The organism is Massilia sp. YIM B02763 (assembly GCF_030412015.1).
Lineage (GTDB): Bacteria > Pseudomonadota > Gammaproteobacteria > Burkholderiales > Burkholderiaceae_D > Telluria.
In genome coordinates this window covers 1-111,962 of sequence record NZ_JASNRD010000002.1, presented here as the reverse complement: position 1 = coordinate 111,962, position 111,962 = coordinate 1, and the positions used below count along the sequence as shown (strand labels likewise).

Annotated in this window: 107 protein-coding genes (1 of these 107 running past the window's edge); 52 read left to right on the top strand and 55 right to left on the bottom strand. The window is 67.4% G+C overall.

The window, feature by feature from the left end:
* On the top strand, positions 1–342 hold the final stretch of the coding sequence (locus tag QPK32_RS04085) for a transcriptional regulator (RefSeq protein ID WP_290411494.1). The gene continues 390 nt to the left of window position 1, outside the view; 342 of the gene's 732 nt are visible here — the last part of the coding sequence; the start codon falls outside the window, past its left edge; the stop codon is at positions 340–342.
* A 183-nt stretch (positions 343–525) separates the two neighbouring features.
* On the opposite strand, the gene QPK32_RS04080 is transcribed toward QPK32_RS04085, so the two are convergent.
* Both QPK32_RS04080 and QPK32_RS04075 read right to left on the bottom strand, forming a co-directional pair.
* Positions 526–2,655, bottom strand: a complete 2,130-nt coding sequence (locus QPK32_RS04080; protein ID WP_290411493.1) for a TonB-dependent siderophore receptor — start codon at positions 2,653–2,655, stop codon at positions 526–528.
* Positions 2,656–2,767: 112 nt separating this feature from the next.
* Positions 2,768–3,001: an alpha-glucosidase C-terminal domain-containing protein gene (locus QPK32_RS04075; RefSeq protein ID WP_290411800.1), complete on the bottom strand. Its 234-nt coding sequence runs from the start codon at positions 2,999–3,001 to the stop codon at positions 2,768–2,770.
* A gap of 372 nt (positions 3,002–3,373) precedes the next feature.
* On the opposite strand from QPK32_RS04075, the gene QPK32_RS04070 reads away from it, so the two are divergent.
* A complete protein-coding gene (locus QPK32_RS04070; protein ID WP_290411492.1) occupies positions 3,374–4,393 on the top strand; it encodes a porin in 1,020 nt (339 codons plus the stop codon).
* Positions 4,394–4,527: 134 nt separating this feature from the next.
* Positions 4,528–4,965: a hypothetical protein gene (locus QPK32_RS04065; protein WP_290411491.1), complete on the top strand. Its 438-nt coding sequence runs from the start codon at positions 4,528–4,530 to the stop codon at positions 4,963–4,965.
* 115 nt (positions 4,966–5,080) lie between these two features.
* Here QPK32_RS04065 and QPK32_RS04060 read toward each other — a convergent pair whose 3' ends face one another.
* The 4 genes from QPK32_RS04060 to QPK32_RS04045 all read right to left on the bottom strand — a co-directional run bounded on the left by QPK32_RS04060 (position 5,081) and on the right by QPK32_RS04045 (position 8,804).
* Positions 5,081–6,118, bottom strand: a complete 1,038-nt coding sequence (locus QPK32_RS04060) for an SDR family oxidoreductase (RefSeq protein WP_290411490.1) — start codon at positions 6,116–6,118, stop codon at positions 5,081–5,083.
* 70 nt (positions 6,119–6,188) lie between these two features.
* The gene (locus tag QPK32_RS04055) at positions 6,189–7,226 is read right to left on the bottom strand and encodes an SDR family oxidoreductase (protein ID WP_290411489.1); all 1,038 of its coding nucleotides are present in this window, start codon (positions 7,224–7,226) and stop codon (positions 6,189–6,191) included.
* A 260-nt stretch (positions 7,227–7,486) separates the two neighbouring features.
* Complete coding sequence (locus QPK32_RS04050) at positions 7,487–8,497, bottom strand: sulfate ABC transporter substrate-binding protein (protein ID WP_290411488.1); 1,011 nt, start codon at positions 8,495–8,497, stop codon at positions 7,487–7,489.
* Positions 8,498–8,591: 94 nt separating this feature from the next.
* Positions 8,592–8,804: a hypothetical protein gene (locus QPK32_RS04045; protein ID WP_290411487.1), complete on the bottom strand. Its 213-nt coding sequence runs from the start codon at positions 8,802–8,804 to the stop codon at positions 8,592–8,594.
* A 152-nt stretch (positions 8,805–8,956) separates the two neighbouring features.
* On the opposite strand from QPK32_RS04045, the gene QPK32_RS04040 reads away from it, so the two are divergent.
* Genes QPK32_RS04040 through QPK32_RS04030 form a run of 3 tightly spaced genes read left to right on the top strand, consistent with a single transcriptional unit; the run spans position 8,957 to position 11,505 of the window.
* A complete protein-coding gene (locus tag QPK32_RS04040) occupies positions 8,957–9,724 on the top strand; it encodes a phosphatase PAP2 family protein (protein ID WP_290411486.1) in 768 nt (255 codons plus the stop codon).
* Positions 9,721–10,632, top strand: a complete 912-nt coding sequence (locus QPK32_RS04035) for a diacylglycerol kinase family protein (RefSeq protein WP_290411485.1) — start codon at positions 9,721–9,723, stop codon at positions 10,630–10,632. Before QPK32_RS04040 ends, QPK32_RS04035 begins: the two co-directional genes overlap by 4 nt.
* Positions 10,633–10,668: 36 nt before the next feature.
* Positions 10,669–11,505, top strand: coding sequence for a metallophosphoesterase (locus QPK32_RS04030; protein WP_290411484.1), 837 nt, complete (start codon positions 10,669–10,671; stop codon positions 11,503–11,505).
* A gap of 124 nt (positions 11,506–11,629) precedes the next feature.
* Here QPK32_RS04030 and cls read toward each other — a convergent pair whose 3' ends face one another.
* From cls to QPK32_RS03985, 9 genes are all read right to left on the bottom strand, one after another.
* Positions 11,630–13,021, bottom strand: a complete 1,392-nt coding sequence (gene cls, locus QPK32_RS04025) for a cardiolipin synthase (RefSeq protein ID WP_374046702.1) — start codon at positions 13,019–13,021, stop codon at positions 11,630–11,632.
* Between the two features lie 35 nt (positions 13,022–13,056).
* The gene (locus QPK32_RS04020) at positions 13,057–15,171 is read right to left on the bottom strand and encodes a site-specific recombinase (RefSeq protein WP_290411482.1); all 2,115 of its coding nucleotides are present in this window, start codon (positions 15,169–15,171) and stop codon (positions 13,057–13,059) included.
* A 264-nt stretch (positions 15,172–15,435) separates the two neighbouring features.
* Positions 15,436–15,996, bottom strand: coding sequence for a DUF3617 domain-containing protein (locus tag QPK32_RS04015; protein ID WP_290411481.1), 561 nt, complete (start codon positions 15,994–15,996; stop codon positions 15,436–15,438).
* 16 nt (positions 15,997–16,012) lie between these two features.
* Positions 16,013–16,612 carry an NUDIX domain-containing protein gene (locus tag QPK32_RS04010; protein WP_290411480.1) on the bottom strand — a complete coding sequence of 200 codons (600 nt, stop codon included), beginning with the start codon at positions 16,610–16,612 and terminating at the stop codon, positions 16,013–16,015.
* A gap of 99 nt (positions 16,613–16,711) precedes the next feature.
* A complete protein-coding gene (locus tag QPK32_RS04005) occupies positions 16,712–19,561 on the bottom strand; it encodes a TonB-dependent receptor domain-containing protein (RefSeq protein WP_290411479.1) in 2,850 nt (949 codons plus the stop codon).
* Positions 19,562–19,953: 392 nt separating this feature from the next.
* Positions 19,954–20,625: an OmpA family protein gene (locus QPK32_RS04000; protein WP_290411478.1), complete on the bottom strand. Its 672-nt coding sequence runs from the start codon at positions 20,623–20,625 to the stop codon at positions 19,954–19,956.
* A 108-nt stretch (positions 20,626–20,733) separates the two neighbouring features.
* Complete coding sequence (locus QPK32_RS03995; RefSeq protein WP_170205093.1) at positions 20,734–20,880, bottom strand: lmo0937 family membrane protein; 147 nt, start codon at positions 20,878–20,880, stop codon at positions 20,734–20,736.
* A gap of 108 nt (positions 20,881–20,988) precedes the next feature.
* Entirely contained in the window at positions 20,989–21,234 is a 246-nt protein-coding gene (locus QPK32_RS03990; protein WP_290411477.1) for a hypothetical protein, read from the bottom strand.
* A 185-nt stretch (positions 21,235–21,419) separates the two neighbouring features.
* A complete protein-coding gene (locus QPK32_RS03985) occupies positions 21,420–22,217 on the bottom strand; it encodes a glycine zipper 2TM domain-containing protein (protein ID WP_290411476.1) in 798 nt (265 codons plus the stop codon).
* Positions 22,218–22,462: 245 nt separating this feature from the next.
* Between QPK32_RS03985 and QPK32_RS03980 the strand changes: the two genes are divergently transcribed.
* Complete coding sequence (locus QPK32_RS03980; protein WP_290411475.1) at positions 22,463–23,194, top strand: Crp/Fnr family transcriptional regulator; 732 nt, start codon at positions 22,463–22,465, stop codon at positions 23,192–23,194.
* 142 nt (positions 23,195–23,336) lie between these two features.
* On the opposite strand, the gene QPK32_RS03975 is transcribed toward QPK32_RS03980, so the two are convergent.
* The 3 genes from QPK32_RS03975 to QPK32_RS03965 all read right to left on the bottom strand — a co-directional run bounded on the left by QPK32_RS03975 (position 23,337) and on the right by QPK32_RS03965 (position 26,065).
* Positions 23,337–23,558 carry a glycine zipper 2TM domain-containing protein gene (locus QPK32_RS03975; protein WP_290411474.1) on the bottom strand — a complete coding sequence of 74 codons (222 nt, stop codon included), beginning with the start codon at positions 23,556–23,558 and terminating at the stop codon, positions 23,337–23,339.
* 34 nt (positions 23,559–23,592) lie between these two features.
* Positions 23,593–23,901, bottom strand: coding sequence for a BON domain-containing protein (locus QPK32_RS03970; protein WP_290411473.1), 309 nt, complete (start codon positions 23,899–23,901; stop codon positions 23,593–23,595).
* Positions 23,902–24,007: 106 nt separating this feature from the next.
* On the bottom strand, positions 24,008–26,065 hold the full coding sequence (locus QPK32_RS03965) for an AsmA family protein (protein WP_290411472.1): 2,058 nt from the start codon (positions 26,063–26,065) through the stop codon (positions 24,008–24,010).
* A 205-nt stretch (positions 26,066–26,270) separates the two neighbouring features.
* Between QPK32_RS03965 and QPK32_RS03960 the strand changes: the two genes are divergently transcribed.
* From QPK32_RS03960 to QPK32_RS03935, 6 genes are all read left to right on the top strand, one after another.
* The gene (locus QPK32_RS03960; protein WP_290411471.1) at positions 26,271–26,660 is read left to right on the top strand and encodes a DUF4398 domain-containing protein; all 390 of its coding nucleotides are present in this window, start codon (positions 26,271–26,273) and stop codon (positions 26,658–26,660) included.
* Positions 26,661–26,694: 34 nt separating this feature from the next.
* Positions 26,695–27,609 (top strand): OmpA family protein, encoded by a 915-nt coding sequence (locus QPK32_RS03955; RefSeq protein WP_290411470.1) that lies wholly within the window; start codon positions 26,695–26,697, stop codon positions 27,607–27,609.
* Positions 27,610–27,645: 36 nt separating this feature from the next.
* Complete coding sequence (locus tag QPK32_RS03950; RefSeq protein ID WP_290411469.1) at positions 27,646–28,182, top strand: bacterioferritin; 537 nt, start codon at positions 27,646–27,648, stop codon at positions 28,180–28,182.
* Between the two features lie 103 nt (positions 28,183–28,285).
* Complete coding sequence (locus QPK32_RS03945; RefSeq protein WP_290411799.1) at positions 28,286–28,591, top strand: YqjD family protein; 306 nt, start codon at positions 28,286–28,288, stop codon at positions 28,589–28,591.
* A gap of 20 nt (positions 28,592–28,611) precedes the next feature.
* On the top strand, positions 28,612–28,998 hold the full coding sequence (locus QPK32_RS03940; protein ID WP_290411468.1) for a phage holin family protein: 387 nt from the start codon (positions 28,612–28,614) through the stop codon (positions 28,996–28,998).
* Positions 28,999–29,017: 19 nt separating this feature from the next.
* On the top strand, positions 29,018–29,386 hold the full coding sequence (locus QPK32_RS03935; protein WP_290411467.1) for a hypothetical protein: 369 nt from the start codon (positions 29,018–29,020) through the stop codon (positions 29,384–29,386).
* A 293-nt stretch (positions 29,387–29,679) separates the two neighbouring features.
* Here the strand turns inward: QPK32_RS03935 and QPK32_RS03930 are convergent, their stop codons facing one another.
* On the bottom strand, positions 29,680–30,144 hold the full coding sequence (locus QPK32_RS03930) for a glycine zipper 2TM domain-containing protein (RefSeq protein ID WP_290411466.1): 465 nt from the start codon (positions 30,142–30,144) through the stop codon (positions 29,680–29,682).
* A 188-nt stretch (positions 30,145–30,332) separates the two neighbouring features.
* On the opposite strand from QPK32_RS03930, the gene QPK32_RS03925 reads away from it, so the two are divergent.
* From QPK32_RS03925 to QPK32_RS03915, 3 genes are all read left to right on the top strand, one after another.
* A complete protein-coding gene (locus QPK32_RS03925) occupies positions 30,333–30,881 on the top strand; it encodes a hypothetical protein (protein WP_290411465.1) in 549 nt (182 codons plus the stop codon).
* A 162-nt stretch (positions 30,882–31,043) separates the two neighbouring features.
* The gene (locus tag QPK32_RS03920; RefSeq protein WP_290411464.1) at positions 31,044–31,358 is read left to right on the top strand and encodes a BON domain-containing protein; all 315 of its coding nucleotides are present in this window, start codon (positions 31,044–31,046) and stop codon (positions 31,356–31,358) included.
* A gap of 141 nt (positions 31,359–31,499) precedes the next feature.
* Positions 31,500–32,807, top strand: coding sequence for an AI-2E family transporter (locus QPK32_RS03915; RefSeq protein ID WP_290411463.1), 1,308 nt, complete (start codon positions 31,500–31,502; stop codon positions 32,805–32,807).
* Between the two features lie 77 nt (positions 32,808–32,884).
* Here QPK32_RS03915 and QPK32_RS03910 read toward each other — a convergent pair whose 3' ends face one another.
* Complete coding sequence (locus tag QPK32_RS03910; protein ID WP_290411462.1) at positions 32,885–33,811, bottom strand: YihY/virulence factor BrkB family protein; 927 nt, start codon at positions 33,809–33,811, stop codon at positions 32,885–32,887.
* Positions 33,812–33,965: 154 nt separating this feature from the next.
* The gene (locus tag QPK32_RS03905) at positions 33,966–35,012 is read right to left on the bottom strand and encodes an OmpA family protein (RefSeq protein ID WP_290411461.1); all 1,047 of its coding nucleotides are present in this window, start codon (positions 35,010–35,012) and stop codon (positions 33,966–33,968) included.
* Positions 35,013–35,719: 707 nt separating this feature from the next.
* On the opposite strand from QPK32_RS03905, the gene QPK32_RS03900 reads away from it, so the two are divergent.
* From QPK32_RS03900 to phbB, 5 genes are all read left to right on the top strand, one after another.
* Complete coding sequence (locus tag QPK32_RS03900) at positions 35,720–36,334, top strand: winged helix-turn-helix domain-containing protein (protein ID WP_290411460.1); 615 nt, start codon at positions 35,720–35,722, stop codon at positions 36,332–36,334.
* Positions 36,335–36,502: 168 nt separating this feature from the next.
* A complete protein-coding gene (locus tag QPK32_RS03895) occupies positions 36,503–37,255 on the top strand; it encodes a glutathione peroxidase (protein ID WP_290411459.1) in 753 nt (250 codons plus the stop codon).
* Positions 37,256–37,280: 25 nt separating this feature from the next.
* Positions 37,281–38,150 (top strand): zinc-dependent peptidase, encoded by an 870-nt coding sequence (locus QPK32_RS03890; RefSeq protein WP_374046696.1) that lies wholly within the window; start codon positions 37,281–37,283, stop codon positions 38,148–38,150.
* Between the two features lie 105 nt (positions 38,151–38,255).
* On the top strand, positions 38,256–38,810 hold the full coding sequence (locus QPK32_RS03885; protein ID WP_290411458.1) for a hypothetical protein: 555 nt from the start codon (positions 38,256–38,258) through the stop codon (positions 38,808–38,810).
* A gap of 185 nt (positions 38,811–38,995) precedes the next feature.
* Positions 38,996–39,742 carry an acetoacetyl-CoA reductase gene (gene phbB / locus QPK32_RS03880; protein WP_290411457.1) on the top strand — a complete coding sequence of 249 codons (747 nt, stop codon included), beginning with the start codon at positions 38,996–38,998 and terminating at the stop codon, positions 39,740–39,742.
* 166 nt (positions 39,743–39,908) lie between these two features.
* Here phbB and QPK32_RS03875 read toward each other — a convergent pair whose 3' ends face one another.
* The 6 genes from QPK32_RS03875 to QPK32_RS03850 form a co-directional block, all read right to left on the bottom strand.
* Positions 39,909–40,418, bottom strand: a complete 510-nt coding sequence (locus QPK32_RS03875) for a hypothetical protein (protein WP_290411456.1) — start codon at positions 40,416–40,418, stop codon at positions 39,909–39,911.
* Positions 40,419–40,434: 16 nt separating this feature from the next.
* A complete protein-coding gene (locus tag QPK32_RS03870) occupies positions 40,435–41,286 on the bottom strand; it encodes a hypothetical protein (protein WP_290411455.1) in 852 nt (283 codons plus the stop codon).
* A gap of 86 nt (positions 41,287–41,372) precedes the next feature.
* Positions 41,373–42,155 (bottom strand): 2-oxo-tetronate isomerase, encoded by a 783-nt coding sequence (otnI, locus tag QPK32_RS03865; RefSeq protein ID WP_290411454.1) that lies wholly within the window; start codon positions 42,153–42,155, stop codon positions 41,373–41,375.
* Between the two features lie 72 nt (positions 42,156–42,227).
* The gene (locus QPK32_RS03860; RefSeq protein ID WP_290411453.1) at positions 42,228–42,719 is read right to left on the bottom strand and encodes a MarR family winged helix-turn-helix transcriptional regulator; all 492 of its coding nucleotides are present in this window, start codon (positions 42,717–42,719) and stop codon (positions 42,228–42,230) included.
* Between the two features lie 217 nt (positions 42,720–42,936).
* On the bottom strand, positions 42,937–44,424 hold the full coding sequence (locus tag QPK32_RS03855; RefSeq protein ID WP_290411452.1) for a DEAD/DEAH box helicase: 1,488 nt from the start codon (positions 44,422–44,424) through the stop codon (positions 42,937–42,939).
* Between the two features lie 346 nt (positions 44,425–44,770).
* On the bottom strand, positions 44,771–45,550 hold the full coding sequence (locus tag QPK32_RS03850; RefSeq protein WP_290411797.1) for an inositol monophosphatase family protein: 780 nt from the start codon (positions 45,548–45,550) through the stop codon (positions 44,771–44,773).
* 181 nt (positions 45,551–45,731) lie between these two features.
* On the opposite strand from QPK32_RS03850, the gene QPK32_RS03845 reads away from it, so the two are divergent.
* From QPK32_RS03845 to QPK32_RS03825, 5 genes are all read left to right on the top strand, one after another.
* Positions 45,732–46,487: an RNA methyltransferase gene (locus QPK32_RS03845; RefSeq protein ID WP_290411451.1), complete on the top strand. Its 756-nt coding sequence runs from the start codon at positions 45,732–45,734 to the stop codon at positions 46,485–46,487.
* Positions 46,484–47,446: a triacylglycerol lipase gene (locus QPK32_RS03840; RefSeq protein ID WP_290411450.1), complete on the top strand. Its 963-nt coding sequence runs from the start codon at positions 46,484–46,486 to the stop codon at positions 47,444–47,446. The genes QPK32_RS03845 and QPK32_RS03840 overlap by 4 nt, the downstream gene beginning before the upstream one ends.
* 67 nt (positions 47,447–47,513) lie before the next feature.
* On the top strand, positions 47,514–48,269 hold the full coding sequence (locus tag QPK32_RS03835) for a response regulator (protein ID WP_290411449.1): 756 nt from the start codon (positions 47,514–47,516) through the stop codon (positions 48,267–48,269).
* 79 nt (positions 48,270–48,348) lie between these two features.
* Positions 48,349–49,032: a TetR/AcrR family transcriptional regulator gene (locus tag QPK32_RS03830; protein ID WP_290411448.1), complete on the top strand. Its 684-nt coding sequence runs from the start codon at positions 48,349–48,351 to the stop codon at positions 49,030–49,032.
* 25 nt (positions 49,033–49,057) lie between these two features.
* On the top strand, positions 49,058–49,606 hold the full coding sequence (locus QPK32_RS03825; RefSeq protein WP_290411447.1) for a TIGR00730 family Rossman fold protein: 549 nt from the start codon (positions 49,058–49,060) through the stop codon (positions 49,604–49,606).
* 34 nt (positions 49,607–49,640) lie between these two features.
* Here QPK32_RS03825 and QPK32_RS03820 read toward each other — a convergent pair whose 3' ends face one another.
* The 6 genes from QPK32_RS03820 to QPK32_RS03795 all read right to left on the bottom strand — a co-directional run bounded on the left by QPK32_RS03820 (position 49,641) and on the right by QPK32_RS03795 (position 56,351).
* A complete protein-coding gene (locus tag QPK32_RS03820; protein ID WP_290411446.1) occupies positions 49,641–50,729 on the bottom strand; it encodes a diguanylate cyclase in 1,089 nt (362 codons plus the stop codon).
* 8 nt (positions 50,730–50,737) lie between these two features.
* The gene (locus QPK32_RS03815; protein WP_290411445.1) at positions 50,738–53,479 is read right to left on the bottom strand and encodes an EAL domain-containing protein; all 2,742 of its coding nucleotides are present in this window, start codon (positions 53,477–53,479) and stop codon (positions 50,738–50,740) included.
* The gene (locus QPK32_RS03810; RefSeq protein WP_290411444.1) at positions 53,476–53,925 is read right to left on the bottom strand and encodes a phosphate ABC transporter substrate-binding protein; all 450 of its coding nucleotides are present in this window, start codon (positions 53,923–53,925) and stop codon (positions 53,476–53,478) included. Before QPK32_RS03810 ends, QPK32_RS03815 begins: the two co-directional genes overlap by 4 nt.
* Position 53,926: 1 nt before the next feature.
* Positions 53,927–55,165 carry a hypothetical protein gene (locus QPK32_RS03805; protein WP_290411443.1) on the bottom strand — a complete coding sequence of 413 codons (1,239 nt, stop codon included), beginning with the start codon at positions 55,163–55,165 and terminating at the stop codon, positions 53,927–53,929.
* Positions 55,166–55,383: 218 nt separating this feature from the next.
* Complete coding sequence (locus QPK32_RS03800) at positions 55,384–55,902, bottom strand: M48 family metallopeptidase (RefSeq protein ID WP_290411442.1); 519 nt, start codon at positions 55,900–55,902, stop codon at positions 55,384–55,386.
* A 113-nt stretch (positions 55,903–56,015) separates the two neighbouring features.
* Complete coding sequence (locus tag QPK32_RS03795) at positions 56,016–56,351, bottom strand: KGG domain-containing protein (RefSeq protein WP_290411441.1); 336 nt, start codon at positions 56,349–56,351, stop codon at positions 56,016–56,018.
* A 223-nt stretch (positions 56,352–56,574) separates the two neighbouring features.
* Here QPK32_RS03795 and purU point away from each other — a divergent pair, with 223 nt between their 5' ends.
* The 3 genes from purU to QPK32_RS03780 all read left to right on the top strand — a co-directional run bounded on the left by purU (position 56,575) and on the right by QPK32_RS03780 (position 58,613).
* Positions 56,575–57,444 carry a formyltetrahydrofolate deformylase gene (gene purU / locus QPK32_RS03790; RefSeq protein WP_290411440.1) on the top strand — a complete coding sequence of 290 codons (870 nt, stop codon included), beginning with the start codon at positions 56,575–56,577 and terminating at the stop codon, positions 57,442–57,444.
* 28 nt (positions 57,445–57,472) lie between these two features.
* Complete coding sequence (locus QPK32_RS03785; RefSeq protein WP_290411439.1) at positions 57,473–58,015, top strand: YaeQ family protein; 543 nt, start codon at positions 57,473–57,475, stop codon at positions 58,013–58,015.
* Between the two features lie 133 nt (positions 58,016–58,148).
* Positions 58,149–58,613 (top strand): copper chaperone PCu(A)C, encoded by a 465-nt coding sequence (locus tag QPK32_RS03780; protein WP_290411438.1) that lies wholly within the window; start codon positions 58,149–58,151, stop codon positions 58,611–58,613.
* 96 nt (positions 58,614–58,709) lie between these two features.
* On the opposite strand, the gene QPK32_RS03775 is transcribed toward QPK32_RS03780, so the two are convergent.
* A complete protein-coding gene (locus tag QPK32_RS03775; protein WP_290411437.1) occupies positions 58,710–59,480 on the bottom strand; it encodes a head GIN domain-containing protein in 771 nt (256 codons plus the stop codon).
* A 210-nt stretch (positions 59,481–59,690) separates the two neighbouring features.
* On the opposite strand from QPK32_RS03775, the gene QPK32_RS03770 reads away from it, so the two are divergent.
* From QPK32_RS03770 to QPK32_RS03745, 6 genes are all read left to right on the top strand, one after another.
* Entirely contained in the window at positions 59,691–60,017 is a 327-nt protein-coding gene (locus QPK32_RS03770) for a hypothetical protein (RefSeq protein ID WP_290411436.1), read from the top strand.
* 76 nt (positions 60,018–60,093) lie between these two features.
* On the top strand, positions 60,094–61,062 hold the full coding sequence (locus QPK32_RS03765) for a threo-3-hydroxy-L-aspartate ammonia-lyase (RefSeq protein ID WP_290411435.1): 969 nt from the start codon (positions 60,094–60,096) through the stop codon (positions 61,060–61,062).
* A gap of 31 nt (positions 61,063–61,093) precedes the next feature.
* Positions 61,094–61,735 carry an HAD family phosphatase gene (locus tag QPK32_RS03760; protein ID WP_290411434.1) on the top strand — a complete coding sequence of 214 codons (642 nt, stop codon included), beginning with the start codon at positions 61,094–61,096 and terminating at the stop codon, positions 61,733–61,735.
* 129 nt (positions 61,736–61,864) lie between these two features.
* Positions 61,865–62,356: a DUF302 domain-containing protein gene (locus QPK32_RS03755; RefSeq protein WP_290411433.1), complete on the top strand. Its 492-nt coding sequence runs from the start codon at positions 61,865–61,867 to the stop codon at positions 62,354–62,356.
* Positions 62,357–62,458: 102 nt separating this feature from the next.
* Positions 62,459–62,932, top strand: coding sequence for a DMT family transporter (locus QPK32_RS03750; RefSeq protein WP_290411432.1), 474 nt, complete (start codon positions 62,459–62,461; stop codon positions 62,930–62,932).
* Positions 62,933–63,015: 83 nt separating this feature from the next.
* Complete coding sequence (locus tag QPK32_RS03745) at positions 63,016–64,137, top strand: type IV pilus twitching motility protein PilT (RefSeq protein ID WP_290411796.1); 1,122 nt, start codon at positions 63,016–63,018, stop codon at positions 64,135–64,137.
* Between the two features lie 24 nt (positions 64,138–64,161).
* Here QPK32_RS03745 and QPK32_RS03740 read toward each other — a convergent pair whose 3' ends face one another.
* From QPK32_RS03740 to QPK32_RS03720, 5 genes are all read right to left on the bottom strand, one after another.
* Positions 64,162–65,424 (bottom strand): cytochrome c, encoded by a 1,263-nt coding sequence (locus QPK32_RS03740; RefSeq protein ID WP_290411431.1) that lies wholly within the window; start codon positions 65,422–65,424, stop codon positions 64,162–64,164.
* Positions 65,421–66,131 (bottom strand): c-type cytochrome, encoded by a 711-nt coding sequence (locus tag QPK32_RS03735; RefSeq protein WP_290411430.1) that lies wholly within the window; start codon positions 66,129–66,131, stop codon positions 65,421–65,423. Before QPK32_RS03735 ends, QPK32_RS03740 begins: the two co-directional genes overlap by 4 nt.
* Before the next feature lie 93 nt (positions 66,132–66,224).
* Complete coding sequence (locus tag QPK32_RS03730; RefSeq protein ID WP_290411429.1) at positions 66,225–66,602, bottom strand: cytochrome c family protein; 378 nt, start codon at positions 66,600–66,602, stop codon at positions 66,225–66,227.
* A 31-nt stretch (positions 66,603–66,633) separates the two neighbouring features.
* A complete protein-coding gene (locus tag QPK32_RS03725; protein WP_290411428.1) occupies positions 66,634–67,326 on the bottom strand; it encodes a 3'-5' exonuclease in 693 nt (230 codons plus the stop codon).
* Entirely contained in the window at positions 67,326–67,889 is a 564-nt protein-coding gene (locus QPK32_RS03720) for a ProQ/FINO family protein (RefSeq protein WP_374046695.1), read from the bottom strand. The genes QPK32_RS03725 and QPK32_RS03720 overlap by 1 nt, the downstream gene beginning before the upstream one ends.
* A gap of 616 nt (positions 67,890–68,505) precedes the next feature.
* On the opposite strand from QPK32_RS03720, the gene rpoD reads away from it, so the two are divergent.
* The 5 genes from rpoD (at position 68,506) to QPK32_RS03695 (ending at position 76,396) form a co-directional block, all read left to right on the top strand.
* Positions 68,506–71,238 carry an RNA polymerase sigma factor RpoD gene (gene rpoD, locus QPK32_RS03715; RefSeq protein WP_290411427.1) on the top strand — a complete coding sequence of 911 codons (2,733 nt, stop codon included), beginning with the start codon at positions 68,506–68,508 and terminating at the stop codon, positions 71,236–71,238.
* A 344-nt stretch (positions 71,239–71,582) separates the two neighbouring features.
* On the top strand, positions 71,583–72,311 hold the full coding sequence (locus QPK32_RS03710) for a gluconate 2-dehydrogenase subunit 3 family protein (RefSeq protein WP_290411426.1): 729 nt from the start codon (positions 71,583–71,585) through the stop codon (positions 72,309–72,311).
* A 19-nt stretch (positions 72,312–72,330) separates the two neighbouring features.
* The gene (locus QPK32_RS03705) at positions 72,331–74,106 is read left to right on the top strand and encodes a GMC family oxidoreductase (protein WP_290411425.1); all 1,776 of its coding nucleotides are present in this window, start codon (positions 72,331–72,333) and stop codon (positions 74,104–74,106) included.
* 18 nt (positions 74,107–74,124) lie between these two features.
* Positions 74,125–75,495 (top strand): cytochrome c, encoded by a 1,371-nt coding sequence (locus tag QPK32_RS03700; RefSeq protein WP_290411424.1) that lies wholly within the window; start codon positions 74,125–74,127, stop codon positions 75,493–75,495.
* Between the two features lie 94 nt (positions 75,496–75,589).
* Positions 75,590–76,396 (top strand): transporter, encoded by an 807-nt coding sequence (locus QPK32_RS03695; protein WP_290411423.1) that lies wholly within the window; start codon positions 75,590–75,592, stop codon positions 76,394–76,396.
* A 135-nt stretch (positions 76,397–76,531) separates the two neighbouring features.
* Here the strand turns inward: QPK32_RS03695 and ppc are convergent, their stop codons facing one another.
* Complete coding sequence (gene ppc, locus QPK32_RS03690; protein WP_290411422.1) at positions 76,532–79,384, bottom strand: phosphoenolpyruvate carboxylase; 2,853 nt, start codon at positions 79,382–79,384, stop codon at positions 76,532–76,534.
* A gap of 163 nt (positions 79,385–79,547) precedes the next feature.
* Between ppc and hemC the strand changes: the two genes are divergently transcribed.
* The 5 genes from hemC to ppa all read left to right on the top strand — a co-directional run bounded on the left by hemC (position 79,548) and on the right by ppa (position 84,478).
* Positions 79,548–80,549 carry a hydroxymethylbilane synthase gene (gene hemC, locus QPK32_RS03685; protein ID WP_374046693.1) on the top strand — a complete coding sequence of 334 codons (1,002 nt, stop codon included), beginning with the start codon at positions 79,548–79,550 and terminating at the stop codon, positions 80,547–80,549.
* On the top strand, positions 80,549–81,319 hold the full coding sequence (locus QPK32_RS03680; RefSeq protein ID WP_290411421.1) for a uroporphyrinogen-III synthase: 771 nt from the start codon (positions 80,549–80,551) through the stop codon (positions 81,317–81,319). The genes hemC and QPK32_RS03680 overlap by 1 nt, the downstream gene beginning before the upstream one ends.
* Positions 81,316–82,503: a uroporphyrinogen-III C-methyltransferase gene (locus tag QPK32_RS03675; protein ID WP_290411420.1), complete on the top strand. Its 1,188-nt coding sequence runs from the start codon at positions 81,316–81,318 to the stop codon at positions 82,501–82,503. Before QPK32_RS03680 ends, QPK32_RS03675 begins: the two co-directional genes overlap by 4 nt.
* A gap of 3 nt (positions 82,504–82,506) precedes the next feature.
* Positions 82,507–83,703, top strand: a complete 1,197-nt coding sequence (locus QPK32_RS03670) for a heme biosynthesis protein HemY (RefSeq protein WP_374046692.1) — start codon at positions 82,507–82,509, stop codon at positions 83,701–83,703.
* A gap of 238 nt (positions 83,704–83,941) precedes the next feature.
* Positions 83,942–84,478, top strand: coding sequence for an inorganic diphosphatase (ppa, locus tag QPK32_RS03665; RefSeq protein ID WP_290411419.1), 537 nt, complete (start codon positions 83,942–83,944; stop codon positions 84,476–84,478).
* A gap of 132 nt (positions 84,479–84,610) precedes the next feature.
* Here ppa and QPK32_RS03660 read toward each other — a convergent pair whose 3' ends face one another.
* The 10 genes from QPK32_RS03660 to QPK32_RS03615 all read right to left on the bottom strand — a co-directional run bounded on the left by QPK32_RS03660 (position 84,611) and on the right by QPK32_RS03615 (position 95,616).
* Positions 84,611–86,068 carry a PA domain-containing protein gene (locus QPK32_RS03660; RefSeq protein ID WP_290411418.1) on the bottom strand — a complete coding sequence of 486 codons (1,458 nt, stop codon included), beginning with the start codon at positions 86,066–86,068 and terminating at the stop codon, positions 84,611–84,613.
* Entirely contained in the window at positions 86,055–86,465 is a 411-nt protein-coding gene (locus tag QPK32_RS03655) for a post-PEP-CTERM-1 domain-containing protein (protein ID WP_290411417.1), read from the bottom strand. Before QPK32_RS03655 ends, QPK32_RS03660 begins: the two co-directional genes overlap by 14 nt.
* Positions 86,466–86,479: 14 nt before the next feature.
* Positions 86,480–87,154, bottom strand: coding sequence for a choice-of-anchor J family PEP-CTERM protein (locus QPK32_RS03650; protein ID WP_290411416.1), 675 nt, complete (start codon positions 87,152–87,154; stop codon positions 86,480–86,482).
* A gap of 227 nt (positions 87,155–87,381) precedes the next feature.
* On the bottom strand, positions 87,382–88,455 hold the full coding sequence (locus QPK32_RS03645; protein ID WP_290411415.1) for a branched-chain amino acid ABC transporter permease: 1,074 nt from the start codon (positions 88,453–88,455) through the stop codon (positions 87,382–87,384).
* A gap of 1 nt (position 88,456) precedes the next feature.
* Positions 88,457–89,476, bottom strand: a complete 1,020-nt coding sequence (locus QPK32_RS03640) for a branched-chain amino acid ABC transporter permease (protein WP_290411414.1) — start codon at positions 89,474–89,476, stop codon at positions 88,457–88,459.
* A 123-nt stretch (positions 89,477–89,599) separates the two neighbouring features.
* A complete protein-coding gene (locus tag QPK32_RS03635; RefSeq protein ID WP_290411413.1) occupies positions 89,600–90,325 on the bottom strand; it encodes an ABC transporter ATP-binding protein in 726 nt (241 codons plus the stop codon).
* A gap of 31 nt (positions 90,326–90,356) precedes the next feature.
* Positions 90,357–91,130, bottom strand: a complete 774-nt coding sequence (locus QPK32_RS03630; protein WP_290411412.1) for an ABC transporter ATP-binding protein — start codon at positions 91,128–91,130, stop codon at positions 90,357–90,359.
* Position 91,131: 1 nt separating this feature from the next.
* A complete protein-coding gene (locus QPK32_RS03625; protein WP_290411411.1) occupies positions 91,132–92,328 on the bottom strand; it encodes a substrate-binding domain-containing protein in 1,197 nt (398 codons plus the stop codon).
* Positions 92,329–92,367: 39 nt separating this feature from the next.
* Positions 92,368–93,258, bottom strand: a complete 891-nt coding sequence (locus QPK32_RS03620) for an alpha/beta hydrolase (protein ID WP_290411410.1) — start codon at positions 93,256–93,258, stop codon at positions 92,368–92,370.
* A 42-nt stretch (positions 93,259–93,300) separates the two neighbouring features.
* Complete coding sequence (locus QPK32_RS03615; protein ID WP_290411409.1) at positions 93,301–95,616, bottom strand: TonB-dependent receptor; 2,316 nt, start codon at positions 95,614–95,616, stop codon at positions 93,301–93,303.
* A gap of 291 nt (positions 95,617–95,907) precedes the next feature.
* Between QPK32_RS03615 and QPK32_RS03610 the strand changes: the two genes are divergently transcribed.
* Positions 95,908–96,828 carry a LysR family transcriptional regulator gene (locus QPK32_RS03610; RefSeq protein WP_290411408.1) on the top strand — a complete coding sequence of 307 codons (921 nt, stop codon included), beginning with the start codon at positions 95,908–95,910 and terminating at the stop codon, positions 96,826–96,828.
* Between the two features lie 205 nt (positions 96,829–97,033).
* Here QPK32_RS03610 and QPK32_RS03605 read toward each other — a convergent pair whose 3' ends face one another.
* A complete protein-coding gene (locus QPK32_RS03605) occupies positions 97,034–98,200 on the bottom strand; it encodes a GNAT family N-acetyltransferase (protein ID WP_290411407.1) in 1,167 nt (388 codons plus the stop codon).
* A 47-nt stretch (positions 98,201–98,247) separates the two neighbouring features.
* On the opposite strand from QPK32_RS03605, the gene QPK32_RS03600 reads away from it, so the two are divergent.
* Together QPK32_RS03600 and QPK32_RS03595 are read left to right on the top strand one after the other, a co-directional pair.
* Positions 98,248–100,323, top strand: coding sequence for an NAD(+) synthase (locus QPK32_RS03600; RefSeq protein WP_290411406.1), 2,076 nt, complete (start codon positions 98,248–98,250; stop codon positions 100,321–100,323).
* Between the two features lie 26 nt (positions 100,324–100,349).
* Complete coding sequence (locus tag QPK32_RS03595) at positions 100,350–100,688, top strand: P-II family nitrogen regulator (RefSeq protein WP_290411405.1); 339 nt, start codon at positions 100,350–100,352, stop codon at positions 100,686–100,688.
* A 106-nt stretch (positions 100,689–100,794) separates the two neighbouring features.
* Here the strand turns inward: QPK32_RS03595 and QPK32_RS03590 are convergent, their stop codons facing one another.
* The 4 genes from QPK32_RS03590 to trxB form a co-directional block, all read right to left on the bottom strand.
* Positions 100,795–101,400, bottom strand: a complete 606-nt coding sequence (locus QPK32_RS03590) for a trimeric intracellular cation channel family protein (RefSeq protein WP_290411404.1) — start codon at positions 101,398–101,400, stop codon at positions 100,795–100,797.
* An 89-nt stretch (positions 101,401–101,489) separates the two neighbouring features.
* Positions 101,490–103,706, bottom strand: coding sequence for an ATP-binding protein (locus tag QPK32_RS03585; protein WP_290411403.1), 2,217 nt, complete (start codon positions 103,704–103,706; stop codon positions 101,490–101,492).
* A 153-nt stretch (positions 103,707–103,859) separates the two neighbouring features.
* Complete coding sequence (locus tag QPK32_RS03580; RefSeq protein WP_308632435.1) at positions 103,860–104,549, bottom strand: Smr/MutS family protein; 690 nt, start codon at positions 104,547–104,549, stop codon at positions 103,860–103,862.
* A gap of 7 nt (positions 104,550–104,556) precedes the next feature.
* Positions 104,557–105,510 (bottom strand): thioredoxin-disulfide reductase, encoded by a 954-nt coding sequence (trxB, locus tag QPK32_RS03575; protein ID WP_290411402.1) that lies wholly within the window; start codon positions 105,508–105,510, stop codon positions 104,557–104,559.
* Positions 105,511–105,700: 190 nt separating this feature from the next.
* On the opposite strand from trxB, the gene QPK32_RS03570 reads away from it, so the two are divergent.
* The 4 genes from QPK32_RS03570 to serS all read left to right on the top strand — a co-directional run bounded on the left by QPK32_RS03570 (position 105,701) and on the right by serS (position 111,892).
* Positions 105,701–108,334, top strand: a complete 2,634-nt coding sequence (locus tag QPK32_RS03570) for a DNA translocase FtsK (RefSeq protein WP_290411401.1) — start codon at positions 105,701–105,703, stop codon at positions 108,332–108,334.
* A gap of 150 nt (positions 108,335–108,484) precedes the next feature.
* Positions 108,485–109,120: an outer membrane lipoprotein chaperone LolA gene (lolA, locus tag QPK32_RS03565; RefSeq protein WP_374046701.1), complete on the top strand. Its 636-nt coding sequence runs from the start codon at positions 108,485–108,487 to the stop codon at positions 109,118–109,120.
* A 72-nt stretch (positions 109,121–109,192) separates the two neighbouring features.
* On the top strand, positions 109,193–110,509 hold the full coding sequence (locus QPK32_RS03560) for a replication-associated recombination protein A (RefSeq protein WP_290411399.1): 1,317 nt from the start codon (positions 109,193–109,195) through the stop codon (positions 110,507–110,509).
* A gap of 87 nt (positions 110,510–110,596) precedes the next feature.
* Entirely contained in the window at positions 110,597–111,892 is a 1,296-nt protein-coding gene (gene serS / locus QPK32_RS03555; protein WP_290411398.1) for a serine--tRNA ligase, read from the top strand.
* Positions 111,893–111,962: the final 70 nt, after the last annotated feature.

Sequence of the window (111,962 nt, the reverse complement as noted above, 5' to 3'; positions counted from 1 at the left end):
CTGATCGCCCTCATGCCCGGCAACCGCATCCGCCTGAACGTGGCGCGCGATTTCGATTGGCTGCCGGACGGACCGATCCGCGCATACTTCCGCACCGAAGGGCTCGACGATTTCCTCGGCAGCCGCTTCGAGCGCCAGGACGAGACGCTGACCTTTACGCACGCGATGCTGACGGAGAGCGCGCTGGCACGCATGCAGTCGGAGCTGCGGCAACTGCGGGCGAGGTTCGCGGAGCTGCATGAGGAGAGCCTGGCGTCGCCGTTGCCGAAGCGGCGCGGGAGTGGCTTGCTGCTGGCGTTGAGGGAGTGGGAGCCGGCGGCGTTTGCTGGGCTCCGACGCTAGCATCACGCAAAGGTTCGGTGGGCACGTGGTGCCCGCCCCACGATGTCGTCAGCGGAGCCGGTAGGGTGGGCACCACGTGCCCACCATGCGCATCAACGAACGGCGGCCGGCACGATCAGGGCTGCCGGGATCAGCCCGAAGCAGATCCATCGTGTCATCGTCACGTCCTCCGTTCGGCAAGCGTCACAGCGACTGTTCCCACACGAGCCGCCACGTCGTGCGCGTGCGATAGCGCGTCGTGCGGGTGACGGCGCCGGTGCCCAGGTAGGCGTAGCTCTCGCGATAGTCCTGGTGCAGCAGGTCGGAGGCGGACAGGCGCAGGCGCGAGGCCGCGTCGCGCTTCCACACGGCGTACAGGTCCAGCTGGCGCTTGATGGCGTCGTCGCTGAGGAACAGGGCGCCGGGGCGGCTCGTGACGGGGCCGCGGTAGGTGTACGTGCCGCCCGCGTCGACGCGGCTGCCTTTCGGTGCCCAGTCGATGCCGACATTGCCGCTGTAGGCCGCCTGTCCTTCGATGCGGTTGTCGGGCCCCGGTATCGCATCCACGCGCGACCAGTTGCGCGCCAGGTTCATGCGTGCGGACAGCGCTCCGCGCGTGCCCTTCGCCTCGAACTCGACGCCGCGCACGGTGGCGCCGCCCATATTGTCCGGCGTGGAGATCCACGTGCCGGCCTCCTCCTCGGTGCGGTACAGCGTCACGTCGTGGATGCGTTTCTGGAAGAGGCTGACGCTGACCATGCCGTCCTTGCCGATATACCGTTCCCACGCCAGGTCGATGCCCAGCGCCAGCTCCGGCCGCAGGTTCGGGTTGCCCTGCTGGTCCGGGTTGGTGGGGCCGTTGTTGTTGTCGACCGTGTAGCGGCGCGGCATCAGCTGCACGATGTTCGGCGCTTTGTAGGTGCGGCTGACGGCAAGGCGGAACTGGTCGCGCGGGCCCGCGCCGCCTTCCGCGCGCTGCGGCTTGAACAGCGCCTGCAGGATGGGGCTCCAGGCGCCGGCGTCCACGTCGACGGCCGCATGGGCATTGCCTTCGCCCGTCGTGTGCAGGTCTTCGCGGCGCAAGCCTACGTAGGCGGACCAGGCGGCGTCGATGTCCCATTCGTCCTGCACGAAGAAGGCCGTCCTTGCGACCGTGGCGCGGTAGTCCTCGTCACTGGCCAGCAGCAGGGTGCCGGCGGCGTCGACCTGGCGCTCGTTGCGGTATTCGGTGCGCCGCTTGCGGCCGACCTCCCAGCCCGCCGCCAGCGCGTGATTCCGCCACAGTGGCTTGCGCCAAGTGCCATTGAACGTCCATTCGCGCTCGGTGGGGCCGGAGGCGACGCGGTTCGTCTGCAGCAGCACGTCCGCCAGGCTCGATCCGCGGTAGACGAAGTCGGCGTCGCGCTGCGTGCGAAAGCCGGAGAGCTTGGTCGACAGGCGCGCGCCGCCGTCGAGCTTGCGGGCCCACGTGACGTCCGCGTAGGCCTGTTCGGCATCCGCCCGGTAGGTCTGCGCCGCGTGCGGGAAGGCGGTCGGGCTGCCGATGAGCGTCGTCTCCGTCTCGCGCTTGGCGTTGTCCATGCGGCGCTTGCGCACGTAGGCCTGCGACGTCACCGTGTCCCGGGCGTTCGGCGTCCACGACAGCCGCGGCGCCAGTTCGAGCACATCTCCCACCTGGTGGTCGAGCCACGCGGTACGCCGCAGCAGGGAAGGGTCTGCTCCCGTTTCGGTCGTCACGGCCGTGACGGGGTTTTCCGTGCGCTGCAGCGTCGCGGACAGCGTATAGGCCAGCGTGCCCGCGCGGCCACTGTGCTGGCCGATGAGTTGGGGCGCCGCGTAGCCGTCGACGACGGCGCTGCCCACCTTGATCTCGTTCGCGGCGCCGTCCTTGCCCGGTCCCGCGCGGCGCAGGATCACGTTGATGGTACCGGCCACGGCCTGGCTGCTCGTCTCGGCCGTGGGCGCGCGGGCGATCTCGATGCGCTCGATGGCGTCCGGATTCAGCGACTCCAGCGAAAACCCGGCCGGCGCGGGCAGGCCGTTCAGCAGGATCGCCACGTAGCCGCTGCCCATGCCCCGCATGCGGATGGCGGCCGGCTTGCCGGGACTGGCGTCCACGGTGATGCCGGGCTGGCGCTTCAGGACGTCGGACAGCGTGGCGTCGCCGTGGCGCAGCAGCTCGTCGCGGCCCACGACGATGGACGTCGTCGTCGATTGCGCGCGCTGCGCATCGGCGTTGGCGCTGATGACGACCTGCTGCGGCGGCGCCGTCTGGGCGAGCAGGCAGGCTGGCGTGACGAGGAGCAGGACGGCGGCGGAGCGGGCGTTGCGCATGAAGGCGGCGGGATGGAATGTAGACCGCCCGATTATTCGACACCTCCCGCGGCGCGGGTGCAACAATGGGATGAATGCACCGAACGCCGTGACGAATTGGTCAGCGCGTCGGTCAGCGCGGCTGCTTGCCGATCACATAGTGCCACGCGCCCAGCGTCTGCGCCGGCGCGCCCGGCAGCGTGTAGCGCTGCGCCGCATTCGACACGTTCACCACGACCTGCACCACGTTGCCCTCGCGGTGGCGGCGGAAGGCAAAGACCTTGTCGTTGCCCGTGTCCAGCACCTGCACGGCGCCGCCGTACTGGCGGTTCCACAGCACGGGGTTGTCGTGCTTCAGCTTCAGCAGGTCGGCGTAGAACGGCGCGTAGGGATAGTCCTTCCAGGCGATCGGATCCTTCTCGAAGAACTAGATGCGCTTGTCCAGGCCCGACTCCTGGCCGCCGTAGATGAGGGGCATGCCCGGCAGCGTGGCGGCCAGCACGGCCATCGAGACGCCGCCTCTTGCTGTAGTTTAGGTACGTCATTTGTGCAAATGCAAGCATTTTCCTGCCCCTTGGACAGGTGTTTACTGCCGAGCAATCGGCAAGAATTTCGTTGTCACGGTCGCGTCGGAATTAGCCGACAAAAACACGAGGTAAATATGCCCTCGAATTGTGCGATATTGGACAGATAAGACCGCCAAACGAGAGGATAACGTTAGCCTAAAGAGGAACTCATCATGAACAAGGCTTTCGTTGCGTGCGTTGCGCTGGGTGGCTATGCGACGCTCGCTTGTGGACACGCTTGCGCCCAGGACACCACGACCCCGGCCGCCGTCGGCACCGGGGAACTGCACTACGTCGGCGAGGCGCCGGAAGGGCACGACATCGCCGTGTTCACCGGCACCCCGGCCACCGCCGCCCATGCCGAGTGGCCGGGGCAACAGGTGCCGCGCCGCGTCTACGGGCGCCTCGGCGGCTTCGGCCCCGGCGACGGTCCGGGCAAGTTCACGCTGGGCCGCCAGTACAACCTCGAATACCTCACGCAGGCCGACGTCGGCGACTTGTTCCACACCGGCACGGCGGGGCAGGCCAGCAACCTCGTCAATCCCACCGGCACGCCCGTCAACAGCGACGTGCGCTACTACAGCAGCCGCATGAGCGGCGTGTCGACGGACGCTTCCTGGACCGTCGACAGCCTCGGCGGCAACTCGATGGCCAACCGCGCCTGGGGCATGACGGTCGGCTACGACATCGGTCCGCTGTCGCTGCGCGCGGCGCACCAGAACCGCCACGTGGCCCAGGTCCAGCTGTACAACCTGGTGGGCAACACGATGGCGGCCAAGAATTCCATCATCGCCGCCAACCTGCGCACGCGCTGGGGTACGGCCTATGCCGCCTATGCCGCCAACCGCGGCTGGGGCAATTCGCCGCTGTACAACCCGGACAACCCGTACAGCGCCGGCGTGGCCAGCACCTCGTCGACGGACAGCCGCGACACGCTGGCCGGCGTGGCGGTGCCGCTGACGCGCCAGGTCACTTTCCTGGCCTCGTTCATCCACAAGAACGACCGCGACCTGGCCAACCGCGACGCCAACCAGTTCGCCATCGGCGCCAGCTACGTCGTGTCGCGCAAGACGGACTTCTACGCGGCGTTCTCGCACACGGTCAACACCAACAGCGCCGGCATTCCGATCGACGGCGCCCAGCGCCTGAACGGCAGCTCGGCGCTGAACATCGGCATGCGCCGGGCGTTCTGAGCCGGCGCGCGGAGGCGCCGGCCATCCTGGAGTCGCCGGCAATCTTCTTTCCTCGGGAAACAGCGTTGCGCCGCAAAATCGCGAAAGCGGGTAGCCTGTACTCGTATTCTTTTGGCATCACCATGGAGGACATCATGACTGGCACGAGCACACTTGATCCGGATAACTTTCCGGAAGCACCAGACCGTAGCCTCGGCAAAGGCCACGGCATCGACTCGCTCGGCCCGAGCGATATTTCCGATTCCGGCAGCGACGTCGTCGGCGGACCCGGCTTTGCCGCCAACCTGGACGAGGACCAGACCCTCGACCTGGACCGCGGCACGAACTCGGACAACGAGGAAAGCTACGCCCACGACAGCGCCGGCCCCGACGTCGGCGACGCCAACTTCGACGGCGACAGCGACTACGGCGGCACGGGCGAACGCGCCTCGGCCGGCCGCGACACGGTCGTCAAGGACGGCGCCGACATCGATACCGACCACGTCGAATCGATCCCGGATCTGCCGCTGACGGACGAGGACGTCGATTTCCTCGGCAGCGAACCGCCGCGCGGTCCGGCGCCGGGCAAGTAAGCCGGTATTCGCAAACAAAAAGGGCCGTTCGGCATGCGCCGGACGGCCCTTTTTGTATCCATGCGAACGTGATGGTGGGCACCATGTGCCCGCCATTCACCGCCAGATCACCCCATCACGCTTTCCACGTCTTGCGCAAGCCCGGCCGTCCAGCCAGCGCCCACCCCGCCAACAACACGCCACCGACCAGCGCCGCCTTGAGCGACGCCGGCTTCATCTCGAACGCGGTGTACGGGCTCGACTCGCTCACGCGGGCCGGCGAACGGTTGCGCGAACGCAGTTCCTGCGCCGGGTCGGGCCCGTGCAGCGCATCCTTGCGTCCCGCACGGCTGGGCTTGTCGGACTGCTGCTGGTCGAACATCGAACCGCGCATGAAGCGGTCCATGCCGCGCGGCAGCAGGCCGCCCAGCACGGAGGCCGCCTTCGCATGTCCGCCCGCGAACAGCTCGCGTTCCGGCTTGACGGCCGCGTGCAGGATCGCCTCCGCGACGATCTCCGGCGCGTAGTTCGGCGGCGGCAGGGCCGGCTCCTGCTCCATGTAGTTCTTCGCGTGTTCGGCGAACGGCGTGGCGATGGCGGACGGCTTGATCAGCGTGACGGACATCGGCGCGTTTTCCTTGTCCAGTTCCATGCGCAGCGATTCCGTGAAGGCCTTGATCGCGTGCTTGGACGCCGCGTACGTGCCCTGCAGGGGAATGGAGCGGTCCGAGACTTCGCTGCCCACGTTGATCAGGGCGCCGCCGCCGCCCGTCTTCATGCGCTTGACGGCTTCCAGCGAACCGTTCACGCAGCCCCACAGATTGGTCTGCATCACGCGTTCCATGTCGGCCAGCGGCACCTGCTCGTTGGTGCCGTAGACGCTGCCGCCGGCATTGTTGATCCAGGTGTCGATGCAGCCGTAGCGCGCGATGGCTTCCTTGCCGATGCGTTCCACGTCCGCCGTGTCGCCCACGTCCGCGGCCACCGTCGCCACGTCCACGCCGCGCTGGCGCATCTCGTGGGCGAGGGTGTCGAGGGCGTCGCCGTCGCGGGCGACGAGGACGAGTTTGGCGCCCGCCTCGGCGGCCATGCGCGCGGTGGCGAGGCCGATGCCGCTGGTGGCGCCGGTCAGGACGATCACTTGCTGGTCGAGTTTCTTGAGCTTCTTGGCCATGATGCTTCCTTCATTCATTGTCGTTGAGAGGCCGGTGGGCACCACGTGCCCACCGTGCGCGGACGCTGGCTTAAAACGCTGAGCGCAATCCACCCGGACGGCGCGCCAGCTTCCATGCGCCGAACAGCGCGGCACCGCCGACCAGCAGCGGCAGCAGCTTGGGCGTGCGCAGCGCGGCCGACGTGTAGGCGCAGCTTTCGATGACGGGCTTCGACGCATCCTGGCGCTGGCGCAGTTCGCTGCGCGGATCCGGCTCGTACAGGGCGTCGCGGCGGTTCGGCGGGCTGGCCTGCTTGGACTTCTGCTGGGCGAACATGGTGGCGCGCAGGAAGCGTTCCATGACGCCGGGCATGGCGAAGTTGGAGCTCGACAGCGCCTTCGCGGCGCCGCCGACAAACACGTCGCGCTTCGGGTGCTGGGCCGCGTACAGGATCGCCTTGGCGGCCAGCTCCGGCGCGTAGACGGGTTTCGGCAGCGCGGGTTCCTTGTCCATGTAGTTGCGCGCATGCGGCACGAACATGGTCTCGATGCCGGCCGGCTTCACAAGGGTCACGGAGATGGGCGCCTTGTCCTTTTCCAGTTCCATGCGCAGCGAGTCGGTGAAGGCCTTGACCGCGTGCTTGGACGCGGCATAGATGCCCTGCAGCGGAATGGAGTGGTCCGAAAGTTCGCTGCCAAGGTTGATGATGGCGCCGCCGCCGCGCGTCTTCATGTGCTTGACGGCTTCGAGCGAGCCGTGCACCACGCCCCAGTAGTTGGTCTGGAACAGGCGCTGCATGTCTTCGATGGGGATGTCTTCGTTGCGGCCGAAGATGGAGACGCCGGCATTGTTGATCCAGGTGTCGATGCGGCCGAAGCGCTGCATCGCCGTGTGGCCGATGCGTTCGACGTCCTCGGCCTTGCCGACGTCGGCCGCCACGGTCGCGACCTGGGTGCCGGTGCGGCGCAGCTCGCTGGCCAGCTGGTCCAGCGCATCGCCGCTCCTGGCCGCCAGCACCAGCCGGGCGCCGCCCTCGGCCGCCTGGCGCGCCGTCGTGAGGCCGATGCCGCTGGTGGCGCCGGTGATGACGACGACTTGTTCGTCGAGCTTACGTAGTTGCACTGCCATGACTTGCTCCTTCTCGTGGGTTGGAGAACGGCCGCCGGCACGCGGCGTGCGTATCCGAACGGCCAGGCTTGATTGATTAGACAATCGTGGCCCAGCCGCGGATTTCAAGTCATTTTTTACAAGATGGTGTTTGGGGCAAGGATTTGCAAGTGTAAACGCCGTCGCCCCCGCGAAGGCGGGGGCCCAAGTTCGCTTGCACCACTGCGCGCAGAAATTGGGCCCCTGCCTGCGCAGGGGCGACGGTTTTTGGGCTGACTACGTTATTTACGGCCCGGCTGATAGATCTGGTCGAACAACCCCCCATCCGCAAAGTGCGCCTTCTGCGCCTTGGTCCAGCCGCCCGCCACCTCGTCGATGGTGAACAGCTTCACGTTCGGGAATTGCGCCGCGTACTGCTTGTTGAACGGCTCGACGAGCGGGCGATAGTAGTGCTTGGCGGCGATCTTCTGGCCCTCGGCCGTGTACAGGTATTGCAAATAGGCCTCGGCCACGGCGCGGGTGCCGCGCTTGTCGACGACCTTGTCGACGACGGCAACGGGCGGCTCGGCCAGGATGGAGACGGACGGGGCGACGACTTCGAACTTGTCGGGGCCCAGTTCCTTGACGGCCAGCAGCGCCTCGTTTTCCCAGGCGATGAGCACGTCGCCGATGCCGCGCTCGACGAAGGTGGTGGTGGCGCCGCGCGCGCCCGAGTCCAGCACGGGCACGTTCTTGTACAGCCTGGCCAGGTAGTCGCGTGCCGTGGCCTCGCTGCCGCCCGGCAGGCGCAGGGCGTAGCCCCAGGCGGCCAGGTGGTTCCAGCGGGCGCCGCCCGAGGTCTTCGGGTTCGGGGTGATCACGGACACGCCCGGCTTGACCAGGTCGGCCCAGTCCTTGATGCCTTTCGGATTGCCCTTGCGGACCAGGAACACGATGGTCGACGCGTACGGCGTGCTGCGGTGGGCCAGGCGCCCCTGCCAGTTGTGCGCAATCAGGCCACGTTCGCTGATAGCATCGATGTCGTAGGCCAACGCCAGCGTGACAACGTCGGCCTGCAGGCCGTCGATCACGGAGCGCGCCTGCTTGCCCGAACCGCCGTGCGACTGCTTGATGGTGACGTTGTCGCCCGTCTTGGCCTTGTACTGGCGCGCGAAGGCCTGGTTGAAGTCCTGGTACAGCTCGCGCGTCGGGTCGTAGGAGACGTTCAGCAGCGTGATGTCGGCGGCAAAGGCGGCCGACTGTGCAAGGAGGACGATGGCGGCCAGTGCGGCAGTGATTTTTTTATGAAACATCGTTTTCTTTCGGGGAAGGGGAGCCAATAGATTAGGTTCCTGCCGAGCGAAAGAAAACGAATGAAAACGATGAACCTTATGCAGTCAGCGACTTTCAGCGGCCCTTGGAGAGGATCAGCAGCCAGCGCTTGAACAGCAGCACTTCCACATGGCCCGGCTCGACGCCGGTATCGCATTCGATGATCGGGTTGACCGGGTAGAAGCGCTTGCGGAAGTCGCGGGTCACGAGCATTTCGCGGCGGCCGAAGCGCACCAGGAAAGGCGTAGGGGCATATTCCAGGCCGAAGGAGCTGTTCAGAGTGGTCATGATGATCCCTTTCATCGAGTAAAGTATGTTGACGTGTTGCTCAGGTGAATAAAGAATAGCATAACTACTGTATAAATCTACAGTTACTGTATAAAAAAACAGTCCAAGAAAGAAATTGTGGTTTTTTTGCCAGCAAGCCACATGTAGAGCTTATGTCCACCACATCTGCCAACCTGCACCAGCGCCTGCGCGCGTTCCTGGCGGCGCGCTTCTCTCCCGAAGGGGAGATGGGCCTGCACCTCACCATCGGGGTGTGCCTGATCCTGTTCGCCGGCTTCGTGTTTGGCGAGCTCGCCGAGGACGTCGTCGAGGGCGACACCATCACCGTCATCGACGCCCAGCTCGCCCAGTGGTTCCATACGCGCGCCCATCCCGTGTTCACCCAGGTGATGTTCTTCATCACGCACTGGAACGGCATCGTCGGCTCCAGCATCATGGGCGTGCTGCTGGCGCTGTGGTTCTGGCGCCGCGGCGCCCATTACTGGCTGCTCGTGGCCGTCACGGCGATCCCCGGCGGCATGCTGCTCAACGTCGCGCTCAAGCATGTGTTCCAGCGCGCCCGGCCCAGCTTCGACGAGCCGCTGCTCACGCTCACCACCTACAGCTTCCCCAGCGGCCACACGGCCGCCGCCACCGTGTTCTACGGCCTGCTGGCCTGCTACCTGGTGCGGCGCGTGCACGGCAGGGCGCTGCGCGTCCTCGTCGTGCTTGGCGCCTGCGCGATGGTGGCGCTGGTGGCGCTGTCGCGCATGTACCTGGGCGCGCACTACCTGTCCGACGTGCTGGCCGCCACGCTCGAGGGCGCCGCCTGGCTGTCCGTGTGCGTGACCGCCGTGGCCACGCTGCACCGGCGCCGCCTGGCGCGCGGCAAGCCCTCGTGGAGCGAACGCGCGCGGGCCCAGGCGCGGGGCGGCGCGTGAAACCGGTCCTCGTGGTCGTCAATGGCGGCGCCGGCAATGGCCATGACGAGGAAGCGGCCGGCCGCATGCGCGCCGCGCTGCGCGACGCCGGGCTCGACGCCGAACTGGTGCTGGCCGGCAGCGGCGACGAGATGATCGCGGCCGCGCGCCGCGCCGTCGACGGCGGCGCGCGCCTCGTCGCGGCCGGCGGCGGCGACGGCACGATGAACGCCGTCGCCTCGGTGCTGGCCGGCACCGGCGTCGTGTTCGGCGTGCTGCCGATGGGCACGCTGAACCATTTCGCCAAGGACCTCGGCATCCCGCTCGACCTGGACGAGGCGATCCGCAACCTGGCCCGGGGACGCCCCAAGCGCGTCGACGTGGGCGAGGTCAACGGCCGCGTCTTCCTCAACAATTCCAGCCTCGGGCTCTACCCGGACATCGTGCGCGACCGCGAGCGCCAGCAGCGCCGCCTGGGCCGCGGCAAGTGGCCGGCGGCGCTGTGGGCCACGCTGGCGGCGCTGCGCCGCTATCCCTTCCTGTCCATGCGCCTGCACGTGGGCCCCGAGGAGCTGGCGCGGCGCACGCCCTTCGTCTTCATCGGCAACAACCGCTACACGATGGAGGGGCTGGCGATCGGCGAGCGCGAACGCATCGACGACGGCCTGCTCAGCCTCTACGTGGCCCAGAGCCCGACCCGCCTGGGCCTCTTGCGCTTCGCGTTCGACGCGTTGCGCGGCAGGCTGGGCGACCGCGACGACTTCGACGTGCTGCACGCGCCGGCGCTCGACATCGTCACGCACCGCAAACGATTGCGCGTGGCCACGGACGGCGAAGTGACGGTCATGAAGCCGCCTCTTCGCTACCGGGTGCGACCTGGCGCACTGACGGTGATGGTGCCGGCGGCAACAATGACGGGACCAAGCTGAATCACCGTCACAAGACCAGAAACGGAAACCCAGACCATGCGTACACTCGTTCATCTTTCCGACCTGCATTTCGGCCGCGTCGATCCCGCTTTGCTCGATCCCTTGCGCGACCTCGTCCACCGCATCGCCCCGACGGCTGTCGTGGTCTCCGGCGACCTGACCCAGCGCGCCAAGTCCGAGGAATTCGAGCAGGCCCGCGCCTGGCTCGACACGCTGCCCGAACCGCAGATCATCGTGCCGGGCAACCACGACATCTCGCTGTACAACGTGTTCCGCCGCTTCGTGCTGCCGCTGGACCGCTACAAGCGCTACATCACGGACGACCTCGATCCCGTCTATATCGACGACGAGATCGCCGTGCTGGGCGTGAACACGGCGCGCTCGCTGACCTTCAAGGACGGCCGCGTCAACAAGGAGCAGGTCGCGAAGATCCGCGAAACGCTGTCCGGCCTGGACCCGAAGATGACGCGCGTCGTCGTCACGCACCACCCGTTCGACCTGCCGCAGGGCTCGGAAGAGCGCGACCTGGTCGACCGCGCCGGCATGGCGATGGACGTGTTCAAGGACCTGGGCGTCGATTTGCTGATGGCCGGCCACCTGCACCTGAGCCACGCTGGCAACACGCAGGCGCGCTACAAGATCAGCGAATATGCGGCCCTGGTCGTCCAGGCCGGCACGGCGACGTCCACGCGCGGCCGCGGCGAGGTCAATTCCTTCAACGTGATCCGCATCGAGCGCGAGCGCATCGAGGTCGACCGCTATGGGTGGGATACGGTGCACAACCAGTTCCAGGTCATGGCGACGGAAAAGTTCATGCGGGCGGGGAATGTGTGGACGGAGCAGGCGGAGGGGTTGTACGCGGCCGGAATCTAAGCCCCTGCAATAAATGCCGTCGTCCCTGCGAAGGCAGGGACCCAATGTTGCATGCGTTACGGCTGCGCATGCTGGATTGGGCCCCTGCCTTTGCAGGGGCGACGGGATGTTCGATGGCAGGTGCTCAAATCCAGTACTCCCCCAACCGCGCCACCGTCTCCTTGATCCGGTCCATCCACGGCCGGTGCCGCCACTGCTCCAGCAGCACTTCCTTCGAATCGCGCATGTCCTCGTTGAACGCGCTCTCCATGTCGCGTCCGAACGCCGGGTCGATGACGACCACGTTCAATTCGTAGTTGTGGATGAAGCTGCGGCGGTCGATGTTGGCGGAGCCGATCGTCGACCAGGCGCCGTCGATCACGGCCGTCTTCGCGTGCAGCACGGCGATCTGCAGCTCGAAGATGCGCACGCCGCCGGCCAGCAGGGGCTCGTAGAAGTTCTGGCCGGCGTAGCGGATCAGGCTGTGGTCCGAGACGCCGGGCAGGATCAATTTGACGTCGACGCCGCGCCTGGCCGCGCCCACGAGGGCGTCGACGATCTGCTGGTCCGGCACGAAGTAGGCGGCCGTCAGGTGGATCGAGCTCTTGGCTTCGTTGATCGCGGTGACGAGCGACTTGTAGATTTCCGAGTCGCGCTCCGGCGTCGTGGCCAGTACGCGCACGAACTTGTCGCCCACGGGCGCCAGCGCGGGGAAGTAGTCCGCCTGCGTGAGTTCGCCGCCTTCCTGGCGCACCCACAGGTTCACGAACGACCATTGCAGCGGCGCGACGGCGGGGCCCTCGATGCGGATATGGGTGTCGCGCCAGCCGACCTTGTCGCCGTTGATCTGCTTTTTCTTGTTCTTGGAGCGGAACAGCGAGCTGTTGGCATAGGTGCTGCTGATGTTGATGCCGCCCGTGAAGGCGACGCGGCCGTCGACGATCATCAGCTTGCGGTGGTCGCGGTTGTTCACTTCCCACTTGCCCTTGGCCTTGGCCGGGTTGACGGGGTTGAACACGACCACGCGGATGCCGGCCTGGCGCATGCGGTCGAAGAAGGCGGGCGGGGTGGTGAGGTTGCCGACCGCGTCGACCATGATGTTGACCTGCACGCCGCTCTTCTGCTTCTCGATGAGCAGGTCGGCGAATTCGGTGCCGATCTCGTCGGGGTCGAAGATATAGGTCTCGAGGTTGATCGAGCTTTTCGCCGTGCGCGCGGCGGCGATCATCTCGCGCATCGTGGCCGGGCCGTCGAACAGCAGCGTCACCTTGTTGCCGGCGATGAGCGGCACGCCCGTCGCCTGTTCCTCCATCACGGCCAGCGCCTTCAGGTCGCCGCTGGCATTGGCCCAGCGCCGCGCCACCAGGGCCGAGGCCTTCTGCGCGGGCAGCGTGCCGCTCGTCGTGGCGATCGTGGGCACGGCTTTCGGCGGCGCCTCCGGCTCGACGTCGGGCAGGGTCTTGCACGAGACGATGGCGGCGCACAGGCCGAGGGCGAGCACGGCGGCGAGCGGACGCGCGCCCGGGTGGGCGCGCATCCAGCGCAGCAGTTGGGGGAACGGCGACGGGAGGTTCATTTGAGTCCTCTCTGGTGGACCGGATCCGGCGCGAGCGTCTCCAGGTCGCGCGGGCCGACGAAGAAATCCAGCGGCGCCGTGCGCAGGCGGCGGCCGAGGGCGCGCAGCAGGCTGAAGCCGTGGCGGAAGCGGATCTTGCGGGCGCGCAGCGCCACCCACAGGGCCAGCCCGAAGCTGACCAGGAGGTTGACCATGCCGATCAGCGCGATACCGAGGAAGGTGATGCCGATCGTCTCGGGATCGACGTTCTGTTCCAGGCCGACGAAGCCGATGGCGGCGTTGGCCGACGAGAACGTCACGTGGCGGATGTCCAGCGGCAGGCCGAGCAGGAAGCCGACGGTGGCCGTGATGCCCATCAGGATGCCGAACACCATATTGCCCATCAGGCCCCCGAGGTTGTCCTCGATGTAGCGGCCGAACAGCGCCAGGCGCTCGCGCCCCAGCAGGCGGCGCAGCCAGCGCAGCTGCTCGACGCGGCGGCCCATGCGGGTATACAAGGCCTTGTTGTCGTAGTAGCCGGACACGAGGCCCGAGACGAACAGCCACACGCCGGCGATGGCCGCGTGCAGCAGGGCCAGCGATTCCCACGGGTGACTGTCCTCGATGAGGTGGCGCGCCTTGAACACGTTCACCAGGTGGCTGCCGAAGACCCAGTACCAGCCCATGGCGATCAGGTAGGCGACGGGGATCACGGTGGCCAGGTTGCCCAGCACCGCCACGATCTGGCTGCGGAACACCTTGTTGACGAGGGCCGCCATGCTGTCGATGTCGACCTGCTTGCGCGAGCCGCCGTGGCTGCTCTCGTGCAGGGCGGCGGCGATGCGGGCGGCCGTCATCGCCGGCTGCTTGGTGGCGATGGTGAAGTGGAGCACGTGCACGAGCATGAAGCCGATCGCGTAGTTCATGCTGTAGAGCAGGGCCTCGATCAGCGGCGCGCGGTGCATGTACGAGATCAGGATCTTCACCAGGGCCATGAAGCCGATCACGACGCCGGCGCCGGCCGCCGAGGCGAACATGCCGCGCAGGTCGGCGCGCCGCTCGGCGATGTAGTGCTCGCCCGTGCGGCTGGCGTTTTCCGTGACGTTACGGGCCAGCAAGTCGATATTGTCGCGCAGCAGGCCGCGCACCTCGTACTTGGTGTTGTGCGCCTCGGCCAGTTCGTGCGCCAGCGCGACGGCGGCGCGGCGGCGCGGGCTGGCTTCCAGGTCGGCGCCTTCCGATTCGCCCGTGACCTTGGCCAGGTCGACGCCCGGCGCGGCCGGCAGCGTGCCGCTGACGTCGACGAGGAACAGCAGCTTGCGCAGGCGGTCGATGCTCTGCGTCAGGGCCACCAGCAGGTAAGTGAGGGCGACCGTGGTGCCGGAAGCCAGCGCGCCGCGCCGGATCTTGCCGACCACTTCCTCGCACTGGTCGAGCATGACGAGCAGGTGGCGCGCGTCCTCCATTTCCCCGATTTCCCCGGCCAGCAGGCGCGCGTAGGCGTCGAGGTAGGCGTTGGCCTCGATGTTCTGCATCAGGAAGGGCGAGTCGACCTCCTCGGTCTCGCGGCGGGCGTGGATCAGGCGCGGCTCCAGGCCCAGCGCGCAGACGCGGGCGGACAGCGTGCGGATCGCGTCGAGCAGGCCGCGCAGCATGATGTTGCGGGCGCGCTTGGGCGAATCGTCGGGGGCGCCGCCAGGCGGGGCAGCGGCCGCGATCACGTCGAACAGCGCCAGCCAGTCGGCGTTCGGCACGCCGCGGATCCAGGCGTGGTCGTCGTCGCGGCACAGCAGGCGGTCGAGGGTATCGGACAGGTACAGCTCGTCGAGCGCGGGCGGCAGCACGCGGTAGGCGATGCGTTTCTTCAGTTCCGTAAAGAAGCCGTCGTTGGACAGGATGCCGACGTCGGAGTACAGGCTCGTGTGGCGGCGCGTCTCCAGCAGGGTGACGATGTAGCGGCGCAAGGCCCAGGCCTGGCCCGGATGGCCCTTCAATAACTGGCACAGCGTGCGCACCTGGCCGCGCGCATAGGCGACGTCGCCGGGGCGGCGCGGGCGCAGCTGGTCGACCAGGTCGACGAGCAGGTCGATGCGGTCGCTGTTCGGGTCGAGGCGTTCTAGAATCGAGAGCATGGGGAAAGGCTGACAGCGTGGTAAGACAAGTGTAGTGGAGGAATCATTGGCGCATTGTACGGCAGCGTACTGAGCGGGGAGGGTGGGGCGCGCGGAAGGCGTACGTGGCGACAGTAAGACCGTCATCCCCGCGCAGGCGGGGATCCAAGCTGAGCTTCCGAAGCCCGTATCTCCGGGAAGTCCGGGTATTTCCGAGTACGGAATCCGGTTCTTCAGTATGGGTCCCCGCCTGCGCGGGGACGACGTAGCGGTATGCAGCAGTCTCTATTTGCCAGCGGCAACAGGCTTCAACCCGCCGCAATCGGCCCCCACCCACGTCCCCGTGACGTTGGTATCGACGACCTGGCTGTGCCCCTGCTGCTCGCTGGTCACGCGCATGTTCGCCCGGTAGCTGGTATCGCTGACCATGGCGATCTCGCCCTGGCCGCTGACCTTGGGCTTGGAGCAGGAAAACGCGATGCTGCCCCGGTTGCCTGGCAGCTGGGTGTATTTCTGCGTGCAGTCGCCGCGCTGCATGGGAAATTCCTTGCGCTCGGCCATCTCGCGCGTCACGCATACCTTGGTGCGCACGGCGCCGCCGCTGCCGATGTCGAGCTGCACGCCGTTCTGGCGCAGCAGGGTTTCCATCTGGGCACGCTGTTCGGGCGACATGTTCTGCATGGTTTGCTGGGCCGCGTTCATGGCCGATTGCACCTGCTTGTCCGGCGAGCTGAACTGGCTGGACAAGTCCCACAGGCCGGGCTTGATGGTTTGCGCGGAAGCGGGCAGGGCGCATGCCGCGAACAGGGTGCAGGCGAGGACGCCCGCCGTAAAGACTGGTTTCATGTGGTTTCCTTTCGATTCACGATGCTTCGCCATGGCGGCCCAGCACCTTGCGCTCCAGGTGCAGCAGCAGGAGCACGGTCTTGGCGTCGATGATGCCGCCATTGTCGACGAGGGCCAGCGCGTCGTCGAAATCCATCTCGACCACGTCGATGTCCTCGCCTTCCTCGGCCTGTCCGCCGCCGGCGCCGGGACGATTGTCCGGGTCGTATTCGGCGACGAACAGGTGGTTGCGTTCGGTGATGCTGCCGGGGCTGACGAACAGGCTCATGGCCGGCTGCGGCGTGCCGATTGCGTAGCCCGTCTCTTCCAGCGCCTCCGCGCGTGCGCGCTCGGCCGGGTCGGCGCCGTCCAGCACGCCGGCCGCCGCTTCCAGCAGGAAGCCGTCATGGCCGTTCAGGCGCGCGCCGGGGCGGAACTGGCGCGTCAGCACGACGGTGCGGCGGGCGCGGTTGTACAGCAGCACGGAAGCGCCGCTGGCGCAGTCGTAGACTTCGCGCGATTGCTGCTGCACCTTGCCGTCCAGGCGGCGCTGCGCGTAGGTGATGTTCTTGAGCGTGTAGTAATGGTCCGCAAGGATGTCTTCGCGGACGATGCGGATGGGATCGTCGTCTGGCATGGGTTCTCCTGTAGCAGTGTATAGCAGGATACCTCCTCCCAGACGAAAAAAGCCGCCCGGCGCGAACCGGGCGGCTTTCAGGGACGACAGCTCAGGTGATTACTTGAACTTGTACGATGCGGTCAGGCGGAAGTAGCGGCCCATGCCGTTGTGCAGCTGGGAGTTGTAGCCTTCACGGTCGTAACGCGGATCGTACGGCGCTTCGGTGTCGAAGATGTTGCGCACGTTGGCCGACAGGGTCCAGTCCTTGAAGCCCGTGTAGGTGTAGCCCACGTTGAAGGTCAGCCACTCGTCGACGTTGCAGTCCTTGCTGTAGTTGCTGAACTTCGGCAGGCCGCCCAGCTGGTAGGCACCGGCCGGCTGGCCCACGCCGTAGTGGCAGTACGGGACCGGGTAGGTCACGTCGTTGTCGTAGCGGCGCAGCAGCGAGACGGACGACACGTAGTCGGCCGACACGGTGACGGCGTGCACGTCGCGCGACCACGTGCTCGACAGGTTGAAGCGGTGGCGCGGGATGTCGTCCACGGTGGTCGCCCAGTCGGACAGGCCGCCGTTGGTGCCGGTCAGGTCGTGCGCGATCTCGCCCGGACGCTCGATGCGCTTGAAGCGCAGCGTGTAGTTGTAGTTGAAGCGGGTCGCCACGCGGCCCTTGTCGCCCAGGTTCAGGCGGTGCGCCACTTCGAAGTCCAGGCCCGAGGTCTGGGTCGTGCCCTGGTTGACGAAGGTGCGGTTGATCGCCAGCAGCTGGCCCGAGTTCGGGATCACGTTGCCGTTGGCGTCGACCAGGTTGTTGGCGTCACGCAGCGCCAGGCCCGGGAACAGTTCCGGGTGCTCGGCCACGTAGCCGGCCGACAGCAGGGCGGTTTCGTTGTCCTTGCGGATGTTGTAGTAGTCCACCAGGATGTCGAGGTTGCGGGTCGGCGCCAGGATGGTGCCGACGGACCAGCTCTTCGACTCTTCGTTCTTCAGGTCCGGGTTCGGGGTCGAGACCGACGAGATGCTGCGTGCGCAGTCCAGCTTGTCGGCGCCGTTGACCGGATTGATGCCGTCCGGGCAGCGGATCGGGTCGACGAAGTTGTTGTTGAAGGTCTGCACGCCGCCCGGGGACACCTGCGACAGCGCCGGTGCGCGGAAGCCTTCGGCGTAGCTGGCGCGGAAGGTGACCTTGTCGTTCACTTCCCACTTGGCGCCGACCTTCGGCACGAAGCTGTGCGCGGTCGGGTACTTGTCGTAGCGGCCGGCGAAGTCCATCTCGAAGGTCTTGGTGAACGGCGTGCGCAGTTCGACGAAGGCCGACTTGACCATGCGGCGGCCGTTCAGCACGGAGTTCGACAGGCCGATGATGTTACCGGCTGCCAGTTCCGGATCCGAGGTCAGGCCGGTCTTTTCCTGGCGGATCTCGCCGCCGAAGGCCAGGCCGATCTCGCCGCCGCCCAGCTTGCCGAAGCTGGTCGATGCCTTGGCGTCGATCTGCTGCACTTGCGAGAAGCCGGTGTTGACGACGTCGCGCACGGCGTTCGGGTCGGCGATGGTCGCGGCGATGGTGCGGTTCTCGGTCGCGATACGGTCGATCACCGGGCGGTACAGGTAGCCGTGGCCCGTGTCTTCGCGTTCGGTGCGGTTGTACAGGTAGGCGGTTTCCCAGTCCCAGCTGCCCACGGTGCCCTTCAGGCCCGTCAGGAAGCGGTAGGTTTCGTTGACGTTTTCCGAACCGCCGTTGGTGCCGACCATGCGGAAGGCGGTGGCGGTGTTACCGGTCGCGAACGGATTGTCCGGATGGCCGGCCGGCAGCAGCAGCTGGTAGCTGGACGGCAGGCCGCCCACGCGGAACACGGTGGTCGGGGTGGTCGAGGCGATGGTCTTCGGCAGGCCGATGTATTCGCGTTCCACGCGGGTATAGCCGATCTCGCTGAACGAGGTGACGTTCTCGCCCAGCTTGAAGGTGATCTTCGACAGCAGGTTGGCGTCGTTGCCCTTGCTCTGCGCTTCGTAGTAGTCGTTGCTGTCGAAGTTGCAGAACTGGCGACCGTACAGCATCGAGGTCGGCAGGATGTTGTTGGCGGCGCCGCCGGTGATCAGGTTGCCCTGGCAGCCTGCCGTGCGGTTGACGATGTTGGCGTTGTTCGAGAACGCGGTCGAGTAGTTCTTGGCGCCCGGGGTGCGTTCCTTGAAGAAGAACGGCGAGCCCGACACGTAGCTGGCGTACGGGTTCAGGCGCGCGTTGACGTCGGCCAGCACGCCGCGCTCGATGTCCTTGACGTCCTTGATGCCGGTCTGGCCACGGTTCGACAGGTCGAAGCTGATGAAGGCGTTGTAGCGGTCCTTGTCCAGGTCGCCGAAGCCGACGATGCCGTTCACGTTGTTGCGGTTGAATTCGCCGTCGTCGTTGGCGGCGGTCGAGGCCGAGATCTCGGCGCCCTGGTAGTCGTCGCGGGTGATGAAGTTGATGACGCCGGCGATCGCGTCCGAGCCGTACACGGCCGAGGCGCCGTCCTTGAACACTTCGACGCGGGCGATGGCCGACACGGGAATGCTGTTCAGGTCGTAGACGGTGGACTTGCCCTGGTTCGGGTCGGCGTAGGCGGCGGCGGCGATGCGGCGGCCGTTCAGCAGCACCAGCGTCGACGAGGAACCCAGGTTGCGCAGCGACGCGGTCGAGGCGCCCTTCGAGAAGCCGTTGTCGTTGAAGGTGTCGTTGGCCGTGCCCGAGCCGAAGGCCGGGATCGAGTGCAGCAGTTCGGCGACGGTATTCGCACCGGTGCTGGCGATTTCCTTGGCCGACATCACGGTGATCGGCGACGAGTCTTCCTTGGCGGCGCGCTTGATGTTCGAACCGGTGACGTAGACCTTCTGGACCGGCTCCTGGGACTGCGCCAGGACGAGTGCGGGGGAGGCGAGGGTGAGCGCGACAGCGAGCACGCTGTGCTTTACGGCGAATTGCTTAGTCAAAATCTCTCCAATACTTGTGCAGTGAACCGTCGCATCCGTGGCCGGACGTCCGGGCTCTCTTTTTATTTCGGTCCGTCAAGACGGCCGAAGGGCGGCATCTGACCATTGTTGAGGGATATCCGTCAAATGTGCCCCGAAATAGTGTGCACTTTATGCAACGGGTATACATCGCGGTAATGACTGCACTGCTTTGGTGCGATTCGACGCGGTATAGACGACTTATCTCAAACCGGGGTCGGAGCCGGGGTCAGAGCCCGGTTTTTGGAAATGGCGCAAAAGAAAAAAGCCGGCATGGATGCGTGTCCAATGCCGGCTCCGTGAGGCCAAGTGTCGTTTGGGCTATTGCCCAAAACCGGGCTCTGACCCCGGCTCTGACCCAGGTTTGAGGGAAGTCAACCCTGGGTGGCGGGTTCCGTCACGAAGATCTCGACGCGGCGGTTGCGGGCGCGGCCGGCCGGGTCGTCGTTCGAGGCGATCGGTTCGCGCGCGGCGCGGCCTTCGACGGTGATGCGGCTGGCGGCCACGCCGCGGCCGGCCAGGTAGTCGCGGGCATGGCTGGCGCGGTCCAGCGACAGCGGCTGGTTGATGCCGTCGCCGCCGGTGCTGTCGGTGTGGCCGATGATGGTCACGTAGGTGGCCGGATTGTCCTGCAGCGTTGTGGCGAAGCGGTCCAGGATCGGGCGGAAATTCGCCTTGATGTCGGAGCGGTTGGTGTCGAACGAGATGTCGCTCGGGATCTCCAGCTTCAGGCGGTTGTCGGCCGTCTGCGAGACCTGCACGCCGGTGCCGCGCGTGGCCGCTTCCATCTGCTGGCGCTGCTGCTCCATGCGCTTGGACCAGATGTTGCCGACCACCGCGCCGGCCGCGGCGCCCAGTACCGCGCCGCCGGCCGCGCGGCCGCCGCCGCCGCCGCCCGTGGCGGCGCCGAGGATCGCGCCCAGGCCGGCGCCCACGCCGGCGGCGGTGGCGGTGCCGCGCTGGGTGGCGTTCATGTCGGCGCAGCCGCTGGCGGCCACGGCGAGGGCGGTGGCGCACAGGGTCGATCGGATCAGGGTTGTCTTCATGGTGGTCTCCTTCCAGAAAAAAAATATCCGTTTCGTGGTCACGCCCATCTTGCCACAGGGCGCGACCGCGAAACGGATCGGTCGGTACTACGCGTTACGAACAGGATGCTAGATGCCTCGGCCACTGATCAGGCGCACCAGGATCATGATGACGGCGACGACCAGCAGGATGTGGATGAAACCACCGATGGTGTACGAAGTGACCAGGCCGAGCAGCCACAGGATGATAAGAATGACAGCGATGGTATAGAGCATGATGGGGTCCTCTCTTTTATCTGAAACGGCGATCCGTTTGCCGTGAATCCAGTTTCCACTTTCTGCTCATCACGCTCCGTACGTTGACGTACATTACGGCGCGTTTTTTTATTCTTTTCGCAATCCCGCGCCATGCATGCCGGCGCCGTTCAAGCCAGGGATCCAGCCCATGAAACCCATCAGGCCGGCAATGCCGATCAGGCAGGTCAGCAGGCCGCCCGCGATCAGGAAGATGATGTCCTGCGCGGCCATGTCGCCCACCGGCGCGTGCTGCGGCGGCGTGACGCTGGCGAGGCCGAAGCCGGTCACGAGAAGTCCCCAGAAGATGATGCCGATCCATGCAAGGCTGTTCATGTGGCTTCCTTTCGTTGAATGGTTCGCTATATGTTGCAGCGTAGAACTATTCTTACCTGCTCGACAGTAAAGGTCCGTACGCTGGCGCACATTGAGAAAACGTAAACAAAAACCGGGCATATAGCCCGGTCGGAAGCCATGCGCGGCGCGTAAGCGCATGCGCCGCTGGTGGAATGCGAGACGTGTCAGGCGGCGCGCAGCGAGCCCTTCACGACGCGCACGCGGTCGCCGTTGCGCCAGCGCGGCGCGCTGCTCTGGTGGAAGGTGCGCAGCGTGCCGTCGTCCAGGCGCACGCGGATCTCGTAGCTGGTGGTCGCCTTCATATTGCCCTCGACCTGGTTGCCGACGACGGCGCCGCCGACCGCTCCGGCCACCGTCGCCAGCTGGCGCCCGTGGCCGCCGCCGATCTGGTTGCCGAGCAGGCCGCCGAGGATGGCGCCGCCGGCCGCGCCCACGCCGCTGCCCTGGGCGCGGCGCGTGATCGTGCGCACCGACTCGACGTTGCCGCAGCTGGCGCACCAGCGTTCGGCGCCGTCGTTGGCGGCCACTTCCTTGGCCTTTGGATGGCTGTCCTGTACCGGTTCCGCATAGCCGGACGCGGTGGCGCCCTGGGCGACGCCGGACCCGTAGGCGGCGCCCGGCGCGGCATAGGCCTGCGCTTCGGGCTGGACCGGGTAGGCATTCGGTGCGTAGCCCTGCGCCGGAGCCGGCGCGGCGGGGTAGGCGGGGGCCAGCGCGGTGGCGGTGCCGGGGGCAGGGGCCGGCACAGTCGCGGCCAGCGGCTGGCCCGGCTGCTGCAGGCCGGCCGACAGGGCGGCGCGGTCGGCGTCGGTCAGGTTGTCGCGGTTGCCGCCCTTGGTCGACGGCAGCCAGCCCATGACGGCGGCCGTGCCGACGGCGCAGAACAGGATGACCGCGATGGCGGCGGCGATCAGGAGCGGGTGTTGGCGGGGCCTTGCGGCCGGCGTCTGGTGCGTATCCATGGTGTGTCCTCGTCGATTCGTTGGGGCCGGCGCGCATCGTGTCGGTGTCCGCTACGCCTGGGGCCGGTATGCCGTCATTGTCCTCAGCAACAACACCGCATTCCGTGCGTCACCGTACATACCTGCCCTGGCACGGCCGCTATGCTGACTTCAATTGTTTGCAAATGTAAGTTCGACGATGCGAACACCGCCCATTCCATCCAGCCCGCAAGCTTGAACCGATGAAGTCCAACCGTGAGGGACCGATGAATTCCGCCGCCCCGCCACTGGCCGCCGAGCACAATGCCAACCTGCTGTTGGCCGCGCTCCCGCGCGACGAGCTGGCGCGCATCCTGCCGGCGCTGGACCAGGTACAGGTGGCGATCGGCGACGTGCTGTGCGAGCCGGGCGACCCGATCCGCCATGTCTATTTTCCGCACGATTGCCTGATCTCGCTGATGGCCGTGGCCGAAGGGCGCATGACGCTCGAAGTCGGCCAGGTTGGGCGGGAAGGCATGCTGGGCGCCACCGTCGCGCTGGGCCACGACACGACGCAGGTGCGCGCCGTCGTGCAGCGCGCGGGCAGCGCCAGCCGCATCGACGCCGCGCGCCTGCGTGCCGAGTTCGCGCGCAGCCCTTCGCTGCAGGGCGTGTTGTACCGCTATACCGATGCGCTGCTGGCGCAGGCGATCCAGATCGCCGTCTGCAGCCGCTACCACGTGCTGGAAGCGCGCCTGGCGCGTTCGCTGCTGATCACGCGCGACCGCCTGCAGTCCGACAAATTCCACCTGACCCACGAGTTCCTCGCCCACGCCCTGGGCGTGCGCCGCGTGGGCGTCACCAAGGCCGCCAGCGCGCTGCAGCAGCAGGGGCTGATCATCTACAGCCGCGGGAACATCGAGATCCTCGATCCGGAACGCCTGGCGGCGGCGGCCTGCACCTGCTACGAGATCGTGCGCGAGGCGGGAGCGGGCGTGGCGGCGCCGGCGTTCGCGTAGCACGCGGCGCGTCGACGGAATCACGAACGCAAAACGGCGTCGTCCCTGCGAAGGCAGGGACCCAATCTTGCAAGCGCCGCGGTGACGCATGCCGACATTGGGTCCCTGCCTTCGCAGGGACGACGTATTGGTGCAGCTGTGCTTAGTGCGTGGTCTTGACCTGGTTGCCGATCACGCCGCCGACGGCTGCGCCGCCCACGGTGCCCAGGGCGCTGCCGCCCGAGACGGCGCCGCCGATGACGGCACCGGCGCCGGCGCCGATCGCGGTGTTGCGGTCCTGTTGCGACATGCCGGCGCAGCCGGTCAGGCCCAGGGCTGCGGTGGCGAGCGAAGCGGTAACGATGACGGTCTTGATGGTTTTCATGATGATCTCCTTACGATGGGGTTGTTTGCTTTTTCTACTTCAGGCGCAGGTCATTCCTGACCGATAGCACGCCTCTTACCGTGCGTGCCGCCGCGGCGGCGGCCGCCACATCCTCGGCCGAGCTGACGAATCCGCTCAGCTGAACGATTCCCTGGTCGGTGTCGACATCGATCTCGGTCGTCCGCAGCCGTTCGTCGGCCGCCACCGCGGCCTTCACGCCGGCCGTGATCGACGCGTCGTCGGCGCGGCGCTCGGCGGCGGCGGTGCCGCCTTCGCTGGCGCATCCCGCCGCGCCCAGCAGGAGTGCTGCCAGCAGCGCCGCGGTCGTGCCCAATCGATTCATTTCACCTTCCTTGTTGCGTTTTTGTTCATGCCGTATGGCTGCAGATTACGCCGCTCTCGCGCCTGGCTCTGTACGACAAATAACACTGGCGAGCCTGCCATGCCGTTCACGACTTCGGACCGTTGCTCTTGCCCGGCGGCGGGGCCTTCGGCTTGGCGCCGGCCTTGGCCAGCAGGGCATTGCAGGGGCTGTCCTCGCCCGGGCCCGTGTTGATCAGCGCGAGCAGGGCGGCCGGCGGGGCCACGATGGCGGCCAGCGCGGCGGCGGCGCCGCCCTTCATCGCCAGCACCTTCTTGTCGAGCTGCAGGTCCGGATCCTTGAAGGTGCCGCGCACGTAGAACGGCGAGCGCAGCGTGAAGATGCGCACGGCCTTGGTCTCCGGCTTGACGCGCAGGTCCAGCTGTTCCTTCGACATGTTGACCCAGCCGTTGATGTCGACGATCGCCTCTTCCGTGTCGAGCACGAAGGTGCGCGTGGAGGCGACGCCGTCCTTCACGCCGAGGTCGGCCGCCAGGCAGTTCAGCTGCACCGGCTTGTCGCCGAACAGCTTGGTGATGATGATGTTGCCGACGTTCAGGCCGGCCTCCTCGAGCAGCAGCTTGCTGACCACGCCCTGGCTCACCAGGCCCTTCACTTCGCCGTTGGCGCCGGCCAGCATGGCGCCGACCGAGTCGCCGGTCGCGGTGAGCTTGGTCTGCGCATAGATCTTGCCGACGGTTGCCTGCATTTTCTCGATCTGCGGGAACAGCTGCTTGATCTCGACGCCGCTGGCCGTGGCGTTCAGCGTCGCCTTGATCGGTGCGGTGCCGCCGGCGCTGCCGTCGAGCTTGACGTCCGACTTGACGCTGCCGCCGGCCAGCACGAAGTTCATCGGGTCGAGCGTCAGCACGCCGTTCTTCATGATGATGTGGGTCGAGAGCTTGCTGATCGGCAGGTCGGCGTCCTTGACGATGCGGTCGGCGGCGAAGCGCACGTCGGCATCGATGGTCTTCCATTTGTCGGTATTGAACTTCTCGACCGGCAGCGCCTTGTCCTTCGGCTGCACGGCGGCCACGCCGCGCTGGCGCTTGCTTTCGTTGGAGTCGGCGCCCACCACGGGGCCCAGGTCGGCGAAGCGCAGCTGGCGCGAGCGCACGTTGCCGGTCAGCTTGTTGCGCGGCTTGGCGGTGACGAATTCGAAGCGGCCGGCGATGTCGGACTCGCCGACCTTGCCCTTGAAGTCGTCGTACACCCAGCGCGACTTGCCGTCTTCCAGCGTGCCGGTCAGGTGGCCCTGGGTATCGAAGGCGTGGGTCTCGGGCAGCAGCACTCCGGTGAACGGATACAGGCGCGCCATCGACGGCGCCGCCAGGCGCAGCTTGATGTCGATGCCTTCGAGCTTGGTCGGGCGCATGACGACGCCCTCGATGGCCACGCGGGTGTCCTTCGAATGCACGTCGAGCTGGACGGGGAAGGGCACGTCCTCGTTCTTCAGCGACAGCACCTGGCCGGTCTTGCCGCCGCCGCCGACCGGGGCGCCGTTGTACTCGCCCTTGACGGTGAAGCCGATGCCGTAGGTCGGGTCGTTGGCAATGGTCGCCACGTCGGCCGTGATGTCGGCCTTCGTGACGGCGTCCTGCAGGCGGATCGTGCCGCGGTTCAGCACCACGCGCTCGAGGTCGAGCTCCCACTTCGATTCCTTGTCCTTCTTCTGGTAGGCCCAGTTGTAGTGGGTGGCGTCGGTACGCAGCAGGTCGACGCGCGGGCCGTCGAAGCGCAGGATCGGCACGTGGATGCGGTGGCCGAGCAGGGCGAACGGGTCGAGCGAGAACGAGAACTGGCGCACGCTGGCCGTGTCGCCGGCGGGCATGCCGGCCGGGTTGCCGACGTGCGTGTCGTCCGCGTACAGGTGCGGCCAGGGGATGTGGTCGCGCCAGGTGCGCTGGCTGGCCGGCATGCTGGCGGCCGGACGCTCCCAGTGCACGGCGAGGTTGCCGCGGATGGCGAAGGGGCGTTCGATGGCGTCGCTGACCTTCTCGTTGAGCCACGGCTTGATGCGGTTCCAGTCGAAGGTGAGCACGATGATGATGGCGATGGCAAGGATCGCCACCAGGGCGCCGACGATGCCGAGCGTGATCTTCAGCGGGCGCGGCATGTGCCGGCCCGTAGGGGTTTGTGTCGTCATGGCCTTCCTCTGGTGGGAGCTGAGTGGGTCTGAGTGTTGGTATCAGACTAACGGAAAGGTCGGGGGACCAATGTGCGGTGCCGCACCGTGCAAGGGCAACGGTAGAGCAGGGCGGCGCCAATGTGCGGCACCGAACCGATGAAGGCTCGACGGGAGGGTTATAACGTTACCAACACTATCCCTAGAACCAAGACCGGAGAACAACATGGACATCAAATCGATCAACCTGCCGCTGCATGCCGCCATGGTGACCGTGGCCCTCGCGCTGGTTGCTTGCGCCAGCCCGGAAAAGACCCCGGCGACCGCCGCCGTCGCGGTATCGCACAACGCCGTCGAGAACGCCGTATCGGCCGGCGCGCCCGAGCTGGCGCCGCAGGAAATCAATGCGGCGCGCGAGAAGATGATGCGCGCCAACCAGGCGCTGGCCGCCAAGGACTACAAGACGGCGCGCGAACTGGCCGTGCAGGCGCAGGCCGACGCCAAGCTGGCGCAGAGCAAGGCCAATTCGGCCAAGGCCACCGCCGCCGCCGACGCCCTGAACCAGGACCTGCGCGTGCTGCGCCAGGAAGTGGACCGCGCCAACTCGAGCCAGTAATTCGTCCTTCAACAACAAGAACAAAGGAAGCATCATGAAAACATCGTTCCCGAAAGCCCTCGTGCAGGCCCTGACCCTGGCCGGCGTGCTGTCGCTGGCCGCCTGCAGCAGCACCCCGACCACCACCCCGACGCTGGACGAGGCGCGCGCCGACTTCGTCGCGGCCAACAACAACCCGGCCGTGTCCTCGTACGCGCCGAACGAATTCCGCCAGGCCAGCGAGGCCCTGGACCGCGCCAACCAGGCCGCGGCCAAGCGCGAGGACCTGAACACGATCGACCGCCTGGCCTATGTCGCCAAGCAGCGCATCGCCACGGCCCAGGAAGTGGCCAAGGCCAAGACGGCCGAAGCCGACATCGCCAACGCCAGCCGCGAACGCGACCGCGTGCAGCTGGAAGCCCGCACCGCGGAAGCCGAGCGCGCCAAGCGCGACGCCGCCGCCGCCCAGGCCCAGGCGGCCGACGCCCAGATGCAGGCCCAGGCCGCGCAGCAGCAGGCGGCCCAGCTGGCCGAGCGCTCGTCGCGCCTGGAAGCGCTGCTGGTCGAACTGCATGCGCAGAAGACGGAGCGCGGCATGGTCGTCACCATCGGCGACGTGCTGTTCGGCACCGACCGCGCCGAATTGACGCCGGCCGGCATGGCGACGGTGCGCAAATTGGCCGAGGTCATGATGCAGAACCCGGACCGCTCCGTGCTGGTCGAAGGCTTTACCGACAGCACCGGCAGCTCCGCGCACAACAAGGACCTGTCCGAGCGCCGCGCGCAATCCGTGGCGCAGGCCCTGACCAGCCTGGGCGTGCCGCGCCAGCGCGTCGACATGCGCGGCTACGGCGAAGCGTACCCCGTCGCGGCCAACGACACCGCGTCCAACCGCCAGCTCAACCGCCGCGTCGAGATCGTGCTGTCGAACGAGGGTGCCACGGTGCCGCCGCGCGCGGCCCAGCGCTGATCAGTTTTTTGCCCCCACTGTAAGGAAAGCTTCATCATGGAACAGAACGCATCGAACCTGGCCCACGGCTTCGACATCCAGGAAATCCGCCGCGCCGCAGCCAACCTGGAAGACGGCGCCGTCACCGAGGGCTACGCGGCGGACCGCGAGGCGGTGATCGCCATGCTCAACGCGGCGCTCGCCACCGAACTGCTGTGCGTGCTGCGCTACAAGCGCCACTACTACACCGTCAGCGGCCCGAACACGGGCCACATCAAGGACGAGTTCCTGGAACACGCCCAGCAGGAGCAGGACCACGCCGACCGCATCGCCGAACGCATCGTGCAGCTGAACGGCTCGCCGAACTTCAATCCGGCCACGCTGACCCAGCGCAGCCACGCGGAGTACGACGATTCCGAGGACGTGCAGGCGATGATCCGCGCCGACCTGATCGCCGAGCGCGTGGCCATCGAGTCCTACCGCCAGATGATCCAGGCAATCGGCGACAAGGACCCGACCACCAAGAACATGCTGATCGAGATCCTCGCCACCGAAGAGGAACATGCCGACGACATGCGCGACCTGCTCGCCTGAAACGGCGTAGCCTATCCATTACCTACCCACCAAGAACAAGGAGTACATCATGCTCGAATCCCTCCGCGCCAACGCCAACGCCGCCCGCGCCAACGCGAATGCCATGTCGGCCAACGGCAGCCTCGACGATGCCAGCGCCGACGTCAAGGCCCTGGTCAAGGATGCCCAGTCGCTGCTGACGGCCGCCGCCGCCCTGACCGGCAACAAGGCCGACGAGCTGCGCGAGCGCGGCATGCAGATGCTGGACGTGGCGCTCGGCAAGGCCGGCAAGGTCCAGGGCCAGGCCGTGGTCAAGGGCAAGGAGCTGGCGCACGCGACCGATGTCTACGTCAAGGACAACCCGTGGCGTACCGTCGCCGTCGCGGCGGGCGTCGGCCTGCTGCTGGGTGTCATCCTGGGCCGTAAATAATCGCGGTCGGGGGCAAAGCCATGGACAACAACGAACCCTACGTGCAAAGCCCCGGACTCCTGGGTGGCATCACCGGCCTGGCAAGGAATGCGTTCGGCCTGGTGGTATCGCGCGTCGAACTCGCCGCGCTCGAACTGTCGGAGGTGCGCAACCACGTGATCGAACTGCTGGCGATCTTCGCCGCGGCCGTCCTGTTCACCTGGTTCGCACTGGCCTACGGTACCGCCACGATCGTCGCCCTGGCCTGGGACGAAATGGGATGGAAGATCCTGCTGGTGCTGTTCATCGTGTTCGCGGTCCTCACCGCCATTCTCGTCATGAAGGGGCTGTCGATGCTCAAGCAGGGCAAGCTGGCCTTCCCGGAAACGATGAAGGAATTGCGCAACGACCGCGACATGCTCATGTAAGAACACGGGAGCTCATATCATGGAAAAGAGAAGCTATGCGAGCGGGCACCACGGTTCCCATGAAGAACGCAAGCGCGCGCTGCTGCGCGAAGGCGAGTTCTACCGTACCGGCGTGGCCCACGCGCGCGCCCAGATCAGGACCGCGTCGCGGCCCGAAGTGATGTTTCACTCGGTTATCGATCATGCGACCTGGGCCCTGCGCACGCGCGCCGATGCGCTGCTGAAACCGACGGGGACAAGCGTATCAGTGCTGGCCCCCTATGCCCTAACCGTGTTAGGCTTTATCCGAAAGCGTCGTCTCGGCAAGCCCGCGCTGGGCGTCGCCGCCGTCCTCGGCGCGGCAGCCTGGTATTTGCAGCGCAAACGTGCGCGCGACGTGGCATACTGAAAGCGATGTGATTGAGGGAGCAGGCTGCAAGGCCTGTTTCCTGCTGTCATCAGGCGTGGAGCGATGTCCGCTTCACGCCGTCACGAATATGGTGGGGCTTGAGCGGCGTCGCAATCTTCGATTGGACGCCGTCTTTTTTTGGCCGGTTACATCAGCGACGTCGTCCCTGCGAAGGCAGGGACCCAATTTTGCATGCGCAGCCACGGCGCAAAAATACATGGGGTCCCTGCCTTCGCAGGGAGTCGTTTCCGGCAATGCCGGGAACGACGCGTTTCCGTTAGCGAAGAAACCTCTCAGTAACGGTACACCCGGCCGTCGACGATGCGCACGCGGTTCCCCACGCGCAGGTCGTAGACGCTATCCTGGACCACGGTCCTGTATTCGCCATTGTCCAGGCGCACATTCACCGAATACATTTGCTGGCCTTCCGGATTGCGGTTCGCTTCCACGCGGTTGCCGATCGCCGCGCCGGCCACGCCGCCGGCCACCGTCGCCGCCGTGCGGCCGCCGCCGCTGCCGACCTGGTTGCCGGCCAGTGCGCCGACCAGGCCGCCGACGATCGCGCCCGCTCCGCTGGTGCGGCCTTCGCCGCTGCTCACCTGGATCGATTCGATCGTGCCGTAGCCCATCGCGGCCGTGTTGTCGTAGCCGCCCCGGTAGCCATCGTTGGCGTAATAGGGGCGGGAATTGTTGCTGGCGCAGCCACCGAGGATCGCGCCGGCCGCCACCAGGGCGGCAATGCTACGAGATGCTTTCATGACTTGTCCTCCTGCAAAGATGTGATTCCAGATTAGGCAGCCGCGCGTAACGGGTCTGTGCGATGACGCACCCGTTCCGTCCGGCGCCGTACGAATGCGGAGTGAGCGGTGTCGTGTGTTCGTCAGCGTACAGAAAACGTCGTTACGGCAGAGTAAAACGTCAACTGTGTGCTGAAGAAGGAGAAAAAATGAGGACACCACACATGATCCTGTTGCTTGCCGCCGCCCTGACGTGGGCGAGCAGCCATGCGCGTGCCGCGACGCCGGAAGCCAAGGCGGCGTACCAGCAGGCGCGCGACGCCGCCGCCGCGAACTACAAGAATGCGCGCGCCCGCTGCGATGCGATCACCGGCAACCCGAAGGACGCGTGCGTGGCCGACGCGAAGGCGGCACGCGTGCGCGCCGACGAGGAAGCGCGCGCCCGCTACGAGGACACGCTCAAGGCCTATACCCGGGCGCGCATGCGCATCGCCTCGGCCGAATACGACCGCGAGAAGGTGCGTTGCGACGGCCTGACGGGCAACGACAAGGACGTGTGCAAGGCGCAGGCCAAGGCGCGCCTGGTCGCCGCCCAGGCGGACGCCCAGGCCGACCGCAAGCAGATCGAGGCGCGCAACGAGGCGCGCGAGGACAAGCTGGACGCCGCCTACAAGGTCGCGATGCAGCGCTGCGACGCCTTCGCCGGCGCGGCGAAGGACCAGTGCGTCGCCGGCGCGAAGACGGAGTTCGGCAAATGAAGGCTGGCGTGAATGCCGGCCGACAGGCCGGTTCCGGCATGGCCATGGCGGGCAGTGCCCGTCCGGCCAGGACCATGCCGGAACCTGCTTTACAAGCGGTTCCCACCGCATCCCGCTCGTCGGAGCACAACCAGCAATACCATTAACAATAAGGAGTTCACCATGAACATCACCAAACGTGTCGCCACCGCCATCTTCACCGCTACCGTCGCCTTCACCATCGTGGGCTGCTCGTCGTCGCCGACCCGCGAAAGCACCGGCGAATACCTGGACGATTCGGCCATCACCGCCAAGGTGAAGGCATCGATCTTCAACGAGCCGACCCTGAAGTCGACCGAAATCAACGTCGAGACCTACAAGGGCGACGTCCAGCTGTCGGGCTTCGTGGCCCAGGCTGAAGATGCCAAGAAAGCTGCCGACATCGCGCGCGGCGTGAAGGGTGTGACCTCGGTCAAGAACGACATCCGCGTAAAATAAGCCCGGATCGGTCTGGACGACGGCCGTAGCGTGGCGCCCATCGACGGGCGCGCGCCGGCCGGCTGCTCCAGTCAGGCGGACAGCGCGGCCCTGTCCGCCGGCGCCGGGTTGCACAGGCTGTTTCATTATCAGGTAAGACTTATGCAGCTCGCCAAATCCGGCATCTCTTCCAGCGACGCATCCGCCGCCGCTGTTCCCGTATCCGCTGCGCCGGACACGTCCGCCGCGCCCCCGGAAGAAGGCCCATCCGCGGCCAAGTCGGCCGGCCTCGTCAACGACGCAGGCGCTCCCACCGGCGAAGAACTCGGTGCCCAGCACGGCAACCTGCGCCTCCCGGTCCATGTCAACGTACGCGGCCTGACGCTCGGGGTGATCGCCACCGTCGCCTTCGTGTTCGGCCTCCAGTGGGCCAAGAATTTCTTCGTGCCGCTCCTGCTCGGCATCTTCATCGCCTACACCCTGAGCCCCATCGTGCGCTGGCTCGAGCGCTGGCACGTCAAGCGCGCCGTCGGCGCGTCCGTCGTCACGGCGCTGATCCTGGCCGGCCTGGCGCTCACCGTCCAGCGCGTGCAGGGCGAGATCTTCAATATCGTCGACGAGCTGCCCGCCATCACGCACAAGGTCAGCAAGATGATCATGCAGGCATCCGACGGCCAGCCGTCGACGATCCAGCAGGTGCAGGCCGCCGCCGCCGAGATCGAGCAGGCCGCCGCCAACGCCGGCACGGCCCGCCATGCGCCGGCCCGGCGCGGACCGCCGCCCGGCGCCGTGTCGCCGTCGCAGACGCCGGGCGCCAGCAATTTCCGCGTGATGGACTGGCTGCTGGCCGGGTCGATGGGCCTGGCCAGCTTCATCTCGCAAGCCACCATGGTGGTGTTCCTCGTGTTCTTCCTGCTGCTGGCGGGCGACACGTTCAAGCGCAAGCTCGTCAAGCTGACGGGGCCGTCGCTGACGAGAAAGAAGGTCACCGTGCACATCCTCGAGGACATCAACACCTCGATCCAGAACTACATGTTCATGCTGCTGGTGACCAATGCGTTGCTGGCGCTGTTGATGTGGGGCGTGCTGCGCGCCGTCGGCATCGAGAACGCGGGCGCCTGGGCGATCTTCGCCGGCGTCACCCATATCATGCCGTACTTCGGTTCCCTCTTGATCACGGCCGTCACGGGCCTGGTCGCCTTCATGCAGTTCGAGTCGCTGCAGATGGTGGTACTGGTCGCAGGCGCCTCGCTGGCGATCGCGACCCTCGTCGGCATGGTCGTGACGACCTGGATGACGGGCAAGTTCGCCAAGATGAACCCAGCCGCCGTGTTCGTCAGCCTGCTGTTCTGGGGCTGGCTGTGGGGCATGTGGGGCCTGCTGCTCGGCGTGCCCGTCGTCGTCGTGATCAAGGTCGTGGCCGAGCGCGTCGAGGGCATGGAAGTCATCGCCGAACTGCTGGGCGAATAAGCGCCACCGCGGGAAAGAAAAAGGCCGGACCGTCGCGAGACGGCCCGGCCTTCGTCTTGCGCCGGCGGTGCGGGCGTTCAGCGCGCCGCGCTCACGCCGGCATTGCCATCTGGCTTCTTCGCACCCGGCACGTCCTTCTTGCGCAGGCTGCCCAGCTGCAACGCATACTGGCGCGCGAATTCCGCGCCCAGGAAAAAGATCTGGGCCGAGTAATACACCCACAGTAGCAGGGCGATCAGCGAGCCGGCGGCGCCGAAGCTGCTCGTCGTGCTGCTGTTGCCGATGTACAGGCCGATCGCATATTTCCCCAGCGTGAACATGATAGCGGTGCCGAAGGCGCCGATGGTCACGTCGTGCCAGGACAGCTTGATGCGCGGCAGCAGCTTGTAGATCGCGCCGAACAGCACGGCGATTACGAGGAAGCCGAAGGCGGATGCCAGCCAGCCCAGCACGATCGTCGCCGATTGCCACATATTGCCGATGAAGGTCTCCACGATCGTCAGTGCGGCCGACACGACCAGCGAGGTCATCAGCAGCAAGCCCAGCGTCAGGATCAGGCCGAAGGACAGGAGGCGCGTGCGCACCGTGTCCCACCAGCTGGCGTCGGCGGGCGGTGGAACGCCCCAGATCTCGTCGAGGCTGTCCTTCAGTTCGGAGAAGGCGCTCGTCGCGCCGACCACCAGCAGCACCGAGGCGACGATCGTCGCCAGCCTGCCGCTCTCGTGGTTGCGGGCGCCGGCCAGGATGGCCTGGATGGTTTCCGCGCCCTGCGGTCCGACGAGGCCGCGCAATTCGTGGATCAATTGTCCCTGCGCCGCTTCCTGTCCATAGAAGAAGCCCGCGATCGCGATCACCAGCACCAGGATCGGGGCCAGCGAGAACAGCGAGTAGTAGGCCAGGGCCGCACCCTTGCTGGCCGCCCGGTGCGCCATCCATTCGGTGATGGCGCAGCGCATCACGTGGAGGAGCTGGCGCGAGAAGGGAACCCAGTTTTGTACTGCCATCGTACGTCCTCCAAAAAAACAACGCGCCCGAAGGCGCGTTCGACGGGCCTGTGCCCAGGGTCGGCACCGCGGTTCGCGAACCTGGGTGCCGGCGGCGGCATGCTGCCGGCAAGGATCCGCGGACCCGGGCCGGCATGCTGCCGTCATGCGTGCATTACTGGACGCGGCGTTCGATGGTGATCTGCTCGACTTCCACGCGGCGGTTCGGTGCCAGGCACTCGATCAGCTCCGACTTCTTCTTCTGGTTGCAGTCGGTGACGACCGGGTTTTCCTCGCCACGGCCGACGGCTTTCAGGCGGCTGCCGTCGATGCCCTTGGCGACCAGGTAGTCGCGCACGGCATTGGCACGGCGCTCCGACAACTTCTGGTTGTACTTGTCCGAACCCAGGCGGTCGGTGTAGCCGGTGATCGTGATGTCGTTGATCGAGGTGTCGGCCTGCAGGGCAGCGGCGATCTCGTCCAGTTTCGGCATCGGCTGGTTCAGGGTGGCGCTATCGAATGCGAACAGCTTGGTCGCCTCCAGGGTCACCTTCTCGAAGCGTGCCGGCGGCGGCGGCGGCGGAGCGACCGGAGCCGGTGCCGGTGCCGGGGCTTCTGCGACCGGAGCCGGAGCCGGGGCCGGAGCCGGGCGCGGCGGCGGGTTGAAGGCATAGTTCAGGCTGACCGACACGTATTTGTTGAGCGACTTGTCGAAGCCGAACTTGTCTTCGTCATCGATCCAGCCCTTGACGGCGCGGGCGTCGGCCTGCAGCGACCACTGGTCGTTGATGCCTACCTGGAAGCCCAGGCCGGCGGTTGCGTACGGCGACCAGCCATCCTGGACGCCACGGCCCGGACGGCCCATGCGGTCATGCTGGCCGCCGACACCGACCAGCAGGAACGGACGGAAGTTCTGGCGCGACAGCATCAGCAGGGCGTCGACGCCCACCAGGACCTGGCGGTAGTCGTTGCCGGCATCCTTCGAGCGGGCCCAGGTGGCGCCAGCCTGGATGTCCCACAGCGGGTGCACTGCCTTGCCAAATTTCAACCCGGCGCCCCAGTCTTTATCGTCGGTGCCAAAGTCGCCATCCGGCTTGATGCCGACGACGGTCGGTGCGACATACCAGGACGGATTGACGACTGCCGTGGATTCTTGAGCCAGCGCCGAACCGGCGGAGCACATGATGGCAACGGCCAGGGCGATCTTCTTCGTATTATTCACAGGTAACTCCCATAAGTTGTAAAGGTACTTGACATCGCATGCCTTGCAGTGATGTTGATGACAAGCTTACAAGTCAGCACTTTCTTGGGTCAGTGCGCTAGCGCACCTAAGAGCCGAATGTTGTGGTGATCTTACAACATAGCTTTTTCGACCACTATTGCTGTTTGTTTCTGAATGTTACGAACACCGTCGTACATCGCCCTATTAGCGCCGAAAAGCGTGGTCCCTACAGCTATACATAGGTATGACGCGCGTACCAGGCGGGATCGGCTCTGCCATATGGATGTCATAAAGCACGTGTAGGGCAGGGTGACACGGTTTCGCCCGCACGAATCTGCCCACAAAAATATTGTTGTAGCAGCACAACAAACCTGCGCACGATTGGATGCGCAGATGTCGTTTTGTCATCACGGCCGCTCGCCGGCATTCGTTGGATAGCAGCCTATCCGCTGAGTTCAATTTCCGGCACTGATCGAACGCAGGGCTCCCACCGGTCAGGCAGGCTCTACAGGAGAGCCGCGTCAATACGCCATGTCAGAAAATTACTTCCAGATATTTTTAGAAATGTGGGATGGCGCACAGACCGGGGATGGTGAGGCAGGCAATCTTGTACCCAGTTAAGCGGAACCGACTTGTTGACAGACGGTCATATCACTAGGCGGTCCGGGCCTCACCAGAACACAGTCCTTTATACGGAGTAAACCAATATGCATGCAGCGACTCACCACAATGCGGTTCAAGGCGACCTCAACGCAGTGCACACTTCCAGCAATTCTGCATTGATCGAGCGCGTCCCGCCGCAGCCGACCGAGCGCGCCCCGATTTCGCTGGCACCGATCGAGCGCGTGCGCTCGACCTCGGCCACCCAGCGCCGCATCGAGAACATGCAGAAGCTGATTGGCGAGCTGCAGACCCATGAGATGCTGGCCGACGAAATCGCCTGGTTCCTGAAATTCTCGCCGTCGGGCGCACGCAAGTACATCCGCGACCTGCGCGAGGCCGGCGTGATCGAACTGGCACGCTATATCGAAGGCACCGCCACCTACCTGGGCAAGGCCGTCTACCGTATTTCCCCGGATCCGGAACGCGTCAAGGCCTTCCTGGGCGCCATCTGCCAGCCGAAGCGCGAAGGCGCCGCGCCGCGCAAGGAGCGTCCGGGCCTGCGCGAGCAGAGCATGGCCGGCACCGGCCGCCATTTCCACATCCTGGCCGACGACACCCACTACGCGATCCGCGTGAACCGCAGCCCGGTCAGCCGCGACCCGCTGGTCGCTGCACTGTTCGGCCCGGCACCGAGCCAGATCGGCAAAGAGCGCGCCTGATCTCCCGGCCGTCTCGACGGCCCGGCACGCGCCGCACCCCATCCCGCGCCACCCCGCCTTTCGGCCGGGTGGCGATTTTTTTTCTATTCCAGCAATTGAAAACTCAGCAAGGGTACGCATATGCCGTCCAGGCGGCGCATTGCGCCCTGCGATCGACAAGGAGAATCCATGTTACCGAATGCCGAATCACTGGAAGGAAAGCCGGTCCCCGACGTGACGTTCAAGACGCGGCCCAACGACCAATGGCGCGACATGACGAGCGCCGAGCTGTTCAAGGGCAAGACCGTGGTCGTGTTCGCGCTCCCGGGCGCCTTCACCCCGACCTGCTCGTCGGCCCACCTGCCGCGCTATAACGAGCTGGCGCCGGCATTCCGCGACAACGGCGTCGACGAGATCCTGTGCGTCGCCGTGAACGACGCCTTCGTCATGAATTCCTGGCAGGGCGGCCAGGAAGCCGGCAACATCACGATGATCCCGGACGGCAACGGCGACTTCACGGAAGGCATGGGCCTGCTGGTCGACAAGCGCGACCTCGGCTTCGGCAAGCGTTCCTGGCGTTATTCGATGCTGGTCAAGGACGGCATCATCGACAAGATCTTCATCGAGCCGGACAAGGAGGGCGATCCGTTCGAGGTCTCCGATGCCGACACCATGCTTCGCTACATCAATCCGGATGCGCAGGCGCCGGAACCCGTCGTCATGTTCTCCAAACCCGGTTGCCCGCATTGTGCGCGCGCAAAGGCCGTGCTCAAGGCAAATGGCATCGTGTTCACCGATATTTCGCAGGACGCCAAGATCAATACCAGCGTGCTGCGTGCCGTGTCCGGCCAGATGACCTGGCCGCAAGTCTTCGTCGGCGGCCAGCTGATCGGCAGCGCCGACGACGTCGAAGCGCATTTCGGCCGCGCCGGCGCCGCCTGAGCCCGGCGCCAACGATCCGGGAGGCATGATGGAAGCCGCTCTCGTCTGTGCCGCCCTCGCCGGCGCGCTGCTGCTGGCCTGGCTGCTGCCGCGCTGGCGCCTGCGCCGGGTGCTGGCGCGCCCGCTGGACGCGGTCCAGCTCGGCTACATCGAGCGCAACGTCGACCAGTACCGTGGCATGCCGTCCTCGCTCCGGCAGCAGCTGCAGTACCTGGTCAAGCAGTTCCTGCACCAGAAGACCTTCGTCGGCTGCGCCGGCCTCGAGGTCACCGACGAGATGCGCGTGACAATCGCGGCCCAGGCCTGCCTGCTGCTGCTGAACCGCCGCACGGACGTCTATCCGGGGCTGCACGCCGTCCTCGTGTATCCGGGCGCCTTCCTGGTGCCGCGCAAGGAAGCGGACGAGGCCGGCGTCGTCACGGAGACGCGCCAGGACCTGCTGGGCGAGTCCTGGGGCGACGGCCGCGTGATCCTGTCGTGGGAGCATGTGCGCCGCGCCGGCTTGCCCGCCCAAGGCACGCACAACGTGGTGCTGCACGAATTCGCCCACCAGCTCGACAGCGAATCGGGCAGCAACAACGGAGCGCCCCTGCTCGGCAGCGCCGAGCGCTACCGGCGCTGGTCGGAAACCCTGTCGCGCGATTTCGCGCTGCTGCGCCGGGACACGTACTGGGGCCAGCGCGACGTGCTCGACCCCTACGGCGCCACCAACCCGGCCGAATTCTTCGCCGTCGCCACCGAGACCTTCTTCGAGCAGCCGCACGCGCTGGCATCGCGCCACCCGGAACTGTATGCCGAGTTCCAGGCCTATTTCCGGGTCGACCCGCGCGACTGGTTCGCGGCGCCGGCGCCGGAACCCGTCCACTACGGCGCGGTCTACGGACAGTGGCAATAAGGATCGCCAGGAGCGCTCCTGGCGCAGGCTGCGTGCGGCTGCGTACAGACCCGGCCGGCCCGGGCGCGCATCATGCAGCTCATCGGGTGCACGAGGAGTTCAGCCATGTCCATGATCATTGCAGGGCACTTCCAGCTTCAGGATGAAGTCGAGCAGGCGCGCCGCGCCCTCGTCGACGCCGGTTTCGATGCCGCGCGCATCAGCGGGTTCTACCTGAGCCAGCCGGGCCAGCACGACATGACGCCGCTCGGCGGCGACCACATCACGTCGCCGGGCGCCAAGGAGTCGCCGGAAGGCGTGGCCCAGGGCGCGGCGGCGGGCGCGGCCGTCGGCGCCGTCGCCGGCGCGGCCACGGCGCCCGTCACCGGCCCGATCGGTCCCGTGGTCGGTGGGCTCGTCGGCGCCCACGTCGGCTCGCTGTTCAGCTTTTCCAAGATGAAGGATGCCGGCGAACGGGAAGAGGGCGGCCGTGCCCCCGTCGAGAACCGCCATGCCGGCATGCTGGTCGCCGTCGCCTTCGACGATGCCGGCCAGGAAGGACGGGCGGTCGACGTCCTGCGCGGCCTTGGTGCCACCCAGATCGAGCGTGCCAGGGGCAATATCGTCGACGGCGACTGGGCCGATTTCGACCCGTCCAGCGCGCCGGACATTATCCGCTGAGCATCCGCTGAGCTTCCACTGAGTATGCGCTGAGCAATTGCCGCTTCACCCATTGCGCTTATCCAGCCAGCCTAAAATGACTGGCTGGATTTTGATTCTTCGCAAAAACCCCTTTGTCCGAACTCCTAGACTCGATGTTTCCTGCTGCGCAGCCCGCGCGGCGGAATGACACGGGACGAAGAGCTATGTGCGCAGATAAAGTGGCTTTGGTGACTGGAGGAATGGGAGGATTGGGGACGGCGATCTGCCGGCGCCTGGAGACGGAAGGCTTCCAGGTGGCGGTGACGTACTCGCCGGGCAATGCGACGCCGGAAGCGTGGCTGGCGGCCCAGCGCGACGACGGCTATCACTTTACCGCCTTCAAGGTCGACGTGACGGACTACGGCGACTGCGAATGGATGGTGCAGAAACTGCTGGCCGACATGGGGCGGCTCGACGTGCTGGTGAATAACGCCGGCATCACGCGCGACCGCAGCCTGCGCAAGATGAGCCGCGAGGATTGGCAGGCCGTGCTGAACACCAACCTCGACAGCGTCTTCAACATGACCAAGCAGGCGATCGAGCCCATGATGGCGCAGCGCTGGGGCCGGGTCATCAATATTTCTTCCGTCAATGGCCAGCAGGGCGCCTTCGGCCAAGCCAATTATTCCGCCGCCAAGGCCGGCATGCACGGCTTCACGAAGGCGCTGGCCCTGGAGGTCGCGCGCCACGGGGTGACCGTGAACACGGTGTCGCCGGGCTACCTGCGCACGCGCATGGTCGAGGCGGTCCCCGTCGAGGTCATGCGCGACAAGATCCTGCCGCAGATCCCGATGGGCCGCCTGGGCGAGCCGGACGAGATCGCCGGCCTGGTCGCCTACCTGGCGTCCGAGCAAGCCGGCTTCATGACCGGCGCCAACCTGGCCATCAATGGCGGGCAGCATATGTGCTGAACTAGTTACGTCTGAAACACGTCGTTCCCGGCATTGCCGGAAACGACTCCCTGCGAAGGCAGGGACCCAAGTTCTGCTTGCGGTATCGATGCGCTGGCAAGATTGGGTCCCTGCCTTCGCAGGGACGACGTTGTTTACTCTTACCTATTACGAAGCCCTGCCTTTGTCAGGCCGATGCGGGCGGCGTGTGCAGCGCCACCGTATCCAGATGGGTCTTGAGCCGGTCGATCGCCGCCAGGATCGCCACGGGATCGGTCGAGGCCGCCGCCGCGGCGAAGCCCAGCAGGCGCGCGACGAGCGTGATGCCGTCGCCGATGCGGGTGATGTGGCGGATCTTGACGGCCGCGTCCGCCGTCAGCTTGACCAGCTGGGCCTGTGGCCGGCCGAGCCCGGCGACGATGCAGGCGGCTGCGTCCGCATACAGGCGGTTCGCGCGCTGGCGCAGCTCGATCTCGGCGTCGAGCATGGCGCGGGCGGCCGCCTGCTCGGACTCCGGGACAGTGCCTCCGCCGTGGCGGCGGATGTCGCGCATCACGCGCTCGTGGATGCTGTCGGCGCAGACGGACAGGCGGTCGGCCAGTTCCTCGACCTGGCGCGCGCTGGCCATCGCTTCGCCGGCAGAAGGCGGCGCCGGCCGCGGCGTCGGCATGTTCGGCTTGGGGGGATCGCTCGTCATGCGGGGCTCCTCGGGTTCACTCGGACAGGGCGTCGCGCAGATTGCGCAGGTCGCGCACGTAGGCGGCCAGCTGCTTGCGGAATTCGTCGCTGCGCAGGTCGTTCAGGTGCTCGCGCATCTTCTGGTGGCCCAGCGCGACCTTGGTCAGCCCCTGCAGGGCGACGTCGTAGCGCTTGTCGACGAGGCGGTATTCGGTCGACTTGTTCAGGTAGTGGACCTTGGCCAGCGTCACCAGCATGCGGTCGGCATTCTTGGCGGAGAACGGGATCTCGACGTCGAAGATCCCGAGCACCGTCTTCTTCTCGTTCTCGTTGGTCTTGGCGTACAGGCGCGTGAGGGCGATCATCGCGTCCAGCAGCACCTGCACGTCGGCATCGCCATCGCGCACCATCGTCTCCACGCTGCGGTTCTGGTAGTTCGAGGCGATCACCCGCGTGAGCAGGCGCGTCAGGCCCGTGTAGGCGGCGATATGGCGCTGCTGCAGGCTGGATTCCGTGTTCGCCTTGAGCCCGTTGCCGAGGTCGTCGATGCGGTCGGACAGGTCGTAGCGCACGTCGCCGGCCAGCACGCTCAGCGTCTGCATGTACAGCACCACGCTTTTCTGGATGCTGACGAAGTCGTCGTAGACGGCGCGCCGGCGCGCATCGTTTTCCTTCGCGATGCGGTCGGCGGCCGGGGACAGGTAGGGCTGTTCGCGCTCGTAGGTGTCGCGGTAGCGGCGCGACAGCTCGCCGTAGCCGCCCAGCCGCGCCGACGCGTCGGCGAATTCGCGTACTTCGGCCAGGCTGACCTGGCCGGTACCGGCGCAGCCGCCCAGCAGCAGGGCGACGCCGAGGACAAACAGCAAGGGAATGCGGCGCAAGTCCATGGGTCCTTTCTGGTCGGCAAGAGGCCGAGCCCGAAAGGCTCCATTCTTTCAAACCCGTTTTATGGGGATATTGCTTGGTATCAAGCTCAACGCGTGCCGAGGGCGTCGCGCCAGGCCAGGCCGGCGACGGTGTCGCCGCGCGGATTGTATTCGCAGCCGACCCAGCCAGCGTAGCCGAGCTCGTCGAGCAGGCCGAACAGGAAGGCGTAGTTGATCTCGCCCGTGCCCGGCTCGTGGCGGCCCGGCACGTCGGCGACCTGGATGTGGCGGATCAGCGGCAGCAGCTGGCGCAGCGTGTGGGCCAGGTCGCCTTCCATGCGCTGCATGTGGTAGACGTCGTACTGCAGGAACAGGTTGGGGACGGCGCACTCGGCGATGATGGCGGCGGCCTGGCTGCTGCGCGTGAGGAAGTAGCCGGGGATGTCGCGGTCGTTGATCGGCTCGATCAGAAGCTCGATGCCGTGCGGGGCCAGCTTGCCCGCGGCAAAACGCAAATTATCGACGAAGGTGGCGTGGGCACGCTCGGAGGACACGGCCGGATGCTGCTTGCCCGCCAGGCAGTGCATGCGCTTCACGCCCAGGTCGAGCGCATATTCGAGCGCCAGCTCGACGCTATCCTGGAATTCGCCGATGCGGCGCGGATCGCAAGCCATGCCCCGTTCGCCCGCCACCCAGTCGCCGGCAGGCAGGTTGAACAGGGCCAGTTCCAGCCCATAGCGCTGCAGGCGGCCGGCGATCTGTTCCGGCTCGAAGGCATAGGGGAACAGGAACTCGACGCCGTCGAAGCCGGCGTCGCGCGCGGCGGCAAAGCGTTCCAGGAAGCCCAGTTCGGGAAACAGCAGGCTCAGGTTGGCAGCGAATCGTGGCATGGCGGTCTTTGCTTAACTAAATAGAAACAGCCCGACATGCTAGCCGATCCGCGGCGTTCCTGCAGACGCGTGTCACCCGTGCTGCTGTGGGACGGGGGCTCGGTCGCCTGTCGGCGTTAGGGATGCCACCGGCGGCACGCCGGCGATCTGCGCCATCAGCGTCGACGTCGCCTCGAGCTGGGCGCGCGACGGTCCGCCCAGCACGGTGCGGCTGACGTTGTCGACCACCACGGTCGCGTTCGTGACCAGCTCGCTGCCGGCCGGCGTGATGAGGGCATAGCCGACGCGGGCGTCGCGCGGGTCGCTCTGGCGCGCGACGAGGCCGATCTTTTCCAGCGGCAGCAGCGAGCGGGTGACGCCGGAAGCGGTCAGGCCCAGCTTCTCGGCCAGGTCGACGCGGCGCAGGCGCCCACCAGGCGCGCGCTGCAATTGCAGCAGCAACTGGTAGTCGGCGAAGCTGATGCCGTGGTGGCCGCCCAGCGCATTGTCCAGGCGGCGCTGCAGCGTCGCCCAGGCGCGCGACATGCGCAGGGCGAATTCGGTAGTGAGGGTATCGGTGCTCATGGCGGCTTACCTTTGAGAGATGGTTGAGTCCTCAAATATATACGCGGACATAATGTTTGTAAAGTATTTGAGTGCTCAACTATTTGCGAGGGCGAGCCATGAAACAGCGTCGCCCCTGCGCAGGCAGGGGCCCAATGTTGCATGCGCATGCACAACGCAAGCAATACTTGGACCCCTGCCTGCGCAGGGGCGACGGTTTTACGGAAGGCGGGCTGGCTTAGCGATCGCCACCCGAACGCTGGCCGGCCGGACGCGGGCCGCGGCCCTGGCCACGGTTGCCGCCATTGCCGGCGCCGCCGTTACCGTTACCGCGGTTGGACGGCTGGGCACGGCCGCCCAGCAGGGCTGCGCCGCCGCCGTTGCCGCCGGTGCGGGCGCCGTTGCCGCCGCCGCTGCGCTGGCCGCTCGGCGCCGCCTGGGTGCGCGGCTTGTTGCCGCCGTTGCCGCCGTTGCCGCCGGCAGGACGGCCACCGCCGCCCGGACGGCCGCCACGGCCGTTCGCGTGGCCGCGGTCGCCGCTGCGCAGCTGGATCGGCTGGGCCTTGGCGTTGGGATCCGGCTCGAAGCCCGTGATCACTTCACGCGGCAGCGTCTGCTTGATCAGCTTTTCGATGTCCTTCAGCATCTGGTGCTCGTCGACGCAGACCAGCGACACGGCTTCGCCGGTGGCGCCGGCGCGGCCCGTGCGGCCGATGCGGTGGACATAGTCTTCCGGCACGTTCGGCAGGTCGTAGTTGACCACGTGCGGCAGCTGGTCGATGTCGATGCCGCGCGCCGCGATGTCGGTCGCGACGAGGGCCGTCAGGCTGCCGTCCTTGAACTCGGCCAGCGCCTTGGTGCGCGCCGACTGGCTCTTGTTGCCGTGGATCGCCATCGCGCCGATGCCGTCCTTGCCGAGCTGCTCGACGAGCTTGTTCGCGCCGTGCTTGGTGCGGGTGAATACCAGCACCTGCTTCCAGTCGTTGGTCTTGATCAGGTGCGCCAGCATCGGGTGCTTCTTGTCGCGGTCGACCGGGTGGATCTTCTGGGCGATGACTTCCACGGTCGAGTTGCGGCGCGCGACTTCGATCATGGCCGGCTTGTCCAGCAGGCGGTCGGCCAGGGCCTTGATCTCGTCCGAGAAGGTGGCCGAGAACAGCAGGTTCTGGCGCTTCGGCGGCAGCACGGCCAGCACCTTGCGGATGTCGTGGATGAAGCCCATGTCCAGCATGCGGTCGGCTTCGTCCAGCACCAGGATCTCGATCTTGTCGAGCTTGATGGTGCCCTGGGCCACGTGGTCGAGCAGGCGGCCCGGGGTGGCGACGAGGATGTCGACGCCGTTGGCCAGCAGCTTGATCTGCGGGTGGATGCCGACGCCGCCGAAGATGACGGCCGAGCTCAGGTTCGTATACTTGGAATAGATGCGGACGTTTTCCTCGACCTGGGCGGCAAGTTCGCGGGTCGGGGCCAGCACCAGCGCCCGGATGGCGCGCTTGGAGGTCTTGTTCGTCAAGGCCGCGCCCACCGCGTCGGTCGACAGGCGGTGCAGCACGGGCAGGGTGAAGCCGGCGGTCTTGCCGGTGCCGGTCTGGGCGCCGGCCAGCAGGTCGCCGCCGCCGAGGACGGCCGGAATGGCCTGTGCCTGGATCGGGGTCGGAGCGGTATAGCCCGCTTCAGTGACGGCGCGCACGATGGCGTCGGAAAGACCGAGAGTAGTGAATGACATAAGTTTTCTGTAGGGATCGGCGCGTCGCCCTGGGGGGCGCCAGTCCAGCCGATCGGTTACACAACACAGGGCGGCCGGTACTGGAGCCGGCGCGCCAAGACGCACCATGGACGAAATGTCACAGGTACGCGGCATTATAGTTAAAAATGTTTCGCTAGGGAAATTCCAGCGCAGCGCTGCCGTTGGGCAGGCTGGTGAGCGGGGAGGCATGGCGCCTCGTGGGCGGGGGCACGCGCGAAGCCTGCGGCAGGGGTGCCGCGCGGCCCAGCAGGCCCGCGGCATTCCCCGGACTTACACGGGGGCGTATTCTACGCGAAAGGGCGCGAGTCCGCCCTCGGTCGAACGATCAGGCAAACGGCGACAGCAGGTTGACCATGCCGGCGAAGACCTTGGGACCGGCGGCGATCACGTCGCCCTTGTTCAGGTACTGCGATTCGCCGTTGAATTCGCCGACGATGCCGCCCGCTTCCGTGACCAGCAGCGAGCCGGCCGCGATGTCCCAGACCTTCAGGCCTTTCTCGAAGAAGCCGTCGAGGCGGCCGGCAGCCACGTTGGCCAGTTCCAGCGCGGCCGAGCCGCCCGAGCGCACGCCGTGGCAGCGCGGCGCGACGACTTCGTACATGCGCAGGTATTCGGCCAGGTCGCGCGGCTCGGCGCCGTGGCCGGAGCCGATCAGGGCCTTGTTGATGCGGTCCGGATTGCGCACGCGGATGCGCTTGTCGTTCAGGTAGGAGCCGCCGCCCTTGGTGGCAGTGAACAAATCGTTGCGGACCGGGTCGTAGATGACGGCCTGGGTGATCACGCCGCGCTGTTGCAGCGCGATCGAGATGCAGTAGTTCGGGTAGCCGTGCAGGAAGTTGGTGGTGCCGTCGATCGGATCGATGATCCAGACGTACTCGCTCTCGTCGTTCAGGTTGCTGGAAGCGCCATTTTCCTCGCCCAGGATCGCGTGATCGGGGTAGGCTTTCAGCAGCGTCTCGATGATCGCCTGTTCCGACGCCTGGTCGATGTCGGTGACGAAGTTGTTATGGCTCTTTTCGCTGATCGTGATGCGATCGAGGTCAAACGAGGCGCGGTTGATGACGGTCGCGGCGCGGCGGGCGGCCTTGATGGCCGTATTGAGCATTGGGTGCATGAAAGCTTCCGTAAAAAATGCTGACGCCCACCGCGCAAGGCGCCGTGAACGATCTGAACGAGAGAAAATTATAAAGAGCAAAGCGGTGCCGAAGCCGTTAAAATCGCGAGCCTGGCTGCTGTAGCCTTGTCTCGATTTCAACGCTCGTCACCGCGCGATGCCGCTATTGTAAATGAACCCGAACGAACTTGATACGTCTCTTTTCAAACGCCTGCGTTTTGTGTTAGTTGAAACCAGCCGCGCCGGCAATGTCGGTTCGGTGGCGCGCGCCATGAAGACGATGGGCTTTTCCGACCTGGTGCTGGTCGCGCCGCGCTGCGCCGACCCGCTGCAGGACGCCGAGGCCGTCGCCTTCGCCAGCGGCGCCATCGACGTGCTGCAGGGCGCGCGCATCGTGGACACCATCGGCGAGGCGCTGGACGGCTGCAATTTCGCCGCCGCCGTCTCGGCGCGCCTGCGCGAATTCTCGCCGCCCGTATGGGCGCCGCGCGGCTTTTCCGCGCACGTGGCGCGGGATGCGGACCTGCGCCCGGCCGTCATCCTCGGCAACGAGCGCGTCGGCCTGCCGAACGACATCGTCGAGGGCTGCAACGTGCTGATCAACATCCCGGCCAATCCCGAGTATTCCTCGCTGAACCTGTCGCAGGCGGCCCAGGTGCTGGCCTACGAGTGCCGCCTCGCGGCCCAGGGCGAGAACCGCACCCAGGAAGGCATCGGCTTCCACGGCGAGGCGGCCAGCATGGCCCAGGTGGAGGGCATGTACGCGCACCTGGAAGAGGCGCTGGTGGCGATCGGCTTCCTGAATGCCGACAACCCGAAGAAGCTGATGCCGCGCCTGAAGCGACTGTTCGCGCGCACCCAGTTGGAGACGGAAGAAGTCAACATCCTGCGCGGCATCGCGCGCCAGATGATGCGCGAACGGCCATGAACCCGAGCGCGCGCCGCCTGCTGCAGCTGATCCTGCTGGCGCAGGCGCTGGCGGCGCTCGCGGTGGCCTGGCTCGCATGGTCGCTCGGTGCGCGGGCCTGGCTCGCGCTGGCGGCCGGCGTCGCCGCCGTGGCGCTCGCGCGGCTCTTCATCAACCTGAACAACTTCCGCATGGCGGCGCGCGCGTCCAGCGCCACGCCGGACGAGCACCGCCTGGATACGATGGGCGCGCTGCGCCTGTTCGCCGAGGAATTCAAGGCCAGCATGCTGGTCTCGCACTGGCACATGCCGCGCGGCCGCGCCGCCATGCGCATCCATCCGGGCAGCGCGCACCCGCCCGTGCTGCTGGTGCACGGCTACGGCTGCAACGCCGGCTACTGGGCGCACTTGCTGCCGCTGCTCGACGCGGCCGGCATCAGCCATGCCGGCGTCGACCTGGAACCGGTCGGCGGCGACATCGACGCCTACGTGCCGCTGGTCGAGCAGCGCGTGCGCGAACTGCTGGCGGCGACGGGCGCGGCGGGCGTGGCGATCGTCGGCCACAGCATGGGCGGCCTGGTGGCGCGCGCCTGGGTGCGCGCGCACGGCAGCGGCACGGTGGCGAGAATCGTCACGCTGGGCACGCCGCACCATGGCACGGCGCTGGCCGACCTGGGCCCGGGGATCAATGCGCTGCAGATGCGCCGTGGCGGCGCAGGCGAAGAAGCGCAGGGCAGCGACTGGCTGCGCGCGCTGGCCGCCAGCGAAAGCCCGGAAACCCGCGCCCTGATCACCTCCATCTACACGCACCACGACAATATCGTGGCGCCGCAGACGTCGAGCGTGCTGCCGGGCGCCCGCAACATCGCCTTCGGCGGCATCGGCCACGTGGCGCTGGGCAGCAATCCGCGCGTGCTGGCCGAGGTGATGCGCGAACTGGCGGCGTTGTCGGCGCCGGTGCCGAGCGCTGCACCAGCGTAAACATTGTTACTTTTTACCTTGTGACATGTTACAGTTGACCGGGAAGACCCTCGTTCCCGGAATTAGCATGGCACGCATCCTCCTCGTCGACGACCATCCGCCCAGCCGCGCGCTGATGGCCTGGCATCTGCGCGCACGCGGACACGAGGTCCTCGATGCCGCCAGCGGCATCGACGGCCTGGAACTGGCACGGGCGCGCCGGCCCGATCTGACGGCCTGCAGCCTGCGCCTGCCGGACCTGGGCGGCCGGGCGCTGGCCCTGCTGCTGCGCGCGGACCGCGCCTGCGCCCACATGTCGCTGGTGGCGCTCGGCGCCCTGGATGGCAACGAGGATGGCGAGCGGGAAGCGCTGCTGCGCGCCGGCTTCGATGCCTGCGTCGGCGCGCCGGACGACCCGGAGCGCTTCTGCGCCGGGCTCGAGGCCGTGCTGCCCGGCCCGGACGGCAACCTGCTGGTGGTCGACGACGACGCCTTCATGCTGGCCGTGCTGGCCGACGTGCTCGCCGATGCGCGCTATCGCGTGCTGGCCGCGCGCTCGGCGGGGGAGGCGCTGGCGCTGCTGGCGCGGCGGCGCATGGAGGTGGTGCTGTCCGACCAGAACATGCCTGGCCTGGCGGGGACGGCGCTGCTGGCGCGGGTGCGCGCAGCCAATCCGGCCTGCGCGCGCCTGATCCTGTCGGGGGAGACGGACCGCGCGGCGATCGAGCAGGCCCTGGCGGCGGGCCTGGTCGACCGCGCCTATGCCAAGCCCTGGGACGGCGCCGCGCTGCGCCAGGCGGTGCAGGAGGCCTTCGTGCTGCAGCGGCTGCGCGCCAGAACCTGAAAGAGCGCGTTTTAGGCCGGGTGGTGGCCGGGGCCGGTCGATGTTATCCTTGCGGGTGACTCCACCCAGGCACCCTTCCATGCAACAAAAAGCGCCGCGCCGCACCCGCGAACGCATCCTCGAGCTGTCGCTCCGGTTGTTCAACGAGTTCGGCGAACCGAACATCACCACCACGGTGATCGCCGAAGAGATGAACATCTCTCCGGGGAACCTGTATTACCACTTCCGCAACAAGGACGACATCGTCAATTCGATCTTCGTGCAGTTCGAGGCCGAGATCGAGCGCATCCTGACCGTGCCGGCCGGCCGCCGCTCGAACATGCAGGACGTGTGGACCTACCTGCACCTGATGTTCGAACTGATCTGGAAGTACCGCTTCTTCTACCGCGACCTGAACGACCTGCTGTCGCGCAACCGCAAGCTGGAACTGCACTTCAAGGCGATCCTCGCGCACAAGATCAAGGTCGCGCGCCAGCTGTGCGAGGACCTGCGCAGCGAAGGTTCGCTGGAAGCGAGCGACGCCCAGATCGGCGCCATGGCCACCAATATGGTGGTCGTCGCGACCTACTGGCTGTCCTACGAATACGTGCGCAACCCGCGCAAGTACAGCGAGCAGCAGGCCATCGCCGACGCGCTCGCGCGCGGCTGCTACCAGGTGCTGTCGATGGTCGGCCCCTACCTGCGCGGCGAAACGCACGCGCTGTTCGAGCGCCTGTCGGACGACTACCTCAAGAAACTGCCGGCCCAGGCCAGGCAGGAATAAGCAAGGCGGAACCAGCAAGGACCCCATGAAATCGATCGCCGTCTACTGCGGCGCCAGTCCTGGCGCCGACCCCCGCTATGCCGACGCGGCCCGCGCGCTGGCGCGCGCCCTCGTCGACCACAATATCGCCCTCGTCTACGGCGGCGGCAAGGTCGGCCTGATGGGCGTGATCGCCGACGAGGTGCTGCGCCTGGGCGGCGAAGCCACCGGCGTGATCCCGAAGGCCCTGGTCGAACGCGAAGTGGGCCATGCGGGCCTGACGCGCCTGTTCGTCGTGAAGGACATGCACGAGCGCAAGGCGATGATGTCGGAGCTGGCCGAAGGCTTCATCGCCATGCCGGGCGGGATGGGCACGCTGGAAGAACTGTTCGAGATGGTCACCTGGGCCCAGCTGGGCATCCACGCCAAGCCGATCGGCCTGTTCAACGTGGCCGGCTTCTACGACGGCCTGGTGCAATTCGTCGGCCACATGGTGGAGCAGGGCTTCGTGCGTCCCGCCCACGCGGCGCTGCTGCAGACGGATGCCGACCCGGACGCGCTGATCGCGCGCCTGCGCGGCACTGCCGCCGGATAGCTTCCGTTCGCTCCCGCGCAGGCCGGGGCGACGCCTAGGCCGCGACCACGCGGTTGCGGCCGGCCGCCTTGGCCTGGTACAGCACCTTGTCGGCGCGGTTGACGGTATCCGTCAGCGCTTCGCCGCCGCGGCGCGTGGCCAGGCCGGCGGAAAAGGTGATGCGCAGCGTCGGGTCGATGTCCGGCAGCGCGATGGCCGCGACGTCGGCGCGCATGCGTTCGAGCAGGGCGGCGGCGTCGATCGGGTCGGTATCGGGCAGCATCAGCAGGAATTCCTCGCCGCCCCAGCGCGCCAGCATGTCGGTGCCGCGCAGGCGCGATCGCGCCGTGCGGGCGAACAGGCGCAGCACGTCGTCGCCGGCGGCATGGCCGTGCAGGTCGTTGATGCGCTTGAAGTGGTCGATGTCGAGCAGGGCGACGCAGGTCGGGCGCCCGCCCGGCGCGCGCCGCTGCTCGCGCCCCAGCGCCTCGTTCATGTGGCGGCGGTTGGCGAGGCCCGTCAGCTCGTCGACCGTGGCCAGCGTGCGGATCGTGCCCAGCGCCTTCTCCAGCTCCGCCTTCTGCTCCTTCAGGCGCGCACGCAGCTTGCTCATCTCGCCCGTGAGGAAGGTGACGGCCAGCGAGCAGGCGGCCATGATCGCGAAGGTCACCGCCTCGACGCCGGGCGGGTAGTGCAGCGGGTCGTAAGCCTGGTGCCACCACATGGTGGCGCCCAGGCCGGCCAGGCCGGCGACGGCCAGCCGCAGCGTCTGGCCCGGGCGCAGCGCGAAGGTGCAGAACACGACCACCACCATCAGCCCCATCAGCGTGGCGCCGCGCAACGGCCCGGCGATCGAATAGCCCCAGATATTGCAGCCGATGCCCAGCAGGCCCTGCAGCGTGGCGAGCGTCGTCGGCGCGATCCCGAGGCGATTGCTGGAACGGATCAGCGCATACGAGGCGACCACGATCGAGATCGTGTAGGCGGCCAGCGGCAGCAGGCTGTCGCGCGACACCAGGCCCTTGGACGAGTACAGCAGCATCAGCAGCACGAAGAAGCCGTACAGGCAGGCGGTGGCGACCCAGTAGCGCAGCATGCGGCGCATGCGCGGCTCGAGGCCGAAGACGAGGTCGACGAAGCGCATGGCGGGCTTCACTCCGCCAGCGCCGCGTGGGCGCTGCCCTGGCGCAGCTGGGCGCGCAGCATGTCGGCGATGCGTTCCGGCGGCACCGGAGGGCTGAACAGGTAGCCCTGCATTTCGTCGCAGCCGTGCGCGCGCAGGAAGTCGCGCTGCTCCTCGGTCTCCACGCCTTCGGCGATCACGCGCAGGCCGAGGCGGTGGCCCAGCGAGATCACGGCCAGCGCGATGGCCTGGTCGTCGGCGTCGTGCGCCAGGTCGCGCACGAAGGACTTGTCGATCTTGAGGGTGCCGATCGGGAAGGACTTCAGGGCCGACAGGCTCGAATAGCCGGTGCCGAAGTCGTCGATCGACAGCGACACGCCCATCGCCTTCAGTTCGCGCATGCGCTCGACGGCCCCGTTCAGGTCGCGCATCAGGAGGCTTTCCGTCACTTCCAGTTCGAGCGCGGACGGGGGCAGGCCGGAGTCGCGCAGCGCGCCGGCGATGCGTTCGACCAGGCGCCGTTCCTCGAACTGGCGCGCCGACACGTTGACCGACACCGTCAGCGCATCGAGGCCGGCCGCGGCCCAGGCCTGGGCCTGGCGGCAGGCCGTGCGCACGACCCATTCGCCCAGGCCGACGATCAGGCCGGATTCCTCGGCCAGGCCGATGAAGCGCGGGGGCGGCACCAGGCCGTGTTCCGGATGGCGCCAGCGGATCAGGGCCTCGACGCCGAACAGGCGGCCCGTGTGCAGGTCGACCTTGGGCTGGTACAGCAGGTGGAAGCTGCCGGCCGGCGTCTGCGGCGGCTGCGCCATGCCCGAATACAGCAGCGTCGCGTCCATCGCCTTGCGCATGCCTTCCAGCAGGACCAGCTTTTCCTCCACGCTGGCATTCATCTCGCGCGTGTAGAACTGGAAGTTGTTGCTGCCCAGCTCCTTGGCGCGGTACATGGCCGCGTCGGCGTTCATCATGAGCGTCTTCGGGTCGGCGCCGTCGCGCGGGTACGTCACCACGCCCATGCTGCAGCTGACCCGCACGGCCTGCTCGCCGATCTGCACCGGCTCGGTGACGGCCTGGCGGATCTTTTCCAGCAGCGGCGTGAGCGCCAGCGGGTTGTCCTGCACATCGGGCAGCAGGATCACGAACTCGTCGCCGCCCATGCGGCCCAGGGTGTCGGTGCGGCGCAGGCAGGCCTGCATGCGCCCGCCCACCACCTGCAGCAGCTCGTCGCCGGCGTTGTGCCCGAGGCCGTCGTTGACGAGCTTGAAGCCGTCCAGGTCGACGAAGACGAGGGCCAGGCGGCCGTCGGCGCGCTGGGCATTGCGGATCGCCTCGTCCAGGCGGTCGCGGATCAGGCTGCGGTTCGGCAGCCCCGTCAATTCGTCGTGGTGGGCCATGTGGCGGATGCGCTCCTCGGTGCGCTTCCTGTCCGTGATGTCGCGCACCATGGCCACGGCGCCGCCCTCGACCGGCACGAACTGGCGCTGCAGCCAGTGGCCCGTCACGGGACCGGTCTGGGCCTGCCACTCGGTTTCCATGACCTTGCCCTCGGCGACGACCCGCTGCAGCTGCTCGAACATGCCGTTGGTGCGGTAGAAGGGCATCAGCACGCCCAGCGGCCGGCCGATCATCGCGTCCTTGGCGATGCCGACGAGCTGTTCGGCGCGGCTGTTGGTGTGCTCGACGAGGAAGTCGGCGATGGCGCCGTCGGGGCCGGGAACGGTGCGCAGCACGAACACGGCGTCCAGGCTCGCCTCCGACGCCGCCGCGTAGGTTTCCTGGGCGCGCCGTTCGCGCCGGCGCGCCTTGGCCAGCTGCCAGGACCAGGCGCTGATCATGGCCACCAGCGCCACCAGCAGGGCGCTGCCGGCCGCCGCCGCGGCCAGGTAGGTGCGGCGGTGCTGCGCGTACTGCGCCATCTGCTCGCGCTCGGCCAGGCCCACCAGCACGCTCAGGGGGAAACCGTGCAGGCGGCGCACGCTGGCATAGCGCGCGACGCCGTCCGGCGCTGTCGGATGCGGCAGCGCCACCTGTTCGCCGAAGCCCGCCAGCGCGATGCGCTGGCCCCAGGAGACCTGGTCGCCGATGCGCAGCACGCGCGCCACGCCGTCGCCGCCGACCAGCGCCAGCAGGCCCAGTTCGCCCTCGCGCGAGCGCTCGTAGGAACTGGTGAAATAGGCCGGGTCGACCTCGACGATCGCGATGCCGGCGAAGCGCCCGTAGCCGTCGTTGATGCGGCGCGCGAAGCGCAGGTGCGCTTCGGCGCGGCCGGCCTGCACGGCGGCAGGCTCGCCGCGGGTCTGGCTGACGCAGGGCTCGCCCCCATCCTCGCCCTGCTGCGCCAGGAAGCAGGATTCGGCGGAGACGTCGGCCACGCCGGAGGCCGGGTTGCTGTCGACGACCTTGCCCTCGCGGTCCGCCACGCTGACCTGGAACACCAGTCCCGGCGGCAGCAGGCCCTGGCCGCGCAGCGCGGGCAGGGCCGCCCTGGCGCCGTTCAATTCGACGGCGTACTTGACCACCTTGAGGGTCTGGTCGATCGCGTTCAGGTTGCGCGCCATCTGCGCTTCGTAGGTGTCGACCTGTTCGCGCGCCGCGTCGCGCGCGGCATCCATCGCGGCGCGGCGCTCGGCGTCGATGACGTGGAACGTGGTGAGCCAGAGCGCCGCCAGCGGCAGCAGCGCGAACAGGGGCAGCGCGATATGGGTTTCCAGCGCGCGCCCGAAGCGGCGCGCCAGGCTGCCGCGCGCTGGCTTGGCGGCCGCCATCATTGCACCACCAGCACGGCGCGCACGCTGGCATCGAGCGCGCTGCGGTCGATGTAGCCGATCGCGTCGGGGTTGTCGGCGACCTTGCGCCGCACGGCCGCGCTGTCGGCCACCTCGGCCGGCGGCTGGCCGCGGCCGGTGAAGACGAGCTTGGACCAGTGCGCCTTGAGCAGGGCCGGCGTCTTGTTGGCCACGCGCGCATAGAACTCGTCGCGCAGCGGCGAGCCGAGGCGCTGGTCGAGCGGCACGGCCTCGATCCCGTCGGGGAAGCGCGCCGACTGGCCGAGGAAGATCGCGGCAACCTGGTCGGGGCGCAGCGCCGTGACGGAACTCCTGGCCGAGACGATCACGACGAGGTCGGTCCCGCGGGCGCTGCCCTGGACGCTATTGGCCAGCAGGGCGCACAGCGCGGCTGCGCCGAGGTGGTGGAAAAGCTTGGGCGCGCGCATGTCAGTACACGAAGTCGAGGGCGACGCTGACCACGTGGGCGGTCCGGTCCGAACGGAAGTCCGGCGTCTGGTTGATCAGGGTGCCGCGCGAGCCGTGGCGCGGCGTGACGCGGTCGTACTGCAGCTTGAGCGCGGCGTTCTGCACCAGGTCCCAGCGCAGGCCGACGCTGGCCGTGTCCTGTTGCGGGATCGACGACAGCAGGGTGGCCAGGCCGCCGTTCAGCGCCGCGCCGATCGCGGCGGCCTGGGGCGGCAGGGCGGCCAGCGGCAGGCCGGGGTCGGTGGAGGCGCCGCGGGCGCGCACCGTCGCCAGCGTGGCATACGGGGTCCAGGCGTTCCAGCGCCACCCGGCGCTCACGTAGGCGCTGCGCGTGGCGCCGAAGAAGAAGTCGGTGTTCAGGCGTCCCGCTTCGGCCATCACGAACCAGTCGCCCGGGTCGTAGTTCACGCCGATGTTCGCCACGCGCATGCGCTTGTGGTCCATCTCCCAGCGCCGGCTGATGGCCTGGCCCGCCGGGCCGAATCCGTCCAGCGCGCGGAACAGTTCCTCGCCCAGGTTGCTGCTCACCTCGGCCTGGATGGCGTTCACGCGCACGCTGAAGGCGCCCCGTTCGCTGACGTGGGAGACGCCGACGATGCCGCGTGCGTGGGCGGTCAGCGCGCCCGCCAGCTTCGGGTTGTCGTAGCCGTAGAACAGCTGCGAGGTATTGCGCGTGCCGCCCAGGCTCCAGTGCAGGGTGGCGTCGGCGCCGTCGCTGTTCGTCACGGGGATCACGCCATAGCCCTCCACCGGCGGACGCACCCACGGATAGGCATAGCCCACGCGGCGGTAGTCCGCCGTCAGGAACACGGGCAGGGCGACGCGGCCCACGCGCAGCGCCAGTTCGGGCGTGACCTGGTACTTCACGTTCGCCCATTCGATCCTGGGCCGGTAGCTGTTGTCCAGGCCCTGTTCGCTGACCAGCTGCACCACCGCCGACCAGCGCTTGTCCAGGTTCAGGTCGAGCTGCATGCCGAGACGGCTGTCGACGTCGGCGCTCCAGCTGCCCGAGGCGCCGGCGCCCTTGCTCTTCATGACCGAAGCCGTGTAGTCGGCATGGCGCTCGCTCGAATGCACGGCGCCGACGGTGCCGAAGCCGGACACCGACCATAAAGGCCGTTCCTGCGCCTGCGCGGCGCCGGCCATGCCCAGCGCGAGCACGGAAAGGAACAGGGTGGGACGAAGGATTGTTTGCTGCATGTTTGCTTCCTGGTGGACCAGCCATGGCGTCCGGGACGCAGACGGGCAGCGGCCGGGCACACAGCGTGCCTGCGCATCATGCAGGCGGGGTGCGCGATCGCGCGGAGCTCGACTGTAATGCCGGTTTCGGCAAATGTCGATGTCCGTTGGGAAACAAATATGATGAATTTGGCAGTTGTTGCGTAGTGGCAACGCTGTTTGTCACAATTGACGTTTCCTCACCACAGGCGGGTGCCGTCCAGGTCCAGCTGGGTCAGGTACAGGCGCACGTCGAACTCGAACTGGTAGTACTGCGGCTCCATCCAGCAGCACAGCTGGTAGAACGCCTTGTCGTGTTCCTTTTCCTTCAGGTGGGCCAGTTCGTGCACGACGATCATGCGCAGGAATTCCGGCGGCGCGTCGCGGAACACGCTGCCGATGCGGATCTCGTGCTTGGCCTTCAACTTGCCGCCCTGGACGCGCGAGACGGCCGTGTGCAGGCCCAGTGCCTGCTGGACGATGCCGATCTTGCTGTCGTAGGCGACCTTCGAGACGGGTTCGGCGTTGCGCAGGTAGTCGGTCTTCAGGTCCTGGACGTAGGCATACAGGGCCTTGTCGGTGCGGACGCCGTGGGCAGCGGGGTAGCGCTGGCGCAGGTGGTCGGCCAGCCGGCCTTCGGCGACCAGGCGTTCGACCTGGGACAGGAGATGGGAGGGATAGGCGCTCAGGTATTTCAGGTGGATTCGGGAAGCAGACATGGGACGACGACGGGGAAGACGACGGGACGACGACGGGACGACGACGGGAAACGAGAACGGCGGCATGCGGACAAGGCGCGCACTGTAGCATGCCGGTGCGCGCCCTGTCTTCGTCAACCCTCCTTGCCGCCCTGGCGGTTGCCGGCTTTCGCCGCGGCTGCCGCGCGGTTGGCCGATTGCCGGCTTTCCCCGCCCTTGCGCCCGATGTCGGCCATGTGGGCCCGGTTGCGGCTGACCACCTCACCGCCTTTCTGGCCCGCGCGGCGCGCTTCCTCCGAATCGAATTCGTGCGCCGTGCCTTTCTGGTGGGCGGCCTGGCCGCCCTTGCTGGCGATTTGTCGCTGCTGGTTCTGGTCCATCGCAGCGAAACCGCGTTTGGCCGGCTGGCTTTTCTGCTCGCTGCCGCCGGAGTCGGCATTCCCCTTGCCGCCTTCCTTGCTAGTCGCCATATCGATCTCCTTGTGCCTGTCGGTGAACGTTCCCTACCGAGCGTCCATGGATGCGCTCGTGGATTTAGAGAGGCGAGGAGAGCGATAGTTCGGGGACGGCGCACATTTTCATCTGTTCGAAACGCGTGCGGGCCCCCGTGCGCCGCCTGTTGTTGAAATGCCGAAACTGCAACATCGTGCGACAATGATCCGGCTGTCTTTCTTCAACCTATCCATCGAGCGCATGACGTATCCAGAATATATCCTGACCTTGTCCTGCCTGGACCATCGCGGCATCGTGCTGCGCGTCTCGGGCTTCCTGGCCGAGCACGGCTGCAACATCATCGACTCGGCGCAGTTCGGCGACCCGGAATCGAAGCTGTTCTTCATGCGCGTGCACTTCGCACTGGAAGACGACGCCGTGTCCGACGAACTGCTGCGCGCCGGCTTCGGCTCGCTGTGCGGCGACCTGGGCGCGTCCGGCCAGTTGCACGACGCGGGCCGCAAGCCGCGCGTGATGATCATGGTGTCGAAGATCGGCCATTGCCTGAACGACCTGCTGTTCCGCTACAAGAGCGGGCTGCTGCCGGTGGAGATTCCGGCCATCGTGTCGAACCACATGGACTTCTACCAGCTCGCGGCCAGTTACAATATCCCCTTCCACCACTTGCCGCTCGAGGCCGGTGCCAGCGAATCGGCCAAGCTCGCCCAGGAGGCGCGCATCATCGACCTGCTGGACACCCACCGCATCGACCTGGTCGTGCTGGCGCGCTACATGCAGATCCTGTCGCCGGGGCTGTGCGAAGCCTTGAAGGGCAGGGCGATCAACATCCACCACTCCTTCCTGCCCAGCTTCAAGGGCGCGCGCCCGTATGCCCAGGCGCACAAGCGCGGGGTCAAGCTGATCGGCGCCACCGCCCATTTCGTCACCGGCGACCTGGACGAAGGCCCGATCATCGAGCAGGACGTCGAACGCGTCGACCACGCCATGCGCCCCGAGGAATTGACGGCGATCGGGCGCGACGTCGAGAGCGTCGTGCTGGCCCGCGCGGTCAAGTGGTTCGTGGAACACCGCATCCTGCTGAACGGCGACAAGACCGTCGTGTTCAGCTGAACCTGACAAAGAAAGTAGGCAGCACCCGATGGCCCTGAAAGCAACGATCTACAAGGCAGACCTGAACATCGCGGACATGGACCGCAATTACTACCAGGAGCACGCGCTCACCATCGCGCGCCATCCTTCGGAAACCGACGAGCGGGTGATGATCCGCCTGCTCGCCTTCGCCTTGCACGCCGACCCGGCGCTCGCGTTCGGCAAGGACTTGTTCGACGTCGAGGAACCGGCCCTGTGGCTGAAGGACCTGACCGGCGCGATCCAGACCTGGATCGAGGTCGGCCAGCCCGACGAACGCCGCCTGCTGAAGGCCGCCGGCCGCGCCGAGCGCGTGATCGTGTACAGCTACAGCGCCACCAGCGACATCTGGTTCAAGGGCCTGGCCAGCAAGATCGACCGCAACCGCAAGATCAGCGTCGTCAACATCCCCGCCGGGACCAGCGCGCAGCTGGAAAAGCTGGCCCAGCGCAGCATGCAGCTGCAGTGCACGATCCAGGACGGCCAGGTGTGGCTGACCGACGGGACCGAGACGGTCATGGTCGAGCGCGAGGTGCTGATGGGGCAGGCCTGACAAGATATACTGCAGATGTGCGTCGTCCCTGCGCAGGCAGGGACCCAATGTCTCCAGCGCTGCCACAATGCGTGCAACATTGGGCCCTGCCTGCGCAGGGGCGACGGTGGTTTCTCTTGAACGGATTACGCCCATGACCCAACGCCTCCTGCCCCGCCTCCTCGCCCTGGCCGCCGCCAGCCTCGTCTCCAGTGCCGCGCTGGCCCAGGTCAGCGTGACGGAACCGTGGATCCGCGCCACCGTCCCGACCCAGAAGACGACGGGCGCGTTCATGCAGCTCAAGTCGGCCAAGGCGGCGCGCCTGGTCGAGGTCAAGAGCCCCGTCGCGGGCCGCGTCGAAATCCACGAGATGGCGATGCAGGGCCAGACCATGCGCATGCGCGCCGTCGACGGCCTCGACCTGCCGGCCAACCAGAGCGTGAACCTGGCCTCGGGCGGCTACCACATCATGATGTTCGACCTGCAGCGCCAGCTGAAGGAAGGCGAGCAGGTGCCGCTGACGCTGACGGTGCAGGATGCCGCCGGCAAGCGCGAGAGCGTGGCGGTGCAGGTGCCCGTCAAGCCGCTCGCCTACAAGCCGGCCGGCGCGGCGCATTGAGGCGGTAGGGTGGACGGGTTTCCCGTCCACGCGTTCATGCGCCGGTCGAACGCCTGGACGGCGATCCGTCCACCCGACCGTGTCGTGCGCCCCCCATCAATTCGGCGCCGACCCGATGCGGCGCGCGCTGCCCGAACCGGCCACCGAGGTGCTGACCTTCGGGTCGCCGTAGTATTCGACGTCGCCCGAGCCGGCCACGGAAAGGCGCAGCGCGTCGCGCACCCACAGCTTGGTGTCGCCCGAACCGGCCACCGACACGCTGGCGCTGTCCACGCGCACGTGGGCCATGTCGACGTCGCCCGAGCCGGCGATCGAGGCGCGCAGGTTGCGCGCGCTGCCGTCCTTGATGTCCAGTTCCCCGCTGCCGCCCAGGTTGACGGACAGGTCCTCGCCCTCGACGCGCCCGACCTTGATCTCGCCCGAGCCGCCGATGTCGAAGCGCAGGCGCTGGCCGCGCATGGTGTCGATGTCGATGTCGGCCGAACCGGCCAGCGTGACGCGGTCCAGGCCGCGCGTCTGCACGACGATCTTCAGGTGGCGCGTGCGCACGTTGGTGTCGCGCTTCGTGCGGATCTTCAGCGTGCCGTCCTCGACGACCGTCTCGATCAGCGGCATCAGGTTGCCCTCGGTCTCGATCGTGACGCTTTCGGTGTTGCCCGTGCGCACCTGGACGTCGCCGGCCAGCGACATCGACAGGCCCGAGAAGTGGCCGGGCGCGCGCTCCTGGCGCGTCACGGGACCGCTGCCCGTCACCGTCTCGCTGCCCCAGCCCCGGGCATCGGCCTGCGGGGCCGCGATGGCGCAGGCGAGGGCGCAGGCGCCGACCAGGAGGCGGCGGCGGCTGGTGGTGGTGTGGCTGGCGGTCATGGCGTAATCCTCCGTATGGTTGTGGTCGTCGGGATGCGATGGTGGCATCGTAGGCAGGCCGGCCCGCCGCCGCGAGCGCTTTGCGACGAACTGCAGCGAACGCGTGCTGGAATGCGCGCAGACGGGTCGAACGGCGAGGGGCCCAGCGGTGCGGCGCCGCCGCCGCGCTTCTGCTAAGGTGGCATCGGATCAATCCCGCGGGAGGACAGCATGGACCGGTTCCTGATCGTTTACCGCGGCGCCGCCGACGGTTCCAAGGATGCGCCGCCGCGCGCGCCCGGGGGCTGGCGCGACTGGTTCGCGCGCCTGGGCGACGCCGTGGTCGACCCCGGCAGCCTGGCCGCGGCCGCCGTCGAGATCCCGAACCGGCTGCTGGGACCGAAGGAATCGACCAGTTCGCTGTCCGGCTATGCCGTCGTCCAGGCGGTGGATTTCAACGCGGCCGTCGCGCTGGCCGAGGCTTGCCCCATCTTCGACGAGGGCGGCTCGGTGGAGATCGCGCGCCTGGCCGGCTCCCCCGACGCCTCTCCCGGCTGAGCCTTCCTTCCGGGCGGCGGACGCGGCTACAATGGCTGTCTCGACGCATCATCGCCAGCCACCAGAAGGAACCACCATGAGCACGCTCCAGCCGCCGACCTATGCCGACGTCGCCGCCGCCGCCGACCGCATCGCGGGCATCGCCAACCGCACCCCGGTGCTGACCTCGCGCACCGCCAACGAACTGTTCGGCGCCGAGCTGTACTTCAAGTGCGAGAACCTGCAGCGCATGGGCGCCTTCAAGTTCCGCGGCGCCTGCAATGCGCTGGCCCGGTTCACGCCCGAGCAGCGCCGCGCCGGCGTGGTCGCGTTCTCGTCCGGCAACCACGCGCAGGCGATCGCGCTGGCGGCGAAGCTGCTGGGCATGCCGGCCACCATCGTGATGCCGCAGGACGCGCCGGCCGCCAAGGTCGCGGCGACCAAGGGTTATGGCGGCAACGTCGTCACCTACGACCGCTACACGGAAGACCGCGAGCAGATCGGCCGCGAGCTGGCCGAGAAGCACGGCCTCACGCTGATCCCGCCCTACGACCACCCGGACGTGATCGCCGGCCAGGGCACGGCGGCCAAGGAGCTGTTCGAGGAAGCCGGTCCGCTGGACGCCTTTTTCGTCTGCCTGGGCGGCGGCGGCCTGCTGGCCGGCTCCGCGCTGGCCACGCGCGCGCTGTCGCCGGACACGACGCTGTACGGCGTCGAGCCGGAGGCGGGCAACGACGGCCAGCAATCGTTCCGCAGCGGCGCCATCGTCCACATCGACACGCCCAAGACCATCGCCGACGGCGCCCAGACCCAGCACCTGGGCCAACTGACGTTCCCGATCATCCGCCGCGACGTCGACGACATCCTGACGGCCAGCGACGACGAGCTGGTCGACTGCATGCGCTTCTTTGCCGAGCGCATGAAGATCGTCGTCGAGCCGACGGGCTGCCTGGGCTTCGCCGCCGCGCGCCGCATGAAGGACCAGCTCAAGGGCAAGAAGGTCGGCATCCTCGTCAGCGGCGGCAACGTCGACCTGGCGGCGTTCGCCGCATACTTGGCTCGATGAGTGGCCCGATGAGCTGGGGCGCTGATCCGGCATGCTGAAGGCGATCCTGTGGGATAACGACGGCGTCCTCTCGGACACGGAGCGCCTGTTCTTCGACGCCAACCGCGACGTGCTGGCGGAGCACGGCATCGTGCTGACGCACGCGGACTACGTCGCCTGGTACCTGGAGGAGTCGCGCGGCGCCTGGCACCTGCTGCCGCCCGCCGAGGTGCCGGCGGCGCGGCGCGCGCGCGACGCCCGCTACGCGCAGCTGCTGGCGCAGGCGACGGCGCCGCTGTGCTTTCCCGGGGTGGAAGCGATGCTGGCGCGCCTGGCGCCGCGCGTGGACATGAACATCGTCACCGCCTCGTACGCCGAACACATCGCGCTGGCGCACCGCCATGGCGGCGTGCTGCGCCACATCGGCAAGGTGTTCGCGCGCGAGGAGGGCATGCGGCCGAAACCCCATCCGGACCCCTACCTGCATGCCTTGCGCCGGCTCGGACGCGATGCGGGCGAGTGCATCGCCGTCGAGGATTCGCCGCGCGGCGTGGCGGCGGCCACCGCCGCCGGCCTGCGCTGCATCGCGCTGCGCAGCGACCTGTTGAAGGACTATCCGTTCGCCGGCGCCTGGCGCGTCGTCGACTCGCACGCCGCGCTGGAGCGCGAACTCGATACGCTGCTGGCGGCCTGAGTTTCACCTGCCTCCTGGCCGGAAGGCGGGGCGCCGTGCGCGGCGCCGCGTTTCGGGTTACCATGCCCACTAATATGACGATCATCATAAATCCGTCATGCCACCCGCCAGCAAGCAAGGAGAACCGCCATGAGCACCATCAGCCGCCACATCGACCGCATCGCCGTCGAGCATGTCACGATCCGTTCTTCCCAGGCCTTCGATGCCGTCAAGGCCAAGCTCGAACGCACCGTGCCCCGCATCGACGACGGCATCTTCACGCTGCTGCGCTACGGCGAGCACGCCCGCGCGCTGCGCGAGCTCGAGGCCTTGCCGGCGCTGACGATCTTCGGCATGCGCGACCACGGCGCGCTGCTCGGCACCGTGGGCCAGCAGCGGCGCGCCATCCAGTACGACATCGGCAACCCGCTGACGGCATCGCGCATGACGCGCCACGACTTGTCGGCCGGGCTGTACGCGCCGATCCGCGTGCTGCTGCGCGACGACGGGCAGGGCGGGACCGTGTTCGAATACGACCGGCCCGTGTCCGTGTTCGGCCAGTTCGGCGACGAGCGCGTGGATGCCGTCGCGCGCCATCTGGACCAGGACCTGATGGATGCGCTGGAGGCCGCCGCGGCGTGACGGGCCGCGCATGCGCCGCAGGGGTGTCGCCGGCCGTGCACCGGTTTGCTACAATCGCGCACTCTTTTGGTGAATCCCGGCCGCGGGCCGGTGTCGTAGCGCATGAATGTCCTGTTGTTCGCCGTCGCCTTCGCGGCCGGCATCGCCGTTTCCTTCCAGGCCGCCATCAATAGCCAGATGGCGGCCGCCGTCGGCGCCAATTCCGTCGTCGCGGCGCTCGTCTCCTTCCTGTGCGGGACGTGCGCGCTGGCCGTCATCGCCTTCGTCCGCGGCGGCCTGCCGGATGCGCTGGCGGCCTTGCCGCAGCAGCCGCTATGGAAGTTTTCCGGCGGCTTCCTGGGCGCCGCCTTCATCTTCTGCACCGTCGTGCTGGTGCCGCGCATCGGCATCCTGAACATGGTCGTGCTGGTGATCGCGGGGCAGTTGCTGACGTCGATGGCCATCGACCACTTCGGCCTCGTCAACGTGGCCATGCGCAAGGTGAGCCCGATCCGCCTGGCCGGGGCCGCCGTGATGATCGCCGGCGTCGGCATGGCGCTGTTCGGCGACCGCATCGCCCAGTTGTTGCGCGGCTGAAGAAAAATATCTTTCCTGCTGGAACTTTTGATGGCAGGTGGTTTTATAATTAATGCATTGTTGTCCATGCATTGATGCCACCGATGGAATACCACCAGTCCTCGCAGATTCCCACCCTCTCGTACATCGAGAACGAAGACCACCCGGTGTTCGGCACCCTGGTCGAGCAGATCCTGCACCTGCTGAATTCGAAGCTGGTGTTCTCGGACATCATCATCCACCAGAACAGCCCCCTGATGCTGCGCCAGCCGAAGGGGCTGGTGGCGGTGACGGATTCGCCGATCACCAAGGAAGAGCTGGAAGAATTCTTCGACGTCATCGAGCCGAACTGGTCCGAGCGCATCGCCGAGCGCGCCTTCGACCGCTCGATCGACCTGCACACGGCGCGCATCCGCGCCAACTGCTTCCATTTCCAGGGCCGCAAGCGCCTCGGCTGCGTGATCCGCCGCTTCCCGAAGGAGCCGCTGGCGCTGTCCGAACTGGGCCTGCACCAGGACGAGCAGGAATTCGCCCGCCTGACGAGCGGCCTGGTGCTGATCATCGGCGACACCTGCCAGGGCAAGTCGACCACCATCGCCTCGATGCTGGATGAGATCAACAAGCAGCGTTCCGGCCACATCATCACCATCGAGGACCCCGTCGAGACCCTGATCCCGCAGCGCAAGTGCATCATCACGCAGCGCGAAGTGGGCGTCGACGGCGACGTCGAGAGCTATTACCTGGGCGCGCTGGACGCGCTGCGAGAGCGCCCGGACGTCATCGTCATCGGCGAGATCCGCGATGCCCAGACGGCGCAGGAAGCGCTGGCGCTGGCCGAATCCGGACCGCTGGTGCTGGCCACGCTGCACGCCCGCTCCACCGAGCTGGGCCTGCAGAAGATGCTGCGCCTGCTCGGCAATTCCGAAGCCCAGGGCCAGGCGCTCGCGCACGCGCTGCGCGGCGTGCTGTGCCAGGCGCTGCTGCCGTCCCGTCAGGGCAACCGCTACCACCTGGCCACCGAGTGCCTGAGCCTGAGCCCGGCCGTGGCCGAGATGATCGAGCAGGGCGACCTGGGCGCCATCCGCGCGCACATGAACACGGGCAGCCACCCCGGCTGCCACACGATGAACAGCATGCTGGAACACCTGCTGGCGACGCACCAGGTCGGCGTCGACGAGGCGCGCGCGGCGACCACGGACCGGATCGGGTTTGCCGAGATGGTGTGAATCGCCGCCGGTCGTGACCCGGCGTCAATCCAGCGGCACGGCCCGGTAGCGGTTCACCTGCGCCGGCGTCACGGCACCGGCCGCATTGCCCCAGCTGCTGCGTACATAGGTGACGACGGCCGCCACCTCGGCATCGCTCAGCACGGGGCTGTACGGCGGCATGCCGTAGGGGCGCGGATTGCCGCCCGTGGACGGCGCGAAGCCGCCGTTGAGCACGATGCGGATGGCGTTGACGGGCTCCGCCGTCGTCAGCGCCCCGTTGCCGGCCAGCGGCGGATACGCGAGGCCGCTGCCGCGGCCATCGGCGCCGTGGCAATCGGCGCAGTGCTTTTCGTACAGCGCGCGTCCCAGCTTGGCGACGGCGTCGGGCGGCGCGGCGGCGGGCCGCGGCCTGGCTTCGGACGGCAGCGATTTCAGGTAGACGGCCATCGCCGTCGCATCGTCGGGCGTCAGGTACTGCAGGCTGTGCTGCACGACGTCGGCCATCGGCCCGAACACGGCGCCGCGCGGCGACACGCCCGTGCGCAGCAGCTGCACCACGTGTTCCGTGTCCCAGTGGCCCAGGCCCGCCTCGGCGTTCGACGTGAGGGAGGGCGCATACCAGCCGACGGTGGGGATCAATCCGCCGGCCAGCTCCTTGCCGCTCGCGCCCATGCGATTGCGCTCGCTGTGGCAGGCGCCGCAATGGCCCAGGCCCTCGACCAGGTAGGCGCCGCGGTTCCATGCCGGCGTGCGCTTGCCGTCGGGCTGGTACACGGCCGGGCGGAAGTACAGCAGGCGCCAGCCGGCCAGCGCAAGCTGGCTGTCGTAGGGAAAGCGCAGTGCGTGCGGGCGGTTGGCCTGGCGCACCGGCGCCAGGCTGCGCAGGTAGGCGAACAGCGCATCGGCGTCCGCGCGCGTGACGCGCGTGTAATTGGGATAGGGGAAGGCCGGATACAGCAGGCGGCCGCCGCGGCCGATGCCGTTGTGCAGCGCCTGCCAGAAGTCGTCGGCGCTCCAGGCGCCGATGCCGGTGGCGGTGTCCGGCGTGATGTTGGGCGAGAGCACGCGGCCGAACGGCGTGTCGAGCGCGCGGCCGCCGGCATAGGCCGCGCCGCCGCGCGCCGTGTGGCAGGCCATGCAGTCGCCGGCGCGGGCGAGGTAGGCGCCGCGCGCGATGTTGGCGGGCGTCGCGGCCCAGGCCTCGGGCGAGGCGGCCGGCACGAATTGGGCGCGCGGCCAGGCGGCGGCGACGATGACGCCGACGAGCAGTACGAGCGCAAGCAGGGCCATGCCGACGCGCTTCATGGCCGCACCTCCGGCGCGCTGCCGCAGGCCAGCGGCAGCGGGCGTGCCGGCGCCGCCGCCGGCGCCGCGTCTTCCGGCAGCGGCTCGCTCGCCAGCCAGCCCGACACGGCCGCCACGTCGGACAGCGACAGCCGCGACGCGATCGCCGCCATGCAGTCGGGCGCATGGGCGCGCCGGCTGCCGTTGCGCCAGGCGCCGAACTGGGCGTTGATGTAGTCGCGCGGCAGGCCGACGAGGCCGGGGATGGCGGGCAGGGCGCCCGTCAGGCGCTCGCCGTGGCAGGCGATGCAGGCCGGGATTCTCAGCGCCGGGTCGCCGCGCGTGACGAGCTGGCGCCCCCGTTCCAGCTCGGCCGCCGGCAGGCCCGCGCGCGACAGCACGGGCGCCGGCAGGTGCTGGCTGGAGAAATACGCCGCGATCTCGCGCAGGTAGTCGTCCGACAGGTGGCCGACCATCCACGTCATGAGGGGGTACTGGCGCCGGCCTTCGCGGAAGTTGAGCAGCTGGTTGTACAGATAGCCGGCCGGCTTGCCGGCGATGCGCGGATAGTAGCGGCGCTCTCCCGTGCCGGCGTTTGTGCCGGCGTCGCCTGCGGGCGTGCTGCCGTGGCAGGACGTGCAGGCGGCCAGGCGCTGGGCCATGGTGTCGGGCACGGCGGAGATGGCCGGGGCGCACAGCAGCAGGACGATAAGGGGCAAAGCGCGCATGGAATTCCCTGACAAGGAAAAGCTTTACCGCTGCATCATACCGCGTAGATTTAACTTTTACGCAATCTTTTGGGTGGGCAAAAGGAGGGGGCGCTAGCGGACGTCCTGGAAGGTGCGCAAGTGGTCCAGCAGGGCGGCGATCTCGCGTTCGTTGCCGATTCCCCAGAAGCGCATCCTGGTGCCGGGGACGACGTTGTGCGGGTCGCGCAGGAAGGCGGCCAGCGTGGCATCGTCCCACACGATGTTCGAGCGCTTCATCGCGTCGGAATAGGCATAGTCGGGTGTCGTGCCGGCACGGCGGCCGAACAGGCCGTTCAATTGCGGACCGAAGCCGCCATGGGCGTTCGGACCCACCGCGTGGCAGGACGCGCATTTCTGGAAGGCGGCGGCGCCGTCGACGGGACCGGAAGGGGAGCAGCCCTGCAAGGCCGCCGCGGCGGCCAGGAGGAGGGACAGTGGGAAAACGCGCATCCCGTCATTATAAGACGGGTGCAGGCCGCTTTCAGTCCCGCGGCTTGGGCTGGGCCGCGCGCCGCGGTCCGCCCGGGTTGTGCCGGGGCGGCAGCGGCGGCGGCGGATTGGCGCGCCAGTGGCGGTAGATGCGCAGGGCCACGTGGGCGTCGTCGGCCGCGTACAGGATCTGTTTTTCGGACAGGCGCGGCAAGGCCCAGTTGGTGGTGGTGATCTTGCGCGACTTCTGCAGGCGCTGGCCGAAGAAGCGTTCGACGGCCGTCTTCGCGCCCCAGGCGTTGCGCTCGCCGCGGCGCAGGGCCGTGGCCAGGTCGACCACGTTGACCGTCTCGATGCCCAGCTTGGCGCGCAGGCGGCGCAGGTCGTCGCCCAGGCCGAAGCCGGCCTTCAGGATCGCGGGGGACTCCAGCACGGCGCGCAGCACGTCGATGCCGGGAATGGCCGCCAGCGGATCCGGCGCGCCGTCGACGGCGGGCGCGTGGCGTGCCATGCCGATCTGGAACAGGTAGGCGTGGTCGTCGGTGGCGAGCTGCACCAGGTGCGGCCCGGTCGAGACTTCGCCTTTCTGGAAGGTCGGCTTCGATTCGGTGTCGAAGCCGACCGCGTCGGATGCGCTCAAGGCGGCCAGGGCCGCCTCGGCGTCCTGGCGCGTGCGCACCAGGCGCACGTCGGCCAGCTTGATGCCTTCGTAGGGAGGGAGGGCGTTGTCCTCGGCCTCGTCCATCAGCGCTTGGCGAACTTGGAGGCGAGCTGCTGCAGCTTTTCCTGGCGCTTGCGGTCGGCCTCGGCCTGGGCGGCGGCGTCGCGCTCGGCCTTCTTGCGCTCGGCTTCCTTCTTGAAGCGCTGCTGCAGCAATTCCTTGGCGTGCAAGCGGTGGGTGTCGGTGACTTCGGCGCCTGGATTGCCGTCCAGGTCGAAGCGCACGGTGGCCTTTTCCATCGCACGCAGGTAGCGCATGGAGCCCGTGTGGATGCCCAGCGCGGCGCGCATCGCCTTGCGGTTCAGGTTCGGCATGCGCGCCAGCACCTGCTTGTCGATGCCGATGGCCAGCGGCAGGCACTCGCGGAAGGCCTTGAATTGCTGCTGCAGCTGCTTGAGCAGGGCGCGCGGCGACTGCGCGTCGGCGCCCGCGCCGGCGGCGGACGCCGTGTCCGCGGTGGTGTCGCCGCTTGCGGCCTGGTCCACGCCGGCGGCGCCCTCGACGGGTGCGGGGGCGGCGTTGGCGGTGCTGTCTTCGGTGGCCTGGGAAGGTTCGGCGGCGGTGCTAATCGTGTTCATTGACTTCATGGTAAGAGCAGGAAGCGGAAGGATAGCATGGCAGAGGGCATAGCGCGCCGCCGAGCGGTGTCGGGAATCGTTTTTCGGCGCGATTTCGCGCTTGATGGAGCGCAGCCGGGGTGCACCCAAAAAGTGCAGGGAGGCGGCGCGCCGGCAAGAAATCGTGTATGATCCGCCTCTTTCCTTGCGTCGAGCTTGCGCCGACGCAGACCGGCCAGGGGTCGAAGACGGGCGGATATGCGTGAAATATATATCCATTATCGAATATTTCAATTATCACTAAATCTTTCCTTAGTGCATAATGTGCCTGTCTCCTCTATTTCTCCCTTGGAAAAATAGATTTCAAGCCCGTTGTCTGACGGGCTTTTTTTCGTTCCGACATGCTAAACCGCGATATCCAACCCTTGCCGTCCTGCTTCCCGTCCCGTTGCGTGCACGCCCCGGATCGTCCGGCTTGCCGTGCCAAGCGCCGACCGGCCAGCAGCAGTAGCAGGGATGCTTGATATCCGGCAGGTCCGCCCCTAGTTAGGGCCCTTCCCTTATTACTTCCTCCAGGCTTGCGACGCAGGCCGGGTGGATCTTTGACTTCGCAGGCGCGCATCTCGCCTCGACTGGAGAAAGCTACATGAAAAACACCGCCAAGACGTTGACTCTGACAGCGAAGAAGCCGGCCACCACGGGCACGGCGCAGCTGTCGGTGCCGAAAACCGCGACCTCGTATTTCCTCGAAACGGAAGCGGCGGCCAAGGTCACGGTGGTCAAGACGCGTTCGCGCCTGGCATCGCTGAAGGCGGCCCAGGCGGAGGAGGCGCAGGCGCAGCAGCTCCCGGCCGATGCCGTCGATACCGCCGCCGCTGCCGGCGCAATCGAAGCGCAGGCGCTGGCCGCCGAGGTCGCGGCCGAGGTGCCGGAAGCGGTGGCCGCCGCGCCGTCGGTGGTGTCGGCGGCGCCGGCCGCCGTGGCTGCCGGCGATGCCGATGCGGGCGACGACGCCGGCTACATCCCGACCCCGGCCGCGCCGAGCGCGCCGCCGGTGATCGTGCGCAAGCGCGTCTCGAAGCTGGCCGCGCTGAAGGCCGCGGCCGAGGAAGCCGCGCCGGCACCGGCCGCTGGGGCCATTGCGGCCGTTGCGGCCGCCGAACCGGCCGAGGAAGCCGCCCCGGCGCCGCGCGTCGTGCGCACCCGCACTGCGCGCCGCGTCGAGCCGGGCGCGAACCCGGCGCAAGCGGCGCCGGCCGCCGTCGGTTCCGTCAGCACCACCACCGACGCCGCCGCGCTGGCCGCCATCGACACGTCCGGCTACCTGCTGCCGCAGGTGAAGGTGCCGGGCCGCCGCGGCCGCAAGCCGAGCGAATTCGTGCCCGAGAACGACGAGATCGCGGCGCTGAACGCGGTCGAGCGCGCCGAACTGAAGGCGGCCTCCAAGCTGCGCGAGCGCAAGGCCAAGGGCGTGCCGGGCATGCTGGGTGGCGAAGAGGGCTTCTCGAACGAGGAACTGGAAAAGCGCCGCACGCAGCTGAAGAACCTGATCAACATGGGCAAGGAGCGCGGCTACCTGACCCATGCGGAGATCAACGACCACCTGCCGGAAAACATCATCGATCCGGAAGCGATCGAAGGCATCATCGCGACCTTCAACGACATGGGCATCGCCGTCTACGAGCGCGCCCCGGAAGCGGAAATGATGCTGCTGTCGGACGCCGTCGTCACCCCGACCTCGGAGGACGAGGTCGAGGCGGCCGCCGCGACGGCGCTGTCGACGGTCGACTCCGACTTCGGCCGCACGACGGACCCGGTGCGCATGTACATGCGCGAGATGGGCGCCGTGTCGCTGCTGACGCGCGAAGGCGAGATCGCCATCGCCAAGCGCATCGAGGAAGGCCTGAAGGACATGGTGCAGGCGATTTCGGCCTGCCCGGTGACGATCTCGGAAATCATCGCGCTGTCGCACAAGATCGCGTCCGACGAACTGAAGATCGACGACGTGGTCGACGGCTTCGTCGACCTGAACGAAGCCGCCGCCCCGGCGCCGGCGGCGGCCGCGTCGTCGGATGAGGACGAGGACGAGGAAGACGTCGAGGACGAAGAGGAAGAGGGCGAATCGGGCGGCAGCGCCGCCGCCGGCTACTCGGCCGAGCAGTTGGCCGCGCTGCGCGAGAATGCGCTGGAAAAATTCGCCGTCATCGAGAAGCAGTTCGACAAGATGGGCCATGCGTTCAAGACCCAGGGCTACGGCTCCGAGGCCTACGAGGACGCGCAGGCCGTCATCTCGAGCGAGCTGCTGGGCATCCGCTTCACGGCCAAGATCGTGGAAAAGCTGTGCGACACCCTGCGCGGCCAGATGGACGAAGTGCGCTCGATCGAGCGCGCCGTGCTGGACATCTGCGTGAACCGCTGCGGCATGCCGCGCGCCCACTTCATCAAGGTCTTCCCGGGCAACGAGACGGACCTGCAATGGGTGCAGCGCGAAGTCGATTGCGCCTATCCCTACAGTGCCGTGCTGGGCCGTAACGCGCCGGCGATCCAGGAACTGCAGCAGCGCATGATCGACCTGCAGGCACGCGTCGCGCTGCCGCTGGCCGACCTGCGCAAGATCAACAAGCAGATGGCTGCCGGCGAAAAGCGCGCCCGGACCGCGAAGCGCGAAATGACGGTCGCCAACCTGCGCCTGGTGATCTCGATCGCGAAGAAATACATCAACCGCGGCCTGCAGTTCCTGGACCTGATCCAGGAAGGCAATATCGGCCTGCTGAAGGCCGTCGACAAGTTCGAGTACCGCCGCGGTTATAAATTCTCGACCTACGCGACCTGGTGGATCCGCCAGGCGATCACCCGTTCGATCGCCGACATGGCCCGCACCATCCGCGTGCCGGTGCACATGATCGAAACGATCAACAAGATGAACCGCATCTCGCGCCAGATCATGCAGGAAACTGGCAGCGAGCCGGACATGGCGACGCTGGCGACCAAGATGGAGATGCCGGAATCGAAGGTGCGCGAGATCATGAAGATCGCCAAGGAGCCGATCTCCATGGAGACCCCGATGGGCGAGGATGGCGATTCGCAGCTGGGCGACTTCATCGAGGACAACGCCACCCTGGCGCCGCTGGAAGCGGCGATGCACGCCTCGATGCGCGGCGTGATCAAGGAGGTGCTCGATTCGCTGACCCCGCGCGAAGCCAAGGTGCTGCGCATGCGCTACGGCGTCGAGATGTCGAACGACCACACGCTGGAAGAAGTGGGCAAGCAGTTCGACGTGACCCGCGAGCGTATCCGCCAGATCGAAGCCAAGGCGATGAGCAAGCTGCGCCAGCCTTCGCGTTCGGACAAGCTCAAGACCTTCCTGCAGAACCAGTAAGCGCGCGGCGCCGATCTCGACGACTCCCCGGACCGGAAACGGCCGGGGAGTTTTTTTTCGCACCGTCCAGCCGCGCGTGGCCTGCCACCCCATCGCGAGAATGATTCTCACTAATAATTTCTTATGGAACAAGGACTTGGCGTTTTTGTTCGAAAGCGTGAAGCGCGTGATTTTTGGAGAGAATCCGTCAATAGGTGTTTCTACGAGGTCGTTGCATTTATACAAAACGAATATGTTTCTTGATTGTATCGAGTGGATTTACGTGCACGAACGCAGGTTAAAATGCACAATTCGAGTGCTGTTTCCATGCGGCATTTTTTATTTTTATAAGAGAGAGATTTTTCATGTCTGACGACCAGCAATCTCCTTCGCGTCGGCGCCTGATCAAGAGCCTGATGTTCGTGCCGATGGGTGTCGGCGCGGCGGGTGTCCTGAATGCCGGCCTGAAACCCGCCGACGCCGCGGCGACCGCTGCTCCGGAAGGAAAACCGGATGCCTACAACCCGGCCTTCTTCACCGCCGACGAATGGCGTTTCCTGACGGCCGCCGTCGATCGCCTCATCCCGCACGACGAACACGGTCCGGGCGCCATCGAGCTCGGCACCCTCGAGTTCCTCGACCGCCACATGCAGACCCCGTACGCGGCCGGCAGCATCTGGTACCTGCAGGGTCCGTTCCTGGAAGCGCCGGGGGAGTTCGGCTACCAGGGCAAGCTGCCGCTGAAGGACATCCTGCGCGTCGGCATCAAGGATCTCGACAACCACTGTGCCAAGACCTTCGGCGGCAAGAAGTTCGCCGACCTGGAAAAGGCCCAGCAGGAAGCGCTGCTGAAGGAATGCGAAGGCGGCAAGCTGAAGTTCGAGAACATCTCCTCGAAGATCTTCTTCGCCAACCTGCTGACCGAGACCCGCAACGGCTACTTCGCCGACCCGAAACACGGCGGCAACAAGGGCATGGGCTCGTGGAAGATGATCGGCTATCCGGGCATGCGCGGCGACTACCTCGACTGGGTCGAGGTGCGCGACAAGCCGTATCCGATCGGTCCGGTCGACCTGGCCGGACGCCGTGGATAAACGCGAGGAATAACAGACAATGGCAATCGTAAAGAACAAAGTAGACGCCGTGATCGTCGGCGCCGGCTGGACCGGCTCGATCCTGGCGAAGGAACTCACGGACCAGGGCCTGACCGTGGTCTGCCTGGAGCGCGGCCCGGACCGCGACACGGTGCCCGACTTCGCGTATCCGCGCGTGGTCGACGAACTGGAAGGCTCCGTGCACCGCAAGTACCTGCAGTCGCTGTCGCAGGAAACCCTGACCATCCGTCACAGCACCAACGACACCGCGGTGCCGTATCGCCAGATGGGCTCGTTCAAGCCGGGTACCGGCGTGGGCGGCGCGGGCAGCCACTGGTCGGGCGCGCACTTCCGTCCGCTGCCGGAAGACTTCACCGCGCGCAGCAGCCTGGAACAGCGCTTCGGCAAGAAGTTCATCCCCGCCAACATGACCATCCAGGACTTCCCGGTCACCTACGAGGAGCTGGAAGAAAGCCTGGACATGTTCGAATACGTGTGCGGCACCTCGGGCAAGGCCGGCAACCTGAACGGCAAGATCATCGAGGGCGGCAACCCGTTCGAAGGCGCCCGCAAGCGCGAATACCCGCTGCCGCCGAACCCGAACTACCTGGGCGCGGAAATGTTCTACAAGGCCGCCGCCGAGATGGGCTACCACGCCTATCCGATCCCGGCCTCGAACGCCTCGCAGCCCTACATCAACCCCTACGGCTGCCAGATGGGCCCGTGCAATGCCTGCGGCTTCTGCTCGGACTACGGCTGCCTGAACTACTCGAAGGCGAGCCCGAACGCCAACGTCTGGCCGGTCGTGCGCGGCCGCAAGAACTTCGAGATGCGTACCCATGCCCAGGTGCTGAAGGTCAACCTGGATGCCGACAAGAAGAAGGCCACCGGCGTGACCTACCTGGACGCCCAGGGCCGCGAATGCGAACAGCCGGCCGACATCGTGCTGCTGTGCGCCTTCTCGTACATGAACGTGCACCTGATGCTGCTGTCGGGCATCGGTACCCCGTACGACCCGGTCACCAAGACGGGCACCATCGGCAAGAACTACTCGTACCAGAACCTGAACCGCGTGAACCTGTTCTTCAACGAAGACGTGCAGGCCAACCCGTTCATCGGCATCGGCGGCGCCGGCGCCACCTTCGACGACCTGAACGGCAAGCAGAACGATCCGACCAAGTCCGGCTTCATCGGCGGCGGCATCGTCTGGGCGCGCCAGCCGGGCTCCGGTCCGATCCGCGGCATCGCCACCCCGCCGGGCATCCCGAACTGGGGCAGCGAGTGGAAGGCGGGTGTCAAGAAGTTCTTCCGCCACCAGTTCTACTTCGAAGTGCAGGGTTCGTGCATGTCCTACGACGATGCCTACCTGAGCCTCGATCCGAACTACAAGGATGCCTTCGGCCGTCCGATGCTGCGCATGACCTTCGACTGGCACGACAACGAGATCAAGGCCTCGCAGTACCTGGTCGACAAGGCCCAGCAGATGTCCAAGGTCCTCAATCCGGTGGCGATGAAGGGCGATGCCAAGAAGGACGGCTCGCACTACAACATCACCCAGTACCAGTCGACCCACACCTGCGGCGGCGCGATCATGGGCAAGGATCCGAAGACCTCGGCCCTGAACAAGTACCTGCAGTCGTGGGATGTGTCGAACGTGTTCGTGCCGGGCGCCAACGCGTTCCCGCAGAACAACGGCTACAACCCGACCGGCCTGGTGGGCGGCCTGGCGTACTGGTGCGCCAAGGCGATCCGCGAGCAATACCTGAAGGCCCCGGGCCCGCTGGTGCAAGCATAAGGACAAACGACAATGACGATGAGTACTACTAAAAAAGCAATCGCCGCTGTCGTCGGTATCGGCGCGGTGGTCTTCGCCGGCGCGCTGGCCTATGCCTTGACGCCGACCGAGACCCGCGCCATCGCCCCGGCCGACGCCTCCGTCGACCAGGCCAAGCTGGTCGAGATGGGCCGCTACGTGGCGATCACGGCGGACTGCGTGGCCTGCCACACGGCGCCGGGCGGCAAGTCGTATGCGGGCGGCCGCGTGATCCAGTCGCCGATCGGCAATATGTACAGCACGAACATCACGCCGGACAAGACGAACGGTATCGGCAACTACACGCTGAACGACTTCGACCGCGCGATCCGCCACGGCATCCGCAAGGACGGCGATTCGCTGTATCCGGCCATGCCGTACCCGTCGTACGTGAAGCTGAGCGACCAGGACCTGCGCGCCCTGTACGCCTACTTCATGCACGGCGTGGAGCCGGTCAACCAGGCCAACCACAAGAACGACATCGCCTGGCCGCTGTCGATCCGCTGGCCGCTGGCGATCTGGCGCAAGCAGTTCGGTCCGGGCGATGCCGCCCCGTTCCAGGTCTCGAAGTACCAGAACGAGCAGCTGGCCCGCGGCGCCTACCTGGTGCAGGGCCCCGGCCACTGCGGCACCTGCCACACGCCGCGCGCGACGACCATGCAGGAACTGGCGCTGGACGAGTCGGGCAAACAGTTCCTGGCCGGCGGTCCGCTGATCGACGGCTGGCGCGCGGTCAACCTGCGCGGCGACAAGGTCGACGGCCTGGGTTCGTGGACCGAGCAGGACATCGTCGACACGCTCAAGACCGGCCGTAACCGCCACAGCGCGGTGGTCGGCGAGCCGATGAACGACGTCGTCGCCCACAGCGGCCAGCTGATGAACGACGGCGACCTGCACGCGATCGCGCTGTACCTGAAGTCGCTGCCGGCCGACGGCGCCAACAAGGCCACGTTCGCCGCCAGCGAGGACACCACGCGCCTGCTGAAGGCGGGCAACGACCGCGACAACCGCGGTGCCCAGCTCTACCTCGACAACTGCAACGCCTGCCACCGCAGCGACGGCAAGTCCAATTCGATCACGTTCCCGGCGTTGCCCGGCAACCCGACCGTGCTGGCCGACGATGCGACCTCGCTGGTGCGCGTGATCCTGGCCGGCAGCCGCCTGCCGTCGACCAAGGAGCGTCCGTCGGACCTGGCCATGCCGGGCTTCGCATGGCGCCTGTCGGACGACGAGGCCGCGCAGCTGGCCACCTTCGTGCGCAGCAGCTGGGGCAATCACGCCGGCGGCGTGAGCGCCGCGGACGTCGCCAAGGTACGCAAGGCGATCGAGCACGACGGCGGCAAGGACATGGACCAGGCGAACACCAAGTAATCCTGTCTTCGCTTCATCGAAAGGCGGCGCCGCGAGGCGCCGCCTTTTTTTCATGGGGTCGGCGCGTGCATCCGACCTTTGGCATACTGACGAGATGAACGCACACCCCATTCTCCGCCGCGCCTGCATGGGAGCGGCCCTGCTCCTGGCGGCCCACGCCGCCCAGGCGGATCCCGACGACGCCATCAGCCCGGACCGCCCCGGTTTCGCGAACGCCCCCGACGTCGTCGGCAAGGGCCGCGTCCAGCTCGAAACGAGCGTGCAATGGGACCGCGAGCGCCACGACGACGAGCACGAACGCACCGTGTCCACGCCCACGCTGCTGCGCTTCGGCGTGAGCGACAAGGTCGAGCTGCGCCTGGAGACGGATGGCCGCGACATCGTCCACGACGTCGACCCGGCTACCGGAGAACGCACGACCACCGTCGGCTATGCGGACACGTCCCTGGGCGTCAAGTGGCGCCTGGCGGAGCAGCAGGGCGCGCGGCCGTCGCTGGCGCTGCTGGGCGAAGTGGAGCTGCCCAGCGGCAGCCGCGACCTGCGCGGCCGCGGCGCCCGCCCGGCCGTGTACCTGCCGGCCGGCTGGGACCTGGACCGGGGCTGGAGCGTGCAGTTCGAGCCCGGCGTGGCGATGGAAAACGACGAGCGCGGCGCGCGCTACCGCTATGGGTTCATGGCGCTGACGCTGGCGAAGGAATTGACGGAGCGCTGGCAGGGCTTCGCCGAGGTGGCGGCGCCGCAGATCGCCTCGCGTGGGCATGGCGGCACCCAGGCGGCGGTCGACGGCGGCTTCACATATCGGGTGTCGAAGGACTGCCAGCTCGACCTGTCGGTGGTGCACGGCTTGGACCACCAGACGCCGGATTTGAGCGTTGCGTTCGGGTTGTCGATGCGGCGCTGATAACTTAAAACCCACGTCGTCCCCGCGCAGGCGGGGACCCGATTTCTTCAAACGTAGCCGCATCGCACGCGACATTGGGTCCCTGCCTGCGCAGGGAGTCGTTTCCGGCAGTGCCGGAAACGACGTGTTTGTCGATCAGCCCGTGTTCCTCAACCCCGCCGCCACCCCGTTGATCGACAGGTGGATCCCCCGGTGCACCCGCTCGTCGACCTTGGCCGGATCGTTGGCCAGCGCGCGGTGGCGCCCGATGAGTTCCACCTGCAGGTGGTTCAGCGGGTCGATGTAGGCGACGCGGTTCTGGATCGAGCGCGCCAGCAGGGGGTTGTTCACCAGCCGTTCGCTGTTGCCCGTGATCCGTTCCAGGCACTGGAGCGTGCGCGCGTGTTCCGCCGCGATGCGCTTGAAGATGCGCTCGCGCAGTTCCGCGTCCGGCACCAGCTCGGCATAGCGCGAGGCGATGGCCAGGTCGGTCTTGGCCATCACCATGTCCATGTTCGACAGCAGCGTGGCGAAGAACGGCCAATGGCGGCCCATGTCGCGCAGCAGGTCGAGGTCGCCGCCGTCCGCGAGCCAGCCGTCGATCGCCGTGCCCACGCCGTACCAGCCCGTCAGCAGCAGGCGGCACTGGCCCCAGGAGAAGCCCCAGGGAATGGCGCGCAGGTCCTCGATGCGGCGCGTGGACTTGCGCGAGGCGGGGCGCGAACCGAGGTTCAGCTCCGCGATCTCGGCGATCGGCGTGGCGGCGAAGAAGTAGTCGGTGAAGCCCGGGGTCTCGTACACCAGGTTGCGGTAGGCGGTGTAGGCGCGCTGCGACAGGTCCGCCATCGCGGCCTCGAAGCGCTGCAGGCGCTGGACCTGGTCGCGGTCTTCGCCATGCGGCATCAGGCCCGCTTCCAGCGTCGCCGCCACCAGCAGTTCGAGGTTGCGCCGGCCGATTTCCGGATTGCTGAACTTGGACGAGATGATCTCGCCCTGTTCGGTCAGGCGGATCTGGCCGTTCACGGTGCCCGGCGGCTGGGCCAGGATGGCGTCGTAGCTCGGGCCACCGCCGCGGCCGACGGTGCCGCCACGGCCGTGGAACAGGCGCAGCTTGACGTTCGCGTCGGCGAACACCCGCACCAGCTTCAGTTCGGCCTGGTACAGCTCCCAGTTCGAGGTGAGGAAGCCGCCGTCCTTGTTCGAATCCGAATAGCCCAGCATGACTTCCTGCAGGCGGCCCTGGTGCTCGATGACCTTCGCGACGATGGGCAGTGCCATCCACTCGGCCATGATGGTCGACGCGCGCTGCAGGTCGGGAATCGTCTCGAACAGCGGGATCACCATCACTTCGCTCTTCTGCTCGCCCGGCTGCAGCAGGCCCGTTTCCTTCTGCAGCAGCAGCACTTCGAGCAGGTCCGACACGGTCTCCGTGTGCGAGATGATGTAGTTGCGGATCGCCCGGGTGCCGTAGCGGCGGCGCACCTCGCGCGCGCAGCGCAGCACCTCCAGTTCCTTGGCCGTTTCCTCCGCATACTCGGCGTAGGGCGTGTACAGGAGGCGCGGCTGCGCCAGCTCGGCCAGCAGCAGCCTGACCTTGGCATCCTCGTCCAGCGCGGCATAGTCGGCTTCGACGCCGGCGCGCGCGAACAGGTCGGCCAGCATGCGTTCGTGGATGTCGGAGCTCTGGCGCATGTCGAGCGAGGCCAGGTGGAAGCCGAACACCATCGAGGCGCGCTGCAGCGCGGCCAGGCGCGGCGTCGCCAGGATGGCGCCGTGGTTCTGCACCAGCGAGGTGGCGATCACCTGCAGGTCCGCGTGGAATTCGGCCGGGTCGCCGTACGGGGCGGCGTGGCCCACTTCCTTGCGCAGGTTGCTCATGGCGCCCAGCTCGCGCGCCGTCGCCGCCAGGCGCGCATAGATGCCGATCAGCGCGCGGCGGTAGGGCTCGTCCTTGCGGTGCGGCGAGTGGTCGGGCGAGGCGTCGGCCAGCGCCAGCAATGCTTCGCTCGCCGGCACCAGCAGCGTCGACGGCGACAGCTCGGCGCCCAGCGCGTGGATCTCGTCGAGATAGAAGTCGAAGATCGTCGTGGCCTGGCGCACGAGGGCGCGCTGCATGGTGTCGGCGTTGACGTTGGGGTTGCCGTCGCGGTCGCCGCCGATCCAGCTGCCCATCTGCATCCAGGCGGCGCCGTCCAGCGCGCGCGCCGCGTCCTGTGCCTCGCCGCCGAAGCTGGCCGCGATCTCTTCCTCGACGTCGTCGTACAGCGCCGGCAGTTCGCGGAGAAAAGTGCTGCGGTAGTAGGACAGGGCGTTCTCGATCTCGTCGGCCACCGTCAGCTTCTCGTAGCGCAGCATGCGCGTCTGCCACAGCGTGGCGATGCGCGCCTGCAGCAGCTGCAGGTTGCGCGCGCTTTCCTTGGGCGTGAGCGCCAGGTCGCGCTCGGCCAGCAGGCGCGCGATGTCGTGCTCGGCGTCCAGGATGCTCTTCCTCTGGACTTCGGTCGGGTGCGCCGTCAGCACGGGCGCGATCAGCGCGTCGCGCAGGAAGGACTGCACCGCCTCGCGCCCGACGCCGGCGTTCTTCAGGCGGTCCAGCGCATACGGCACCGACGAGGCATGGGGTTTGGAGCCGGCCAGCAGGTGGGCGCGGCGGCGGCGCACGGTGTGCTGGTCCTCGGCGATGTTCGCCAAGTGCGAGAAGTAGGAAAAGGCGCGCACGACCGAGTTGGTCTGCTCGCGCGTCAGGCGGTGCAGCAGGGCCTTCAGTTCGGCGCCCGCTTCCGGATCGTCTTCGCGGCGGAAGCGCACGGCGGTCTGGCGGATCGTCTCGACCACGGCGAAGACTTCCTCGCCTTCCTGGTCGCGCACGACGTCGCCCAGCAGGCGGCCGAGCAGGCGGATGTCTTCCTTGAGCGGCGCGTCGCGGTCGGCGCCGGCGGAGGTGGGAGCGGCCAGCGCCTGGGCTTGGGCGCGGGCATCGGTGAGTTCTGGTGCAGCAGGTTTGTCCATGTCGACCACAGGTTGAATTGTTGGAAACAACTACCGAGCAGCTTGTCTAACTTCCGGCGGGGCATAGGGCCGGCTGAGGGGCGCATGCTAAAATTTGTGATCGATGGCATGCGCCGCACCGGCGCCGGCCGATCCAGGCACAACGACAGTGAAAGAATCCGTTTTGAACTCCAACACGACCCCCACGCTTCCCGCGAAACTCATTATCGCATCGCGCGAGAGCCGGCTGGCCATGTGGCAGGCCACGCATGTGCGCGACCGGCTGGCGGCATTATATCCGCAGTGTCAAATCGACATCCTCGGCATGACCACGCGCGGCGACCAGATCCTGGACAAGACCCTGTCCAAGGTCGGCGGCAAGGGCCTGTTCGTGAAGGAGCTCGAGGTCGCCATGGCCGAGGGCCGCGCCGACCTGGCCGTGCACTCGCTCAAGGACGTGCCGATGGAATTGCCGGAAGGGTTCGAGCTGGCCGCCATCCTGGAACGAGAGGACCCGCGCGACGCCTTCGTCTCGAACGACTACGACAGCCTGGGCGGCCTGCCGGCAGGCAGCGTGGTCGGCACCAGCAGCCTGCGCCGCCAGGCCCTGATCGCCGCGCGCTATCCGCAGCTGGTGATCAAGCCGCTGCGCGGCAACCTCGACACGCGTCTCGGCAAGCTGGACCGCGGCGACTACGCGGCGATCATCCTGGCCGCCGCCGGCCTCAAGCGCCTGGGCCTGGAGCGCCGCATCCGCGCCTACCTGTCCGTCGAGGACAGCCTGCCGGCGGCCGGGCAGGGCGCCATGGCGATCGAGATCGGCAGCGCCCCGCGCGCCGACGGCGTCGACCTGCGCGCGCTGCTGTCGCCCCTGAACCACGAGCATACGGCCCACGCCGTGCGCGCCGAGCGCCAGGTATCGCGCTTCTTCGGCGCCAGCTGCCAGATCCCGCTGGCGGCCCACGCCGTCGTCGAAGGCGACACGCTGGCGCTGCGCGCCATGGTCGCCACGCCGGACGGCCTGCGCACCGCCTATGCGGAAGCCTCGGGCCCGGCGGCGCTGCCGGAAACGCTGGGCGAGCAGGTCTCGGCGCTGCTCGAGCAGCAGGACGCCGCCGCGATCCTTGCCGAGTGCAAGGCCGAGGCGGCCGCGGGCGAAGGCCTTCCCGCCGCCGCCGACCGGTAATGCACCAGCCGGTCGTCATCACCCGACCCCGCCAGCAGGCCGAGCCGCTGGCCCGCGCGGTGGCCGCCCTCGGCCGCACGCCGGTCCTGCTGCCGCTGCTGGACATTTCCCCGATCGACGACCAGGCCGCGCTGAAGGCCGTGCTGGACGGCCTGGCGCGCTATGCGCTGGTCGCCTTCGTCTCGCCGAACGCCGTCGACGCCGCCTTCGCCCACCTGGCCGGCTGGCCGGACGGCGTGGCGATCGCCGTGGTGGGCGAGGGCAGCCGCGCGGCGCTGGCGCGCCACGGCGTGACCGATGAGAACGTCACCATCCACTGCCCCAGGGATCCCGCCTTCAGCGATTCCGAACACCTGCTGCAGGCGCTCGACCTGGACGCGCTGCGCGACCAGCGCGTGCTGGTGGTGCGCGGCGAGAGCGGACGCGAACTGCTGCCCGATGCGCTGCGCGCGGCCGGCGCCCGGGTCGAGACGGTCGCCGCCTACCGCCGCGCCGTTCCCTCCCTCACGCCCGAACTCGCCGACACGCTGCGCACGCTGCTGGCGCAGCCGCACGACTGGGTCGTCACCAGCTCGGAAGCGCTGCGCGGCCTCGTGGGCCTCGTCGAAGGGCTCGGCGACGGCGCCGGTGTGGCACTATTGCAACAACAGCGCCTGATCGTGCCCCACGCCCGGATCGCGGAAACGGCACGGGGACTGGGTTTCGGCCATTTGACCCTGACCGGGTCCGGCGACGAGCGTTTGCTTGCCGCGTTACAATCACGAGCATGAACGAACTGCCCAACAATCCTGACCAACCGAACATGGCCGCCCCGGCGGCGCCTCCGCTGCCGGCCCCGGCCGGTCCCGCGCATCCGGGCGAGCCGCGCGTGCCCGAGGCCTCGGGCCTGTTCCAGAAACCGCAGAACATCGCCATCCTGGCGCTGGCCGTGCTGCTGGCGCTGCAGACCTGGTCCAGCCACAGCCGCTTCAACAAGCTGCGCGAGGACGTGGCCCGCACGCTGCAGAAGGACAATGCCGCGAACGCCGAGACGGCCCAGCTGGTGCGCGACACCCAGGACACGGCGAAGGAATTGCAGGTCAAGGTCGGCGTGCTGGAAAGCCGCCAGGCCGAGTCGGCGAGCCAGCAGGCCGCGCTCGAGCAGATGTACCAGGACGTGTCGAAGAACCGCGACGAGTGGGCGCTGTCCGAGATCGAGCAGGTGCTCTCCACCGCCAGCCAGCAGCTGCAGCTGGCCGGCAACGTGCAGGGCGCCCTGATCGCCTTGCAGAACGCCGACCGTTCGCTGTCGCGTTCCGACAAGCCGCAGTTCATCACGATCCGCCGCGCCATCGCGCGCGACATCGACCGCCTGAAGGCGCTGCCCTCGGTCGACCAGGCCGGCATCGCGCTGCGCCTGGATAACGTGATCTCCCAGATCGATACGCTGCCGCTGCTGTCCGACGAAAAGCCGGCCGAGCCGAGCGCGCCGACGCGCGTGAATCCGCCGGCCAGGGCCAAGCCCGCCGCCGCTTCCGCTGCCGTTGCCGGTTCCGCCGCCGCGCCGGCCGCCGGGGACGCGCCGGAGATGACGATGTTCCAGCGCGTGACGACGACCTGGCGCAACTGGAGCGGGGAGATGTGGGACGACATCCGCCAGCTGATCCGCGTGCGTACCGTCGATACGCCGGAAGCGCTGATGCTGTCGCCGAGCGAATCCTATTTCGTGCGCGAGAACCTCAAGCTGCGCCTGCTGAATGCGCGCCTGGCGCTGTTGTCGCGCAACGAAGGCACCTTCCGCGACGACATCAACAGCGCCCAGCAGACCCTGGTGAAGTACTTCGACACCAAGGCGCGTTCGACGGTGGCCGTGCAGGGCCTGCTGCGCCAGGTGCAGGCGAACAACGTCTCGATCGACGTGCCTGACCTGTCCGAGAGCCTGAACGCCGTGCGCAACTACAAATCGAAGCCCTAGACGATGCGTTTACTCCTCTGGTTAGTCGCCCTGATGGCCGCGGCGATCGGCATTGCCGTGACCGCGCGCTTCAACCCCGGCAACGTGGTGTTCTTCTATCCGCCGCACCGGATCGACCTGTCGCTGAACCTGTTCGTGGTGCTGGCCGCGCTGCTGTTCCTGGTGCTGTACGGCCTGGCGCGCGCCGTGCGCGCCACGCTGCGCATGCCCGTGCGCGTGGCCGAGTACCGCCTGCGCAAGCGCGAGCGCGAAGCCAACCGCGGCCTGCGCGACGCCCTGAAGGCCTTGTTCGAGGGCCGCTTCGGCCACGCCGAGTCGGCCGCGCGGCGCGCCGCCGAGCTGCCTGAAAACGCCGGCCTCGCGGCCCTGATCGGCGCCCGCGCCGCGCACCGCATGCGCGAGCCGGCGCGGCGCGACGCCTGGCTGGCCGGCATCGCGTCCGACAACGCCATGAAGACGGCGCGCCTGATGACCGTCACCGAACTGCTGGTCGACGAGCACAAGCCGGCCGGCGCGCTGGAAGCCGTGGCCGAACTGAACGCCAGCGGCCAGCGCCACATCCACGCGCTGCAGTGGGCCATGAAGGCCAACCAGCAGGCGCGCAACTGGCCCGAGGTGCTGCGCCTCGTGCGCACGCTGGACAAGCGCAATGCGCTGCATCCGGCGCTGTCCGCGCGCCTGCGCGAGATGGCCTACGAGGCGCTGCTGTCCGAAGGCGGCCACGATGCCGAATCGATCCGCCGCCTGTGGTCCGAGGTACCCACGGGCGACCGCCTGCAGCCGGCCGTCGCCGCGCGCGCGGCCGCCGCCTTCAATGCGCGCGGCCTGCATGACGAGGCCCGCGTGATCGTCGAGGATGCGCTCAAGGCCGAGTGGGACGAGCGCGTGGTGCGCGCCTACCGCGACGCCGCCGGCCCGGAAGGCTCGCCCACGCTGCTGGCCCAGATCGAGCGCTGCGAAGGCTGGCTGCGTGCGCATCCCGGCGACGCCGAGCTGGCGCTGACGCTGGGCGCCCTGTGCCTGCGCCAGAAACTGTGGGGCAAGGCCCAGCGCTACCTGGAGGACGCGCTGTCCGATGCCACCGGGCCCGACAACGTGCGCGAAGCCCACTTGAAGCTGGCGCAGCTGCACGAGGCGCTGGGGCAGCAGGAACAAGCGAACCACCATTACCGGCAGTGCGCGCTGGCGACCGTGTTGTAGCCAGGGCCTGACCGCCATTTTTCCAGGAGCCTGAAAGGATGTTTCTTTCAGGCTTTTTCTTGGCAGGAACACGCGAGCGGCCTGATCGATCCCCGTCTGCCGCCGCCTGGTGTTTCGTCGCCACGTGCAGCGCCCGCGTGCCGTGAAACGTTGTGCGACGCACAAGCTAAGGACGATTCGCTATAATGGCCCTCTTTATTGTTTCTCCTGCAATCGATTCAGAAACCAAGGAACCCCCATGAGCCTGAACAACGTCAACGCCGGCCGCGATGTGCCGAACGATTTCAACGTCGTCATCGAAATCCCGATGAACGGCGATCCGGTCAAGTACGAAGTGGACAAGGAGTCCGGCGCGATCTTCGTCGACCGCTTCATGGGCACCGCCATGCACTATCCGTGCAACTACGGCTATGTTCCGAACACCATCGCCGACGACGGCGACCCGTGCGACGTGCTGGTGCTGACCCCGTTCCCGCTGCTGCCGGGCGTGGTCGTGCGCTGCCGCGTGCTGGGCGTGCTGAAGATGACCGACGAAGCGGGCGGCGACGCCAAGATCCTGGCCGTGCCGGTCGAGAAGCTGCTGCCGCTGTACGCCAACCTGAAGAGCGTGGAAGACGTGCCCGAGCTGACCCTGCGCCAGATCCAGCACTTCTTCGAGCACTACAAGGACCTGGAAAAGGGCAAGTGGGTCAAGGTCGAAGGCTGGGCGGGTCCGGAAGCGGCCAAGGAAGAAATCCTGAACGGCGTGAAGGCGTTCGAGGGCAAGCAGCAGTAATTCTTCGCTGCGCAAGAAAAAGGCCGGCGCCTTGGGGCGGCCGGCCTTTTTTTATTGGCGTGCGCATGGCTCCGGTGTCTGCCGGCACGATGCGTGCGTCACGCGTGGGCAGCGCGGAGATGGCGTTGGTGTTTACCAGCCGATGTCGCGCAGCAGCGGGAAGGTCAGGTCGCGCGGCAGCGTCACCTCGTGCGTCAGGTCGGTGTTGATCGACGGTTCCATCAGCTGGTTCGGACTCGCTTCCGTCGTGTAGTGCGACACCGACGAGCCGGGCGAATAGATGGTGGGCGTGTACATCAGGATGCGTCCGGCCTGGTCGGCGCCGGCCAGGCGGCTCGGGTCCCGTCCCAGGCCGGCCGTCACGCCCGATTGCGTGCGCGAACGGCGCTGCAGCGACGCCTTGAGCTTGATGCCGTCGGCCTGCGTCACGCGCACCGCCGGGATCGTGATGCCCGGGTCGCTGCCGCCCAGGCTGGCCACGTCGCCCGGCTGGTTGTCGGCGACCACCATGCCGATCGCGCCGGCCGCCTGCACGTTGCGCGTCTTGGCGACGAAATCGCAGCTGCCGCGGTCGACCAGGGCGACATTGCCGCGTACGGCCAGGCTGTTCAGGCTGTCCAGCGGCTGGCAGGCCAGGCCGGTGCCGTCGGACTGGTCGACGACGGGCATCAGCTGGCCGCCCACCGGCGTGGCCGTCAGGGCGGGGCCGAAGGTGGCGTCGCCGACATTGTAGTTGCCGGCCGCGGCGCCGGCGGCCGCGCCGCCGACCGCCAGGTTGGGAGAGGCCGTCAGTACCTGCGGCACCGCCGCCGTCACGTTGGGGCCGTTCCAGGACAGGCCGCGCCAGGTCGTGGCCGTGGCCGCGCGCTGGGCAGGCGTGCTCTCGACCCAGGTGCGGTTGTTGCGGTTGTCGACCAGGTAGTAGTCCCAGATCGACGGCACGCCGAGGATTTCCTCGCCCGTTTCGTCGTCGGTGAAGGTCTGGAAGCCCAGCCCGTGCGCGAATTCGTGCAGCAGCACGGTGACGAGGTCGATGCCGCTGCCGAAGTTGCGGTCCAGGCCCAGGTAGAAGCCGGAGCCCGGCAGGCAGTCGGAAAACAGGCCGAGGCGCGAATTGAAGCGGGCGATGATGTGCGGCTCGCCCGGCGTGGCGACGTCCTCGCCGGCCAGCTTGCTCGCCAGCGCGGACGGGTACCAGGTATTCGCGCGCGGGGCGTTCGGGAAGTCGGACCAGATCTCGTTGGCGCCGGCCGAGCCGAGCACGGCGCTGCTGGCCATGCAGGACAGCGGCACGAAGGAGGCGCCGATGCGGATCGTGACGTTGCTGGTCAGCGTGGCGCCCCAGATGTCGGCCGCGCGCTGGAAGGCGTAGAGGCGCTGCTCGCCCAGCGTGGTCCCGGGGTTGCCGCCCACCGGGGCCACCGGCGTGGTGTCGTTGAAGCCGACCCCGGCCGCGTTCTGGTTGACGATGACGATGGTGGCCGCGGCCTGGGCGGCACCGGACGTGCACGCCAGGGCGAGGGCAAGGGAACCAAGGGCGGCGGCGGCTTTGCTGCGGAAAGGACGGGGCAGGAGATCAGCGGGTTTCATGGTCGTGCTCCTTGTGCGCTTGCGGGGCGGGACGGGTCAGCGCATCCTGGGCGGCCTGGTCGCCGTGCACGCACTGGCTGGACAGGCTGCCGTCGGCGCCGCGCGTGACGACTTCGTAGACCATGGTCTTCTCGCCGAGGCGCACGCCGCGCGCGCCGTCGCGGCGCGTGGTGACGGTCGGCTCGCGCGCCGGCGCCAGCCCGGCGGCCGGGGTGCGCGCACGCAAGGTCTTCGCTTCGTCCGGCGTCGGGGCGCGCAGCTTGCCCGTCTGGGCATCGCGCACGACCACCATGCCATCCTGTTTGGCATCCTGTATGCCGGCATGCGCAAGCTGGGAGAACACGGCCAGCAGGCACAGTGCAAGGGTGCCGCTCGTGAAGTCGGTGTGCTTTGACATGGCGTTCTCCTTTCTCAGCCGATGCGTCCGTCGTGCCGCGCACGTACGCGGCGGCCCAGCACCGGCAACAGCGCGATGCCCACGCCCAGCATCAGCCAGCTGGAAGGCTCGGGCACGGCCGTGACGACATTGACGGTATCCAGGCCGATGTAGCTCAGGGTATCCGCCGGACCGACGTAACGGAAGGCGAATCTTCCGCTGCCCGTCTCGGAGATGCTCGCGGAAAACTGTTGCCAGTCGAGCGGATAGTCGGCACTGCCGCCGACGGTGGCGAGCAGGGTGGAGAAGCCGGCCGTGTCGGTGCCGGTACCGGACGAGAAGCGCACCTCGAGCACGTCGTTGAAGCCCGGTTCGTCGGCGCGCCGCGTATAAAAGCTCAAGGAGGTGATGCCGGAGAGGTCGAGCGTGGGCGTGATCAGCCAGTTGTCGACGCTGCCGCTGCCGTTGGCGGCGCCGAGATAGCTGGCCGCCGCATAGGCATCGGCAGCGCCGGACTGGGCCGGGAACAGTCCGGCATTCCCCTGGAACCAGGGGCTGCCGGGCGGAATGCTGTTGTTGACCTGGACCCATCCGTTCAAGCCGGCAACATCGGCGAATCCTTCGTTGAGTACTTCGATCCCGGCCGCGTGCGCGGCCGAGGCGCCCAGCGCGGCCAGCGTCAACGCCGCTGCCGCAAACAAGGTTCTCACGGGTTTCATGGAAGCCCTTTCAGTGGAAGCCAGTAGGAGGGGGGATGGCCCGCGCTGGCTGTCGACGAGGCCATGCATGACTCATCATAGGAATCGCATCAGCGACCGGCTTGATCTTTAGCTAATGGATGGGGTAGACAGGCGAAGTACTGTCGGGCAGGACGCACATGGGCTTGGGACGAGATGCGGTGATGGTGGGCACGTGGTGCCCACCGTGCACGGACCGGTCAGCCGCGCAGGAAGCGCCGCAGACGCAGCTTGCCGACGATCCCGATCGGGAAGAAATAAATGGAGAGGATGAACAGCACGCCGAGCCACAGCAGCCAGCGGTCCGGATGCAGGGCCGCCGCCAGCATCGGCACGCCGGACAGCAGCTCGGACGCATGCCCCATCAATTCCTTCAGGTAGTTCTGGGCCAGGATGAACAGCGTGGCGCCGACCACGGCGCCGTACATCGTGCCCATGCCGCCGATGACGACGATCAGCAGGATGTCCGTCATCACTTCGAAGCCGAGCATCGTCTTGGGACCGACATAGCGCAGCCACAAGGCCATCAGGGCGCCCGCTAGCGCGGCCACCACGGCCGCCAGCACGTTGGCCCAGATGCGGTAGACGACGGTGCGGTAGCCCAGCGCCTCGGCGCGGAACTCGTTCTCGCGGATCGCCTGCAGCACGCGGCCGAACGGCGAATTCACGAGGCGCAGCAGGAACAGGAACAGCAGCGCGCAGCCGAAGAACACGATGTAGTAGGTGAGCAGCCTGCCGTCCACCGCGCGCCCGAACACCTCGTTCTCCAGCAGGCTGAAGCCGGGCGACAGCAGCTCGGGCACGCCGAAGGTACGGCCGTCCTCGCCGCCCGTCAGGTCCGACAGCTGCGAGGCCAGCACGGCGAACGAGGCGGCCACGGCCAGCGTGATCATCGCGTAGAAGATGGCGCGCACGCGCAGCGCGAACAGGCCGATGACGAGGGCCAGTACGACCGTCAGCGCCAGCGCGATGCCCAGGCCGGCCAGCGCCACGCCCCAGGTCGGCTCATCGACGCTGGCCAGCGCGATGCCGATGCCGTAGGCGCCGATGCCGTAGAACATCGTGTGGGCGAAGGAGACGATGCCCGTATAGCCCAGCAACAAATCGTAGGACGCGACCAGCACGGCATAGATGCAGATCGTTGCCGCCGTGTTGAGGGGGCGGGCGCCGGAAAACAGGAAGGGCGCGAACAGCAGGCCCAGCACGATGGCCACGAGGAGCGTGGACAGGATGCGGCTGCGCGGCAGGTCGCCGGAAAGGAGTTGCGTCAGCATGTCAGTGGCGTCCTTTCGCATACAGGCCGGCCGGGCGCCACAGCAGGATGGCGATCATCAGCACGATGTTCGACACCAGCGCGAACTTGGGCGCCAGGTAGCCGGCGTAGTTGGCGACGAGCGCCATCAGCAGGGCCCCGATGAAGCAGCCGCCGACCGAGCCGAGGCCGCCGATGATGATGACGATGAAGACCATCACCATCACTTCGCTGCCCATGTGCGCCACCAGGGTCTCCTTGTACAGTCCCCACATCGTGCCGCCCAGGCCCGCCAGCGCGGAGCCGGCCGCGAACACGGCCACGAACAGGCGGCGGATGCGGTAGCCCATCGCCTCGACCATCTCGCCGTTCTCGACGCCGGCGCGGATCAGCAGACCGATGCGGGTACGGTTCAGCGTGAGGAACAGCACGGCGAACACGACCAGGCCGACCGCGACGGCCAGCAGGCGGTATTTCTCGACGGCGGCGTCGCCCAGGAAGACCGCGCCGCGCAGCGCGGCCGGCAGCGGCAGCGCCACCTGCTCGGCGCCCCAGATGACGGTGATCAGCTGCTCCGACACGATCATGCCGCCCATCGTGATCAGGATCTGCTTCAGGTGCTGGCCGTAGACGGGCATGATGATGACGCGTTCGAACAGCCAACCGAGCAGGGCCGTGACCAGCATCGCGACCGTGACGGCCAGCGCCAGCACGCCGAGGTTGGCGGCCAGCGAGTCCGCTTCGAGCCAGCCGCGCATGGGCACCAGCACGAGGGTCGCCGCGTACGCGCCGACGGACACGAAGGCGCCGTGGCCGAAGTTCAGCACGCTCATCAGGCCGAACACGAGGGTCAGGCCGCTGGCCATGATGAACATCATCATGCCCATGGCGAGGCCGGCGACGGTCAGGGTGACCCAGGCCGGCAGGCTGACGAGGGGCAGCACGGCCAGCGCGACGGCCGGCACGAGCAGCAGGGGCAGCAGGTCGCGCCGGGCCGCGGGCAGCGGTGTGTCGGCCTGGGAAAGCGGTAAAGTAACACTCATTGTTCGTTCCTTGTCTGGCTTGTGGCGCAGGTTGCGGCGTAGGGTGGGCACCATGTGCCCACCAGGCGCTCGCATGACGCCAACGTTCGGTGGGCACGGGGTGCCCACCCTACGGATAGCCGGTTATTGGTGCGCATCCAGCGACAGTCCGAGCAGGCGCTGCTGCAGCGCCTCGTCGCCGGCCAGGTCGTGCATCAGGCCGGCGTGCGCTACGCGGCCGTCGTCCATCACGGACACGGTGTCGCCCAGGGTGCGCACGACGTTGAAGTTCTGCTCGACCAGCAGGATCGTCGTGCTGGTGTCCTTCAGCTCGCGGAAGGCGAGCACCAGGCTGTGCACGATGGCCGGGGCCAGGCCCTTGGTCGGCTCGTCCACCAGCAGCAGCTTGCTCGGCTCGACGATCGCGCGGGCGATCGCCACCATCTGCTTCTGGCCGCCGGACAGGTTCCCGGCCGGGTAGTGCCAGAATTTCTTCAGGGCCGGGAAGAAGCCGCAGATCCAGTCGACGCGCGCCGCGTCCAGGCGGCCCTTGCGGGCGGCGAGGACCAGGTTCTCGCGTACCGTCAGATCCGAGAACACGGCCATGCTTTCCGGCACGTAGGCGATGCCGGCGCGCGCGATGTCGGGCGTGGACAACGCCGTGATGTCGCGCCCGTCGAACACGATGGACCCGCCGCTGGCCTTCCACAGGCCCATGATGGTGCGCAGGGTGGTCGTCTTGCCGGCGCCGTTGCGGCCCAGCAGGACGGCCAGGCCGCCGCGCGGCACTACGAGGTCCACGCCCTGCAGGATGTGGTACTGGCCGATGTGGGTGTGGACGCCGGACAGCGTCAGGATCGGTTCGCTCATCGACACGCTCATTCGTGACATCGCTCCCAGGTCAAACGGTTTCGGGGCTGCCAAGATAGGCCTCCTGCACGATCTTCGAGCGCATCACCTCGGCCGGCTGGCCGTCGGCCACCAGCGTGCCGTTGTGCAGCACGACGATGCGGTCGGCGAGGGCGCGCACGACGTCCATCTTGTGCTCGACCAGCAGCACGGTGCGCTTGCGTTCGGCCTTGACCTGGTGGATCAGGTCGAGCACGACGGGCACTTCGTCCACGCTCATGCCGGCCGTCGGTTCGTCGAACATCAGGACCTCCGGCTCCAGGGCCAGCAGGATCGCCACCTCGAGCTTGCGCTGGTCGCCGTGCGACAGCGTGCCGACATAGCTGTTGCGGCGGGACGCCAGCGCCACGCGCTCCAGGTAATGGTCGGCGCGCGCGATCACCTCGCGGTGGCCGGACCACAGCGACAGCATGCGCATGCCGATGCCGGCGCGGCTCTGCACGGCCAGGCGCACGTTCTCGGCCACGGTCAGGTGCGGGAACAGGTTGGTCAGCTGGAACGCGCGCCCGATGCCCAGGCGCGTGCGGCGCGCCGGGCCGGCGCGCGTGATGTCCTCGCCGCGCAGCAGCACGCGGCCGGACGTTGCCACCAGCTGGCCGGAGACGAGGTTGAAGTAGGTCGTCTTGCCGGCACCGTTCGGGCCGACGATGACGGTCAGCGTGCCGGGATAAAAGTCGGCCGTCACCGCGTTCACGGCGACGTGGCCGCCGAAGCGGATCGTCAGGTCGCGAGTCGACAGGGCCGGCGTGGGTTCGATGCCTGCCATGTCAGCGCTTGTTCTTGACAGGCAGCGGGAGCTCGGTGGCCGGGATCTCGCGCACCAGTTCCAGCAAGTCCCACTCGTTCTTCTGGTCCTTCTTGATGCGGAAGTGGTACATCGGCTGCAGCGCCTGGTGGTCTTCCTTGCGGAAGGTCATCGTGCCCTTGGGCGTTTCGAAGGACAGCCCTTCCATCGCCGTCACCAGCTGTTCGCTGTTGGCCGACGGCACCTTCTGCAAGGCGGCGACGACGGCGCCGGCGGCCGCCATGCCGCCGGCCGTGAACATGTCGGGCGGGGCCTTGTAGCGCTTCATGTGCTCGGCGACGAACCAGTCGTTCATCTTGTTCTTCGGGAAGCCGTAGTAGTAATAGATCGTGCCTTCGGTGCCGGCGTAGGCCTTCCACGTCTTCATGACGGGTAGCAGGTTGCCGCCCGGCGCCAGCGCGATGCCGTAGCGGCCCGGCTGCATGTCGGCGATCTTGTTCATCGGGTTCGGCCCGGCCCAGACGATGGACAGGATGCGCGGCTGTGGCTTGTCCTTCAGGGCGTCGAACAGGCGCTGGGTCGGGGCCGTGAAGTCGGTCGACGCGGCCGGCGCATACTCCTCGTGCACCACCTTGACCTTGCTGCCGGTGGCGGCCAGCGCTTCCTTGCCGGCCTTGATGGCGTCGCGGCCGAAGGCGTAATCCTGGGCCAGGAAGGCGACGCTGCCGCTCTTCAGGGTCGAGGCCGCGGCCAGCGCATCCTGCATCGAATTGCGCGCGGTGCGGAAGATGTACTTGTTCCACTTGGCGCCCGTGATCTCGTCGGCGACGGCCGGTTCGACGATCAAGACCTTCTTGTATTCCTTCGCCACCGGCAGCATCGCCAGCGCCGAGCCGGACGAGGTGGTGCCGACGGCGAGGTCGACCTTGTCGTCGCCGTAGGCTTCGGCCAGCAGCGTGCGGCCCAGGTCCGGCTTGCCCTGGTCGTCCTTGACGATGACCTTGATCTTGCGGCCGTTGATTTCCATCTTCCCGCCGGTCAGGTATTCCAGGCCCATCATGAAGCCGATTTCCGTCTCCTTGGCATAGGCCTCGAGCTGGCCCGTCTTGCCGGCGATGAGGGCGACCTTGACGTCGGGGGCCGCGTTGGCTGCTCCTGCGCCTGCGCCGGCGGCAAAGGCAAGCAGCAGGGCCGCTCGCAGGGTGGTGATGCGTTTCATGTCGTCTCCTTGTACTTCCATTGTTATCGTGTGTACTTCTTACGGCAGCTCGGCCAGGAAGCGCGTGATGGCATCCAGCGCGGCCGGTTCCGTCAGCATCGGCGCATGGCCGACGCCGGGCACCTCCGCATAGCGCATGGCCGGGGCCTGGCGCCGCATCCACGCGCATTGACGGTCTTCCAGCAGGTCGGACAGTGCGCCGCGCACGAGGAGCAGGGGACGCGCCCCGGCCAGGCGCCGGAAACCCTTGCGCAGTCCCGGCGACGTGCCCTTCAGTCTACCCTCCTGCAAGCCCTTGGCAATCCCGGGATCGTAGCGCGGCGCCAGCATGCCGCCGTCGTCCGGGGCGAAGGCGCGCCGCGCCCACTTGTCCCATTCGGCATCCGTGTTACCGGGGAAGGCGCCGGCGTTCAGCGACTTGATGTACGACGCCGCCTCGGTCCAGGATGCGGGCTGCACGCGCTTGCCCGCATAGCCCGCGATGCGCGCCAGGCCCTTGTGCGAGATCCAAGGGCCGATGTCGTTCAGGACGGCCGCGGCGACGAGGTCGATGCGCTCGCCGGCCAGCGTCATCGTGATCAGGCCGCCCATCGAGGTGCCGACGAAGATCGCTTGCGGCAGGCCGAGGGCGTCCATGAAGCGGGCCACGTCGTCCGCATACACCTGGGCGTTGTAGTGGTCCGGATCGGGGTCGCGGTCGGACTCGCCGCGCCCGCGCACGTCGAGGGCCAGCACGCGCCGCCCGAGGCCGGCGACGATGGGGGCGAAGTCGTCGAAATCGGACGCGTTGCGGGTCAGGCCATGGATGCAGATGACGGGCAGGCGCACCGGGGAGGCCGCCATGCCCGGCACCGCCGCTGCCGGATAGTCGCGCGCGACCAGGGTAAGGCCGTCGCTGCTGGTAGTGCTGGTCAATGAGTAATGGGACACGCTGCGAATATCCTGTCTCTCGAAAAGTCCGTCGTTTGCGCCTCAGAAGCGGTATTCCACGGTCGCCTGCACCGTACGCGGGGCGCCGTAGAAGGCCGTCAGCGTGCCCTCGTTGCCCAGCGTGGGGAACAGGTAGCCGGCCGTCTTGTACTGCTTGTCCGACAGGTTCTTGCCGTGGATGGCGGCACGGATCTTGCCGTCGGCCCGCGTCCAGATGATGGACGCGTCGTACAGCTTGTACGATTCCTGGTCGAGCACGGACACGGTCTCGAACTGGTTCGTCGCGCCCCGGTACGAGGCCGAGCCGATCAGCGACAGGCGGCCGTTGCGGCCGAACAGCGGCAGCGGCAACTCGTAGGTGGCGCGCAGGTTGGCCGAGTTCTTCGGGGTGTTCTGGAACACGCGCTGGTCGGCGACGTTCACGCCGGCGACGATGTATTCGTCGTACTTGGCGTCGATGTAGCTGTACATGCCGGACAGGCTGAAGTTGTTGGTGATGTGGGCCACCGCCTCGAACTCGGCGCCCTTGATCGTGGCCTTGCCGGCATTCGTCGTCAGGCCGGCGAAGCTGTCGTCGCGGCCGTCGCCGTTGGTGTCGATCGCCACCGAGCCGGGGATCTGCACGTCCTTGTAGTCGCTGTAGAACAGCGCCGTGTTGGTGGTGATGCGGCCGCCGTTGAACGAGGACTTCAGGCCCAGTTCGTAGGTGCCGATGGTCTCGGGCTTGTAGCCGGCGCGCGCCTGAGCCTGCGAGATGCGGGTGCCGGCGACGTTCAGGCGCGGGTCGAAGCCGCCGCCCTTGAAGCCCTTCGAGTAGGAGGCGTACACGTTCTGGTCGGGCGTGACCTTGTAGTTCAGCGCGATGCGCGGCGTAAACTTCTTGTCCTTGCGTTCCAGGTTGGGCAGGTCGGTATCGGTGCGGAACAGGACCGCGTTCGGGTTGCCCATCTCGGGCGAACCGGCCAGGCCCAGGTATATCTGGCGGAAGATGTCGGCCTTGCGTTCGTCCGAGGTGTAGCGGCCGCCCACCGAGAGCTGCAGCGCATCGGTGAAATTGTAGCTGCCGTCCGCGTACACGGCCCAGGCCCTGGTGTCGATGTCGCCGCTCGTGAAGGTGCTGGTCGGGACCAGGCCGGCCAGTACGGTGTCGAACTTGTTGTAGGCATTGGCGTCGATGTAGTAGACGCCGGCCACGCCCTGGATCTTCGGCCCGGTGTAGGTCAGGTTGAATTCCTGGCTGAACTGCTTGTTCGTGTACAGCGCCGGCACTTCCATGTCCACGACGGGCAGGGCGTCGAAGTCGATCGGGGCCCACGACTTGTCGCGGCGCGAGGCGGTGATCGACTTGAACGCCAGCTCCGGGCTGATCGTCCATTCGACGGTGGCGGAGACGCCGTGCTGGCGCACCTCCTGCTCGTGGCCCAGCGCCGTCATCATCTCGGCCTGGGTGTCGTAGACGTTGTCGAGGATCGGCGCGCCGCTGGTGCGGCCGACGATCAGGCGGTGGCCGTTCTTCGGATGCGAATCGTCCTGCGTGATGTCGCCGGCGATGCGCACCCACAGGTCCGGCGTGGCCTGCCATTCGGCCGAGACGCGGGCGGCGGTCAGGTCCTTGTCGTAGTTGGGCGCGCCGTTGAACAAGTTGGTGCCGTAGCCGTCGTGCTTGAACCGGGCGACGGTGGCGCCGACGCGCAGCTGCTCGTTGACGGGCGTGCTGGCGGTGATCACGCCGTCGCGTTCCTTGTAGTTGCCGAGCGTACCCTTGATGCGCACGTCGGTCTGCGGCGCCAGCTTGCGGGTCACGTACTTGACGGCGCCACCGATGGTGTTGCGGCCGTACAGCGTGCCCTGCGGGCCGCGCAGCACCTCGATGCGCTCGACGTCGTAGATGTCGGCGACGGCGCCTTGCGGGCGGGCCAGGTAGATGTCGTCGAGGTAGATGCCGACGCCGGACTCGAAGCCGGCCAGCGGGTCGGCCTGGCCGACGCCGCGGATGAAGGCGGTCAGCGTGGAGTTGGTGGCGCGCGAGGCCTTCAGGGTGGTGTTGGGCAGGGAGGTCGTCAGCGCGACCACGTCCGGAATGCCCTGCTTCGAGAGCTGGTCGGAAGTGAACGCGGTGACGGAAACCGGGACGTCCTGCAGCGTCTCCTGGCGCCGGCGCGCCGTCACGACGACCTTCTCCATGTTCTCCTCGGGCGCGGCGACGGCGCCGCCCGTGTCCTGCGCGTGGACGGCGGGTGCCAGGGTAGCGAGGGCGGTGCCGGACAGGGCGAGGAGGGCGGCTGCAGAGTGACCGATCAACTGCGGGCCGAACAACTGCGGGCTCAGGCGAGCCAGTTTCTTCTTGCTAACACGCATCGATGTCTCCAGATATTGTTGTGGTGTCATGCGCTTGTCTTTTTTTTCGCATGCAAGCGCAGTGTGCCTCGGATAAAAAGAGGTGAAAAGACAACATCGCGCCCACCCTATTGTGCAAATTTGCACATCCCCGAACACCACAACAAGGCAGGCATGGTCGGGTTGCGAGGGGCGATGACGGGCCCGACGCCCGGCCGCTGTGCGCGGACAAGCGTCGTGACGAAAAGGTTGCAGCGCGACTGTGCACCAGTGCACAATATGTCATCTTGATATCGAACAACGGTGCCCTGGATGAACAGCTTGCCCGAATGGACCGATCTACGTTTCTTCCTGGAACTGGCGCGAGCGGGTACGCTGTCCGGCGCCTCGCGCCGCCTCGACGTCGAACACACCACCGTCGCGCGCCGCATCGACCGGCTCGAGCAGCAGCTGGGCACCACCCTGTTCGACCGTTCGCGCGAAGGCTACGAGCTGACCGAGATGGGCCGCGCGCTGCTGCCCCATGCGGAAGCGATGGAAGGCGCGGCGCTGGCCGCCGCCGAGCAGCTGGGCGGGGCGGAGGTGGCGGCGCACGGCGTGGTGCGCCTGGGGGTGCCGGAAGTGTTCGGCGTGCGCGTCGTCGCGCCCGTGCTCCTGAAACTGTTCGAAGACCATCCGGACCTGTCGATCGACCTGCTGGCGCTGCCCAGCTTCGCCAACCTCGCGAACCGCGAGGCCGACCTCGGCGTCATGCTGGACCCGCCCGCGACGGGGCGCTACGTGGTCACGCGCCTGGCCTCGTTCCGCTTCTACCTGTACGCCTCTCCCGTCTATCTCGCGAAGCATCCGCCGATCCGCACGCACGCGGACCTGGAGCGCCACGACTTCGTCGACTACGTGCAGGACCGGCTGGCCAGCCGCGAGCTGTCCTACCTGAACGAACTGGGATTCACGCCGCGCCGGCGCCTGTGCTGCTCGGGGATGACGGGGCAGATCGAGGCCGCGGCCCTGGGCATGGGCCTCATGATGGCGCCGCCGTACGCGGTGCCGGACGACGGGCGCCTGGTGCCCGTGCTGCCGGGTTTCTACGCCGAGCGCTCGTTCTGGCTGGCGGCGCCGACGGACCTGTACCGGCTGCGGCGGGTGAAGGTGGTATGGGACTTGTTGCGGGAGCTGGCGGACAATAATCCGCGGCTGTGGTGGCACAACGGGGATGTCGACGTGGCCGCGTGAACCCGCGGTGGGGGCGGCGGCGACACCGCGGCGTAGGGTGGACGGCTGCGCCGCGAGGGCGGAATCGTGGTGGTGGCGGCGCCGTCCACGCGTTCGACGCACGTCGAAGCGGCGCGATCCGCGGGCGGTAAGCGAACGCGTGGACGGCTTTCACGCCGCGGGATGCGATACCGCCCGGTGCAGCCGTCCACCCTACGCAGTCCGTTCAATCCGCCTTCGGCGTCTTGAACGGACTGCGGTCGTTCAACTCGTCGATGTAATCGTCGATGCCGCCGGCCTCGCGCTCCAGGAACTTTTCGACGGCATCGGAAAACGACGGATGCTTGAGCCAGTGCGCCGACCACGTGCGCGTGGGCAGGAAGCCGCGCGCCATCTTGTGCTCGCCCTGGGCGCCGCCTTCGAATACCTGGATCTTCTGCTCGATGCAGAACTCCAAAGGCTGGTAGTAGGCCGTCTCGAAGTGCAGGCAGGGCACGTGTTCCAGTGCGCCCCAGTAGCGGCCGTACAGCGTCGTGTCGTCGTGCACGACGAGCGAGGCGGCGATCGGGCTGCCGTCGCGCTCGGCGATCACGAGCAGCAGGTGCTGCGGCATGTCGCGGCCGATGCGGCGGAAGAAATCCAGGTTCAGGTAGGGCGTCGAGTAATGCTCGGCATAGGTGTGGCGGTAGCAGCGCGTGAAGAAGCGCCAGTCCTCGTCCGTCGCGTCCGTCCCGCGCACGCGCCGGAGCAGCACGCCCGCCTCGCGCACCTTGCGCCGCTCGGCACGGATGTTCTTGCGCTTCTTCTGCTCGAGCGTGGCGAGGAAGTCCTCGAACGTGGCGTAGCCCGCGTTCTCCCAGTGGAACTGCACGCCGCTGCGCAGCAGGAAGCCCGCGTCCTCCAGCTGTTTCGCCTGCACGCCGGGCGGGAACAGGACGTGCGTCGACGACACGTCCGACGATTGCTGCACGGAGCGCAGCACGTCGACCAGCGCGTGCCTGGCCGCGTCGTCGCGCGCCAGCAGGCGCGGGCCCGTCACGGGCGTGAACGGAATCGCCGACAGCAGCTTCGGATAGTACTCGAGGCCGTTGCGCTGGTAGGCGTCGGCCCAGGCCCAGTCGAACACGTATTCGCCGTAGGAGTGGCCCTTGACGTACAGGGGCAGGGCTGCGGCCAGGCGTTCGCCGCCCGGACTGTCCGCATCGTCCTCGTACAGCACGATGAACTGCGGCTGCCAGCCCTTGTCCGGCGCGGCGCTGCCGGAATCGTGCAGCGCGTCGAGGAAGGAGAACGAGAGGAAGGGGTTCGGCTGGTCCTGCAGCGCGACCAGGCCGTCCCAGGCTTCCCGGCCGATATCGGACAAGGAAGAAGCGATATGCGTGCGATAATTCAAGATGACTTCCGTACAAAAACTTGGTGGGCGCGATGGATAAGCAATCGATGGATAAGCAATTCTTCAACCTCTACTCTCACGACTTCGCACGCGTCGCCGTGGCCAGCCCGCGTTGCCGCGTGGCCGACCCGGCCTTCAACGCGGGCGAGACGATCAAGCTGGCAAAACAAGCCGCCGAACAGGGCGCCGTGCTGGCCGCCTTCCCCGAACTGGGCCTGTCGGCCTACACCTGCGACGATCTGTTCCACCAGCGCGCGTTGCTGGACGCCGTCGTCGCCGCGCTCGGCACCATCGTCGAGGAATCGAGGACACTGCCGCTGGCCTTGATCGTCGGCATGCCGCTGCGCGTGAACCACGTGCTGTTCAACTGCGCCGTGGTCGTCGCGGGCGGACGCATCCTCGGCGCCGTGCCGAAGAGCTTCCTCCCCAATTATGGCGAATTTTACGAAATGCGGCAGTTCAACCCGTCGGAGAACACGGCCGTCACGGAAATCGAGCTGCTGGGACAGCGCGTTCCCTTCGGCCCGGACCAGCTGTTCCAGCTAAACGACCAGCCGCTGTTCCGCTTCCACGTCGAGATCTGCGAAGACGTGTGGGTGCCGATCCCGCCGTCCTCGTTCGCCGCGCTGGCCGGCGCCACCGTGCTGGTGAACCTGTCGGCGTCGAACGTCGTCGTGGGCAAGAGCGGCTACCGCCACCAGCTCGTCGGCCAGCAGTCGGCGCGCTGCCTGGCGGCCTACCTGTACACCTCGGCGGGCCTGGGCGAGTCGACGACGGACATGGCCTGGGACGGCCAGTCGCTCATCTACGAGAAGGGCGACATGCTGGCGCAGTCGGAACGCTTCCGCGACGATTCCCACATCATCTTCGGCGACGTCGACCTGGAACGCTTGTCGACGGAACGCATGCACGCCACCACCTTCGCGCAATCGGTGCGCCGCCACGCGGACGAGGTGGCGAGGTTCCGCATCCAGCGCTTCGCCTTGCCCCTGCCGCTGGACCGCGAGCTGCCGCTGGCGCGCACCGTCGAGCGCTTCCCGTACGTGCCGGCCGACGGCCGCCGCCGCGACGAGCGCTGCACGGAGGTCTACAACATCCAGGTGCAGGCGCTGCTGCAGCGCCTGCAGTCGTCCGGCCACGAGAAGGTCGTGATCGGCATCTCGGGCGGCCTCGACTCGACCCATGCGCTGCTCGTCTGCGCCAAGGCGATGGACCGCCTGGGCCTGCCGCGCACGAACATCCTCGCGTACACGATGCCGGGCTTCGCCACCAGCGAGCGCACGCTGGACCAGGCGCGAAAGCTGATGCAAGTGGTCGGCTGCACGGCGCACGAGATCGACATCCGCCCCAGCTGCATCCAGATGCTGAAGGACCTGGGCCACCCGTACGCGGAGGGCAAGGAAGAGTACGACGTGACGTTCGAGAACGTGCAGGCGGGCGAGCGCACGAGCCACCTGTTCCGCCTGGCGAACCACCACCACGCGATCGTGATCGGCACCGGGGACCTGTCCGAGCTGGCGCTGGGCTGGTGCACCTACGGCGTGGGCGACCACATGTCGCACTACAACGTCAACGCGAGCGTGCCCAAGACGCTGATCTCGCACCTGGTGCGCTGGGTCGCGGACACGAAGCAGCTGGGCGACGACGGCGGTTCCGACGTCCTGATCGCCGTGCTGGAAACGGAGATCAGCCCCGAACTGGTGCCGGGCAAGACGGGCACCGGGAAGGAGGAGGGCAAGCCGGCGCAGGTGACGGAAAACTTCATCGGCCCCTACGAGCTGCAGGACTTCAACCTCTACTACACGCTGCGCTACGGCTTCGCGCCGCCCAAGGTCGCCTTCCTCGCCTGGTCGGCCTGGCGCGACCGCGACGTCGGTCCCTGGCCGGAGGGCGGCAGCCCCGCGCGCAACGAGTACGACCTCGCCGCCATCAAGAAGAACCTGGGAATCTTCCTGTGGCGCTTCTTCAAGACCAGCCAGTTCAAGCGCTCCTGCGTGCCGAACGGTCCGAAGGTCGGCAACGGCGGCTCGCTGTCCCCGCGCGGCGACTGGCGCGCGCCGAGCGACTCGGAAGCCGTCGTGTGGATGGACGCGCTGAAGCGCATCCCGGATTCCCAACAATAAGCTGCAATACCTGAAAGGAGAAAACCATGAAACAGATTACCTGCGTGATCAAGCCGTTCAAGCTGGACGAGGTGCGCGAGGCGCTGGCCGAGGTCAACGTCACGGGCCTCACGGTCACGGAAGTGAAAGGCTTCGGCCGCCAGAAGGGCCACACGGAGCTGTACCGCGGCGCCGAGTACGTGGTCGACTTCCTGCCGAAAGTGAAGATCGAGGTGGTGGTCGACGACGGCATGGCCGAGACGGTGGTCGACGCCATCATCAAGGCGGCGCGCACGGGCAAGATCGGCGACGGCAAGATCTTCGTGCAGGAGGTGGAGCAGGTGATCCGCATCCGTACCGGGGAGACGGGGCCGGACGCGGTGTAAGCAAACCTACCGTCGCCCCTGCGCAGGCAGGGGCCCAATTTCTCCAGCGCTGCCGCATCACATGCAAACTTGGGTCCCTGCCTTCGCAGGGACGACGTGCCAGGGGCTATCTCCCCATCCTCAAATCGAACTTCCACGCCAACAAGCGCGCCGTCGTGATGAACAAGGCGCTCGACCACAGCGCGAAGTCGTGCGGGAAGCCGTAGATCCCCATCAGCAGGAAAATCCAGTTCCCCACGAACGCGCAGATCGCGTACGGCTTCCCGTCGCGGAACACCATCGGCACCTCGTTGCAGACGATGTCGCGCAATACGCCGCCGAAGATGCCGGTGATCACGCCCATCATCGCGGCCACGAACAGGGGCATGTGCGCATCCAGCGCCGACGACACGCCCGCCACCGAGAACAGGCCCAGGCCCACCGCGTCGCCGATCACGATCAGGCGCTCGGACACCACGTGGCGCAGCGTGCGCATGAGGGGCGTGGCGATCAGGGCGAGCACGAAGATCAGGATCGCGTACTCCTGGTGGATCACCCAGAACAGGGGCCGCTTGTCGAGCAGGATGTCACGCAGGGTGCCGCCGCCGAATGCGGCGATGAAGGCGACGGTGAAGACGCCGACCAGGTCCATGCGCTTGCGCCGGGCCTCGATGAAGCCCGAGAACGCGCCCACCAGGATCGCCGTGATTTCGATGAAGGTGATGAGGTGCATGCAGCTGTCGGTTGTGGCGGTGTTGCTAGCCTAACATGCCGGACCCGACAGTGTAAGGGGGCGTGCACGCCCCCTGCAAAAGGAAGGATTTACGCTTGCGGCGGCAGCGCCGGCTGCTCGCTCGCCAGCGGCAGGCGGACGCTGAAGACCACGCGCCCGTCCTCGTGGCGGTAGGCGATCTCGCCGTCGTGCTCGCGCACGATCTGCTGGGCGATGTACAGGCCCAGGCCCATGCCCGTGCGGTTGCGCGGGTTGTTCATCGAGCTGCGCTTGAACGGGTTGAACAGGCTCGCTTCCGTGTCCGCCGGGATCGGCGCGCCGGCGTTCGACACGTCCAGCACGGCCCGGCCGGACGCGAGCGCCAGGCGGATCAGGATCGGCTGGTTCGGCTCGCCGTGGTGGCGGGCGTTGGACAGCAGGTTCGAGATCACCTGGCCCAGGCGTCCCCCGTCGGCCATCACGAAGGCGGGTCCGACCGTGTGCAGGTCGTAGACGATGGTGGGGTAGGCCAGGCGGGCTTCCTCGACCATGTCCTCGACCAGGGCCGCCAGGTCGACACGTTCGGTCCCCAGGCCCAGGTCCAGGCCGCGCTCGATGCGGCTCATGTCGAGCACCTGGCCGATCATGCGCTGCATGCGGTTGCTGGACGACTGGATGCGCCGGCCCAGCGTGCCCTTGTTGTCGCTGTTCGACGTCTTTTCCAGCACCATGCCGGCCATGTTGATGGAGTTGAGCGGGTCGCGCAGGTCGTGGCCCAGCATCGCCAGCAACTGCGCGCGCATGGTCTCGGTCTGGGCGCGGCGCGCGTTCGACACGCGCACCAGTTCGCCCAGCAGCATGCGCGCATGGGTCAGGATGCCTTCTTCCCACGGGTGGGCGCGCCCGCGCACGGTTTCCTGCCAGGCATCGAAGGAGCCGCGCGGCGTCAGGCGCGCGCCCAGGGGGCCGGTCTGCTCGCTCTTGTCGGGGCGGCCGCCCCAGCGCACGTGCTCCACCTGCTCGCTGCGCAGCAGCAGGCACCAGCCGCCGCTGGGCAGGTCGAACGGCAGGCCGAGCATGCCCGCCCATTTGCCGAGGTCCGCCTGCACCTGGATCGGCCACTCCTTGTGGCATTCGTACTGCACCAGGTCGTGCGCCTGCTCCGGCAGGGCGGCGACGATGGCTTCGCCCGCTTCCTGCTCGATGCCGCGGCAGACCACCCGGCCGAATTGGGTGACGACGAGCGCCTGGGCATTGGCCGATTCGAGCAGGGCGTCGCCGTGCTCGATCAGGGCCTCGAGCGGATCTTCTTCCAGCAGCAGCGACTCGACGAGGCTGGTGCGCACCTTGGCGGCGCGCTCGACCAGCCGCGCATCCTCGCGCGACTCGATGCTCTGCACGGTCGAGGCGAGCACCTGGGCCAGCACGTCGGCGGCCAGGCGCACGGAATAGGGCACCCGCTTCGGCGTCGAGTGGTGGCAGGCCAGCAGGCCCCACAGGCGGCCGTTGATGACGATCGACACGCTCATCGAGGCCGCGACGCCGATGTTCTGCAGGTATTCGACATGGATCGGCGAGACGCTGCGCAGCACGCCGAAGCTCAGGTCCAGCGGCGCGGCATCCGGCGCGCCCAGCAGCGGGACGGCATGGTAGGTCATGTCCGCGATCATGCGCAGCGTGTTCAGCGTGTACAGGCGCCGTGCCTGGGCCGGGATGTCGCCGGCCGGATAGCGCTGGCCGAGGTAGGGCACGAGGTCGTCGCGGCGCGCTTCGGCGACCACGTCGCCGCTGTCGTCGCTGCGGAAGCGGTAGGCCATCACGCGGTCGAAGCCGGTGAAGTCGCGCACCTGGCGCACGGCCGCCTCGAGCAGGCCGTCGGTGGTCTTCTGGCGGCGCAGGCGGTCGATCGAATTGTGGGCCTTGATGGCGAACAGCGCGACTTCGTCGGTGCTGACGTCGCGCGCCTCGAACTCGACGATCACGCGGCCTTTGTGGGCATGCACGACACAGTCGTACTCGGCGCTGCGCAGGTCGATCGCGCCGAACAGGGCCGGGGCCTCGCCGTTCTCGATGTTGTCCAGGCACTCGCGCACGAGGTCGTTCACGCTGTCGGGGAAGCCGAGCGCGTCGAACGGCGCGCCGAGCCGGGGGACCTCTTCCAGCACCAGGTCGATGTTGGCGCTCCAGCCTTCCGCACGGCCGCCGGCATCCAGGAACACCAGGGCACCGTGGGGCTGGATCGAACCTGGAATGTGGATCGGCTCATCCGCGCAATTGAGCAGGTCGACGCGTTGCGGCCTGGCCATCTGTACTGGCGTGCTGGACATTACTGGATCGATCCCTTCACTAGTGGCATCACCATGACGCATGGAGCCGTATCTTACAGGTTTCGTCAATTAGCAGGTGCATATTTGCCGGGTAACATAAAAAACGCTTCGTCCCGATATGCGCACCGTTGTATTTGGCGCAAATTGACGAATTTAATCTTCCAAAGCCGGCCGTAACAGGACGATCAGCGCGCCGTGGCCGCCGTCGGTCCGCCCCGCCGCGACGAAGGCAATGACCTCGGCCATCTGCACCAGCCAGCTGTGCAGCATGCCGCGCAACACCGGTTCGCCGCCGGCCGAGCCATAGCCGACACCGTGGATGATGCGCACGCAGCGCACCCCGCGCTTGCTCGATTTCCTCAAATACGCGTCGACCTGGCGCCGGGCCAGGTCGCGGGTCAGTCCGTGCAGGTCGAGTTCGTCCTCGACGGGCCAGTAGCGCTTGCGCAGGCGCTTGACGACGTCCGGCCCCACGCCCGGCGCCGACCACGACAGGCTCGGCTCCTCGGCCAGCAGGCCGTCGACGTCGAACCCGTCGGACAGCATCGATTCGCGCAGCACGGCCGCCGTTTCCTCGGCCGCCGTGCGCGGCCGGGCGGGGGCGCGGGCGGCGAGGCGCTCGGCCTCCTGCACGGGGCGCCACACGTAGCGGTCCGATTCCGGCATCTGGACGACGTCCTTGACGGCGCCGCGGAACGTGGCCGCGTTCTCGCGCTCGATGCGCTCGCGCTTTTCGCGCTCGGCCTTCTCGATGGCGCGCAGCCGCTCCTCTTCCTTCAGCCGGTCGCGGAAGGATTTCAGGTCGCCGAAGTCTTTCATCGCCATCGAGATGCCGTCAGTCAAGGCTGGATTATTCCAGCGCCTCCAGGTAGCGCTGGGCATCCAGCGCGGCCATGCAGCCCGAACCCGACGAGGTGATCGCCTGGCGGTAGATGTGGTCCTGGACGTCGCCGGCCGCGAACACGCCCGGCACGCTGGTGGCCGTGGCCATGCCCTCGCTGCCGCCGCGGGTCTTGATGTAGCCGTTGTGCATCTCGAGCTGGCCTTCGAAGATGTCGGTGTTCGGCTTGTGGCCGATCGCCACGAACAGGCCGTGCACCTTCAGCTCCTTGATCGAACCGTCTTCCGTCGATTTCAGGCGCAGGCCCGTCACGCCGCTCTGGTCGCCCGTCACCTCGTCCAGCGTGCGGTTGGTCTCCAGCACGATCTTGCCTTCGGCGACCTTGGCCATCATGCGGTCGATGAGGATCGGCTCGGCGCGGAACTTGTCGCGGCGGTGCACGAGCGTGACCTTGGTGGCGATGTTGGACAGGTACAGCGCTTCCTCGACGGCGGTATTGCCGCCGCCGATGACGGCCACTTCCTGGTTACGGTAGAAGAAGCCGTCGCAGGTGGCGCAGGCCGACACGCCGCGGCCCATGAATTCCTGTTCGCTGGGCAGGCCGAGGTATTGCGCCGAGGCGCCGGTGGCGATGATCAGGGTGTCGCAGGTGAATTCGTGCGAATCGCCCACCAGGCGGATCGGCTTCTCGTTCAGGTAGGTCGTGTGGATATGGTCGAACACGATCTCGGTATTGAAACGCTCGGCGTGCTGCAGCAGGCGCTGCATCAGCTCCGGGCCCTGGACGCCCAGCGGGTCGCCCGGCCAGTTCTCCACGTCGGTCGTGGTCATCAGCTGGCCGCCCTGGGCCAGGCCGGTGACCAGCATCGGGCTCAGGTTGGCGCGCGCGGCGTAGACGGCGGCGCTGTAGCCGGCCGGGCCCGAACCGAGGATGAGAACTTTGGCGTGTTTGCGAGTAGTCATGTTTTTACTTCTTATTGAAGTGATGATGTCGGGAAAGTGGGGCCGAACACCATCGGAATCAAGGGGGAGGGGAACCGCAGATTATAGTCGATGATGCACAAGAGCATGAATCGTGGGCCTGCGCGGCCGTATATCGCTTAGAATGGGCATCTTTGGGGCATTTCACCCCGGCAGCACAGTTTCAGTCAGCATGAGCAAGCAAAGTCCATCCACCGGTTCGACCTATACCCACAAGCCGCGGCCGCCGCGCCAGCCCCTGCCGAACCGGCTGGTACGCCTGTTGTCGGAGGCGCGTTGGCTGGTCACGGCCGTCGCGTTGTTGTATTTCGTCCTCATTCTGCTCAGTTATAACAAAGCCGACCCGGGCTGGTCGCACGACACCGTCGTCGCCCACGTCGCCAACCTGGGCGGCCGCGCCGGCGCCTGGCTGGCCGACCTGCTGCTGTTCATCTTCGGCTTTTCCGCCTGGTGGCTGTGCGTCTGCTTTTCGCGCGCCGTCTGGAAAGGTTACCGGCGCCTGCACCGCCGCTTCATCGACGGCGAGGTCCCGGAACCCGAGATCGAGCACCAGGGCGAGATCCTGGTGCGCTGGGTCGGCTTCATGCTCATGCTGGCCGGCAGCGTCGGCCTCGAATACCTGCGCCTGTGGTCGATGAAGGTCGAGCTGCCGCGCTCGGCCGGCGGCGTGCTGGGCCAGCTGATCGGCGGCGGCGCCAATGCCGCCTTCGGCTTCACCGGTGCCACGCTCCTGCTGCTGCTGATGTTCGGCCTGGGCTTTTCCTGGTACTTCCAGGTGTCCTGGCTGGCCGTGGCCGAGCGCATCGGCGAATCGGTCGAACGCTGCTTCGACTGGTTCCGCCTGCGCTACGAAGACCGCGAAGACCGCCGCCAGGGCGAAGTCGCGGCGCACCACCGCGACGAAGTGCTGGTGCACGAGCGCGCCAAGTTCGTGGAAAAGCATGGCAACGCGCCGATCCTGAAGCACGAGCCGCAGGTGGCGGACGAGGCGCCGGCCTCCGCGGAGGAGGCCGCGCCTGGCTTCTTCGCCAAGGCCAAGGCCAAGCTGAAACGGGGCGCCAAGGCCGAGACGCCGCGCGCGGAGCCGCAGGTCGCGCAGGTCGACGATGGCGCGCCGTTCGACGCCGACGACGAACCGTTCTCGGCGCCCGTGCGCGCACCGGCCTCGCCGGTCGCCACGATGGCCGCTACGGCCCCGGCGCCGCTGCCCTCGGCCTCCGCCGCCGCGCCCGCGATCAAGATCGAGCCGCCGATGACGAGCGTGCCCCGTTCCGAGCGCGCCGAGAAGGAGCGCCAGTCGCACCTGTTCGAGGTGCACGGCGACTCCACGCTGCCGCCGCTGGCGCTGCTGGACGACGCCCCGGCCGCCCAGGAAACCGTCGCCATCGACACGCTGGAATTCACCAGCCGCCTGATCGAGAAGAAGCTGTCCGACTTCGGCGTCGAAGCCAAGGTCGTCGCCGCCTATCCGGGCCCGGTCGTCACCCGCTACGAAATCGAGCCGGCCACCGGCGTGAAGGGCAGCCAGATCGTCAACCTGGCGCGCGACCTGGCGCGCTCACTGTCGCTGACGTCGATCCGCGTGGTGGAAACCATCCCCGGCAAGAACTACATGGCGCTGGAGCTGCCGAACCCGAAGCGCCAGATCGTGCGCCTGACCGAGATCCTCGGCTCCAAGGTCTATGGCGACAGCGCCTCGAACCTGACCGTCGCGCTGGGCAAGGACATCGCCGGCAAGCCCGTCATCGCCGACCTGGCCAAGATGCCGCACCTGCTGGTGGCGGGTACCACGGGCTCCGGCAAGTCGGTTGGCATCAACGCCACCATCCTGTCGCTGCTGTACAAGGCCGATCCGGCCGACGTGCGCCTGATCCTGATCGACCCGAAGATGCTGGAGATGTCGGTCTACGAAGGCATCCCGCACCTGCTGGCGCCCGTCGTGACGGACATGCGCCAGGCCGGCCATGCGCTGAACTGGGCCGTGAACGAGATGGAACGCCGCTACAAGCTGATGTCCAAGCTGGGCGTGCGCAACCTGGCCGGCTACAACGGCAAGATCCTGGAAGCGGCCAAGCGCGAGGAACACATCCCGAACCCGTTCTCGCTGACGCCGGACGCGCCGGAACCGCTGGAGAAGCTGCCGACCATCGTCATCATCATCGACGAATTGGCCGACCTCATGATGGTGGTCGGCAAGAAGGTCGAGGAGCTGATCGCCCGTATCGCGCAAAAGGCGCGCGCGGCCGGCATCCACCTGATCCTGGCGACGCAGCGCCCGTCCGTGGACGTGATCACGGGCCTCATCAAGGCGAACATCCCCACCCGCATCGCGTTCCAGGTGTCGTCCAAGATCGACTCGCGCACCATTCTCGACCAGATGGGCGCGGAAACGCTGCTGGGCATGGGCGACATGCTGTACATGCCGCCCGGTACCGGCCTGCCGATCCGCGTGCACGGCGCCTTCGTCTCGGACGACGAAGTGCATCGAGTTGTAAAACATCTGCAGGAAACGGGCGAGCCGAATTACATTGAAGGCATCCTCGAAGGCGGTGTCGCCGAGGAAGGCGGTGCCGACGGCGCCCCGGCCGGCGAGGGCGGCGGCGAGTCCGACGCCATGTACGACCAGGCCGTGGCCGTGGTGCTGAAGAACCGCCGCGCCTCGATCTCGCTGGTGCAGCGCCACCTGCGCATCGGCTACAACCGCGCCGCCCGCCTGCTCGAGCAGATGGAACAGAGCGGCGTGGTGTCGCCGATGCAGTCGAACGGCAACCGCGACATCCTCGTGCCGACCGCCAACGCCGAGTGACGCCCTCCGGACGTCACGGGTAGGGTGGGCGGCTCCGCCGTCCACGCGTTCAATTCCGGCATGCTCGTCGACGGCGCATGAGCTGGTTGGACGCGTGGACGGCCGAGCCGTCCACCCTACGTTCACACAATAAGGAAAATATCGATGAACATGAATCTCAAGATCTCCCTCACCACCCTCATCGCCACCGCCACCCTGGCCCTGTCCGGCAGCGCCTCCGCCGCCGCCCTCGACCAGTTCAAATCCTTCGTCTCCGGCACCAAATCCGCCCGCGGCGAATTCACCCAGACCCAGGTGCGCAGCAAGGCCACGACCGGCAAGGCCGCCCCGGCATCGTCCGGCACCTTCGTGTTCGCCCGTCCCGGCAAGTTCGTCTGGACCTACCAGAAGCCGTACGAGCAGCTGCTGCAGGCCGACGGCGAGACGCTGTACATCTACGACAAGGACCTGAACCAGGTCACCACGCGCAAGCTGGGCAATGCGCTGGGCAGCTCGCCGGCCGCCATCCTGTTCGGCTCCAACGACCTGGAAAAGAACTTCACCCTGTCCGAGGCGGGCGCCCGCGACGGCCTCGAATGGCTGAACGCCACGCCGAAGACGAAGGACACGACCTTCGAGCAGATCGCCATCGGCCTGAAGGACGGCGTGCCGCAGGCGATGGAGCTGAAGGACAACTTCGGCCAGACCACGGTGCTGAAGTTCACCAGCTTCCAGCGCAACCCGTCGCTGGGCGCCCAGCAGTTCAAGTTCGACGTGCCGAAGGGCGCGGAAGTCGTCAATCAGTAAGAGCACGATAACGGGCGCCGCCGCTCATCGGCTACACTTGCGCTTTCGACGCAAGAGCCGCATATGAGCCAGATGGATGACCTTTTCAAGACCGAACCCGCCGCCCCGCTGGCCGAGCTGCTCCGCCCGAAGACAATCGGCGAGGTGATCGGCCAGAGCCATTTGCTGGGCGAGGGCAAGCCCCTGAACCTCGTGTTCAAGTCCGGCAAGCCCCATTCGATGATCCTGTGGGGCCCGCCGGGCGTGGGCAAGACCACGCTGGCGCGGCTGACGGCGAATGCCTTCGACTGCGAGTTCATCGCACTGTCCGCCGTGCTCTCGGGCGTGAAGGACATCCGCGCGGCCATCGAACAGGCCGAGCACTACCTGGCCGGCGGCAAGCATACGATCCTGTTCATCGACGAGATCCACCGCTTCAACAAATCGCAGCAGGATGCGTTGCTGCCGTTCGTCGAATCGGGCCTCGTCACCCTCATCGGCGCCACCACGGAAAACCCCTCGTTCGAGGTGAACTCCGCGTTGCTGTCGCGCTCCCAGGTGTATGTGCTCAAGGCGTTGACGGACGACGAGATGCGCCAGCTGCTCGCGCGCGCGCGGGAGCGCGTGCTGGGCCACCTGCAGTTCGACGAGGTCGCCGTGCAGACGCTGGTCGGCTATGCGGACGGCGACGCGCGCCGCTTCCTGAACCTGCTGGAACAGACCAAGACCTCGGCCGACACGTCCGGCGTCACGCAGATCACGGGCGAGTTCGTCGAGAACGCGCTGACGCTGAACGCGCGCCGCTTCGACAAGGGCGGCGACAATTTCTACGACCAGATCTCGGCGCTGCACAAGTCCGTGCGCGGCTCGCATCCGGACGCCGCGCTGTACTGGTTCTGCCGCATGATCGACGGCGGCGCCGACCCGAAGTACCTGGGCCGGCGCATCGTGCGCATGGCGTGGGAAGACATCGGCCTGGCCGACCCGCGCGCGCTGACGGTGGCGAACGATGCCGTCGAAACCTACGAGCGCCTCGGTACGCCGGAAGGGGAGCTGGCGCTGGGCCAGGCCGTCATCTACCTGGCCATCGCGGCCAAGAGCAATGCGGGCTACAACGCCTTCAACGCCGCGATGGCCTTCGTGCGCAAGGACAAGTCGCGCGAGGTGCCCGTGCACCTGCGCAATGCGCCGACCAAGCTGATGAAGGAACTGGGCTACGGCCACGCCTACCGCTACGCCCACGACGAGCCGAACGCCTATGCGGCCGGCGAGACCTACCTGCCGGACGGGATGCCCGAGCCGCGCTGGTACCAGCCCGTGCCGCGCGGGGTGGAATCGAAGATCGCGGAGAAGCTGGCGTGGCTGCGCAGCCTGGATGCGGAGGCTGGCGGCGACGGCGCCACGGAGTGAGGCGATGGGCAGGGCGAATGCCCGAAATGGGCTGTCGGCTTGGTACAATTGCGCTTTCGATATCCATAACTTGGCACTGGCCCGACAATGATAGACATCCAACTCCTCCGCAAGGACATCGACACCGTCGCCGCGCGCCTCGCCGGCCGCAAGTACCAGCTCGACGTGGCCGGTTTCAACGCCCTCGAAGCCGAGCGCAAGCAGATCCAGACCCGCACCGAGGAGCTGCAGGGCAAGCGCAACACGCTGTCCAAGCAGATCGGCATGCTCAAGGGCAAGGGCGAAGACACGAGCGCCGTGATGGCCGAAGTGGCCGGCATCGGCGACGAACTGAAAGCCAACGAGGCCGCGCTGGCCAGCGTGCAGGACAGGATGGCCGCGTTCATGCAGGTCATCCCGAACCTGCCGCACGAATCGGTCCCCGTCGGCACCGACGAGTCGGGCAACGTGGAAGTGCGCAAGGTCGGCACGCCGCGCCAGTTCGACTTCGAGGTCAAGGACCACGTCGACGTCGGCGCCCCGCTGGGCCTGGACTTCGACACGGCCACCAAGCTGACCGGTTCGCGCTTCTCCGTCATGAAGGGCCCCATCGCCCGCCTGCACCGCGCGCTGGCCCAGTACATGCTGGACACCCATACCGACCAGCACGGCTACACCGAGTGCTACACCCCGTACATGGTCAATGCCGATTCGCTGTACGGCACCGGCCAGTTGCCCAAGTTCGGCGAAGACCTGTTCGCGGTGAAGAAGGGCGGCGTGGAAGGCGAGGGCGAGAACTTCTACCTGATCCCGACCTCGGAAGTGACGCTGACCAACACGGTGCGCGACGAGATCGTGGCGCTGGACACCCTGCCGATCAAGATCACGGCCCACACTCCGTGCTTCCGCTCGGAAGCGGGCAGCTACGGCCGCGACACCCGCGGCATGATCCGCCAGCACCAGTTCGACAAGGTCGAGCTCGTGCAGATCGTGCAGCCGGACCAGTCCTATGCCGCCCTCGACGAGATGGTCGGCCAGGCCGAGACGATCCTCAAGAACCTGGGCCTGCCGTACCGCGTGATGGCGCTGTGCACGGGCGACATGGGCTTCGGCGCGGCCAAGACCTTCGACCTGGAAGTCTGGCTGCCGGCGCAGAACACCTACCGCGAGATCTCGTCGCTGTCGAACATGGAAGCCTTCCAGGCGCGCCGCATGCAGGCCCGCTTCCGCAATGCCCAGGGCAAGCCGGAACTGCTGCACACGCTGAACGGCTCGGGCCTGGCGGTCGGCCGCACGCTGGTCGCCGTGCTGGAAAACTACCAGCAGGCCGATGGCAGCGTGATCGTGCCGGAGGTGCTGCGTCCCTATATGGGCGGGCTGGAGCGCCTGGTCCCGGCGGCCTGAGCAAATAGCTCTTCCGTTTTTCGCAGCGGCCGTCTATAATGCGGCCTCACGCGAACGACCAGTGACACGG

Excerpts from the sequence above, each read along its gene's own strand:
- QPK32_RS03910 (WP_290411462.1), bottom strand. The coding sequence starts at position 33,811 with ATGGCAGTACAAAACTGGGTTCCCTTCTCGCGCCAGCTCCTCCACGTG.
- QPK32_RS04045 (WP_290411487.1), bottom strand. The coding sequence starts at position 8,804 with ATGACCACTCTGAACAGCTCCTTCGGCCTGGAATATGCCCCTACGCCT.
- QPK32_RS03625 (WP_290411411.1), bottom strand. The coding sequence starts at position 92,328 with ATGAAACGCATCACCACCCTGCGAGCGGCCCTGCTGCTTGCCTTTGCC.
- QPK32_RS03930 (WP_290411466.1), bottom strand. The coding sequence starts at position 30,144 with ATGAAAGCATCTCGTAGCATTGCCGCCCTGGTGGCGGCCGGCGCGATC.
- QPK32_RS03615 (WP_290411409.1), bottom strand. The coding sequence starts at position 95,616 with ATGCGTGTTAGCAAGAAGAAACTGGCTCGCCTGAGCCCGCAGTTGTTC.
- QPK32_RS03800 (WP_290411442.1), bottom strand. The coding sequence starts at position 55,902 with ATGTCTGCTTCCCGAATCCACCTGAAATACCTGAGCGCCTATCCCTCC.
- QPK32_RS03875 (WP_290411456.1), bottom strand. The coding sequence starts at position 40,418 with ATGACGAGCGATCCCCCCAAGCCGAACATGCCGACGCCGCGGCCGGCG.
- QPK32_RS04070 (WP_290411492.1), top strand. The coding sequence starts at position 3,374 with ATGAACAAGGCTTTCGTTGCGTGCGTTGCGCTGGGTGGCTATGCGACG.
- purU (WP_290411440.1), top strand. The coding sequence starts at position 56,575 with ATGACGTATCCAGAATATATCCTGACCTTGTCCTGCCTGGACCATCGC.
- QPK32_RS03725 (WP_290411428.1), bottom strand. The coding sequence starts at position 67,326 with ATGGACGAGGCCGAGGACAACGCCCTCCCTCCCTACGAAGGCATCAAG.
- QPK32_RS03560 (WP_290411399.1), top strand. The coding sequence starts at position 109,193 with ATGGATGACCTTTTCAAGACCGAACCCGCCGCCCCGCTGGCCGAGCTG.
- QPK32_RS04060 (WP_290411490.1), bottom strand. The coding sequence starts at position 6,118 with ATGGCCAAGAAGCTCAAGAAACTCGACCAGCAAGTGATCGTCCTGACC.
- QPK32_RS03585 (WP_290411403.1), bottom strand. The coding sequence starts at position 103,706 with ATGTCCAGCACGCCAGTACAGATGGCCAGGCCGCAACGCGTCGACCTG.
- QPK32_RS04030 (WP_290411484.1), top strand. The coding sequence starts at position 10,669 with ATGCGTACACTCGTTCATCTTTCCGACCTGCATTTCGGCCGCGTCGAT.
- QPK32_RS03805 (WP_290411443.1), bottom strand. The coding sequence starts at position 55,165 with ATGCAGCAAACAATCCTTCGTCCCACCCTGTTCCTTTCCGTGCTCGCG.
- QPK32_RS03595 (WP_290411405.1), top strand. The coding sequence starts at position 100,350 with ATGAAACAGATTACCTGCGTGATCAAGCCGTTCAAGCTGGACGAGGTG.
- QPK32_RS03720 (WP_374046695.1), bottom strand. The coding sequence starts at position 67,889 with ATGAAGTCAATGAACACGATTAGCACCGCCGCCGAACCTTCCCAGGCC.
- QPK32_RS03885 (WP_290411458.1), top strand. The coding sequence starts at position 38,256 with ATGTCCATGATCATTGCAGGGCACTTCCAGCTTCAGGATGAAGTCGAG.
- QPK32_RS03860 (WP_290411453.1), bottom strand. The coding sequence starts at position 42,719 with ATGAGCACCGATACCCTCACTACCGAATTCGCCCTGCGCATGTCGCGC.
- QPK32_RS03915 (WP_290411463.1), top strand. The coding sequence starts at position 31,500 with ATGCAGCTCGCCAAATCCGGCATCTCTTCCAGCGACGCATCCGCCGCC.
- QPK32_RS03815 (WP_290411445.1), bottom strand. The coding sequence starts at position 53,479 with ATGATGGCGGCCGCCAAGCCAGCGCGCGGCAGCCTGGCGCGCCGCTTC.
- QPK32_RS03900 (WP_290411460.1), top strand. The coding sequence starts at position 35,720 with ATGCATGCAGCGACTCACCACAATGCGGTTCAAGGCGACCTCAACGCA.
- QPK32_RS03740 (WP_290411431.1), bottom strand. The coding sequence starts at position 65,424 with ATGAAGCGCGTCGGCATGGCCCTGCTTGCGCTCGTACTGCTCGTCGGC.
- QPK32_RS03995 (WP_170205093.1), bottom strand. The coding sequence starts at position 20,880 with ATGCTCTATACCATCGCTGTCATTCTTATCATCCTGTGGCTGCTCGGC.
- QPK32_RS03980 (WP_290411475.1), top strand. The coding sequence starts at position 22,463 with ATGAATTCCGCCGCCCCGCCACTGGCCGCCGAGCACAATGCCAACCTG.
- QPK32_RS03870 (WP_290411455.1), bottom strand. The coding sequence starts at position 41,286 with ATGGACTTGCGCCGCATTCCCTTGCTGTTTGTCCTCGGCGTCGCCCTG.
- ppc (WP_290411422.1), bottom strand. The coding sequence starts at position 79,384 with ATGGACAAACCTGCTGCACCAGAACTCACCGATGCCCGCGCCCAAGCC.
- QPK32_RS04020 (WP_290411482.1), bottom strand. The coding sequence starts at position 15,171 with ATGCTCTCGATTCTAGAACGCCTCGACCCGAACAGCGACCGCATCGAC.
- QPK32_RS04015 (WP_290411481.1), bottom strand. The coding sequence starts at position 15,996 with ATGAAACCAGTCTTTACGGCGGGCGTCCTCGCCTGCACCCTGTTCGCG.
- cls (WP_374046702.1), bottom strand. The coding sequence starts at position 13,021 with ATGCGCGCCCACCCGGGCGCGCGTCCGCTCGCCGCCGTGCTCGCCCTC.
- QPK32_RS03630 (WP_290411412.1), bottom strand. The coding sequence starts at position 91,130 with ATGGCAGGCATCGAACCCACGCCGGCCCTGTCGACTCGCGACCTGACG.
- QPK32_RS03635 (WP_290411413.1), bottom strand. The coding sequence starts at position 90,325 with ATGAGCGAACCGATCCTGACGCTGTCCGGCGTCCACACCCACATCGGC.
- QPK32_RS03940 (WP_290411468.1), top strand. The coding sequence starts at position 28,612 with ATGGACAACAACGAACCCTACGTGCAAAGCCCCGGACTCCTGGGTGGC.
- QPK32_RS03775 (WP_290411437.1), bottom strand. The coding sequence starts at position 59,480 with ATGACCGCCAGCCACACCACCACCAGCCGCCGCCGCCTCCTGGTCGGC.
- QPK32_RS03760 (WP_290411434.1), top strand. The coding sequence starts at position 61,094 with ATGCTGAAGGCGATCCTGTGGGATAACGACGGCGTCCTCTCGGACACG.
- QPK32_RS03955 (WP_290411470.1), top strand. The coding sequence starts at position 26,695 with ATGAAAACATCGTTCCCGAAAGCCCTCGTGCAGGCCCTGACCCTGGCC.
- QPK32_RS03965 (WP_290411472.1), bottom strand. The coding sequence starts at position 26,065 with ATGACGACACAAACCCCTACGGGCCGGCACATGCCGCGCCCGCTGAAG.
- QPK32_RS03750 (WP_290411432.1), top strand. The coding sequence starts at position 62,459 with ATGAATGTCCTGTTGTTCGCCGTCGCCTTCGCGGCCGGCATCGCCGTT.
- QPK32_RS03945 (WP_290411799.1), top strand. The coding sequence starts at position 28,286 with ATGTCGGCCAACGGCAGCCTCGACGATGCCAGCGCCGACGTCAAGGCC.
- QPK32_RS03655 (WP_290411417.1), bottom strand. The coding sequence starts at position 86,465 with ATGTCAAAGCACACCGACTTCACGAGCGGCACCCTTGCACTGTGCCTG.
- QPK32_RS03975 (WP_290411474.1), bottom strand. The coding sequence starts at position 23,558 with ATGAAAACCATCAAGACCGTCATCGTTACCGCTTCGCTCGCCACCGCA.
- QPK32_RS04050 (WP_290411488.1), bottom strand. The coding sequence starts at position 8,497 with ATGTTTCATAAAAAAATCACTGCCGCACTGGCCGCCATCGTCCTCCTT.
- QPK32_RS03730 (WP_290411429.1), bottom strand. The coding sequence starts at position 66,602 with ATGCGCGTTTTCCCACTGTCCCTCCTCCTGGCCGCCGCGGCGGCCTTG.
- QPK32_RS03765 (WP_290411435.1), top strand. The coding sequence starts at position 60,094 with ATGAGCACGCTCCAGCCGCCGACCTATGCCGACGTCGCCGCCGCCGCC.
- QPK32_RS03755 (WP_290411433.1), top strand. The coding sequence starts at position 61,865 with ATGAGCACCATCAGCCGCCACATCGACCGCATCGCCGTCGAGCATGTC.
- QPK32_RS03795 (WP_290411441.1), bottom strand. The coding sequence starts at position 56,351 with ATGGCGACTAGCAAGGAAGGCGGCAAGGGGAATGCCGACTCCGGCGGC.
- QPK32_RS03640 (WP_290411414.1), bottom strand. The coding sequence starts at position 89,476 with ATGAGTGTTACTTTACCGCTTTCCCAGGCCGACACACCGCTGCCCGCG.
- QPK32_RS03895 (WP_290411459.1), top strand. The coding sequence starts at position 36,503 with ATGTTACCGAATGCCGAATCACTGGAAGGAAAGCCGGTCCCCGACGTG.
- QPK32_RS03820 (WP_290411446.1), bottom strand. The coding sequence starts at position 50,729 with ATGCGCTTCGTCGACCTCGTCTTCGGCCTCGAGCCGCGCATGCGCCGC.
- QPK32_RS03770 (WP_290411436.1), top strand. The coding sequence starts at position 59,691 with ATGGACCGGTTCCTGATCGTTTACCGCGGCGCCGCCGACGGTTCCAAG.
- QPK32_RS03850 (WP_290411797.1), bottom strand. The coding sequence starts at position 45,550 with ATGCTCAATACGGCCATCAAGGCCGCCCGCCGCGCCGCGACCGTCATC.
- QPK32_RS04040 (WP_290411486.1), top strand. The coding sequence starts at position 8,957 with ATGTCCACCACATCTGCCAACCTGCACCAGCGCCTGCGCGCGTTCCTG.
- QPK32_RS03830 (WP_290411448.1), top strand. The coding sequence starts at position 48,349 with ATGCAACAAAAAGCGCCGCGCCGCACCCGCGAACGCATCCTCGAGCTG.
- QPK32_RS03825 (WP_290411447.1), top strand. The coding sequence starts at position 49,058 with ATGAAATCGATCGCCGTCTACTGCGGCGCCAGTCCTGGCGCCGACCCC.
- QPK32_RS03645 (WP_290411415.1), bottom strand. The coding sequence starts at position 88,455 with ATGCTGACGCAACTCCTTTCCGGCGACCTGCCGCGCAGCCGCATCCTG.
- QPK32_RS03950 (WP_290411469.1), top strand. The coding sequence starts at position 27,646 with ATGGAACAGAACGCATCGAACCTGGCCCACGGCTTCGACATCCAGGAA.
- QPK32_RS04080 (WP_290411493.1), bottom strand. The coding sequence starts at position 2,655 with ATGCGCAACGCCCGCTCCGCCGCCGTCCTGCTCCTCGTCACGCCAGCC.
- otnI (WP_290411454.1), bottom strand. The coding sequence starts at position 42,155 with ATGCCACGATTCGCTGCCAACCTGAGCCTGCTGTTTCCCGAACTGGGC.
- rpoD (WP_290411427.1), top strand. The coding sequence starts at position 68,506 with ATGAAAAACACCGCCAAGACGTTGACTCTGACAGCGAAGAAGCCGGCC.
- QPK32_RS03695 (WP_290411423.1), top strand. The coding sequence starts at position 75,590 with ATGAACGCACACCCCATTCTCCGCCGCGCCTGCATGGGAGCGGCCCTG.
- QPK32_RS03745 (WP_290411796.1), top strand. The coding sequence starts at position 63,016 with ATGGAATACCACCAGTCCTCGCAGATTCCCACCCTCTCGTACATCGAG.
- QPK32_RS03590 (WP_290411404.1), bottom strand. The coding sequence starts at position 101,400 with ATGCACCTCATCACCTTCATCGAAATCACGGCGATCCTGGTGGGCGCG.
- QPK32_RS03845 (WP_290411451.1), top strand. The coding sequence starts at position 45,732 with ATGAACCCGAACGAACTTGATACGTCTCTTTTCAAACGCCTGCGTTTT.
- QPK32_RS03970 (WP_290411473.1), bottom strand. The coding sequence starts at position 23,901 with ATGAATCGATTGGGCACGACCGCGGCGCTGCTGGCAGCACTCCTGCTG.
- QPK32_RS04000 (WP_290411478.1), bottom strand. The coding sequence starts at position 20,625 with ATGAAGACAACCCTGATCCGATCGACCCTGTGCGCCACCGCCCTCGCC.
- QPK32_RS03840 (WP_290411450.1), top strand. The coding sequence starts at position 46,484 with ATGAACCCGAGCGCGCGCCGCCTGCTGCAGCTGATCCTGCTGGCGCAG.
- QPK32_RS04010 (WP_290411480.1), bottom strand. The coding sequence starts at position 16,612 with ATGCCAGACGACGATCCCATCCGCATCGTCCGCGAAGACATCCTTGCG.
- QPK32_RS03855 (WP_290411452.1), bottom strand. The coding sequence starts at position 44,424 with ATGTCATTCACTACTCTCGGTCTTTCCGACGCCATCGTGCGCGCCGTC.
- QPK32_RS03680 (WP_290411421.1), top strand. The coding sequence starts at position 80,549 with ATGCACCAGCCGGTCGTCATCACCCGACCCCGCCAGCAGGCCGAGCCG.
- QPK32_RS03835 (WP_290411449.1), top strand. The coding sequence starts at position 47,514 with ATGGCACGCATCCTCCTCGTCGACGACCATCCGCCCAGCCGCGCGCTG.
- QPK32_RS03960 (WP_290411471.1), top strand. The coding sequence starts at position 26,271 with ATGGACATCAAATCGATCAACCTGCCGCTGCATGCCGCCATGGTGACC.
- QPK32_RS03700 (WP_290411424.1), top strand. The coding sequence starts at position 74,125 with ATGAGTACTACTAAAAAAGCAATCGCCGCTGTCGTCGGTATCGGCGCG.
- QPK32_RS03920 (WP_290411464.1), top strand. The coding sequence starts at position 31,044 with ATGAACATCACCAAACGTGTCGCCACCGCCATCTTCACCGCTACCGTC.
- QPK32_RS03600 (WP_290411406.1), top strand. The coding sequence starts at position 98,248 with ATGGATAAGCAATTCTTCAACCTCTACTCTCACGACTTCGCACGCGTC.
- trxB (WP_290411402.1), bottom strand. The coding sequence starts at position 105,510 with ATGACTACTCGCAAACACGCCAAAGTTCTCATCCTCGGTTCGGGCCCG.
- QPK32_RS03990 (WP_290411477.1), bottom strand. The coding sequence starts at position 21,234 with ATGAACAGCCTTGCATGGATCGGCATCATCTTCTGGGGACTTCTCGTG.
- QPK32_RS04055 (WP_290411489.1), bottom strand. The coding sequence starts at position 7,226 with ATGGCAGTGCAACTACGTAAGCTCGACGAACAAGTCGTCGTCATCACC.
- QPK32_RS03610 (WP_290411408.1), top strand. The coding sequence starts at position 95,908 with ATGAACAGCTTGCCCGAATGGACCGATCTACGTTTCTTCCTGGAACTG.
- ppa (WP_290411419.1), top strand. The coding sequence starts at position 83,942 with ATGAGCCTGAACAACGTCAACGCCGGCCGCGATGTGCCGAACGATTTC.
- QPK32_RS03675 (WP_290411420.1), top strand. The coding sequence starts at position 81,316 with ATGAACGAACTGCCCAACAATCCTGACCAACCGAACATGGCCGCCCCG.
- QPK32_RS03570 (WP_290411401.1), top strand. The coding sequence starts at position 105,701 with ATGAGCAAGCAAAGTCCATCCACCGGTTCGACCTATACCCACAAGCCG.
- QPK32_RS03780 (WP_290411438.1), top strand. The coding sequence starts at position 58,149 with ATGACCCAACGCCTCCTGCCCCGCCTCCTCGCCCTGGCCGCCGCCAGC.
- QPK32_RS03660 (WP_290411418.1), bottom strand. The coding sequence starts at position 86,068 with ATGAAACCCGCTGATCTCCTGCCCCGTCCTTTCCGCAGCAAAGCCGCC.
- QPK32_RS04065 (WP_290411491.1), top strand. The coding sequence starts at position 4,528 with ATGACTGGCACGAGCACACTTGATCCGGATAACTTTCCGGAAGCACCA.
- phbB (WP_290411457.1), top strand. The coding sequence starts at position 38,996 with ATGTGCGCAGATAAAGTGGCTTTGGTGACTGGAGGAATGGGAGGATTG.
- QPK32_RS03985 (WP_290411476.1), bottom strand. The coding sequence starts at position 22,217 with ATGGATACGCACCAGACGCCGGCCGCAAGGCCCCGCCAACACCCGCTC.
- QPK32_RS03785 (WP_290411439.1), top strand. The coding sequence starts at position 57,473 with ATGGCCCTGAAAGCAACGATCTACAAGGCAGACCTGAACATCGCGGAC.
- QPK32_RS03935 (WP_290411467.1), top strand. The coding sequence starts at position 29,018 with ATGGAAAAGAGAAGCTATGCGAGCGGGCACCACGGTTCCCATGAAGAA.
- serS (WP_290411398.1), top strand. The coding sequence starts at position 110,597 with ATGATAGACATCCAACTCCTCCGCAAGGACATCGACACCGTCGCCGCG.
- QPK32_RS03735 (WP_290411430.1), bottom strand. The coding sequence starts at position 66,131 with ATGCGCGCTTTGCCCCTTATCGTCCTGCTGCTGTGCGCCCCGGCCATC.
- lolA (WP_374046701.1), top strand. The coding sequence starts at position 108,485 with ATGAATCTCAAGATCTCCCTCACCACCCTCATCGCCACCGCCACCCTG.
- QPK32_RS03890 (WP_374046696.1), top strand. The coding sequence starts at position 37,281 with ATGATGGAAGCCGCTCTCGTCTGTGCCGCCCTCGCCGGCGCGCTGCTG.
- QPK32_RS03810 (WP_290411444.1), bottom strand. The coding sequence starts at position 53,925 with ATGCGCGCGCCCAAGCTTTTCCACCACCTCGGCGCAGCCGCGCTGTGC.
- QPK32_RS03925 (WP_290411465.1), top strand. The coding sequence starts at position 30,333 with ATGAGGACACCACACATGATCCTGTTGCTTGCCGCCGCCCTGACGTGG.
- QPK32_RS03670 (WP_374046692.1), top strand. The coding sequence starts at position 82,507 with ATGCGTTTACTCCTCTGGTTAGTCGCCCTGATGGCCGCGGCGATCGGC.
- QPK32_RS03710 (WP_290411426.1), top strand. The coding sequence starts at position 71,583 with ATGTCTGACGACCAGCAATCTCCTTCGCGTCGGCGCCTGATCAAGAGC.
- QPK32_RS03705 (WP_290411425.1), top strand. The coding sequence starts at position 72,331 with ATGGCAATCGTAAAGAACAAAGTAGACGCCGTGATCGTCGGCGCCGGC.